This window comes from Pseudomonas sp. LAIL14HWK12:I10, from assembly GCF_900184205.1.
GTDB lineage: Bacteria > Pseudomonadota > Gammaproteobacteria > Pseudomonadales > Pseudomonadaceae > Aquipseudomonas > Aquipseudomonas kermanshahensis.
The window spans coordinates 114,382-199,300 of the sequence record NZ_FXWU01000002.1 but is presented as its reverse complement, the minus strand read 5'-3'; the positions used below and the strand labels follow the sequence as shown (position 1 = coordinate 199,300).

Genomic DNA, 84,919 nt, shown 5'->3' with positions numbered 1-84,919 from the left:
GTTCTCGAACACCAGAATGCTGTCGAACAGCGCGTCACCGCCCTGCCCGGCCCAGCGCTGCACGTCGTACAGCGGGGTGTGCTCGAACTCGCGCAACGCCAGGTTGCAGCCTTGAACCTGGGCGATCCACTCGCCGACACGCTGCTCGGCGCGGGGTGAACCAATCACCGGCAGGGTGTTGATGAACAGGCCGATCTGCTCCTCAACGCCTGGCAAATCTGCCGGGCGGCCGGCCACGGTGGCGCCGAAGCAGACGCTGGCCTGGCCGGTATAGCGCTGCAACAGCAGCAGCCAGGCCGATTGCACCAGGGTGTTGACGGTGACGCGGTTAGCCCGGGCGAAGGCTTCGATGCGTGCGGTCTGCTCGGCATCGAGGGCCAGGCGATGATCACCGTAGCCGCTGCCCGCATCGCCTGCGCAACCGGCAATGGCCTGGGCCAGGCGCGTCGGCTCGTCGAGCGCGGCCAGCTGGGCCTGCCAGAAGGCTTGGGCAACTGCCGTATCCTGACGTTGCAGCCAGGCGATGTAATCCCGATAGTGCGTGGCCTGGAACCCGGTCGTCGGGCCAGCATAACGCTGCAGGACTTCGCCCAGCAGGCGCGAGGTGCTCCAGCCATCCATCAAAATATGGTGGTTGGTATAGATCAGGTGGTAACGGTCATCGTCGATACGGACCAGCACCAGGCGCAGCAGCGCCGGCTCATCAAGCGCAAAACCACGCTGACGCTCGTCTTCGGCCAATGCTTGCAGCGCCGCTTCGAGCGCTGGTGCTCCACGCCAGTCGTGCTCACTGAACGGCAGCGTCACCTGCTTTCGGACCACCTGCATCGCCTGGTCCAGGTCCCCTTCCCAGACAAACCCGGTGCGCAGAATGTCGTGCGCATCCAACGCCGCCTGCCAGGCCTGCTTGAAGCGCAGTACCTCCAGCCCCTCGACATCGACCCGCAACTGGTTGATGTAGTTACCGGCCTGTTGGTCGTAGAGCGTGTGGAACAGCATGCCCTGCTGCATCGGCGACAACGGATAGACATCGGCGATCGAAGCCGCCGCCACGGGCAGGTGGTCCAGTTGTACCTGGCTCAAACGTGCCAGCGGGAAGTCCGACGGGGTGAACCCGCGATGCCCGGGTACGCAGCAATGGGCAATCAACGCCTTGAGCTCTTCAGCGTACTCGTCGGCCAGGCGTTGCACTGTTGACGCATCGAACAACGCGCTGCTGAAGGTCCAGCCAAGTTTGAGCTCACCGGCATACACCTGACCGTTGATTGCCAGCAGATTGCTCAGTGGCGCGGCTTGGTCATGGGGGTCACCGCTGTACTCTTTAGCGGGAACGAACAGGCCTGCCTCATCGCCGAAGCTGCCGTCGAACTGGCCCAAGTAGTTGAAGACAATTTCACCCTGTGGCAACTGCGCCAGTGCCTGACGCTGTTCATCACTCCCCAGGAAGCGCAGCACACCATAACCAATGCCTTTTTCAGGCACCGCGCGCAGTTGCTCTTTGATCGCTTTGACCGAATCAGCCATGCCAGCGCTCGGGGTCAATTTCACCGGATAAACACTGGTGAACCATCCGACGGTGCGGGTCAGATCGAGGTCATCGAACACATCCTCCCGTCCATGCCCTTCCAAACGAACTACTACGTCCGGCTGCCCTATCCAGCGGCTAAGCACCCGCGCCAGCGCGGTCAGCAACAAGTCGTTGATCTGCGTGCGATAGGCCGCTGGCGCATCCTGCAAGAGCTGACGGGTGCAGGTTTTATCCAGGCGGGTCGTCACCGAGGTGGCATGCCTGACCAGGTTTTCGCCACCCGGATGGTCCACAGGCAACGACGCGCCTCGTGCCGTTTGCAGGCTACCTTGCCAATAGCTGACCTCATGCTCCAGCTCGACGCTGCTGGCATAGGCCTGCAAGCGTTGGGCCCAGGCCTGGAACGAACTGGTCTTGGCCGGCAAGCTCGGCGCTTGACCGGAACCCAGCGAGGCATAGGCCTGTTGCAAGTCTTCCAGCAATACCCGCCATGAAACACCGTCCACGACCAGGTGGTGGATCACCAGCAGCAACCGCTGGCTACCATCAGGCAGCAACGCCAGCACCGCACGCATCAACGGCCCTTGTTCCAGGTCGAGGCTACGTTGCGCCTCGTCGACAAGCCCGCGCAGCGCTTCGTCGTCGCGCAGCGTACGGGTCCACAACAACGCTGACGGCGCTGCTGTGCCGAAGCTGGCCGACCAATTGCCACCTGACGGTGCGAACTGCAAGCGCAGCGCATCGTGATGCGCAAGCAACGCGTGCAACGCCGCATTCAGTCGATCCGCTTCCAGTGCGGTATTCGGCGTGAGCAGCAACGACTGGTTCCAGTGATGGCGCTCTGGGATATCCGCATCGAAGAAACGACGCTGGATCGGGGTCAGTTGCATGTCGCCCACGACCAGGCCTTGGTCGATGCTCAAGCCTGCCGACAACCGGGCAACCGATGCCAGCCCCTGTACCGTCTGGTGCTCGAACAACTCCTTGGGCGTGAATTGAATGCCGGCCTGACGTGCCCGGCTGACCACTTGCAAGGAAATGATCGAGTCGCCGCCCAACTCGAAGAAGTTGTCGGCCAGCCCCACCTTGTCCAGTTTCAATACGTCCGCCCAGATCACTGCAATCGTACGCTGCAGGTCCGTTTGCGGTTCGAGGTAGGCCTGCTGTAACAGGCTGGCATCCGCGTGTGGCAGGGCTTTGCGGTCCAGCTTGCCATTCGGCGACAGCGGCAGCTGATCCAGGAACAGCAAGTGTGCAGGCACCATGTATTCAGGCAGTGCGGCCTTGAGTTCGACCCGCAGGGCATCACGCAGCGTCGACTGAGTATCAGGGCCGCCTTGCATCACCGATGACTCGGTCGGCACCACATAACCCACCAACTGGTGTCCCTGCGGCCCTGGCTGAGCCAATACCACGGCTTGACGCACACCTGGTAACGCCTGCAGGCGCGCTTCGATTTCACCCAGCTCGATACGCAACCCGCGGATCTTCACCTGGTGGTCGAGACGCCCGGCGTAGTCGATCACGCCGTCGGCGTTGTAACGCGCCAGGTCACCGGTGCGGTACAGGCGCTCACCCTCCGGGGCTCCAAACGGATCGGGGATGAACCGTTCTGCCGAGAGCTGGGCCTTGCGGTGATAACCGCGTGCCAGGGCTTTACCACCGATGTACAGCTCTCCACAGACGCCAACCGGCACCGGATTGAGGCCCGAGTCGAGAATATGGATCCGCGTATCAGGCAGCGCCTTGCCGATCTCGACGTCGCCCTGCCGAACGCTCAAACGCTCACTGTGAGTCGCATTGATCGTCGCCTCGACCGGGCCGTAACGGTTGAAGATTGCCACGTGCGGCAAGCACTCCAGGGCCCTGTTGAGCAGGTCATGGGTGATGGCCTCGCCACCAGAGAACAAACGCTTCAGGCTATGGCAGTGGGCAACGTGCTCCGCGTCGAGGAAACTCTTGAGCATGGACGGAATGAAGTGCAGGGTCGTGACGCCATGGGCACGAATCAGATCGATCAGAAGCGCCGGGTCACGCTGATCACCCTGCCGTGCCAGCAGCACCTTGGCACCACAGGTCAATGGCCAGAGCAGCTCCCACACGGACACGTCAAAGCTGAACGATGTTTTTTGCAGGACCACATCGTGCTCGTTGAGGCCATAGGCGTTCTGCATCCAGCGCAGGCGACCACAGAGTGCTTGCTGATCAACGCCTGCACCTTTCGGTTTGCCGGTCGAGCCAGAGGTGTAAATGACGTAGGCCAGGTTCTGCGCGACGCTGGTTTGCGTCAGGTTCTCGCCCGGGTAACCTGCAAATTCATCGTGTCGGTCGACGACAACGCAGTGCATCCGAGCCGGCACCGGTACGTGCGCAACCGATGATGCCTGCGTCAGCAACAGCTGAATATCACTGTCCTCGAGCATATAGGCCAAGCGGTCCTGCGGGTAGTCCGGGTCCAGCGGCACATAGGCGCCGCCCGCCTTGAGCACAGCCAGCAACCCCACCACCATCTCCAGGCTGCGCGCCATGGCGATACCGACCAGCACATCAGGGCCTACACCCAGCTCACGCAACCGGCCTGCCAGTTGGTTAGCCCTGTGGTTCAGCTCGGCATAGCTCAACGACTGCCCCTCGAAAAGCACCGCCACGGCGTCAGGCGTCCGTGCTACCTGCGCTTCGATCAACTGGCTGACACTCAGCTCATCGATGCTGACGGCGGCCTGGTAGTTCCAGTCCGAGACCATCAGGCGTGCTGCTTGCGGATCCAGCAGAGGCAGGTCGCCCAGTGCCGTGGTGGCATTGTCGACGAGCGCCTCGAGCAGATTGGCGAAGTGGCTGGCGACCCCTTGGATCGCTTGCGTACTCCACAGCGTTCGATCATGGGTGTAGCGGACGGACAGCACATTGCCGAGCCCGATTGCCACGCTGAGGGGGTAATTGGTCTGCTCCCGGTTAGCCACTTCCCCAAACTGCAAGCCGGCCGGCGCGCCTTGCTGGAGGGCTTCGGACACCGGATAGCTCTCGAACACCAGGAGGTTATCGAACAGTGCCTCCCCGCCCAGGCCTGCCCAGCGCTGCACCTCGTACAACGGCGTGTGCTCGAACTCACGCAGGGCAAGGTTGCTCGCTTGCACTTGGCTGATCCACTCAGCCACCGTCTGCTCCACGCGAGGGGAACCGATCACAGGCAAGGTGTTGATGAACAAGCCGATCTGTTCCTCCACACCCGGCAGGTCAGCCGGTCGCCCTGCTACCGTAGCGCCGAAGCACACGGTCGATTGCCCCGTATAGCGGTGCAGAAGCAGCATCCACGCAGATTGCATCAGCGTATTGACCGTGACCCGGTTAGCCCGGGCGAACGCTTCGACACGTGCGGTCTGCTCGCGGTCGAAAACCTGGTGGAAGGCTGCGTGACCAGATGCCTGCTCACCCGGCGCCATGCGTATCGCATGCACCAGACGCGTCGGTTGTTCCAGCGCCGTCAATTGCTCCTTCCAGAAGGTTTCAGCGGCAACCGCATCCTGGCGCTGCAACCACGCGATGTATTCGCGGTAATGCGCGCTCTGGGTCGGCAGTGCCTGACCGGCATAGCGCTGCAGCACTTCCCCCAACAGACGCGACGTACTCCAGCCATCCATCAGGATGTGATGATGCGTGCATATCAGATGATGACGTTGCTCACCGGTACGCACCAACACCAGGCGCAACAAGGGGGCTGCATCCAGCACGAAGCCGCGTTGTCGCTCACGCTCGGCCAACGCGTCCAGCGCTTGATCTGCCGTTGGCTGATTGCGCCAATCCTGTTCAGTGAACGGCAGCTCGACGTGCTTGCGTACGATCTGCACCGCGTGGTCCAGGTCTCCCTGCCAGACGAAACCGGTTCGCAGAATATCGTACGCCCCCAGCGCGCCCTGCCAGGCATGCTTGAAGCGCTCCACGTCCAGCCCGTCCACGTCTACACGGAGCTGGTTGATGTAGTTGCCGGCCGACTGCTCGTACAGCGTATGGAACAACATGCCCTGCTGCATGGGTGCCAGCGGGTAGATATCGGCGATCTCGGCGGCGGGTACCGGCAGGCTGTCCAGTTCGGCCTGGCTCAAGCGGGCCAGCGGGAAATCCGAAGGCGTGACTCCGCGATTGGCCGCTTGGCAGCAGTGGGTGATCAGCGCCTTGAGTTCCTGGGCATACTCATCAGCCAAGCGCTGAATGGTCGACGCGTCGAACAGTTCCCGGCTGAAGGTCCACCCCATTTTCAGCTCGCCCGCATAGACCTGCCCGTTCAGTGCCAACAGGCTGCCCAAGGGCGCCTCTTCGCTTTGATTGGCCCCGCCATCCTCCTTGGCTGGCGTGAAGACGCTGTCTTGCTCCTGGAAACTGCCGTCGAATTGCCCCAGGTAGTTGAAGACAATTTCACCCTGCGGCAGGCTCTCCAGCACCTGCCGGCTGTCATCGCTGCCAAGATAGCGCAGCAGCCCGTATCCAATACCCTTGTTGGGGACTGCCCGCAGTTGCTCCTTGATGTCCTTGATCGAGCTGTCGAGTTGCGCCTGAGCGGTCAAGGTCACCGGATAGATGCTGGTGAACCAACCCACGGTACGTGTCAGGTCCAGGTCGTCGAACACGTCCTCACGGCCATGCCCTTCCAGGCGCACCAGTACGTTAGTCCGCCCGGTCCAACGGGCCACCACACGCGCCAGCGCTGCGAGCAGCAGGTCATTGATCTGGGTGCGGTAGGCCATGGGCGCTTCATGCAAAAGCTTGCGCGTCCACTGTGCATCCAGATGGGTGCTTGCGTAGGCGGCGTGCCTGACCTGGTTACCGCCTTGCAGATGATCACGGGGCAAATCGTCGTCAGCATGCTGCAACTGTGCGTGCCAGTAGCTCAGCTCCTGAGCCAGATCGGCGCTTTTGCCGTACGCCTGCAGTCGTTCGGCCCAAGCCTTGTAGGCGCTGGTCTTGGCAGGCAATTCGACAGGCTGGCCGGCCGAGACTGACAGATAGGCCTGCTGCAGATCCTCAAGCAGTACACGCCATGACACACCGTCAACGACCAGGTGATGGACCACCAACAGCAGCCGTTGGTCACCATCAGGCAACGTGCCCAGCAATACCCGCATCAAGGGGCCACCGAGCGTGAAACTGCGCTGCGCATCACTGGCCGCGCGCAAAAGCGCGTCCATGTCACTGAACGAGCGATGCCACAGCACGTCCTGGGTATCGACATCGTTGAACGTGCCTTGCCAACTTCCGCCTGCCTGATCAAAACCCAGGCGCAGCGCGTCGTGGTGCTGCAGCACGTGTTGCAGTGCGGCACCCAGATGCTGCGGGTCGATGCTTACGCTGGGTGCCAGCAGTACCGACTGGTTCCAATGCTCAGGCTGGGGCATCGCCTGATCGAAGAACCAGTGCTGAACAGGTGTCAGCGGCGAGGTACCGGTGACTGCGCCTTGGTCGATGACAACGTTATCGGCACAGCGCGCAACCGATGCCAAGCCTTGTACGGTCTGGAATTGGAACAATTGCTTGGGCGTGAACTGGATGCCTGCTTGGCGCGCACGGCTGACCACCTGCAAGGAAATGATCGAGTCGCCACCCAGCTCGAAGAAGTTATCGGTCAGCCCGACCTTTTCCAGTTTCAACACACCCGCCCAGACCGCAGCAATACTGCGTTCCAGTTCGGTACGAGGCTCAAGGTACTGGGCTTGGAACACGCTGGTATCGGGCTGTGGAAGCGCCTTGCGATCCAGCTTGCCATTGGGCGTCAGCGGCAACGCGTTGAGGAACACAAGCTGCGCCGGGACCATGTACTCCGGCAGGCTTTGCTTGAGCTGGCCACGCAACGCATCACGCAGCGCTGACTGCTGCTCGAGTGTGTGCATCACGGCATCATCGGCCGGTACCACATAGCCCACCAATTGCTTGCCACTTGGGCCATCCTGAGCCAACAGGACCGCTTCGCGGACGGCCTCCTGGGCCTGCAGCCGCGCCTCGATCTCACCCAGCTCGATACGGAAGCCACGGACCTTCACCTGGTGATCGATGCGACCGGCATACTCGATCAGCCCGTTTTCCTGGTAGCGGGCGAGGTCGCCGGTACGGTACATCCTGCCGCCGCCCTGCTCATCGAACGGGTCGGGAATGAAGCGTTCGGCTGTCAGGCCTGGGCGGCCGAGATAACCCCGTGCCAACCCCGCACCGGCCATGTACAGCTCGCCGTTTACACCTACCGGTACCGGCATTACCGCTTCACTCAGCAGATAAACCGCACTGTTGGCGATCGGCCGGCCAATGTTGGCTTTGCCATTGGCGCAACGCAGGGCAAAGGTGGAGTAGGTCGTGTCCTCGGAAGGGCCGTACAGGTCATACACCTGTTGCACATGCCCGGTCGCGTACAAGTCGTCGACCAGCGACTGCTTCAGCGCTTCCCCGGCAAGGTTGATGGTGCGAACGGTTGCCGGCAAGGCATCGGTCTCAAGCAGCATCTTGATTGCCGAAGGTACGGTGTTGACCAGGCGTACGCGGTCTTTGGCCGCCAGGTGTGGCAGCTCCAGCGCGTTGGCAGCAAGCACCGCGTAGCCTCCGGCCGACAGCGTGACGAACAGCTCCCACACCGACAGGTCGAAACAGATTGAGGTCGAGGCCAGCACACCGCACAGGTCCTCTTGGCTGTAAACCGTCAGTGCCCAACCAATCAGCGCCGTTACGTTGCGGTGCTCGATCAGAACACCCTTGGGTTTGCCTGTAGACCCAGAGGTATAGATGCTGTAGGCCAAATTGCCCGGTTCGGTCAGGCAGACCGGATCGGTTACCGGGTATGCCTGCAGCGACAACTGATCCAGCAACAAAGTCCTGGCATGGAACTCCTCAGGCATGCGCGCAAGCAGGTGCGACTGGGACAACAGCAAGACCGACTGGCTGTCCTCAAGCATGTACTCGATACGGTCCTGCGGGTATTCAGGATCGAGCGGCACATAGGCGCCACCCGCCTTGAGGATTGCCAGTAGGCCAACCACCATTTCAGGGCTGCGCTCCATAGCGATGCCCACCAGCACATCCGGGCCTACCCCCTGCTCACGAAGCCTGTGCGCCAACTGGTTGGCCCGTTCGTTCAGCGTTGCATAACTCAACACCTGTTCGCCAAACAACAAAGCCGGGGCGTCGGGTGACACACGCACCTGAGTTTCGAACAATTGGTGCATGGCTTTATCGGCAGGGTAATCCGCTTGCGTGCTGTTCCAGTCGCTGATGACGCGTTGCTGCTCTTGCGGGCTCAGCATCGACAAGCCTGCAACAGGCTGGTGCGGCTGCCCTGCGATGCTGACGAGCAAGTTCAGCCAATGCCCTGCCATGCGCTCGATGGTGGCCGCATCGAACAGATCGGTCGCATACGTCAACGCCGCGCTGATACCCGCTTCGTGCTCGAACGTGTCCAGTGCCAGGTCGAACTTGGCCACATGGCTCTCAGCCGCCAACTCCTCCATCAGCAGGCCTGGCAGGTTGCGCCCTTCGCTTTTTTTGGTCTCGGTCTGGTGGTTGTACATCACCTGGAACAACGGGCTGTGGCTGAGGCTGCGCTCCGGCTGCAAAGCTTCGACCAGTTGTTCGAAAGGCAAATCCTGATGCGCCTGCGCGCCCAAAGCACGTTGCCTGACTTGCTCCAGCAGCTCGGTAAAGGTGATGCCCAGGTCGAACTCGGCACGCAGCACCTGGGTATTGACGAAGAAGCCCGCCAAGCGCTCCGTCTCGGCACGGTTGCGGTTGGCGATCGGAACGCCCACGCGGATATCCGCCTGCCCTGAGTAGCGGTGCAGCAGCGTTTGAAAGCTGGCGAGCAACAGCATGAACAGTGTCACGCCCTGCTGCTGCGCCAATTGCTTGAGCGAACCGACCAGTTCCCCGTCCAAAGGGATTTCCAACCGTGCGCCCTGTTGGCTGTGGACCGCTGGGCGAGGACGATCGGTCGGCAACTCCAGCACCGGTTGCTCATCACCCAACTGTGCTTTCCAGTAGGTAAGTTGCCGGTCCTGTTCACCCGCCTGCATCCAGGCCCGCTGCCAAATGGCGTAGTCGGCGTACTGGATCGGCAACGCCGGCAACTGCACGTCGCGGCCTTGGCTGAACCCTTCATAAAGCTTGACCAGGTCTTGCACCATCACCGGCAAGGACCACCCGTCAGCCACGATGTGGTGCAACGTCAGTGTGAGCACGTGCTCTTGCGCCCCCAACTGCAACAGCCTGGCCCGCATCAGTGGCCCATGTTCCAGGTCGAAGGGCAGCTGGGCCTCAGCTTCAAGGCAGGCACGAACAGAAGGCGCAGTGGCCTCCACAGGCTCCACGACCAGCGCGAACGGCATGTGCGGATGAAGGACCTGTACCGCCTGTTCACCCTCCAGCCGGAAGGTGGTACGCAGCGTTTCGTGGCGGTCGATCAACGACTCGAAACTGCGCTGCAAAGCGCTGATGTCCAGTGCACCGGTGAATTTCAAGGCAGCAGGAATGTTGTAGGCAGAACTTTGCGGCTCCAGCTGCCAAAGGAACCATTGCCTTTGCTGAGCAAAGGAAAGCGGTATCGGGTCGACATCGCCACGGCTCTGCGGGATCGGTAACTGCGCAAGGCTCATGCCCTTCGATGCGAGCTTTTCAAGAAAGAGCTTGCGCTGGGGCAGGGGCAGGCCAATGAAGCGTTTTACCAGTTCCAAGTTTCTGTTATCCGTTTGCATCTCAAACTGCCTCAAGCTCGCTCATGAAGTCCTGGAGGTCGTCCAGGTCTGCATCGGTATTGGTATTCAAGCCACTGATCATGGCTGCGTATGCCTGCAGGTTTTGGGCCTGGAACAGCAAGGCGAGCGGCAAGTTGATGCCCAGCTCAACCTGCAGGCGAGCCATCACCTGGGTCGCCAGCAAGGAGTGGCCACCCAGTTCAAAGAAGTTGTCGTAAAGGCCCACCTTGTCCAGCTTCAGCACATCGGCCCAGACCGCTGCGATCCGTTGCTCCAATGCACTTTGTGGCGCCGTGAACTGGCCCTGCAGCAGGCTGGCATCCGGTTGCGGCAGCGCCTTGCGGTCCAGCTTGCCGTTGCCGGTCAGCGGCAAGCTGGCGAGGAACAGCACCTGAGTCGGCACCATGTATTCCGGCAGGCTTGCCTTGAGCGCTTCGCGCAGGGAAGCCCGCAGCACAACCTGGCCTTCGAGGCTGTCCAGGACCGCGCTGTCGACGGGTACCACATACCCCACCAACTGTTTGCCATGCGGGCCATCCTGGGCAACCACCACCCCCTGGCGCACTGCGCCCTGCTCCTGAAGGCGTGCTTCGATCTCACCCAACTCGATACGGAAACCACGAATCTTCACCTGGTGATCGATGCGCCCCAGGTACTCGATCACGCCATCACCGCCATAGCGGGCCAAGTCTCCCGAGCGGTACAGGCGGCCACCGTGGCTATCGAATGGGTTCGGTACGAAACGTTCTGCAGTCAACGCCGGGCGACCGTGATAGCCACGTGCCAGGCCCTCCTGGCCAATCATCAGCTCACCCTGGCTACCGGGCACGATCGTGTTTAACGCGCCGTCCAGCAGGTACCAACTCAGGTCAGGAATCACCTCGCCAATCGGGCTGCTGCCAACCTGCTTGAGATCATCCCGACGGATTGGCCGATAGGTCACATGCACCGTGGTCTCGGTGATGCCATACATGTTGATCAGGCGCGGCTGGTGGTCACCGAAAACGTCGAACCAGGGCTTGAGGCTGCTCACATCCAACGCCTCACCGCCAAACACCACATGCCGCAGTGCCAGCTGGTTGCCAGCCTGCGCTGCGTTGCAGGCCAGCGGGATCAGTTGCTGAAACGCCGAGGGCGTCTGGTTCAGGACTGTGACCTGCTCGCTGACCAACAACGCATGGAAATCTTGCGGTGAACGCGCCACATCCCTCGGCACAATGACCGCCTTGCCGCCATACAGCAGCGCGCCGTACAGCTCCCACACTGAAAAGTCGAACGCGTAGGAGTGGAATACCGTCCATACGTCGCTGGCATCGAACCGGAACCAGTCCTGGGTCGCCGCGAACAAGCGCACCACGTTATGGTGCGCCAGCAGCGCACCCTTGGGTTTGCCCGTGGAACCCGAGGTGTAGATCACATACGCCAGGTTCTGCGGTGATACCACGCGATCCAGGTTCGCCTCGCTGTAGTCGGCCAGCGCCCTATCGTCCAGGTTCACGGTCTGCATGCCTGGCGTAATCGGCAAGGCATCGCGCACGTGGCTTTGGGTCACCAACAAGCCGATGGCACTGTCCTCGAACAGGTAGGCAAGGCGATCCTGGGGGTATTCCGGGTCCAGCGGCACATAAGCGCCGCCCGCCTTGAGGATGCCGAGCAGGCCGACGACCATGTCCAGGCTGCGCTCCACGGCAAGCCCCACCAGTACGTCGGGCCCGACACCCAGTTCGCACAGTTTGTGCGCCAAGCGGTTGGCGCGGCGGTTCAATTCGCCGTAGCTCAGTGTCTGGCCGGCAAAACTCAAGGCGGGTGAATTCGGCGACAACGCGACCTGGGCTTCGATCAACTGATGAAGCGTGTGCTCGCTGGGGAATTTCGCCGGGTTGCGGTTCCAGTCCTGAATGATTCGGGCCTGCTCCTGTTCTGCCAGCAGAGGCAGATCGGCAACGCGCTGCTGTGGTTCGTGAACAATCCCCTGCAGCAGGTTCAGCCAGTGCCGGGCCATGTGTTCGATAGTCTTAGCCTCGAACAGGTCAGTGGCATAGGTCAGCGCAGCACTGATGCCTTGCTCATGCTCGAAGGTGTCCAAGGTCAGGTCGAACTTGGCCGTGTGGCTGTCCCAGGCCAGTTCTTCCATTTCCAGCCCCTGCAGACGGCGGCGCTCGCCTTTGGCCTGGGTCTGGTGGTTGTACATCACCTGGAACAAAGGGCTGTGACTGAGGTTGCGCTCGGTCTGCAGGGCCTCCACCAGTTGCTCGAACGGCAGGTCCTGGTGCGCCTGAGCACCCAGCACACGTTGCTTGACCTGTTGCAGCAGCGCAGTGAAGGTCATCTGCAGGTCGAATTCTGCGCGCAGCACTTGAGTGTTGACGAAGAAGCCGATCAGCCGCTCGGTCTCGACCCGATTACGGTTGGCGACGGGCACACCGACACGGATATCGCACTGCCCGCTGTAGCGGTGCAGCAATGCCTGGAAGCTGGCCAGCAACACCATGAAGGGCGTCGCGCCCTGTTGCTGGGCCAACTGCTTCAGCGCGCCAGCCAGCGTGCTGTCGATTGCCACAGTAACGCGGGCGCCGTGGTAGCTGCTGGTCGTGGGCCGCGGCCGGTCGGTGGGCAGCGCCAGCACGGGCTGTTCGTCACCCAGTTGCTCGGTCCAGTAGGCGAGCTGTCGCGCCTGCTCGCCGGCCTCCATCCAGTTTCGCTGCCAGATGGCGTAGTCGGCGTACTGCACCGGCAGCACAGGCAGCTCCACCGCCTGCCCTTGGCTGTAGCCTTGGTAGAGCTGCACCAGTTCATTGATCATCAGCGGCATCGACCAGCCGTCAGACACGATGTGGTGCAGGGTCAGCACCAGCACCTGTTCGCCCGGCATCAGCCCCAGCAACTTCACCCGCAACAGCGGGCCCGTTTGCAGGTCGAAGGGCAGATGGGCTTCGCGCTCGACGTGACGACGCACGTTGGCGTCATCGGCCTGCTCCAGCTGTTCGAACATCAATTCGAAGGGGGTGTGCGCATGGACCACTTGTACGGCCTGCTCGCCTTCCAGGCGGAAGGTGGTGCGCAATGTCTCGTGACGGGCGATCAACGCCTCGAAGCTGCGCTGCAGGGCAGCAGTGTCCAACTGCCCTTTGAAGCGCAAGACGGACGAGAGGTTGTACGCGGTACTCACCTCCCCCAGTTGCGACAGTATCCACAGCCGCTGCTGGGCATAGGACAGCAGTACCGGCTCTTCTGGATCCCTCGGGAAGATCGGCGTGACCCCATACAGGTTGACGCCTTGTTTCTTGAGCAAGGCTGCCAACGCCTTACGTTTTTGGGTGGACAACGATACGACCGTATCGAGCAGCTCTTGCACAGGGAGTCTCCTAAGAAATCAGCTCTTCAATTTCCTCCGTAGGTAGACGATTGAGCACTGGCAAGGATTTAGATGGAAATTCGCGCCGCTTACCGTGTGGGCGCCGGTTGGCCGGCTCCCACACGGTCCCTGCTAAGTCAAAAAGCTAGGAAACCAGCTCATCGAGCTCTTCCGTGCTCAAGCTGTCGAGCAACGCCAGGGACTTGGCCAACTGGTCCTGGGTAGCGTCGATGACGGGCGCCTTGGCTTCAAGCTGGCGGCTGAAGTCAGCCAGGACAGGGAACTCGAAGAGCTCTTTCAGCTCGGCCGAAACACCGGCTTGCTCCTGGATGCGCACGATCACCGAAGTCGCCAACAGGGAATGGCCACCTAGCGCGAAGAAGTTGTCAGTGAGGCCGACCTTCTCCAGCTTCAGTACATCGGCCCAGATCGCTGCGATCTGTTGCTCCATTTCGGTCTGGGGTTCGATGTATTCGCCTTGCAGCAAACTGGCATCCGGTTGCGGCAGGGCCTTGCGGTCCAGCTTGCCGTTCGGTGTTACCGGCAGCGTGCTCAGCAACAGCAGGTGCGCGGGCACCATGTAATCCGGCAGGCCGGCCTTGAGGGCTTCACGCAGGCTGTCGCGCAACGCGCCCTCGTTTTGCGTGCTGTCGGCGGGTACCACATAGCCCACCAACTGTTTGCCGCTCGGCCCGTCCTGGGCCAGCACCACCGCTTCCTGCACCGCTGGCAATTCCAGCAGGCGCGCTTCGATTTCACCCAGCTCCATACGCAACCCGCGGATCTTCACCTGGTGGTCGAGACGCCCGGCGTAGTCGATCACGCCGTCGGCGTTGTAACGCGCCAGGTCACCGGTGCGGTACAGGCGCCCGCCGTTATCGCTGAACGGGTCCGGCACGAAGCGCTCGGCCGTCAGCGCCGGGCGCTGGTGATAACCACGTGCCAAACCTACGCCGCCCAGGTACAGCTCGCCGGCACTGCCGCGTACCGCCGGTTGCAGGCTGCCTTCGAGGATGTGGGTCTTGAGGTTGTCGATCGGCTGGCCGATCGGCACGCTGATGCTCTCGTCTGGGCGGCAGGTCCAGTGGGTGACGTCGATGGCCGCTTCGGTCGGGCCGTACAGGTTGTACAGGCCGGCGGCTGGCAGGCGTTGCAGGGTCTGGCGCGCGAGCTCGGCCGGCAGTGCCTCGCCACTGCACACCACGCGCTTGAGGCTGCGGCAGCTTTCCACCGCTTCGTGGGTCATGAACGCCTGCAGCATCGACGGCACGAAGTGCAAGGTGCTGATGGCGTACTGGTTGATGGTGTCGACCAGCAACTGCGGGTCGCGGTGGGCACCCGGCTGAGCCATGACCAGGCGCGCGCCGGTCATCAGCGGCCAGAAGAACTCCCACACCGACACGTCGAAGCTGAACGGGGTTTTCTGCAGCACACTGTCGCTGGCGTCCAGGCCATAGGCTTTCTGCATCCACCACAGGCGGTTAACCAGTGCCTGGTGGCTGTTGCCGGCGCCTTTCGGGCGGCCGGTGGAGCCGGAGGTGTAGATCACATAGGCGAGGTTCAGCGGGGCTACGTCGATGCCAGGATTGGCATCGCTGTAGCCATCGAGGTTTTCGCTGTCCAGGTCCAGGCTGTGCAGGCCGACGGGGATCGGCAGGGCATCGCGCAGGTGCGACTGGGTCAGCAGCAAGGCAATGCCGCTGTCCTCGAACATGTAGCTCAAGCGGTCCAGCGGGTATTCCGGGTCCAGCGGCACATAGGCGCCACCGGCTTTGACGATACCCAGCAAGCCGATGACCATCTCCAGGCTGCGCTCCATGGCGATGCCCACCAGCACGTCCGGGCCCACGCCGAGTTCACGCAGCTTGTGCGCCAGCTGGTTGGCTTTGCCATTGAGTTCGGCGTAGCTCAGGGTCTGCTCGCCGAACACCAACGCCGGGGCGTCCGGGGTGGCGAACACCTGGGCTTCGATCAGTGAGTGGATACTGCGCTCATTCGGGTACGCCGCGAGGGTGTCGTTCCAACCCTCGACCATCATCTGCTGCTCTTGCAGGCTCAGCATCGGCAGCTCGCCGACTACTGCATCCGCATCGGCGACCAATGCCTGCAGCAGGCGGGTGAAATAACCCGCCAACCGGCCAATGCTCTCGTCGCTCCACAGGGCACGGTCGTGGCTGTATTGCATCGACAGGGTCGCGCCCAGTTCTACTACCAGCGTCAGCGGGTAGTTGGTCTGCTCTTGCACAGCCACGTCGCCAAAGCGCAACCCGCCCGGCGCGCCTTGTTGCAGCGCCTCGGACACCGGGTAGTTCTCGAACACCAGAATGCTGTCGAACAGCGCGTCACCGCCCTGCCCGGCCCAGCGCTGCACGTCGTACAGCGGGGTGTGCTCGAACTCGCGCACGGCCAGGTTGCAAGCCTGCACCTGGCTGATCCACTCGGCTACAGTCTGCTCAGCACGGGGCGCGCCAATCACCGGCAGGGTGTTGATGAACAGGCCGATCTGCTCTTCCACCCCGGCGAGGTCCGCGGGGCGGCCGGCCACCGTGGCGCCGAAGCACACGCTGGCCTGACCGGTGCAGCGCTGCAACAGCAGCAACCAGGCCGATTGCACCAGGGTGTTGACGGTAACGCGGTTTGCCCGGGCGAAGGCTTCGATGCGTGCGGTCTGGTCGGCATCGAGGGCCAGGCGATGATCACCGTAGCCGCTGCCCGCATCGCCTGCGCTACCGGCAATGGCCTGGGCCAGGCGCGTCGGCTCGTCGAGCGCGGCCAGCTGGGCCTGCCAGAAGGCTTCGGCGACCGCCGCGTCCTGGCCTTGCAGCCAGGCGATATAGTCGCAGTAGTGCGTGGTCTGGGCCTTTGGCGCCATGCCTGTGTAACGTTGCAGCACTTCGCCCAGGAGGCGTGAGGTGCTCCAGCCATCCATCAAGATGTGGTGGTTGGTGTAGATCAGGTGGTGGCGGGCTTCGCCCGTTTGCACCAGCACCAGGCGCAGCAGCGGCGCTTCGGTCAGGTCGAACGCTTGTTGGCGCTCGCCTTCGGCCAGCGCCTGCAGGGCCTGCTCAAGCGCCGGCTGGCCACGCCAGTCATGCTCGCTGCACGGCAACGCCACCGATTTGCGCACCACCTGCACGGCCTGCTCCAGCTCGCCCTGCAGGACGAAACCGCTGCGCAGGATGTCATGGGCATCGAGCGCGGCCTGCCAGGCCTGCTTGAAGCGCTGCACATCCAGCCCCTCGACATCGACCCGCAACTGGTTGATGTAGTTGCCGGCCTGTTGGTCGTAGAGCGTGTGGAACAGCATGCCCTGCTGCATCGGCGACAGCGGATACACATCGGCGATCTGCGCTGCAGGTACAGGCAAGCTGTCCAACTGGCCCTGGGTGAGCGCGGCCAATGGGAAGTCTGAAGGCGTCACGCCGTGGTGCTGCGCCTGGCAGCAATGCTCGACCAACTCGGCCAGTGCCTGCTCGTAGGCCTGGGCCAGCTGCTGGATGGTTTCCGCGCGGTAGACGTCGTCGCTGTAGGTCCACTCCATGAACAGCTCGCCGCCATACACCTGGCCGGTGATGCTCAGCCAGTTGCCCAGTTGCGCACCGGCGCATTGGGTACGCCCGGCGCTTTCGCCGCTCGGGCTGAACACGGCAGCATCGTCGGTCGTGAAACTGCTGTCGAACTGGCCCAGGTAGTTGAAGGTGACGCGTGGCTGCGCAGTGCCGCTGAGCCGCTCACGTACCGGGGTGTCGCCCAGGTAACGCAGCAAGCCGTAACCGATGCCCTTGTCCGGCACCGCGCGCAATTGCTCTTTGATTGCCTTGATCGACGGGCCCAGCGCCTGGCCAGGGGCAAGGCGTACCGGGAACACGCTGGTGAACCAACCCACCGTGCGGCTGAGGTCAAGGTCGTCGAACAGGTCTTCGCGGCCATGGCCTTCCAGTTGCACCAGCACCTCGTCCTGCGCGCTCCACTGGCACAGGGTACGCGCCAGCGCGGTCAGCAGCAGGTCGTTGACCTGGGTGCGGTAGGCGGCGGGTGCCTGCTTCAGCAACTGGGCGGTACGCGCGGCATCCAGGCGCGATGCAGCGGTACGGGCATGCTGGTTGCCCAGGCTGCCCTGCGGGTTGTCACGCGGCAGTTCTGCCGGGCTGCCTTGCAGCACCTGCTGCCAGTAGTCGGCCTGGGCGTGCAGCGCTGGGCTGCTGGCGTGAGTGACCAGGCGCTCGGCCCAGGTTTTCACACCGCAGGTTTTGGCCGGCAGGCTAACGACTTGCCCGTTCAGGCGTTGCTGGTAAGCCTCTTGCAGATCCTCCAGCAGTACCCGCCATGACACGCCGTCTACCACCAGGTGGTGAATGACCAACAGCAAACGCTGCTGGCCATCGGCGACGTCGAACAGTTCGGCACGCAGCAGCGGCCCGTGCTCCAGGTCGAGGCTGGCTTGCGCCTGAGTGCCCGCAGCGTCCAGTTCGCTCAACGCCAAGAGGCTGCGCTGGCGCAGCACCGGCGAAGCGTCCAGGGCCTGGAAGCGGGCCTGCCACGGGCCGTTCTGGCGGCTGAAGCGCAGGCGCAAGGCATCGTGCTGTTCCAGCACCGCACGCAGGGCCGACTCCAGGTGCTCCACTTGCACACGCTGGGCCGGTTTCAGCAGCACCGACTGGTTCCAGTGCGCAGGCTGGGCGATGTCCATCTCGAAGAAACGCACCTGGGCCGGCAGCAGCGCCACCTCACCGCGGGTCGCGGTATCCACGGGGGCTGCAAGCGGTTGCTTGGCTTCGATGCGCTTGGCGACCTGGGCCAGTTGGCCAACGGTCTGCTGTTCGAACAGCTGCTTGGGGGTGATCTTGATGCCTTGGCGCTTGGCCCGGGCAATGATCTGCAGGCTGAGGATGGAGTCGCCACCCAACTCGAAGAAGTTGTCGCTGCTGCCCACGCGTTCCAGCTTGAGCACATCGGCCCACACGGCGGCGAGCTTCTCTTCGACCTCGCCTTCTGGGGCCACATAGCCGCGGCTTACCGCGCCCGGTGTGGGCAAGGCACGCTTGTCGAGCTTGCCGTTGGCGGTCAGTGGCAGGCGCTCGAGCAACAGGATGTGTGCGGGCACCATGTAGTCAGGCAGGCGCGTTTGCAGGTGCGCCTGCAACTGCTGCGTGCTCATGCCCCCTTCAGCCACCACGTAGGCCACCAACTGCAGGCGCTCGGCATCGCCTTCCAGCGGCACGGCCAGGACCACGGCGTCGCTGACACCGGGCAGCCCGGCGATGACTCGGCCGATTTCACCCGGCTCGACGCGATAGCCACGGATTTTCACCTGGTCATCGGCACGCCCGATGAATTCGATCAGGCCTTCAGCACTCATTCGCGCTCGGTCGCCCGTGCGGTACAGGCGGGCGCCACCCGCAGCCGGTACAAAGCGCTCGGCCGTCAGCCCCGGCTGGCTCAGGTAGCCCTGAGCAACACCCTGCCCACCCAGGTACAGCTCGCCGACCACGTGCGGCGCCAGCGGGTTGAGGTAACCATCGAGCACCTGGGCGCAGGCATTGCCCAGCGGGCGACCGACCGGCACCGTGCGGCAGCCTTGCAGACGCTGGCCTGGCTCGAAGGTCAGCACGCCGACCGTGGTCTCGGTCGGGCCGTAGTGGTTGATGACCCGGCACCCCGGGCGCAACTCACGGACTTTTTCCAACAGGCTCCAGGGGCACGCTTCGCCGCCCAGAATCAACGCTTCAGCAGGCAGCACCTCGGCGGCGCGGGACGCTTGCAGCAGGCCTTGCAGGTGGCTTGGCACCAGCTTCACCACGCCCACCTGGTGCTGCGCCATGTAGCTGGCAAACCCGTCGGGGTCGAAGGCCAGTTCCTGCGGCAACAAATGCAGCAGGCGGCCCGAGGCCAGGGCACCGAACAGCACGGTGTGGCCCAGGTCGGCGGCGGTGGTGGACACCATGGCCATGCTCGCGCCGGCGGGCAGTTGCAGGCGCTCCAGCACGGCTTGGATGTAGCTGGCCAGCGACCCGTGGCTGACCACCACGCCTTTCGGCTGGCCGGTCGAGCCCGAGGTGTAGATGAGGTAGGCCGGCTGTTCAGGGCTGACTGCAACCGCTACTCGGCTGTCGCTGCAGCCTGCCCAGGTGGCGGGTTCACAGGCAACCGCCTGTACCCCGTCGAGGCCCGCGAAGCGTGTATCGCTCGGCTCATGCAGCAGCACGGCAGCGCCACTGTCGACGATCAACTGCTGCAAGCGCTCTTGCGGCTGCTGGGTGTCCAGCGGCAGGTAAGCGGCCCCGGTCTTGAGGACTGCCAGCAAGGCCGTAACCCACTCGATGGAGCGCGGCAGGCACAGGGCAACGATGCTGCCGGCACCGACGCCGCGCTGGCGCAGGTAGTCGGCCACGCGGTTGGACGCAGCGTCCAGCCCGGCCTGGGTCATGAAGCGGTCACCTGCACGCACGCCACCCTGGGCCTGCCCTTGGGCCATCGCCTGGTGCCACAGGGCAAGGAAGTCGCGGTGCGGGTAAGCTGCTGGCGCGGCCTGCTGCTGCGCCGCCACTTCAAGGTGTTCGACGATCGGCGTGTGCGGGGCGTGGCTGAGCACGTCCAGCACGCGCCGCAGCGAATCCGCCAGGCGCTGAATGGTGGCCTGCTCGAACAGGTCGGTGGCGTAGGTGAAGTACCCCTCGATGCCTTCGGGTTTGTCCGAGAAGTCGAAGGCCAGGTCAAAGCGCGCATCGCCTCCTTCGCGGGCAAAGCCTTCTACCTCCAGCTCGCCCAGGCGCTTGCGCGAGGGGTCGCCGGCCGCCACGTGCTGGTTGATCTTGAACTGGAACAGCGGGTTGTGGGCCAGGTTGCGCTCTGGCAGCAAGGCATCCACCAAGTGCTCGAACGGCAGCTCCTGATGCGACTGGGCGCCGCCGATCACGTCCTTGACCTGCTCCAGCAGCGCAGCGAAGGTCGCGCGCTCGTCCACTTGCACGCGCAGCACTTGGGTATTGATGAAGAAGCCGATCAGGCCTTCCAGCTCTTTGCGGTTACGCCCGGCATTCGGTGCGCCGATGCGGATGTCCGACTGCCCGCTGTAGCGCGACAGCACCACCGCCATGGCCGCCAGCATCAGCACGAATACGGTGTGGCCGCCCTTGCGTGCCTGGGCGCGCAAAGCCTCGGCCTGCTCGGCGCCGATGTTCAGCTTGAGCACCGCGCCGCGATAGCTCGGCGTGGCCGGCCGCTCGAAGTCCAGCGGCAGGCTCAGCAACGGCTGCTCGTCACCCAGTTGCGCCTGCCAGTACGCCAGCTGGCGCTGGGCCTCACCGGCCTCCAGCCAGGCACGCTGCCAGATCGCATAATCGGCGTACTGGATCGGCAGGGCCGGCAATTCGGCCTGGCGGCCTTCAGCCAACGCGGTGTACAACTGGATGAACTCCTGCACCAGCAGGTCGCTCGACCAACCGTCGGAGATGATGTGGTGCATGCTCAGGGCCAGCACATGGTGCTCGGCGTCCACGCGCAGCAGCGTAACCCGCATCAACGGCCCGGCCAGCAGGTCGAACGGCTGCTTCAGCGCGGCATCGACAGCCAGGCTCAAGGCGGCTTCATCGTCCTGGCACTCGACCACGTCCAGCAGCAGCGGGCAGGCGTCGAGAATGTCCTGATGGAGCTCGCCCTCGTCCGAGACGAAGCGGGTACGCAGCGACTCGTGACGGCTGACCAGCGCATCCAGCGCCTGCTGCAATACCGCCAGGTCGAGTACGCCCTTGAGGCGCACGGCCATCGGCACGTTATAGGCCGGGCTATCGGGCTCCAACTGCCACAGGAACAGCAAGCGCTGCTGGGCAAACGACAACGGAATGCGCGCCAGGCCCTGGCGTGCGGGCACGATGGGCAACAGGCGGAAGCTTTGCCCAGTGGCCTGCATTTTCTCCAGGATCTGCTGACGCTGCTCCACAGGGAGGCCGACGAAGCGTTGGGCAATGCGTTGTGCTGCAGTGAGTTCCATGTCAGGCCTCTGTGAATTCATTCATCATTTTTTCGATATCGCTCAGGCCGTCGTCGCTCAGCGACAGGCCCTGCTCGTCCAGTGCCTGGGCGAACGCACGCAGCTCGGGGTGGGCGAAGATCAGCCGCAGGGGCAGGTCCAGGCCCAGCTCCACGTTGATGCGCGAAACCGCCTGTGCGGCCAGCAGGGAGTGGCCGCCGAGCTCGAAGAAGTTGTCGTTCAGGCCAACCTGGCCGAGGTTCAGCAATTGCGCCCAGATCTGCGCCAGTTGCTGTTGCAGTTCGGTCTGCGGCGCTTCGTAGTCGTGCTGCGGCTGGCTGGGGTCGGGCAGCGGCAGCGCCTTGCGGTCGAGCTTGCCGCTGGGGGTCAGCGGCATGTTCGGCAGGGTCACCAGGTAGGACGGGATCATGTAGTCCGGCAGGCTGGCCTTGAGGTACTGCTTGAGCGCCTGGCGCAGGTCGCCAGTGCTGCCTTCGACAGGCACGGCATAGGCGCACAGCTGCTTGCCGCTGGGCAGGTCGATGGCCAGTACCGTTGCCTCGCGCACATCCGGGTGCGCGCGCAGGTACTGCTCGATCTCGCCCAGTTCAATGCGGAAGCCGCGCACTTTCACCTGGTGGTCAGCTCGCCCGCGATAGGCCAGTTGCCCCTGCTCGTCGTAGTAACCGAGGTCGCCGGTGCGGTACAACCGGCCTCCACCCACGGGGTCGAACGGGTCGGGAATGAAGCGTTCGGCTGTCAGCGATGGGCGTTGGTGGTAACCCCGCGCCAGGCACCCTGCCCCGCCGATGAACAGTTCGCCCGACACGCCGACCGGGGTCGGCGCCAGGCCGTCGTCCAGGGCGTGCAAGGTCCGGCCTGGCAACGCTCGGCCAATCGGCACGCCGCCTGCGCTGATCTGCTCGGGCGTCATTGGCGAGCAATCGAACGTGGTGGCGACCACGGTCGCCTCGGTCGGGCCGTAGGTGTTGAGCAGGCGCACCGCCGGCGGCCCGTCGGCCAGCCAGGCGCGCAGGGCATCTTCCGGCACCGCTTCTCCGCCCACGTGGATCTGCTTGAGCCGGCCATAGGCCTCGGGTGCGCGACGCTCCAGGGCCAGGAGGCGCCAGTAGGCCGCCGGCAGGTCGGCCACGGTAACCCCGTGGCGGTTGATCTCGTCCACCAGGGTGTTGGTGTCCCACAGCCGCAGGTCGCGCAGCACCACGCAAGCGCCTTGCGCCAGCGGCGGGAAAAACTGCTCGATGAAGCCGTCGAAGCTGAAGGTAGCGAACTGCAGCACACGGTCTTCCGGGCTCAGGCGCGAGTAGTCGCCAGCCACCTGGCAGAACACCGATAAGGCATGGTGATCGATGGCCACACCCTTGGGCATGCCGGTGGAACCGGAGGTGTAGATGACATAGGCGAGGTTGTGCGGCGCGGCCAAGTTCGGCAGCGGCTCGGCTGGCCAGGCGTGCAGCCACTGGGTGCCGGGTTCGAGCACCACGCAAGGCAGCTGCTTATCCAACTGCAAGCGCGCCAGCGACGGCGCATCGGCCAGCAGCAGGCCGATGCCGCTGTCCTCGACCATGTACGCCAGGCGCTCTTGCGGGTAGTCCGGGTCCAGCGGCACATAGGCACCGCCAGCCTTGTGAATGGCGATCAGCGACAGCGCCATGCCCAGGCCGCGCTCGACGGCTACACCTACCAGGCGGTCTGGGCCTACGCCCAGGGCACGCAGGCGGTGGGCCAACTGGTTACTGCAGCGGTCCAGCTCGGCGTAGCTCAGTTGCTGGTCGTCGAAAATAAGCGCCACGGCGTCGGGCCGCGCACTTGCCTGGCGTTCCAGCAACTGGTGCGCACACAGGCCGCTGCTGGCCTGCGGTGCCGGGTTCCAGCCTTGAGTCAGTTGACGGCGCTCAGCGTCGGCCAAGAAGTCCAGCTCGGCGATGCAGCGCTGCGGCTCGGCACAGATGGCTTCGAGCAGCGCTTGCCAGTGCCCGGCCATGCGCTCGATACGCGCTGCATCGAACAAGTCGGTGGAGTAGTTGAACGAGGCCGTTACACCGTCGGAACGTTCCAGGGTGTTGAGCGAGATGTCGTACTGCGCGCCCGGCTCCAGCAGGTCCACTTCCCGGACCTTGAGGCCGTGCAGGGCATCGCTGGACACCTGCTCGCCCAAGTCGCGCAAATGGTTGTACAGCACCTGGAAGAACGGGTTCACGCCCTGGTCGCGCTCGGGGTACAGGGCTTCGGCCACCTCAAGGAACGGCACGTCCTTGTTGGCCTGGGCCTGCAACGTGGTCTCCTTGATCGCGGCCAGCAGTTGCGGGAACGGCAGGCTGCCATCGACGCCCACCCGCGCCACTACCACGTTGATGAAGAAGCCGATCAGCCCTTCGAGCTCCAGGCGGTTGCGGTTGGTGACCGGCACGCCGATGTTGATCGTGTCCTTGCGGCTGTAGCGCGACAGCACGATGGCATAGGCCGCCAAAAAGACATGGAACAGCGTGGCATTGGACGACACCGCCAATGCCCGCAGGCGCTCGGTCAGGGCCAGCGGCAGGCGCACATCGAAGCGGCTGCCCTGGTAGCTTTTGACCTGCGGGCGAATACGGTCGGCGGGCAGTTCGAGGACTTCGAAGTCGTCTTCAAGGCGCGCTTTCCAATAGTCGATCTGTGCCTGCATCTGCCCCTCGTCCAGCCATTTGCGTTGCCAGGCGGCGAAGTCGGCGTACTGCACCGGCAGCGGTTCAATGGCCCGCACCTGGCCGCTGGCGGCCGCGTTGTAGGCCGCTGCGAACTCGCGTACCAGCAGGCTCATCGACCAACCGTCGGAGACGATGTGGTGCAGGGTCAGCGACAGCAGGTGCTCTTGCGCATGCACCTTGAACAGGCGGGCACGCAGCAGTGGGCCGTGCTCCAGGTCGAACGGGGCGAAGGCTTCGGCCTCCAGCTTGCGCATCTGCGCGGCTTCGTCCTGGCCACTGAGGTCTTCGAAACCGATCGGCACCGCGGCGGCGGGCAGGATGCGTTGCCACGGCAAACCGTTGGCTTCGACGAACACCGTGCGCAGTGACTCGTGGCGCGCCACCAGCGCATCCAGCGCGGCCTGCACCGCAGCACGGTCGAGGGTGCCTTGCATGCGCACGGCCATTGGCGTGTTGTAGGCCAGGCTTTCGGGGTTGAGCTTCCAGAACAGCCACTGGCGGTTTTGCGAGCGGGACACCGGCAGTGGCTGCTCGCGGTCGAGGATATCGATCTCAAGCCCAGCGCCCTGCTCGCCCTCAGCCACTGCCTGGGCGAAGGCCTGCAGGTCGACCGTGTCGAACAGGGTACGCAGCGGGATGTCCAGGCCCAGGTGCTTGCGCACCCGCGATACGGCCTGGGTGGCCAGCAGCGAGTGCCCGCCCAAGGCAAAGAAGTTGTCGCTCAGGCCCACCTGCGGCACCTGCAGCACTTCAGCCCAGATCTGCGCCAGTTGCACCTGCAGCGGGGTCACCGGTGCCAGGTAAGCCGCCTGGGTGGCCACCGGCTCGGGCAGCGCCTTGACGTCGACCTTACCGTTGACCGTGACCGGCAGTTGCGCCAGCACCATCAGGTGGGTCGGCACCATGTGCTCGGGCAGCAGGCCTTTGAGCGTGGCGCGAATCGTGTCCTGCCAAGCTTGGCTGTCTGTCGGCATTTGGCTGGGCACCAGCCAGGCCGCCAGCACCGCTTCCGGTGCCTGGCCCTTGACCCGGACCACGGCGTTGGCGACGCCTTCCAGGCTAAGCAACTGCTGCTCGATCTCGGCCAGTTCCACGCGGTAACCGCGGATTTTCACCTGGCCGTCCATGCGCCCGGCAAACTGCAGCTCGCCAGCGGCGTTGTGCCGTACCCAGTCGCCACTGCGGTACAGGCGTTCGCCCTGTGCACCACTTGGGTCGGGCACGAAGCGCTCGGCGGTGAGCGCCGGGCGGCCGAGGTAGCCACGGGCAAGGCCGGCGCCGCCGATGTACAGCTCGCCCTTGGCCTTGGCCGGCAGTGGCTGCAGGCAGCTGTCGAGCACGCTGACGGTTGCGTTGGCCAGCGGTTGGCCGAGCGACGCCTGATCGTCCAATTCAGCCACCAGCACGCCGACCGTGGTCTCGGTCGGGCCGTAGTGGTTGAACACCTTGAGTGCCGGCGCCAGGGCGCGGATTTTGCCGAGCAGGCCCGGGCTGATGGCTTCGCCGCCCAGCACCAGGCACTGGCCAGGCAGTGCCGCGCGACCGGCGACCAACATGGCCTCCAGGTGCGAGGGCACGATCTTAACGGCGTCCACCTGGTGCTGTGCCAGGTAGGCCGCAAAGCCCTCGGCATCCAACACTTGCTCGCGCAGCATCAGGTGCAAGGTCTGGCCGCCACACAGGGCGCCGAACAGCATGGTATGGCCAAGGTCCGCTGCCGGGGTCGAGACTTGCGCCATGCTGTGGATCTGCCCCACCGGCAGGCGTGCGGCGATGCCCTCAACGTAGTTGCCCAAGGCGCCATGGCTGATCGCGACGCCCTTGGGCTGGCCGGTGGTGCCGGAGGTGTAGATCACGTAGGCGAGGTTGGCTGCGGCAGCACTAGGGCGTGGCGTGTCTTGGCTTAGGGCTTGGGTATGTTCCCACGCCAGGCGGGAAACGCCTTCTGGCAGTTCCGCCTGCCAGTTGCCAGGCGCCAGCACCCGCTGGGTGCCGCTGTCGGTGAGCAAGTAGGCCAGGCGTTCGGCCGGTTGTTCAGGTTCCAGGGGCAGGTACGCGCCGCCCGCCTTGAGCACGCCGAGGATGCTGGCGAGCATGCCGACACTGCGGTCAGCCAGCACGCCGACCAGGGTGTCTGGCTGCACGCCGGCTTCGACCAGCCTGTCGGCGATGGCCTCGGCGCGGGCGTCGAGTTCGGCGTAGCTGGCTGCCTCGCCAGCGGCAATCACTGCGGTGCGCGCGGGGTGGCAGCGGGCGGCGGCGGCAAAGCGCTGGTGAACCAGCAGCGGCTCGACCAAATGACCTGGCACACCCCGAGTGGCTGCCAGGCCAGGCAACGGCAACTCGCCCACCGCGCCAGCGGTGTCATCGGCCAGCGCCTGCACCAAGGCCAGCCATTGCTCGCCCAGGGCCTCGATCGTGGCCGCATCGAACACGTCCAGGGCATAGGTGAAGGCCGCATGCAGCTGCCCGGCACGCTCGTGGGTATCCAGCGCCAGGTCGAAACGGGCGCTGTGCTTTTCCAGGGTGATCGGCGCCAGGCTCAGCCCGGAGCGGGTCTTGATGGCTTCGACATCCGCCACCTGGGCCTGATGGTTGAACAGCACGCGGAAAAGCGGGCTGTCGGTGCTACGGGGCAGGTCCAAGGCTTCGACCAGTTGCTCAAACGGCAGGTCCTGGTGGCTCTGCGCGCCCACGGCGGTTTCGCGTACGCGCTGCAACAGGCCGGTGATATCCAGCAGCGGGTCAAGCTCGGTGTGCAGCACTTGGGTATTGATGAAGCAGCCGATCAAACCCTGGCTTTCGGCGCGGTTGCGGTTGGCGATGGGCACGCCGACGCGAATCGCGCCCTGCCCGCTGTAGCGCTGCAGCAGCAGCTTGAAGGCCGCCAGCAAAACCATGAACAAGGTAACGTTGTGCCGACGCGCCAGGCCGCGCAGGCGCTCGGCGACATCGGCAGCAATCGGGAATGCGTGGCGAGCGCCGCGGTAGCTCGGCCGGCCGCTACGGGTGCGGTCCAGCGGCAGCTCCAGTGGGGCGTGATCATCGCCCAGGCGCGCCTGCCAGTACGCCAGCTGGCGGTCCTGCTCACCGGCCTCGAGCCAACTGCGCTGCCACAGGGCGTAGTCACGGTACTGGATCGGTAGGGGCTCGAGTGTGGCCTGGGTGCCGGCCACGGCGGCGTCGTAAAGGTGCAGGAATTCGTCGATCAGCACGTTCATCGACCAGCCGTCGGCGACGATATGGTGCAGGGTCAGCAGCAGGACATGTTCCTGCGCTGCCAGTTGCAGCAGGCGCACGCGCAGCAGCGGGCCGGTGGCCAAGTCGAAAGGCGCCAGGGCCTCTGCTTCGGCAATCGATTCGAGGGCGTGTTGGCGGGCCGCTTCGGCCAGCTCGCTCAGGCAGTCCTGGCGCAATTGCAGCGGGGCCGCGACGGCATCCACGTGCTGACGCACGTCATCGCCGTCGGCGACAAAGCGGGTGCGCAGGGTTTCGTGGCGGGCGACCAGGGCGTCGAATGCGTGTTGCAGGGCGCTCAGGTCCAATAGGCCATTCAGGCGCACGGCCATTGGCAGGTTATAGGCTGCGCCTTGGGGGTCGAGCTGCCAGAGGAACCACATGCGCCGCTGGGCGTAGGACAACCGGTCACGCTCGTCGACCTCGACACTCGGCGCAATCGGCAGCACCGAGAAGTCCATGCCCTCGCCCTGCAGCGCCTTGAGGAACAGGCGGCGCTTGTCGGGGCTGAGTTCGATGAAGCGGCGGGCGAGTTTGAGCGTCTGTTCAGCATTCATGTCGAGCGGTGTCCTGGCAGTCGAGCGGTAACTGTCAGACGAAGGCATGGGGGGCTGATTTAGGGGTGGCCAGTTTTGGGGGCTGCTGGGCGCATGCCTTAAGGGTTGTGGCGCCTATGAGATCGAGCGCCGCCCGCGCGGCGCTTCGCAGCACAAGGCTGCTCCTTGTATGTTGTGCCTGGCCTGGCGAGAGAGGTTATTCTCGTCAGGTTCAAGAAGCACTTCCGGGGAGGCCGATCGCTCCTGAAGGCAGGGATTGCCCCTGACATCTGTTTCCGGCCAGTAAAGCCTGTGATAGAGGCGCGCGACCGCCTTGTTTGTTCGACTCGATATCGTGTCAGGCGCCAAGGGTCCGCGCGCTAATGCCTCAGGAATAATTGGCCCGAAATAGATGTAGGAGCAGCCTTGTGCTGCGAAGCGCCGCGCGGGCGGCGCTCGATCTCACAGGCGATAAAACTCCCAAGGCATGCACCTCCTCACCGCCCCACCTGCGAATGCCCCTCCGCCATCGCCACCACCACCTTGCGCTTCCCCGTAAACGGCGAACGCGCATGCGCCGCGAGCATGTTGTCGAGCATCAGCACATCATTCTCCAGCCAAGGGAAACTGATAGTGCACTCATCCAACACCCCGCGTACCTCATCAAGCAACGCGTCCTCAATGGTCGAGCCATCGCCGTAATACACATTACGCGGCAGGTCCTCTTCCTCGACGATGTCCATCAACGACTCCCGCACCTCCGGCTGCAGGTTAGACACATGGAACAGGTGCGCCTGGTTGAACCACACGTCCTCCCCCGTCACCGGATGACGCGCCACCACCTGGCAGCGTTGGCGTGTGCGCAACTCGCCATCCTCCTTCCAGATGCATTCAATGGCATGCGCACGGCAGTAGGCCTCGACCTGCCGCGGGTCTTCGGTGTTGAACACCTGCGACCATTCCACGTCCAGGCCGTTGCCGTAGTTACGTACATACATCAGGCCCTTCTCGACCAAGCGCTCGCGAATACGCGCTGGCATCCGCCGATACACCTCGCGGCTGTCGGCTATCGGCGTCTCGCCGCCGGTCTCGGCGGGGATCACGCTGTAGAACCAGATCTTCATCGGCCACTCGAGGGTGTAGGCCTGCTCGTTGTGCAGCGGGATGCTCTGGTGCGCCGGGTACTCGGTCGAGGTGTAAACGCCTTGGGTCACGTTGCTGCGCGGCGTGGAGCCGAACTCGTAGTTGAGCAGCGGGTGACCGAACGCGGCGGCGAACTGGCGAAAAGCCTCAGCCCCGCCCACCTGGAAGCCCCTGAACAGGATGCCGCCTGCGTGCAGCAGGTGGCGGTCAACCAGCGGTTTCAGCTCGTCGAACGCGTCGAGCAGGTCGATGCCAGGCTCCGGCGCGCGCACCAACAACGGCAGGTCGCCGCGGGCAGCGTCCAGGGGTTCGATCGCAAAGCTCAGCAATTCACTCATGTACCGTCACCTCAAGCCAGGGCCGCCGTGGCGGCGAAAGGGATGCTGCGCCATCAGGGCGCCTGACTAGATGAACGAGCATGCCCGGCAGAAATTCACCCGCGCGAACACACAGGTAAAGCGAACGCGCGCCGGTTCGTCTGAACGATGTGCACCCTTTTATCGTCCAGGAACCCTACATGACTCGCCAGCTTCTGCTCCTCGCCTTGCTTGCCGCCGCCCCTGCCGTCGCCTGGTCGGCCGAGCACTGCGCCGTGGACATCCACGGCACCGACCAGATGACCTTCGACAAGGCCGAAATCACCATCCCCAAGGCCTGCACGTCGTTCACCGTCACCCTCGCCCACCCTGGCGAAATGCCGAAGAACGTGATGGGCCATAACTGGGTCCTGAGCAGCCAGGCAGACATGCAGGGCGTGCTGGACGACGGCCTTAAGGCAGGCGAGGCACAAGACTACGTGAAGCCAGGCGATACCCGGGTCATCGCCCATACCCGCCTGATTGGCGGTGGCGAAAAAGACAGCGTCACCCTCGACACCCGTTCGTTGAAGGCCGGCACTGCCTACAGCTTCTACTGCTCGTTCCCGTTCCACAGCACCTTGATGAAGGGCACCCTGGCCCTCGGGAGCTGACCCCGCCGCGCCGCCCACCTCCACTCCCTCACCGAGATCGCGCTTCATGAAAACGTCTTCCCCCGGGGCCATCCGCGAATTGCTGGGCCTGCTCAAACCCTACCGCCCAGCGGTTATCGTCTCGGTGCTGCTGGGCATGGTCGGCGGCCTGGCCGTGACCGCGCTGCTGGCCACCGTCAACCAGGGCCTGCATGCCCCCGACGGCATGAGCCAGGGCGTGATCCTGGCCTTCGCCGGCCTGTGCGTGCTGGCGCTGGTGAGCAGCGTGGCCGCCGACAGTGGCACCAACTACGTAGGCCAGAAGGTCATCGCCCGGCTGCGCAAAGACCTCGGCGCCAAGGTGCTGTCGGCGCCGATCGAGCAGATCGAGCGCTACCGCACCCACCGCCTGATCCCAGTGCTGACCCGCGACGTGGACACCATCAGCGACTTCGCCTTTGCCTTCGCCCCGCTGGCCATCTCGCTGACCACCGTGACTGGCTGCCTGACCTACCTGGCCTGGCTGTCGTGGCCGATCTTCCTGATCACCCTGGTGGCGATCGGCATCGGCAGCGCCGTGCAGTACGTGGCCCGGCAAAAAGGCGTGGCCGGTTTCAACGCCGCCCGCGATGCCGAGGACAACCTGCAAAAGCACTACTCGGCGATTGCCGAAGGCGCCAAGGAGCTGCGCATCGACCGCCGCCGCCGCCATGCCATGCTGACCCGCAACATCCAGGGCACCGCCGACTTCATCGCCAACACCCACATCCGCGCCATCAACATTTTCGTGGCTGCCAAGAGCCTCGGGTCGATGCTGTTCTTCGTGGTCATCGGCCTGACCCTGGCCCTGCAGTCGCTGTGGCCGAGCAACGACCCGGCCGTAATGAGCGGCTTCGTGCTGGTGCTGCTGTACATGAAAGGCCCGCTGGAGACGCTGATCGGCAACCTGCCGATTCTCGGCCGCGCGCAAGTGGCGTTCCGCCGCATCGCCGACCTGTCCGAGCGCTTTTCCTCGCCCGAACCGCACCTGCTGCTGGACCAGCCGGTCAAGCACACCGCCCCCGGCAGCGCGCACCTGGAGCTGCACAATGTCGAATACGCCTACCCACCGGTGGACGGCAACGAACCCTTCCGCGTCGGGCCGGTGAGCCTGAGCATCGCGCCGGGCGAGATCCTGTTCATCGTCGGCGAAAACGGCTGCGGCAAGACCTCGCTGATCAAGCTGCTGCTGGGCCTGTATACCCCGCAACGCGGCGAAGTGCGCCTGAACGGCAAGGCCGTTGACCCGCAGGGCCTGGACGACTATCGCCAGCTGTTCACCACCGTGTTCGCCGACTACTACCTGTTCGAAGACCTGCCCGAGCACGAGCACAGCCTGCCCAGCGATGCCACGCGCTACCTGGAGCGGCTGGAAATCGCCCATAAGGTGAGCGTGCGCGATGGTGCGTTTACCACCACCGACCTTTCCACCGGCCAGCGCAAACGCCTGGCGCTGGTCAACGCTTGGCTGGATGGCCGGCCGGTATTGGTGTTCGACGAATGGGCGGCGGACCAGGACCCGACCTTCCGCCGGGTGTTCTACACCGAGCTGCTGCCGGACCTGAAGCGGCTGGGCAAGACCATCATCGTGATCTCGCATGATGACCGCTACTTCGATACGGCGGACAAGGTGGTGCACCTGAGCCGCGGGAAGGTGGTCGAGGCGTTGGAGCCGGCGTGAAGTAGCGTAGCGCGGGCTTGGCTAGGGGCGGTCACGACAATGGCCGCCCTTTTTTGCGCTATCTATAACGGCTCTATAATCGATCTATAAATCACTATAAACCCCGAAAAAGGGTCGTCTGCAAGCGCCAGGAACACCTGGCGCTTGCAGGCAATTAGCAATCAGAACAACCAGCGATACAACAGATACGCCACCACCACCGCCAACACCGGCCGCAGAATGCGGTAGGCCTTGGGGTTGGCGCGCTTGAACTGCTTCACGTGGCTGCTGATCTTGTTGCTGAAACGCTTGCTCCAGGCATACGCCTGGTTGATCCCGCCGACGCGCTCGTCGTCGGTGTTCTGCGGCGCGGTGGCGCGGCCGAGGAAGGCACTGACTTGGCGGTTGATGCGGGTCATCAGCGGGCTGCTCAGCGGGCGTTCGATGTCGCAGAACAGGATCACGCGGGTGACGTCGGTCTCGTTCTTGACCCAGTGCACGTAGGTTTCGTCGAACATCACGTCCTCGCCGTCACGCCAGGCATACACCTGGCCATCGACGTAGATGCGGCAGTCGTCGGAATTGGGCGTGGACAAGCCCAGGTGATAGCGCAAAGAGCCGGCGAACGGGTCGCGGTGCGGGTTCAGGTGGCTGCCACCGGGCAGCAAGGCGAACATCGCGCCCTTGACGTTGGGGATGCTGCTGACCAGCTCGACGGTGCGCGGGCACAAGGCCTCGGCCGACGGCAGCGGTTTGTCGTACCACTTCAGGTAGAAGCGCTTCCAGCCCTTCTTGAAAAACGAACCGAAGCCGGCGTCGTTGTCTTTTTCAGCTGCGCGAATATAGCCCTCGTCGAACAGGCGCATGGCCTCTTCACGGATTTCCTGCCAGTTGTCCTTCAGTACATCCAGCTCAGGGAAGCGCTGGCGGTCCAGGTACGGCTTGGACGGCACGCCAGAAAACAGGTACATCAAGGCGTTATAGGGGGCGAACAGCGCCGAATGGTTGACGAACTGGCGCAACACCGGCAGGCGCGCCTTGCCGCGCAGGTGCACGAACAGCACGCTGCCGAAAAACACCAGCAGGACACCCGCCTTGGCTGCAAAGGAAAAGGTCATGCAACACTCCTTGGAAAGGAAGCAGGCCTGCGCCGCCTGCTCCCGAAAAAATCATCCGGCCATCATAAACCCATCCCGCCCCGGTAAAAACAACCTGGGCGGGATCTCATTCATGAAGATTCTGCAATAAACCGGATTGCCGAGTGTTGCGCCTGATCAGAGGACGAGGCGATTACTGCTGGTTTTCCTGCTCGCTGAACATATCGCTGAACAGCATGCTCGACAGGTAACGCTCACCAGAGTCGGGCAGGATTACGACGATGGTCTTACCCTGCATCTCTGGTTTTTCGGCCAGGCGCACTGCCGCCGCCATCGCTGCGCCACAGGAAATACCGCACAAAATGCCCTCTTCCTGCATCAGCCGAATGGCCATGGCCTTGGACTCTTCGTCAGTCACCGTCTCGACCTGGTCGACCATGGAAAGGTCGAGGTTCTTCGGCACGAAGCCCGCACCAATGCCCTGGATCTTGTGCGGGCTGGGCTTGAGTTCTTCACCGGCCAGGGTCTGGCTGATCAGCGGCGAGGCCACCGGCTCCACCGCCACCGAGAGGATCGACTTGCCCTGGGTCTGCTTGATGTAGCGCGAAACGCCGGTGATGGTACCGCCAGTGCCCACACCGGCCACCAGTACATCGACGGCGCCGTCGGTGTCGTTCCAGATCTCCGGGCCGGTGGTCTTTTCATGGATTGCCGGGTTGGCCGGGTTTTCGAACTGGCCTGGCTGGAAGTACTGGGCCGGGTCGGAGTTGACGATTTCGTTGGCCTTCTCGATGGCGCCCTTCATGCCCTTGGCCGGCTCGGTCAGCACCAATTCGGCACCCAAGGCCTTGAGCACTTTGCGCCGCTCCAAGCTCATCGAGGCCGGCATGGTCAGGATCAGCTTGTAGCCACGGGCGGCGGCAACGAACGCCAGGCCAATGCCGGTGTTGCCCGAGGTGGGCTCGACGATGGTCATGCCAGGCTTGAGCTTGCCGCTGCTTTCGGCGTCCCAGACCATGTTCGCGCCGATCCGGCATTTGACCGAATAGCCCGGGTTGCGCCCTTCGATCTTGGCCAGGATGGTCACCCCACGCGGGGCGATGCGGTTGATCTGCACCAGCGGCGTGTTACCGATGGAATGGGCGTTGTCTGCGTAGATACGGCTCATGGCAGGGGTCCTTGAACATGAAGATGCAGGGAAAGACTTCAAGGGTAAGCCTGCCCCGTTGGCCCGTAAAGCCTGTTCGAACTCCCAGGCGGCGGCTGCGGTCAACCGCACATCCAGCCTAGGAGAACCTTCGATGAAAGGTCGCTACCGCTGGCCGCTGGTCGGCCTGGCCAGCCTGGTCGTGCTGCTGGTGGCCCTGCACCTGGCCCTGCCCTATCTGGTGCGCGACTACCTCAACGACAAGCTGGCCGACATGGGTGACTACCGCGGCCAGGTCGTCGACGTCGACCTGGCCTGGTGGCGCGGCGCTTACCAGATCAACGGCCTGAAGATCGTCAAGACCAGCGGCAAGGTCCCGGTGCCGCTGCTCGATGCGCCCTTGATCGACCTGTCGGTGAGCTGGCACGCGTTGTGGCACGACCGCGCCGTAGTGGCCGAGGTGACCTTCGTGCGGCCAGCGCTGAACTTTGTCGACGGCGGCAGCAAGCAGGCGTCACAGACCGGCCGCGGCACCGATTGGCGTCAACAACTGGAAAAACTGCTGCCGATCACCCTCAACGAAGTGCGCATTGAAGACGGCGTGCTGACCTTTCGCAACTTCACCTCCAAGCCCCCCGTCAACCTCAAGGCCACTCGGCTCGGCGCCAGCATTCGTAACCTGACCAACGTGCGCAACGAAAAAGGCCGGCGCGACGCCAGTTTCGACGCCCATGCCGTGTTGTTCGGGGATGCCAAGGTGGAGAGCCGCGCTACCTTCGACCCGTTCAGCGACTTCGACGACTTCGAATTCCGCCTGCGCGCCTCCGATATTCAGTTGCGCAAGCTCAATGACTTTGCCAGCGCTTATGGCAAGTTCGACTTCAATGCCGGGCATGGCGACCTGGTGATCGAAGCCCAGGCTGAGAAGGGCCGGCTTACGGGCTATATCAAGCCGTTGCTGCGCGATGTCGATGTGTTCAACTGGCAGCAGGACGTGCAGAACAAGGACAAGGGCTTTTTCCGCTCGGTGTGGGAGGCGCTGGTGGGGGGCACCGAATCGGTGTTGAAAAACCAGCCGAAAAACCAGTTCGCCACCCGGGTGGAGCTTAGTGGCAGCGTGCACAAGCAGGATGTCAGTGCCTTCGAGGCGTTTTTGCAGATCCTGCGCAATGGCTTTGTCCAGGCGTTCAATGCCCGGTATGAGCAGCCTGCGCCAAAGTCCGACTGAAAGCGCGTGACGGGGCATTCAGGGACTGAATACCCGGTCTGCGTTTGCAGGCGCCGAGCCCCGCGTTATAGTCGGTAACAAATCAAAAATAGGTACTGGCTGTCATGGCCCTATCGCCGGCAAGCCGGCTCCCACAGGGATACCACAGTTCTCAAGGCTTGTGGTGCTCCTGTGGGAGCGGGCTTGCCCCCCGAAAAGGCCGGCCCAGCCACCCGCAGAGGACACTCCCATGAAGTTCGAAGGCACCCGCGACTACGTCGCCACAGACGACCTGAAACTGGCGGTAAACGCGGCCATCACCCTCGAACGCCCGCTGCTGGTCAAAGGCGAACCGGGCACTGGCAAGACCATGCTCGCCGAACAGCTCGCGGCCTCCTTCGGCGCCCGGCTGATCACCTGGCACATCAAGTCCACCACCAAGGCCCACCAGGGCCTCTACGAGTACGACGCGGTCAGCCGCCTGCGCGATTCGCAGCTGGGCACCGAAAAAGTCCACGATGTGCGCAACTACCTGAAAAAGGGCAAGCTCTGGGAAGCCTTCGAGGCTGAAGAGCGGGTCATCCTGCTGATCGACGAAATCGACAAGGCCGACATCGAGTTCCCCAACGACCTGCTGCAAGAACTCGACAAGATGGAGTTCTATGTCTACGAAACCGACGAGACCATCAAGGCCAAGCAGCGCCCGATCATCATCATTACCTCGAACAACGAAAAAGAACTGCCCGACGCCTTCCTGCGCCGCTGCTTCTTCCACTACATCGCCTTCCCCGACCGCGCCACGCTGCAACAGATCGTCGACGTGCACTACCCGAACATCAAGCAATCGCTGGTCAGCGAGGCGCTGGACGTGTTCTTCGACGTGCGCAAGGTGCCGGGCCTGAAGAAAAAGCCCTCCACCTCCGAGCTGGTCGACTGGCTCAAGCTGCTGATGGCCGACAACATCGGCGAAGCGGTGCTGCGCGAGCGTGACCCGACCAAGGCCATCCCACCCCTGGCGGGCGCCCTGGTGAAGAACGAGCAGGACGTTCAATTGCTCGAGCGCCTGGCGTTCATGAGCCGGCGCGGCAACCGCTGAGGGGCCGGCCATGCTGCTCAACCTGTTCAACGAAATGCGCGCGGCCAAGGTGCCGGTGTCGGTACGCGAACTGCTCGACCTGCTCAATGCCCTGCAAAAACGCGTGGTGTTCGCCGACATGGACGAGTTCTACTACCTGGCACGGGCGATCCTGGTGAAGGACGAGCGGCATTTCGACAAATTCGACCGAGCATTCTCGGCCTACTTCAAGGGCCTGGAAAACCTCGACCGCCACCTTGAAGCGCTGATCCCCGAAGACTGGCTGCGCAAGGAGTTCGAGCGCTCGCTCACCGATGAAGAACGCGCGCAAATCCAGTCGCTGGGTGGCCTGGACAAGCTGATCGAGGAATTCAAGAAACGCCTCGAAGAGCAAAAGGAACGCCACGCCGGCGGCAACAAGTGGATCGGCACCGGCGGCACCAGCCCATTCGGTTCAGGCGGTTTCAACCCCGAAGGCATCCGCGTGGGCGAGGCTGGCAAGCGCCAGGGCAAGGCGGTGAAGGTGTGGGACCAGCGCGAGTACAAAAACCTCGACGACCAAGTCGAACTGGGCACGCGCAACATCAAGCTGGCCTTGCGCCGGCTGCGCAAGTTCGCCCGTGAAGGCGCTGCCGAAGAGCTGGATATCGACGGCACCATCGACCACACCGCACGCGACGCCGGGTTGCTGAACATCCAGATGCGCCCGGAGCGGCGCAACACCGTCAAGCTGCTGTTGCTGTTCGACATCGGTGGTTCGATGGATGCCCACGTCAAAGTCTGCGAAGAGCTGTTTTCGGCCTGCAAGACCGAGTTCAAGCACCTGGAGTACTACTACTTCCACAACTTCGTGTACGAGTCGGTGTGGAAGAACAACCTACGGCGCACCTCGGAGCGGTTCTCCACCTTCGACCTGCTGCACAAGTACGGCGATGACTACAAAGTGGTGTTCGTCGGCGACGCGGCCATGGCGCCCTACGAGATCACCCAGCCTGGTGGCAGCGTCGAGCACTGGAACGAAGAAGCCGGGTATGTGTGGATGCAGCGCTTCATGGAGAAATTCAAGAAGATCATCTGGATCAACCCGTACCCGAAGCAGGCGTGGGACTACACCGCGTCAACGCACCTGGTGCGGGATTTGATCGAGGACAAGATGTACCCGCTGACCTTGCAGGGGTTGGAGGATGGGATGCGGTACCTGTCTAAGTGATATCGCTTGCACCGGCCTCTTCGCGGGTCAAGCCCACAGGTTCAAGTGCAGTCCAGGTAGGGTGCTGTTCTCAAGGACAGCACCCTACCTGTGGGAGCGGGCTTGTCCCGCGAAGAGGCCGGTAGCTTCACCGCCAACGGTTCAGATAACCCTGCTGTTCCCGCCAAGCCTCCTCCTGCACCACCGCCCTGAACCGCACCCCCGCCCCCGGCATGCACTGCGCCAATTGCGCCAGCGCCAACGGCGTCAACGCCCCCAGCCGCGGATACCCGCCAATGGTCTGCCGGTCATTGAGCAGCACGATCGGCTGCCCATCTGGCGGCACCTGCACCGCGCCCAGCGGAATCCCTTCGGAGATCATCGGCGCACCCTGGTAAACCAGTTGTGGCCCAAGCAATCGAATCCCCATGCGGTCTGCTCGGCTGTCCAACGTCCAGTCACTGTTGAACGCTTCAAACAGGCTCATGCCGCTGAAGTCACCGATCTGCGCGCCCATCACCAGGTCGAGCACAGGCTTCGCCGAATACACAGGCCGCAACGCCCCAGGCACTTCGCGCAAGGCCGGGGATGAACCGGCAAATGTCAGCCCCTGACCTTTGCCAAGCGCGTCCCCTCGCCCATCGATGCCGCCTAGCTCTTCACGTACAACGGTGGCGCAACTGCCCAGCACTGCCTCGGCCTGGAACCCGCCAGGCGCAGCAAGATAAGCGCGTACGCCCTGCTTGGGCTGCCTCAACGTCAGCTGCTGGCCCTTGGCCAGGGTAAAGCTGCGCCAAGGCGCCAGGGGCTGATCATCAACCCGCGCATCCAGGTCGGCGCCCGCCAAGGCCAGGACGCAATCCTGCTCCGCCACCACGCTGAATCCGCCCAACGCCACCTCGATCACTGGCGCCCCCAGCGGGTTGCCCAGCAACCAGTTGGCCCAATTCATCGCCACCCAGTCCAGGGCCCCGCCCTGGGTCACGCCCAAGTGGCGCACGCCAAACCGCCCGGCATCCTGCAATTGGCACAGCGCGGTGCTGGCCTCGATCTTCAACTGCGTCATGCCTGCGCCTCCAGTGGGCTGTCATCCCCCCCCAACGCCCTGAACTCGGCGTGGGAAACCGCCACGAAACGCACCCGATCCCCCGGTTGCAACAAGCTGTAGCCTTCGCGTTCACGGTCGAACAGGCGCACCGGGGTACGCCCGATCAGGTTCCAGCCGCCTGGCGATACCGCCGGGTAAGCGGCGGTCTGGCGCTCGGCAATACCCACGCTGCCCGCCGCCACACGCTTGCGCGGGGTGCTCAGGCGCGGCGCTGCCAGGCGCTCGTCCACCAGCCCCATGAAGCCGAAGCCTGGGGCGAAGCCGAGGGCGAATACCGGGTACTCGCGCTCGCTGTGCAGGCGGATCACCGCTTGCTCACTCAGGCCGGTGCGCGCCGCCAATACGGGCAATTCAGGGCCAACACTGGCGTCGTACCACACCGGAATCTCATGCCGACGGCCACCGCTGCCGGTGTCCGGCTGCAGCCCCTCCAGCGCTTGGGTGATCAGCGCCCTCGCCTGCCCAGGCGGCAGATCGAACTGCACCATCAGCGTGGTGTAGGAAGGCACCAAGTCCACCAGGTGCTTCCCGAACGCGGCGCTCAAGCGCTGGCTGGCCGCGAGCATCCACGGCATGTTGGCTTCATCGATGGTGTCGAACAGGCGCACCATCAGGCTATCGAAGGCGACCACTTCAATGCGCAATTTCATGCGTGCTCCAGCGCATCGAGGGCCTGGCGGATCTGCCGCACCGCGGCCACTGAACTGTCGTTATCGCCGTGCACGCACAGGGTGCTGGCGCGCAGGCGCAACGCGCTGCCATCGTCCGCAACAAGGGTTTCGCCGCGGGCCAGGCGCACGGCCTGTTCGACCACTAGCGCCGGGTCATGGTGCACGGCGCCGGGCAGGCGCCGCGAGACCAGGTGGCCACTGGCGGTGTAGGCGCGGTCGGCGAAGGCCTCGAACCACAGCGGCACGCCAATCTCCTCCCCCAGGGCCTGTGCCGCACTGTCGTCGGCAGTGGCCATGAGCATCAACGGCAAGCCGCTGTCATAGGCCGCCACGGCTTCGAGCACCGCGCGCAGCTTGAGCGGGTCGGCCATCATGTCGTTGTACAGCGCGCCATGGGGTTTGACGTAGGCCACCCGGCCGCCAAGCACCTTGCAGATACCGTCCAGCGCACCGATCTGGTAGTGCAGCAGGTCGCGGATTTCCTCAGGGCTGCAGGCCATGGAGCGGCGGCCGAAGCCGACCAGGTCTGGGTAGGCCGGGTGCGCGCCGATGGTCACGCCATGGGCCAGTGCCAACTCCACAGTACGGCGCATGATGCTGGGGTCGCCGGCGTGGTAGCCGCAGGCGATGTTGGCGCAATCGATAAACGGCATCACTTCGGCATCCAGGCCCATGCGCCAGCTGCCGAAACTCTCGCCCATGTCACAATTGAGAAGCAGGCGTTCCACCACACAGACTCCCTTGTCGCTGTTCATAGGCCTACCTTACCGCGCCTGGAGGTGTTTGCCGCGTGTTTCCGGCAGGCTGAGCGCTGCCAGGATTACCACGCCGTACGAGACGGCCGAGAAAACACCAATCCCTAACCCCAGGGGCACCTCTTGGCTGAGCACGCCGATCAGCAAGGGGAACAGTGCGGCGATAACCTTGCCGATGTTGTAGCAAAAGCCCTGCCCCGAGCCACGAATGCGGGTGGGGAACAGTTCGGTCAGGAACGCGCCCATGCCACTGAAGATGCCCGAGGCGAAGAACCCCAGCGGGAAGCCCAGCCACAGCATGACGCCATCGCTGACCGGCACCTGCGTGTACAGCAGCACGATGATGAACGAGCCCACGGCGAACAGGATGAAGTTCTTCTTGCGGCCCAACAGGTCGGACAGGTACGCGCTGACCACATAGCCGATGTAGGAACCGACGATCACCATCGCCAAATAGCCACCGGTACCCAGCACGCTGAGGCCGCGCTCGTTTTTGAGGAAGGTCGGCAACCACGAGGTGATCGCGTAGTAACCGCCCAGCGCTCCGGTGGTCAGCAAGGAGGCACGCACGGTCGTCCAGAGCATGCCGGGGGCGAAGATTTCGTAGAAGTGCGACGGTGCTTCGACCGCCTCAGCCGCCTTGGCCTGGCGGTACACCTCCGGGTCCTTGACCAGGCGGCGCACGAAGATCACGAACACGGCCGGCACCAGCCCCAGCAAAAACAGCGCGCGCCAGGCGTGCTCGGCCGGCAGCCAGGAGAACAGCAGCGCGTACAGAATTGCGGTCAAGCCCCAGCCGATGGCCCAACCAGACTGCACCATGCCCACCGCCTTGCCACGGTCCTGGGCGCGGATCACTTCGCCGATCAGCACCGCGCCGGCGGTCCATTCACCGCCAAAACCGAAGCCCATCAGGGTACGGGCAATCAGCAGCTGTTCGTAGTTTTGCGCGAAGCCGCAGAGGAAGGTGAAGAACGCGAACCACAGCACCGTGAGCTGCAAGGTGCGGACCCGGCCAATACGGTCGGACAGGATGCCGGCGACCCAGCCGCCGATGGCAGACGCGACCAACGTACTGGTATGGATCAGCCCGGCCTCGGCGGTGCTGATGCCCCACAGCATGATCAGCGTGGGGATGACGAAGCTGAGCATCTGCGTGTCCATGCCGTCCAGGCCATAGCCGATCTTGCAGCTCCAGAAGGTGCGTCGTTGCTGCTTGTCGATGTCGCGGTACCAGGCGAAAGGCCCGGTCGAAGAAGGTGAAGCGACCTGCTGCTGCACGCCGGTGGGGTTCATGCTTGCCTCGGCTTGTTGGTATTGTTTTATGGGGCGACCTATTGCGTCGCGGCCTGGGCATCATTGTTCAGAGACCGCGCCAGGTGCGTCCAACGAGAAAAACCGCCGGTCTGGAACAAGAAAAACTGATCATGAACCTTCGTTTCCTCGAAACTTTCGTCTGGGTCGCCCGGCTCAAGAGCTTCCGCCTGACCGCAGAAAAGCTGTTCACCACCCAGGCCTCGGTCTCCAGCCGCATCGCCGCGCTGGAAGCCGACCTGGGCGTCAAACTGCTGCTGCGCGACTCGCGCGGCGTCAGCCTGACCCCGGAGGGCAGCAAGGTGCTGGAATACGCCGAGCGTATGCTCGACACCGCCAAGGCCATGAAGCAATCGCTGGACAGCGACCGGGCCAAGGTCGGGCGCATTCGCATCGGGGTGATGGACACGGTGATCCATACCTGGATGAGCGCGTTGGTAGCGGCGTTGACCGAGCGCTACCCGCAGGTAGAGATCGAGCTGGTGGCTGATACCGCGCTGAACCTGCGCGAGCAGCTGCAGAAGGGCTTTTTGGATGTGATCCTGCAGACCGACCTGCTGCGTGAACAGTCGATCCGCAGCCTGGACCTGGCGCGTTACCCGATGGGCTGGATCGTGGCCGCAGGCTCGCTCCAGCACCGTGATTACGCCTCGCTGGCGGAACTGGGCCGCGAGCGCATCGTGACCTTTTCGAAAAACTCGAGGCCGCACCAGGAGGTGCTCAGCCTGTTGCAAGGCGCCGGGGTGCAAACACCGCGCTTGAACTGTGTGAATTCAGTGGCAGCGATTACCCGGCTACTGCGCGACGGCTTTGCGGTGGGTGCGCTGCCACCGGCCTTGGTGGATGCGGAGCTAGGCCTGGGGGAATTGGTGCTGCTGGAAGGGCTGCAACCACCGCCCAGCCTGGAGCTGGTGGTGGCCTGGCAGACTGGGGTGGCATTGGTGGATGAGGTGGTCGAGGTGTGCCGGCAGGTGCTTGAGCGGTATGCGCAGGATGTGGGTGGGCAACGGATTGTGCTGGTCTAGGGATTATCGCTGCCTTTACCGGCCCTTTCGCGGGGCAAGCCCGCTCCCACAGGTTGCCCACTGAGCCTGAGAGCAGTGGGCAACCTGTGGGAGCGGGCTTGCCCCGCGAAGAGGCCCGCACAGGCGCTACATGACTCAGCGCCAGCTTTCCTTCACCACCCGGCGCCGCCCGCCCATGATCACCCAGCCAAGCGCCAGCAACAGGCTCTCGACCACAAAGGCCAGCACAAACCCGGCACCAATGCCCCAGCCAACCGCCTCTGGCACCAGCAGAATCTGGTAGCTGTAGCCCTTGAGCGTTTCTTCACGCATTTGCGGGTCCGGCTGTACCAATACATGCCAGGTACGGCTCACCCACGACCCTTGTAACGCCTGCCATTCGTTTTCCAGCAGTTCGTTGCGGATCATCAGGCTTTCGATGCTGTTGGCATCACTGTTGAACACCGGGTCATCACTGCTGCGGTAATGCCGCAGCAGCGCCTGGAGGTCGCCATTGAAGAAGCGTTCGGCCGTCTGCTTGAAGCCATCCAGCGCCTGGCGTGATTCGAACAGGTGCGCCTCGACCCGCTGGGTGTAGTCATTTACCAGCCCCGGAACCTGGATACCGGCCAGCAGGCCGAAGGTGAACAGCAACAACCGCAGGTAACTTCTGAACATGCAGCGTCCTTAGCTCTGGCCTTGCGAAACGCACTCTCCGTGCCGCCACAGTGCCCACTCGCCCGGCGCGTAACGCGCCCAGGTCTCGTTCTCGGTCAGGGCCTCGGTGGCAATCACCGTGACCACGTCATTGGGGGTCGTTTCGGTGTGAAAATCGACGATCAGGTCGACATCTTTCAACCGTGCCGCACCAAAAGGTGCGCGCCGGGTAATGTGCACCAACTTGGTCGAGCAGAAGCAGAACAGCCAGTCGCCGTCACTGAGCATGCAGTTGAACACGCCCTTGCCACGGTAGCCGGCACAGGCTTCGACCAGCACTGGCAGCAGCTGTTCCACGGCTACCGGCTCTGGGAAGGCCGCGCGGATGCGGTTGAGCAGGTCGCAGAAGGCCGCTTCGCTGTCGGTATCGCCCACGGGCCGATAGAAGGTCGCTTCACCCTTGAAGTCGCCCAACTGGCCGTTGTGCGCGAAGCACCAGTTGCGGCCCCACATTTCGCGGACGAACGGGTGGGTGTTGGACAGGCACACCTTGCCGACGTTGGCCTGGCGGATGTGGCCAATGACCACTTCGCTTTTGATCGGGTAACGCTGCACCAGGTTGGCGACTTCCGACTCGCTGCTCGCGGCGGGGTCCTGGAACAGGCGCAGGCCACGCCCTTCATAGAAGCCGATGCCCCAGCCATCACGGTGCGGGCCGGTGCGGCCGCCGCGTTGCATCAGGCCGGTGAAGCTGAAAACGATGTCGGTGGGGACGTTGGCACTCATGCCCAGCAGTTCGCACATGCGCGTGTCTCCGATTACAGGCGAGGCTCGACCCGACCGCCGCCCGCAGGCGCGGCAGGGGGTGGATCATTGCGGTAACGGTCGCGGCGCTCGGCCGCCAGCGGGGCGTCGACCCGGACCTCGTCATCTTCGGCGGCCTGGCGCTTGGCCGCGGCTTCGGCTTGCTCGCGGCGCTCACGGGCACGTTTTTCCAGCGGCCAGCGCACCAGCACGAAGAGCAAGTACAGGCCAAAGGCGATCATGCCGTACATGGCAAAATCGGACACCGCGCGCCAGGCGTTATTGCCGACCTTGAAGGCCACGTCCAGGGCGGTAATGGCGATGGCCGGGGCAAAGCTGTCCTTGACCGGGTCGACGATGGTCGGGGTCAGCAGCAGTACCGCCAGGATCACCCGCAGCGGTTCGCGCAGCCAGCGCCACATCCAACCCGTGAGCTTGAAGCCCACCAACAGGCAGCCCAGGGCGGCAAGGGCGTACAGGCCCCAGGCGAGGGTATAGTCGTTCTCGGTCATGGTGTTCGTGCAAGCCAGGCAAAGAGTTGCCTATGATAAACACTTTTCAGGGCGCAGACAGCGCTTCCCTGTTCAGGCTTGCCCGCGAAGCGGCCTGAACAGGCACCGCAAGCCCTCAGCCAAGGACCCCCGATGCCCACCAAGCCCCAGCCCCCCATCGCCCGTGCAGACCAAGCCGCCGACCCATACGCCTGGCTGCAACAGCGCGACGCGCCCGAGGTGCTCGAATACCTGCAGGCCGAGAACAGCTACCAGGAGGCCTGCCTGGCCGACCAGGCACCCCTGCGCGAACAGCTGTTCGAGGAAATCAAAGGCCGCATCCTGGAAACCGACCTGTCGCTGCCCTCCCCTTGGGGCCCGTACCTGTACTACACCCGCACCACCGCCGGCGACGAATACCCGCGCCACTACCGCTGCCCGCGCCCGGCTGACGACTCCAACACGGTGGATGAAAGCCGCGAACAGCTGCTGCTCGACCCTAACGCACTGGCCAACGGCGGCTTCCTGTCACTGGGGGCGTTCAACGTCAGCCCCGACCATCGCCTGCTGGCCTACAGCCTCGACACCAGCGGCGACGAGATCTACACCCTGTACGTCAAGGACCTGGGCGACGGCATCATCACCACCCTGCCCTTCGAGGACTGCGACGGCAGCCTGACCTGGGCCAATGACAGCCAGACGCTGTTCTTCGCCGAACTGGATGACACCCACCGCCCTTGGCGCCTGCGTCGTCACACCCTGGGTAGCAGCAGAGCGCCAACCGTGTTCGAAGAGCCCGACGGCCGCTTCTTCCTGCATTGTTACCGCACCAGCTCCGAACGCCAGTTGGTGCTGCTGCTGAACAGCAAGACCACCAGCGAGGCCTGGGTACTTGATGCCGAAACGCCGCAGCTGCCGTTCACCTGCCTGGCGCCACGGGTCGAAGACCATGAGTACTTCCCCGACCACGGCCAGCTCGATGGCGAGTGGCGCTGGTTCATCCGCACCAACCAGGACGGCATCAACTTCGCCCTGTACCACGCCCCAGCCGATGACGTACCAACCCGTGATCGCTGGCAGTTGCTGGTAGCGCACAGCGACGAGGTAATGCTGGAAGGCCTAAGCCTCAACGCAGGGGCATTGACCCTGAGCCTGCGCGAAGGTGGCCTGCCGATCATCGAAGTACGCCCCCAGGGTCTGGCGGCTTACCGTGTCGAATTGCCGGATGCTGCCTACAGCCTTTACGTGCAGGACAGCCTTGAGTTCGTCAGCCCCCGCGTGCGCCTGCGCTACGAAGCGCTCAACCGCCCGGCCCAGGTGCGGCAGCTGGAGCTGGCCACCGGGGAGCAGGCGGTGCTCAAGCAAACCCCCGTGCTGGGTGCGTTCGATGCCGACGACTATGTCAGCCAGCGCCTGTGGGCCACCGCCCAGGACGGCACCCAGGTGCCGATCAGCCTGGTGCGCCGCCGCGAAGACCTGGGCAAGACCGTGCCGCTGTACCTGTATGGCTACGGCGCCTATGGCGAAAGCCTCGACCCGTGGTTCTCGCATGCCCGCCTGAGCCTGCTGCAGCGCGGCGTGGCCTTTGCCATTGCCCACGTGCGCGGTGGTGGCGAGTTGGGTGAGGCCTGGTACCGGGCCGGCAAGCAGGCGCACAAGCAGAACAGCTTCACTGACTTCATCGCCTGTGCCGAGCACCTGATCGCCGAAGGCGTGACCTCGCCCGAGCGCCTGGCCATCAGCGGCGGTAGTGCGGGCGGCTTGTTGATGGGCGCGGTGCTCAACCTGCGCCCCGAGTTGTTCCGCTGCGCGATTGCCGAAGTACCTTTCGTCGACGTGCTCAACACCATGCTCGACCCCGACCTGCCGCTGACCGTCACCGAGTACGACGAATGGGGCAACCCGCAAGAGCCCGAGGTGTATGAGCGCATCAAGGCCTATGCACCGTACGAGAACGTAACAGCCCAGGCCTACCCCGCCATGCTGGTGGTGGCCGGGTACAACGACAGCCGCGTGCAGTATTGGGAGGCTGCCAAGTGGGTCGCCCGCCTGCGCACGCTCAAGACCGATGACAACCTGCTGCTGCTCAAGACTGAAATGGGGGCTGGGCATGGCGGCATGAGTGGGCGGTACCAGGGACTCAAGGATGTGGCGCTGGAGTATGCGTTCGTGTTTGGCGAGTTGGGGGTGGTGTAGCGCAAAGGTGAGACCGCACAGTGTTTTATAGGTGCATGCCGTTGGGGATGCAGCGGCTTTGAAACCGAGCGCCGCGCGGGCGGCGCTCGATCTTCGCAACACTGCAAATGCCACGGCAAACCCTTCCCGCCCAAAACCGTCACTCTAATCCTCCTCCACCGGCAGCTTCACCGGCTCTGGCCGCAAGCCTGGCAACGGCTGGTCCTTCGGCGGCCCAGGCACCGGCATTGGCGGCAACAACGGTGCGCCAGGCTGGCTGTCATAAGCCTTCGGCGGCGTACTCGGGGTGATCTGCGGATACGGCGTAGGCGTGGGCGTGCCGGGGGCGCCGGGCACGGGTGTATTGAGCCGGGGTGGCGCGCTGGCGGCTTCGGCAATGGGCAGGCCAGCCAGGAGCAACGCGGTGAGGATCGCATGCAACATCAGCAACCTCCTGTCGGGAACCTTCCTACAGGCTACGCCTAAATGGAAGCTTTCGCCTGTCCGCCTGGCCTGCAAGCGCGCTAGACTCAGTGGCATAACCGTCATTTGCCTGATCAGAACAAAGGAAACACCATGAGTTCGGCCTCTACCTCCGCCGCCACCGCACGCCTCGACCGCATCCTTGCCGACGCCAAGCGCGACAAAGAGATGGGCTACCGCGACAAGGCCCTGAAAATGTACCCGCACGTGTGCGGCCGCTGCGCCCGCGAGTTTGCCGGCAAGCGCCTGAGCGAGCTGACCGTGCACCACCGTGACCACAACCACGACAACAACCCGCAGGACGGTTCGAACTGGGAGTTGCTGTGCCTGTACTGCCACGACAACGAACACTCGCGCTACACCGACCAGCAGTATTTCAGCGAAGGCTCGACCAGCACCCCGAGCATCGCCAAGGCTACCCATAACCCGTTTGCCGGGCTGGCTGGCCTGCTGAAAAAAGACTGACCATCGACACAGCCCCCGCTGCGGCCGGCGAGCCCGTATAATCGCGCTTTTTTTGCGAAGGGCCCCGGCACGTGGCAAACAAACGATACAGCTGCATCGGCCTGTTCAACCCCAAGTCGGCGGAAAACGTCGGCTCGGTGATGCGCGCAGCGGGTTGCTACGGCGTCAACTCGGTGTTCTACACCGGCAAACGGTATGAGCGCGCCCGCGACTTCGTCACCGACACCAAACGTGTGCACTACGACATCCCGCTGATCGGCATCGACGACCTGCAGCGCATCATTCCGCTGGGCTGCACGCCGGTGGCGGTAGAGCTGGTCGACGGCGCACGGCCGCTGCCCGAGTACACCCACCCGGATCGCGCCATCTACATTTTCGGGCCAGAAGACGGCAGCCTCGATGCGGATGTGCGGGGGTGGTGTGAAGAGACCATCTACATCCCGACCCAGGGCTGCATGAACCTGGCGGCGACAGTGAATGTGGTGCTGTATGACCGGATGGCCAAAGGGCTGAATACCCGGTCGGGGCCCAAGTTCAAGTAAAAAAACCGCCTCTGAGGGTGCCTGTACCGGCCTCTTCGCAGCACAAGGCTGCTCCAGGTCGGTAGAGGCATCACCAGAGGCGGCCAGGTGCTGAGCTCCGTCAGAACAGCACCGTCCTGCAGTCAGCTCACGAAGCGTTGATCCAGATGGTCTTCAACTCCGTGTACTGATCGTGCGCCCAGATGGACTTGTCGCGCCCACCAAAGCCGGACTCTTTGTAGCCGCCGAACGGCGTCGAAGCATCGCCTTCGCCGAAGCAGTTGACCGTGACCACACCCGCGCGGATTTCCCGCGACAGGCGCAGGGCATTGCGCAGGCTGCCGGTGTAGGCCGAAGCCGCCAGGCCGTAGAGGGTGTCGTTGGCCAGCTCGATCGCTTGGTCAATGGTTTCGAAGCTGGTCACGCTCAGCACCGGCCCGAAGATTTCCTCGACGAACAACCGATTGTCAGGCGTCACCCCGTCAACGATGGTCGGTTGCACGAACACGCCCTGCTCGGTCTCACCGCCCTGCACCACGTTGAGCTTCTGCTCGGCGGCATATTCCAAGTAAGACTTCACCTTCTCGAAGTGCGCTTTGCTGACCATCGCCCCCAAGCGGTTTTCCGGGTCCAGCGGGTCGCCCAGCTTCCAGTCCTTCAAGTGCTTGCCGATCAGCGTCAGCAGCTCGTCCTTGACGTCCTTGTGCACGATCAGGCGCGAGGACGCCGAGCAGTTTTCGCCCATGTTCCAGAACGCACCGGCGGTGACGAACTGGGCCACTTCGTCCAGGTCTTCGCAGTCATTCATGACCACGGCCGGGTTCTTGCCACCCAGCTCCAGCACGATGCGCTTGAGGTTCGACTCGGCGGCGTATTTCAGGAACAGGCGGCCGGTGTCGGTGGAGCCGGTGAAGCTGACCATCGGGATGTCCATGTGGCGGCCGATGGCTTCGCCCACTTCACGGCCACCGCCTGGCACTAGGTTGAACACACCCGCCGGTACGCCGGCCTGATGCGCCAGCTCGGCCACGCGCAGGGCGCTGAGGGTGGTTTCCTTGGCTGGCTTGACCACGATCGAGCAACCGGCCGCCAGCGACGCGGCAATCTTCCAGGCCAGCATCAGCAACGGGAAGTTCCACGGCAGCACCAGGCCGACCACACCGATGGCTTCACGCACCACCATGGTCACGGCCGCATTGCCGGTGGGGGCGGTGTTGTCGTAGATCTTGTCGATCAGCTCGGCGTGCCAGCGAAGGGTGTGGATGGTTTCCGGCACGTCGACGTTCTGGCATTCGCTGACCGGCTTGCCGCTGTCCAGTGCTTCCAAAACCGCCAGTTCGTGGCTGTTGTCTTCCAGCAGCTGGGCGAACTTCAGCAAGATGTGCTTGCGCTCAGCGGGTTGCAGTTTCGACCACGAGCCGTCTTCGAAGACACGCTTGGCCGCCGCCACGGCAACGTCGACATCCTGCACGTCGCAGGCGGCGACTTCGGCCAGCTGTTTGCCAGTGGCCGGGTTGGTGGTGACGAAGGTACGGCCCGAGACGGCATCGCGGAACTCACCGTCGATGAATGCCTGGGTACGCAGTTGCAGGTCGGCGGCGATGGCCGCGTACTGTTCCTTGCTCAGCAATTCAGCCATGGTCAGGCACCTCCGGTGATCTGGGCGATGTTGCGCTTGAGTTCAGTGACCACGCGCTCGAGTGCCTGCTTCTCGGCGGCATCCAGGTCGTACAGCGGCTTGCGCACGCCACCGGTGCTCAGGCCGTTCAGCGCGCAGCCGTACTTGATCGACTGGACGAACTTGCCACCTTCGAGGAAGTCCATCAGCGGCATCATGGCGGCCATGATGCGGCGGCCTTTGGCGAAGTCCTTCTCGATCACGCAGGCCTCGAACAGGGCCACGTGCTCACGCGGGATGAAGTTGGAACCGGCGCAAACCCAGCTCTGCGCGCCCCAGGCGAAGAACTCCAGGGCCTGGTCGTCCCAGCCGCACGACAGCTGGATGTTCGGGCGCTGGATGGCCAGGCGGTGCAACTGGGCCATGTCGCCCGAGCTCTCCTTGATGGCGACGATGTTTTTCACATCGGCGACCGCATCGAAGAATTCCTCGCCCATGCCCACACTCATGCGGCCTGGGTAGTTGTAGAGCATGATCGGCAGGCCGGCAGCAGCGTCGACCGCTTTGACGTGCAGGGCGATTTCCTGTTGGGTCGGCAGCGCGTACGGCGGCGTGCCCACCAACAGCGCGTCGGCCTTGATTTCCTTGGCGTGCTTGGCGAAGGCCACGGAGTCTTCGGTGCGGATCGCGCCGGTGCCGATGATCAGCGGCAGGCGGCCATTGAGCACATCCTTGGCCTGGGCGGCCAGTTCGATGCGCTCTTGCGCGGTGTGGGCGTAGTACTCGCCGGTGGAGCCACCGATGATCACGCCGTGGATTTTCGATTCGACCAGGTAGTCGAGTACTTCGGCGAACGCCGCCTTGTCGATCGAGCCGTCCGCAGCCAGCGGAGTGATTGCCGGGGTGTAGATGCCTTCGAATTTCACGGTAGGTTCTCCAGTGCGTCGTTCAGGGGTGTAGAAGCCACAGCGGTTCTACGCTGCGGCGGCTTTTCGAATAGCTCAGCTCAGCGATGCCGCTTGCTGCAGGTTCAATGAACGGGTTTCCGGGGCCAGGGCGACAGAGACGGCCAGGCCGACAAACGTGACGGCGGCGGCGGCATACATGGTTGCGCCGATGCCATAGTTGTCGAGGGCGATGGGTACCAGCCAGGTACCGACAGCAGCACCGACCCGCGACATGGAGGTGCCCACGCCCACGGCGCCGGCACGGATTTCGGTGGGGAACAGCTCGTTGGGATAGACCAGTTGCAATACCTGGGCACCGCCGATGAACAGTGCGTAAGCACCGAACAGCACCAGGATCAGCAGCTCGCTGCCATGGCTGAATGCCGCCAGGCCCAGCAGCGCCAGCCCCGACCAGAAGAAGCTGTGCAGCAGCGTGGTGCGCCGACCGAGGGTGTTGAGCAGGCGGGTGCCGATGATGCAACCGACCACGAACAGGAAAGTGATGGCGACCGAACCGATCGATGCCCAGTCACCCTTGAGGTTGAGCGCGCCCAGCACTTTCGGGGCGAAGGCGTACACGGCGAACACCGGGATCACCGAACAGGTCCAGAACAGGGTGACGAACAGCATGCGCTTGCCATACCCGGCGTGCAGCAGGCTGAGAAACGACAGCTTGCGGGCCTTGGGTTCTTCCGGCAGGTTGCGCAGCGAGAAGCCATTGCCATAGACCCGCTTGATCACCTGTTCGGCCTCGGCCGAGCGGCCCTTGCTGATCAGCCAGCGTGGCGATTCCGGGGTGCCCAGGCGAATGGCGAACAGCAGCGCGCCAATGACCGCCGCACTGGCCAATACCAGGCGCCAGGCATCATCGCCACCGTGGCGCAGGATCGCCTCACCGACCATGTAGGCGGTCGCGGCACCGGCGAACCACAGCACCGTCAGGGTGGCCAGGCGCGGGCCGCGGTTCTTCTTGGGCAGGAATTCCACCAGCAGCGAGGTGGCCACCGGGTACTCGATGCCCACCGCGATGCCGATGGCAAAACGCAACAGGAACAAGGCCAGCGCCGACTCCACCCAGAACTGCGCAAGCGACGACAGAATGAACAGGGTCGGGCCGACGAAAAACACACGCTTGCGGCCAAAGCGGTCGGTCAGCCAACCGCCGAAAAAGCCGCCGAAGAAAATGCCGATCAGCGCCGAGGCGGCGATCATGCCCTGCCAGAAGCTGGTCAGGCTCAGGCCCGCGGACATTTGCACCATTGCCACGCCGATGATGCTCAACACATACCCATCGACGAAAGAGCCCCCGCCGGAGCGCAGGGTCAAAAACTGGTGAAAACGGTTGATCGGTACATCTTCAATCGAAATATTCGGACTTGTCATTGTTGTTCCTACCACTTCTTCTGCATGCACGTTTTCAAGGCGAGCGCGTCCGCGAAACTGAAAACAGCCTTCAGCCCCGGGTCATCGGACATGACATCTCGATCATCAATTTCGGGCAAAGCGCGCCCGTGCCGGGCAAAGCCGCCCGACGTCAAATATTCAATGGCCTAACTTACAAAACGATCAGCTTTCTTTGCCCGCGCGCAGTTGCCCCCAGATCAAGTTGGCGTTCAAGCCCAGGGATACCAAGGGCTGCGGTGGATTCGCGCAAGGCCCGGGGGCATTGAGCAAAAACTCGATAAGTTCGTGTTTGTCACCGGCCAGCCAGTCGGCCAGCAACTTCCCGGTGACCGTGCCGCGGGTAACACCCAGGCCGTTACAACACAGTGCGCCGACCACATTGGGCGCCAACTGGCCAAAGAACCCCATGTGATTACGCGACAACGCCAGGGCGCCGCCCCAGGTGTATTCAAAGTTCACGTCGGGCAACATCGGGAAGCGCCGGGCAAAGGATTCGCGGTGGCGTTGAACGAAACGGTCCAGGTACTTGCGGTTGCTGCGCCCGTCCGGGTTGAAGCTGAAGCTGTTGCGCACCAGCAGGCGGTTGTCGACGGTGCGCCGCAGGGTGGTGCCGAATGGGTCGGCGGGGATCACGCCCCAGTAGGGTTTGCCACCCAGGCGGGCTTGCTCGTCTCCGGTCAGCGGGCGGGTGATGCTGCCATAGGTGAACACGGGCAACATGCGGCCCTTGAGGAAGCCGAAGCTCATGCCAAAGGCATTGGTGGTGAGCACCAGCTTGTCAGCAGTGATCGAGCCCTTGGCGTGGCGCAGTACCACTTTGTCGCCGTACTCGACGTCAGTAATCGGCGTGTGCTCGTACAGCGAAACGTTACTCGGCAAGCTGTCGGCCAGGCCTTTGACCAGCGCCGAAGGCTGCAGCAACGCGGTACCCGGCGTGAACAAACCCTTGCGGTAGAAGTGCGTGCCGATGTGTTCGGGCAGGTCGCGACCTTCGATCACTTCATAGGGCTGGCCGAGTTTGTCCAGGCCTCGACGGTAGGCATCGAGCACGGCAATGCCACGATCCTCGACAGCGGCCTGGTATTTGCCACAGTGCCGAAACTGGCATTCGATGCCATGGCGCTCGATCAGCTCCTTGAGGTACGACTGCCCACCCAGGTTGAGTTTGAGCACGGTCTTGGCGGTATCGATATCGCCGATGTAGTCCTCGGCGCCGATGTCATGGGGCAGGTCGATGGCAAAACCGGCGTTGCGCCCGGAGGTGCCAAAACCGACTTCCTGGGCCTCGACCAGCACAACCTCGTCATGCGGAAAGTTCGTTGCCAACTGGCGAGCAGCGGCCAGCCCGGTGAAGCCGGCACCAACCACCACCCAGCGCGCCTGGCTATGGCCACTGTGGGCCGGCCGTGGCGTGCGGGGTGTGCTCAGGTGATACCAACCACAGGTGGCATCATCGGCAGGTAACGAGCTTATTCTTGTCATGTCACTAACCTGGATCTTGTTGTTGACGAGCGATCAGCGCCAGTGGCGACGACCTGGAAACCTCATATCTGAATCGGTACATCCAGCCCTTGCGGTGCGGCGTATTCAGCCATGCGCCGGCGCGACAGCTCGAAGTGCTCACGCACCAGTTGCCCGGCGCGCGCGGGGTCGCGGCGTTCGATGGCATCGATCATCTGGTCATGCTGGTCGCAGGCGGTTTCAAGGTCCTGTTGCATGTCATCAGTGGTCGGGTGGCGATAAAAAATCTTGCCCAGGCGGGCATGGTCGATAAGCAGGCGGCGCAGGCTCGGCATCAGGTAGTCGTTGTGCGCCATCCTGCCGATTTCCAGGTGGAAGGCGTCGTTGTAGACCACCCGGTTTTCCACATCACGCGCTTCGATGGCCTGGCGGAACTGCGCCTGGATAGCCTTGAGCGCCTCGATTTCCGCTTCGCTGGCGTAGGTGGCGGCCAACTGGGTGGTGGCGATATAGATGAGCGGCGCGGCGACGAAAAAGCTGTGCAGCGAATCGTGGTTCATCGCGGCAACCCGTGGCGCGCGGTTGGCCTCGAGCTCGATATAGCCTTCGGCGGCAATCTGGCGCAGCAGCTCACGCACCGGTGGGCGCGACAGGCCGAACTCGTCACACAGGGCCAACTCGTCCACCACAGCGCCGGGGGCCAGTTCCATGCTGAGGATCCGGCGGCGCAGCGCATCGGCGAGGACGGCCTTGCGGTCCTGCGGCGCTTCTTCGCTGATGGCTTGAACGGTGGCTTTCATGGCGGCCTTCTTTGTTGTCATAGCGCTGTGTCTACTATTTGTATAACGACTATAGGGTACTGTTAGACAATGTGTCTACAGCATTTTAGATGAGCGGTTGAATCTCTGGACCGCCCGTATTTAAAGGGCTTCGCGGTTTTAAAGGGTGAGATTAAACACCTAGCCGGTTGCATTGCCAAACCGGACAGATAACTGCCCAGACAAGACATTTTTCAGGTGCTGGCGCTGAATGGCAATGTGCAGGCCGTGCGCCTGGCAACCATTCGGCACAGCGAATGAACGGCTGCGAGCCCCCTGCGGTCAGCTGCTTACACTTCATACGGAGGGCTTGCCATGCTCGATATCCATTCCGCTGCGGCGTCGCCGGAGCACAATGTCCAGGGCCTGGAAAGGGTCGGTTCGCTGGCCGGCGGGGCGCTGATGTTCAGCAAGGGGCTGCGCCATGGCGGCCTGGTCGGGCTGCTGCAGATGGTGGTGGGCGGTATGGCCGTGGCGCGCGGGGTCAGCGGGCATTGCTCGACCAAGGCCTGGTGGCAGCGGCATCGACAGGAATACAACCGGTTGCGCGCGGACATCGAAGACAGTGCAGCGCAGTTGCAGGCGTTGAAGGCGAGTGCCAAGGCAGCTACCCGCGGGGTGACGGTGACAGGGAAGGACCCGTTGACTGGCCTTTGATTTTGTTTTTGCCTGTGCCGGCCTCTTCGCGGGCAAGCCCGCTCCCACAGGGTCTTCAGTAATCCTGAGGGCAGTGTGGCCTGTGGAAGCCACTGGGTCTTCACAGGTCCTGTGGGCCGCTCAAGGACCTGTGGGAGCGGGCTTGCCCGCGAAGAGGCCGGCACAGGTGACACAAATCGCTAGCGCAACACCTTGCTCTTCAACACCTCAGACCGCCGCCCCAGCACACGCTCGCTGATCTGCACGAACTCCTCGGTGCTTACACTCGGCAAGCGCATCAGCGCCCGCGCCACGTCATCCAACGAACGCTTGGCCTGGGTGTGGATGCGGATCTCCTTGTCGAGGGCCTGCAGCAACAGCACCCCTCGGGCAACCTGCGCCGGGTTGGCCTGCTCTCCCTTGAGCTGGGTAACCTTGGCAGCCTGCTTGCTCAAGCGCGCCTGCCAGGCCTCGTAGCGGTCATCGCTGACCCCGCCTGCCCGGCGCAACAACTCACTGGCGTAGTAATCAGTCAGGCTCTCGATCAGCCAGTCACTGCCTTCACGGCCATGAATCTGCGCAAACAGTTGCACCAATTCGCGCAACAACGGGCTGCTGCCATTTTCGCTGATCATCGGCCGGGCACTGTGCATGTACAGCGACCCCTGCGCCGCCATCGCACCGCGCCACATGCCATCCCGGGCGCCGACCAACAGCAGTTTGGGTGGGTTACGCGGGAACACGGCCTGCAATTGCGGCCAGACGAACGTCAGCAGGGTCAGGCTGTCCATGCGCCGCATGCCCTGCCCGACTGGCGCGGCAACGGTGACTTCAGTCTCGCCCAGGCGAGCCCGGCGGCTGCCCAGGTCACCCGCCAGCATCCAGCCCGTGGGGCGGTCGAACAGGCGCGAGACGTTGTCGATGCGGAACTTGTCCTTGCCGATGCGCGGCCAGGAGGTTTCGATGCTTTTCCAGCCTTCTGGCAGGTCGAACCACAGGCGTGCCACCAATTCGGTACCGTCCTGCTGATCGAGGCGCGCGGGCGGTACCAGTTGGTCGCCGAGGAACAAGGCCCAATGGGGCGTGATACGCGACGAATAAGCGCCACTGCGCAGCTTCTGGTCCAGTTGCACGCGGTAGCTGAGGCTGGTCTTGCCAGGCGCCGGGTGCCACACACCACGCTCGCCCTTGTCTGCGACTTGCCATTGGCCGTCAGCCTGGAAGCCACTGTAAGTACCGGCCTTGCCCAGCTCGAAGTCGAGGCTGCGCACGCTGCTGCCTTCGGCCAGGGTCAGGCGCACTTCGGCCTGGCCATTGGCTGGCAACAGGCGCACGTGATAATCCAGGTCGACTTTCTTCGCCCAGGCCGGCGAACAGGCCATCAGGCTCAGCAACAACAGCTGGCAACGCATACAGAAACTCCTTGTTTCCCAGAGGCGACGGGGCGCGCCGGTCAGCTGGCGCGAAAAATCAGGTGGTCTTCCCAGTCGTCTTCATCGACATCATGCTCACTGAGCATACGCCCTGACTGGGAAATACGCTGTTCATGGACCTGCTGGCGATCGCCGCAGATCAAGTGGTGCCAGTCAGGCAGGTCCTTGCCTTCGCTGACCAGGCGGTAACCGCAGGTGCTTGGCAGCCACTTGAACTGGTCGGCCTTGCCGGGGGTCAGCTGGATGCAGTCGGGCACGTGGGCGAAGCGGTTGGGGTAGTCGCTGCACTGGCAGGTGTCGAGGTCCAGCAGTTTGCAGGCAATGCGCGTGTAATAGATGCTGTTGTCGTCCTCGTCCTCGAGCTTTTGCAGGCAGCACAAACCGCAGCCGTCACAGAGCGATTCCCACTCTTGCGGGCTGAGTTGTTCGAGGGTTTTGCGCCGCCAGAACGGCGCGCTGTCAGCGATCATCACACGGGTTTCCTGCATTCATCATCAGTGCGCGGCGCGCGGCGGCGCCAGTCTAGAGCCTGGCCTTCGGCAAAGCCAGACCGCTTGTCAGTCATGACGGGACGCAGTAGCGTGCGGTTTTCCCATCCGCTTGCAGGAACAGCCATGAGCGCCACCCCCCGTATTGCCGATTACGCCATCAACGAGCAGTTCATCAACCGCTGGTCGCCACGGGCCTTCACCGCCGAGCCGATCAGTGAGGAGACCCTGCTGAGCTTTCTGGAAGCCGCGCGCTGGGCGCCTTCGGCGTACAACTCGCAGCCTTGGCGCTTCCTCTATGCCCGTCGCGACACTGCGAACTGGGAGCGTTACCTGAGCCTGCTGGTGCCGTTCAACCGCAGCTGGGCGCAACAGGCGTCGGCGCTGGTGCTGATCATTTCCAAAACCACCTTCGCAGCGCCTGGCGCCGCTGAAGAAAGCCCTGCCCTGTGGCACACCTTCGACACCGGCTCCGCCTGGGGGCACTTGGCCCTGCAGGCCAGCATCAGCGGCTGGCACACTCACGGCATGGCTGGCTTTGACAAGGAGCTGGCACGTAGCGAACTGAAGGTGCCGGAAGGCTACGAGCTGCATGCCATGGTGGCGATCGGCAAGCTAGGCGACAAGGCGACCTTGGCTGAGGCGCTGCAGGCGCGTGAAGTGCCGAGCTCGCGCCGGCCGCTGAGCGAGCTGGCGGCTGAGGGGGATTTTAGCCTCTAAGCATTTTTGTGGGCTGTACCGGCCTCTTCGCGGGGCAAGCCCGCTCCCACAGGTATTGCGCCATCCCTGTGGGAGCGGGCTTGCCCCGCGAAGAGGCCGGTACAGGCCACTAGCAATCAGTAACCCCGGGCGAAATCCACTTCCCCGCGCAACCCCTGCCCTGCCTCATACGCCCGCACATTCTCGACAAACAACTGCACCATCGCCGCCGGCGAGGTGGGCGCCGAGCTGTGCCCGGTCAGCAGCAACCCCCAGGCGGTCCAGAACGGGTGACGCTGGGGCAGTGGCTCCTGGCGGCATACATCGATCACCGCGCCCGCCAGATGCCCCTGCTTCAGTGCTTCCACCAGGTCGCCATCGACCACCGCCACTCCACGCCCGGCATTGATGAACAAGGCACTGGGCTTGAAGCGCTGAAACAGCGCAGCATCGTACAGGTCATGGGTGGCAGGCGTGTCCGGCAGCAGGTTGATCACGTAGTCGACCTGCTCGACCATGCGCGGCAGGTCCGCCAGGGCCGCCACTTCGACGAATGGCAGCTGCTCGCGGGCGCTGCTCGCGACCCCGTACAAGGTCACGCCGAACGGCAGCAGAAACTCCGCCACACGTTGGCCGATATCACCGGTGCCGACGATCAGCACCTTGCGCCCCTCAAGGGTGCGCCCTGGGCGGTCGTCCCAGCGCCGCTCGACCTGGCTCACCAGGCGCGACAGCACCTCGCGTTCATGGCCGAGCAGGTAGGTGAGCATGTACTCCGCCATGACCTGGCCAAAAATGCCAACTGCGCGCGTCAGGCGATAGTCCCGTGGCAAACCCTCGGCCAGCAACGGGGTGATGCCGGCCCAGGTCGACTGCATCCAGGCCGGCTTGTGGCCCTGGCGCAGCAGGCTCGCCAGCAAGTCGGGCTGGCCCAGCCACACCGGGCACTGCGGTGCCTGTAGCGCCAGCTCGGCAGAATCGCTGCTGGTCAGGATTTGCAGGTCAGGGGCCGCTTCGCCCAGCAGCTGGGTGTACTTGGCATGATCCTGTTCGGCGATCAGAACGCGCATCGTGAAAACAACCTTGGCAGACAACGAAAGCGGCCCGACAGGCGGGCCACTTGGCGAATGAGAGGAACCGGGCCTGGGTCAGACCGGGTCGTTACGGCGCAGCAGCTCTTCGGGCAGGTGCTCGATGTACTCATCCTCGGCCGGCGGCATCTGCAGGTGATAGCCCTGGTTGTCGAGGTTTTCCAGCACCTTGGTGATGTCCTCGCGCGCCAGCTTGCGCTCGGGGCTCAGCACCAGGTCGAAAGCATGCACGGGGGTGCCGAAGAACGGCAGCAAGGCCTCGGGCACGCGCTCCAGGCCTTCGGCCTTGAGCACATACAGGTACATTTCGTTCTTGCGGGGGCTCTTGTAGATCGAGCAAATACGTTTCATCGGGTCTCTCCGGCGCCTGCCAGGTTGTCCAGCAGGGCCTGGCCCATGCGCTCGCGACGCCAGCCGCGCAGCGAATCGGGCAGTTGATAGGGGCCATTGGGGTAGCCGCTCTTGAGCAGCGCTTCCAGGGTTTTCTTGCGCAGCATCAGCTCGGGGGCAATGCCTAAGCGCTCGCCTTCGGCCTGGCCGATGGCGCGCAGCTGCTTGAGGATGCCGGCCGCTTCGATCGGCAATGGCTCAGGCAAAACCTGCGGCCACTGATCGGCGGGCAGGCTGGCAGCACGCTTGATCAGCTGGACGAGAAACTCCCCGTCCTGGCGGATGGTGCGCGGGTGCATCTCGTCGATCTTGGCCAAGGCCGACAAGTTAGAGGGCTGGGACTTGGCCATCGGCCACAGCGAGTGCTCTTTGAGGATGCGGTTGCGCGGCACGTCGCGGTTGCGCGCTTCGCGCTCACGCCAGGCGCACAGCTCGCGCAACACGGCCAGCTGCTGGGGCGCCAGCTTCCAGGCCAGCTTGACGTCGCGGTACAGGCTCTCGGGCTCGACTTCCCGGCGCAGCTGGGCCACCAGCTCGGCGCCGTCTTCCAGCACCCAGGCGTACTTGTCATCGGACAGGCGCGGGCGCAGCGCGATGAACAGCTCGGCCAGGTGCACGGCATCTTCGGCGGCGTAGCTGACCTGGGTGTCGGACAGCGGGCGTTGCAGCCAGTCAGACCGGGTTTCGCCCTTGGGCAGCTCGAGCCCCAGCACGTCCTGGACCAGGCGCGAGTAACCCATGGAGAAACCCAGGTTCAGGTAACCGGCGGCCAACTGCGTGTCGAACAGTGGCTGTGGCAGCTTGCCGGTCAGGCGCAGCAGCACTTCGAGGTCTTCGCTGCAGGCGTGCAGCACCTTGACCACGCCGCTGTCTTCGAGCAGCTCGGCCAGGGGTTGCCAATCCTTGATCAGCAGTGGGTCGATCAGAAAGGCACGTTGACCGTCGCCAATCTGGATCAGCCCCGCCTTGGGGTAGAACGTGTCTACCCGCATGAATTCGGTGTCGAGCGCTACGAAGGGCAGTTGGCGCCACTTTCGGCAGAGGTCGGCCAGGGTCTGGTCGTCACGGATCCAGTGAATTTCGATGGCCACGAGGCTCTCCCACTAACATTGGCGCGCAGTATATACGGCGCGGGCACTGCGGGTGAAACCTGCGCCATCCCTGGAATAGATAAACGGTGGTGTAAAAGCCATGCGCGTCAGCGCTTGGCTGCCAGCCACGGCCTGCAGCTGGCGAACATGTCCAACGATTGCTGGTAGACCTCGGTGCGCACCTGCAACAGGCCGAGCATCGAGTGGAACAGGTTGTCCTGGGACAGCGGCGCGTCGCTGAGCTTGGCCAGGCAGTCGGTGTCCAGACCAAAGTCCTCTTTGTAGCTGTCGGAGAACCAGGTCAGCAGTGGCACGTGCTTCTGCTGCTCCGGGGCGATGGGGTAAGGGGTGCCGTGCAGGAACAGGTTGTACTCACCCAGCGACTCACCGTGGTCGGAGAGGTAGATCATCGCTGTGTCAACCTTGTCCTGTTTGCTGCGCAACGTGTCGATCAGCGACGCCAGCACCTTGTCGGTGTAGGCCAGGGTGTTGTCGTAGCCGTTGATGATTTCCTGCTCGCTGCACTGGTTCAGTGCATTGCTCTGGCACACCGGGGCGAAGCGCTCGCTGGCGTTGGGGTAGCGCTTGAAGTACTCGGGGCCGTGGCTGCCCATCTGGTGCAGCACCAGCACGGTGTCCTTGTCGAGGTTGTCGATCAGCTCGCCCAGGCCCTGCAACAGGATCTCGTCATGGCATTCGCCGTTGGCGCACAGCGCCGGGTCGGTGAGGTTGCTGACATCGATGAACTGCACCCGATCACAGGTGCCCTTGCAGCCCGATTGGTTGTCACGCCACTGCACGGCCAGGCCGGCCCGCTGCAGGATATCCAGCAGCCCTTCACGGTTTTTTGCCACGCGCGCATCGTAGTCTTTGCGCGGCATGCCCGAGAACATGCAGGGCACCGACACGGCGGTTTCAGTCCCGCACGAATGCACATCGGAGAAGGCCAGCAGGCCCTGCTCCTTGGCCAGGTTAGGGGTGGTGTCGCGGTCATAACCGAGCACGCCGAAATGGTCGGCCCGCGCACTTTCGCCGACGACCAGCACCGTCAACGACTTGCGCTCATGGTGCTGCCAGGCGGCATCACGTTTCGCATCCGTGCCATAACTCTGGAAGGGCCTGGCCGCTGTACCGACGCGTTCGCTGACATAACCAATGGAGGCACCCACGATATTGCTCGGGGTGAGCATCAGGCGCAGTTCGTGGTGATTGCGAAACAGTGACGACAAGCCCTGGTAGTTGACCAACGCCACCGACCCGAGGGCGACCACACAGGCGCCGCTGACCACCAGCTTGCCCAACAGCTCACGGTGCCAGGCGCGGTAGGCGATCGGTGTTTTCCACAGCACGACCGAGGGCAATACGCCCAGCAACAGTATATAAGCGGCAAACTTGAACGACATCAGGTCGCGCACTTCCGCAACATTGGTCTCTGCCATGTTACGGAACATGCCAGCATCAATAAGCACCCCGTACTGATTCATGAAGTAAGCAACACCCGCGCCACTCATGAACAGCACAATAAGCACCGGCTTCAATACATACCGGAAGGCAAACAAGGTCAAAATCAGGTTGAATGCGAACAGCATCAGCACGGCAAACGCCAGGCTCAGCCAAAGCCCCGCCAACCCTGGCGGAACCACTTGCTCCAGGTGCTGCCAGAGAAAGAAATTGAAGCCGATCAGCAGGTACAGGCTGGCCAGCAGCGTGACCCATTCAGTCCGCAGGGATTTAAAGTTGAGCATCAGTGTTCGCAATCAAGAGTGATTATCAGCCCACGGGCCTGTGCGGCACCGCGAAAAGTTGGCTGAACTCTAGAAAGGCCACCATCAATTTTTCGTGAAAAAGACGCCAACAAAACCGTGAGATGGCGTTTTTCCAACATTAAATGAAGTTTATTCAGCCGCCATTCAGCCTGGCAGGCCAAGTTTGCTGCGCGGTTGCGAGAAGGCTGCGCCGGCCTCCCCCCGCCCCCCACCTGCGCAAAGGCGACTATCCTCAAAGGTCAGGACCGTTCGCCAACCCCCACGAGAGGTGAAGAAATGCCCGTTCCGCATGATCTGCTCGCTGACCTGAACATCACTGCCGAGGATTTCCAGACGCGCATCGACAAAGACCATGACCTGCACAAACTGCACAAGGAGTACAACGCCAAAGACAAGGAAGTGCTGGCCGCTGAAGGTAACGCCAGCACCGATGACACCGTCACCCGACTGCGCAAGGAGCGGCTGCTGATCAAGGACAAGATCGAACGGATCATTCATCCGCCGAAATCTTGAGGGGTTTCTGCTGAATCAACCGGCCCTATCGCCAGCAAGCCGGCGATAGGGCCAGCCGCATTTATACGCTAGCCGACGCCTTCAACGCCGTATCCAGATCATCGATCAGGTCCCGATAGTCCTCGATCCCCACCGACAGCCGCAGCAAGTTCTCACTGATGCCCATCACGCCCTTCTGCTCCGGGCTCAGGGAGTTGTGCGACATGCTCCAGGAGTGGTTGATCATGCTCTCCACGCCGCCCAGCGAATCGGCAAGTACGAAGATCTGCAGCGCCTCGACCAGGCGATTGAGCGCCGCCCGGTCGCCACCCTTGACCTTCATGGCCACCACAGCCCCGCCCGCACGCATCTGGCGCTTGCACAGCGCATGCTGGGGATGGCTTTCAAGCCCCGGGTAAAACACCTGCTCGATCTGCGAATGGCTTTCGAGAAAACGCGCCACCTCCAGGGCATTGGCGCACTGGCGCTCCATGCGTACATCCAAGGTTTTCAGGCCACGCAGGGCCAGGTAGCAGTCGAACGGCCCCTGAATCGCCCCGACGGCCATGCTGATCTTGCGCAGCCGCGCCAGCAGCGCGTCATTGGCGGCCACCACCACACCGCCGGTGAGGTCGGAATGGCCGCCGATGTACTTGCTTGCCGAGTGCATCACCAGGTCCACGCCCAGGGTGATCGGGCGCTGATTCCAGGGCGAGCAGAAGGTGTTGTCGATGCAGGTGAGGATACCGCGCGACCGCGCCAGGTCGCAGACCGCCTTGATGTCGACCAGGTGCAGCAAGGGGTTGGTCGGGGACTCGATCCAGATCAGCTGGGTTTCCGGGCGAATCGCCGCGGCCACAGCCTGCACGTCGTTGAGGTCGACGTAAGTGGTGGTCAGCCCTGATGTGTGGCTGCGATAGTCCTCCAGAATACGGAAGGTGCCGCCGTATACGCCGTTCATCACCACCACGTGGGCATCCTTGGGCAACAACTCCAGCACCGTCGCCGTGGCGTTCACGCCGGAGGCGCAAGCCACCGCGCCGACACCTTCTTCCAGCGCCGCGACACAGCTCTCGTAAGCATGCCGGGTCGGGTTGCCGACGCGGCTGTAGGCATACTCGGGGTTGTCGTCCAGGCTGCGCTTGATGTACGAACTGGCGGTATAAATGGGCGGGAAGATCGCGTTGTCGGCAACGCTATGCTGCTCGCCGGCGTGGATGGTACGGGTGGCGAAATTACGCGGCTTGTCGGACATGATCCGGTCCATTGACTGAGGTAAGCCTGCAACTATCGCACAACCATTGCCGGCGGCAAGGACGTGCAACGGGGGTCACGCATTTTTCCGGTTTTGCAGTAATCTGGAGAAAATCATTCTCTGGCCAGCCTGTAATCGATATGGACAATTTCGACCAACACATCCTCACCTTGCTGCAGCGCGACGCGTCCATTTCCCTCAAAGACCTGGCCGAGGCGGTAAACCTGTCCACCACGCCCTGCTGGAAGCGGGTCAAACGCCTGGAAGAAGAGGGTTACATCCTTGGCCGCGTCGCCCTGCTCGACCCCACACGCCTGGGGCTGGGCCTGACCGTGTTCGTCCAGCTCAAGACCCAGCGCCACGACAGCGCCTGGCTGGAGCAGTTTGCCGCGACCGTGACCGGTTTCGAGGAGGTGATGGAGTTTTACCGCATGTCGGGGGATTGGGATTACATGCTGCGGGTGGTGGTGGGTGACATTGCCGCCTATGACCGGTTCTACAAAAAGCTGATCACCCGCACCGACGGGCTTTCCAACATTACGTCGAGTTTTGCCATGGAGCAGATGAAGTACACCACCGCTTACCCGGTGCACCGGCCCTGACCGGTGCTGGCCCGCGAAGAGGCCGGATCAGGCAAACCTTTATTCAGCCGCCTGCACCGCCTCGATCCGGTTCCCCGCCTTGGCTTTCTCTACCCTGATCGCGATGAACTTCGAGGTCGGCGTATACGTCCCCTCACCATAACTCTCCAGCGGCACCAGCGGGTTGGTCTCCGGGTAATACGCCGCGGCCTGCCCCTGCGGCACGTCATACGCCACCAGGCGGAACCCGGACACCCGCCGCTCGCGCCCGTCCTCCCACAGCGACACTAAGTCCACGTGCTCGCCAGGCTCGAACCCCAGGCGACGGATGTCAGCCTCATTGACGAACACCACCTCACGCAGGCCAAACACCCCACGGTAGCGGTCATCCAGGCCATACAGGGTGGTGTTGTACTGGTCGTGCGAACGTAACGTCTGCAGGATCAGGTCCGGTTTGTCGCCACGGGCCAGCACCTGGGCATTGACCAGTTGCTCCGGCAACTGGCTGGCACTGAAACGCGCCTTGCCGGTGGCGGTACGCCACGTGCGATCCGCCGCGTTGTTGCCCAGGTGGAAGCCACCCGGGTGCTGCAAGCGCTCGTTGAAGTCGGTAAAGCCGGGGATCACATCGGCGATCATGCTGCGGATGCGGCTGTAGTCGGCAATGGCGTACTCCCAATCGATCGGCTGCTTGCCCAAGGTCGCCTGGGCCATGCCGGCCACGATGGCCGGCTCCGAACGCAAGTGTGGCGAGCGCGGGCGCAATTGGCCGTGGGAGATATGCACCATGCTGAAGGTGTCCTCCACGGTCACGCCCTGCGGCCCGTCGGCCTGCAGGTCGATCTCGGTTCGCCCCAGGCACGGCAGGATGAGCGCATCGCGGCCGGTGACCAAGTGCGAACGGTTGAGCTTGGTGGAAATCTGCACGGTCAATGCGCAGTTGCGCAGGGCCGCGTGGGTCCGAGGGGTGTCTGGGGTAGCCTGGGCGAAGTTGCCGCCCAGGGCGATGAAGACCTTGGCCTGCCCTTCTTCCATGGCCTTGATCGCCAGCACCGCGTTATGCCCGTGGGCACGGGGCACACGGAACTGGAAGCGTTTTTCCAGGGCATCGAGCAGCCCGGCCTTGGGCTTCTCATCGATGCCCATGGTGCGGTCACCCTGCACGTTGCTGTGGCCACGCACCGGCGACAGGCCAGCACCGGGTTTGCCAACGTTGCCCCGCAGCAGTTGCAGGTTGACGATTTCCTGCACCGTGGGCACCGAGTGGCGGTGCTGGGTGACGCCCATGGCCCAGCACATGATGACCCGCTCGGCCTTGCGGTACATGCGCGCTGCCAGCTCGATCTCGGCCTGGGTCAGGCCCGACTGCTCGACGATATGCGCCCAGGAGGTGGCATCCACCGCCGCCAGGTAGGCGTCGACGCCGCTGGTGTGTTCGGCGATGAAGGCATGGTCGAACACCGCCGGTTCACCCTTGGCCTGGGCCTCGCGTTCCCATTGCAGCAAATACTTGGCGATGCCACGCATGGCCGCCATGTCGCCGCCCAGGGCCGGGCGGAAGTACGCGGTGTTGGTCGGTTCGGAGCCGTTGCTGAGCATTTCGAACGGGTGTTGCGGGTGCTGGAAGCGCTCCAGACCACGCTCCTTCAGCGGGTTGAAGCACACCACCTGGGCCCCACGCTTGACCGCCTCGCGCAGCGGTTCGAGCATGCGCGGGTGGTTGGTACCGGGGTTCTGGCCGATGACGAAGATGGCGTCGGCCAGTTCCAGGTCATGGAACACCACGGTGCCCTTGCCCACGCCGAGGGTTTCCGACATGCCCACACCGCTGGCCTCGTGGCACATGTTCGAGCAATCGGGGAAGTTGTTGGTGCCGTAGGCGCGGACGAACAGCTGGTACAAAAACGCCGCTTCGTTGCTGGCCCGCCCCGAGGTGTAGAACTCGGCCTGGTTGGGCGAATCGAGCGCCTGCAGGTGTTTGGCAACCAGGGCGAAGGCCTCTTCCCAGGAGGTTTCGACGTAGTGATCGGTGGCCGCGTCGTAGCGCATCGGGTGGGTCAGGCGGCCTTGGAATTCGAGCCAGTAATCGGTCTGTTCGGCCAACGCACTGACGCTGTACTTGGCGAAGAATGCAGGGTCTACCGAGCGACCGGTGGCTTCCCAGTTGACCGCCTTGGCGCCGTTCTCGCAGAACTTGACCATGTCGTTTTCCGGCGATTCGCCCCAGGCGCAGCCGGGGCAGTCGAAGCCGCCGTTCTGGTTGGTCTTGAGCATGGCCCGCAGGTTCTTGAAGGCGTTTTCGCTGCCCAGCCAGCTTTTGGTCACGCTCTTGAGCGCCCCCCAGCCGGCGGCGGCGCCTTTGTAGTCCCTGATATGTTCGTCCTGGCTCATGCGGTGAATCCTCACGCTCGGTGTTTTTTCCAGACTATTGAGCGTGGGGCACAAGCGTCCAATCGAAAGATCTTACGGGCTGATAAGCCGTTTCGATCACGGATCCAAATCGCGTCCTGTAGGAGCAGCCTTGTGCTGCGAAGAGGCCGGTTTGGCTAGCCGAGAAGCTGTGGCTGCAATGGCCTCTTCGCAGCACAAGGCTGCACCTACAGGGGGAATCTCCCATGCATGCCGGGGCCTGAAGCCGTGATAGAGCAGATTGATCAACCAGTCGGGGAAAGCAATTTGACGGGGGTGCGGCCAGGTTATAGCTTGGAGCTGAGTCCATCCCATTCGAGCGCAATCGTGGAACAGAACAGCCGGGCCCTGATCGACGGCTTCAACCGGAAAATCGACTACCTGCGGATGTCGGTCACCGACCGCTGCGACTTCCGGTGCGTGTACTGCATGGCTGAAGACATGCAGTTCCTGCCGCGCCAGCAGATCCTCAGCCTCGAAGAACTGTTCCAGGTGGCCGAGCGCTTCGTCGCATTGGGCACCCGCAAAATCCGCCTGACCGGTGGCGAGCCGCTGGTGCGCCAGGGCATCGTCGAGTTGTGCGGGCGCATCGCCGCCCTGCCCGGCCTGCGCGAACTGTGCATGACCAGCAACGGCTCGCAACTCGGGCGCCTGGCCCAGCCGCTGTTCGACGCCGGCGTCTCGCGCCTGAACATCAGCCTCGACAGCCTGGACCCTGGGCGCTTCAAGCAACTGACCCGCACCGGCGACCTCAACCAGGTGATCGCCGGCATCGACGCCTCGCGCCAGGCAGGCTTTCGCAAGACCAAGCTCAACTGCGTAGTGCTCAAGGGCCGCAACGATGACGAACTGGTCGACCTGGTGCGCTTTGCCATCGACCGCGAGCTGGACATCACCTTCATCGAAGAAATGCCCCTGGGTAACATCAGCGAACACCAGCGTGGTGAGTCGTTCTACTCCAGTGACGAGGTGCGCGACCGGCTGGCCGAGCAGTTCACCCTGATCGAGTCCACCGAATCGTCCCAAGGCCCGGCACGCTACTGGCGCCTGGCCGAAGCGGCGCACACCCGGGTCGGCTTCATCTCGCCGCACAGCCATAACTTCTGCGCCACCTGCAACCGCGTGCGCCTGACCGTCGAAGGCCGCCTGCTGCTGTGCCTGGGCAACGAGCATTCGGTCGACCTCAAGCAGGTCCTGCGTGCCCACCCAGGCAACGCCGAGCGCCTGGAAAACGCCATCCGCGACTCCTTGCACCTCAAGCCTTACCGCCATCATTTCGAGGTGGGGGGTGACGTGCAGATCCTGCGTTTCATGAACATGACCGGCGGCTGAACAGCCACCTCTGGATTTCCATGATCGTCCACCCCCGCCCCGATGTGCTGCGCGTGCTGTTCACCCTCAAGGGCTCGATCATCAAGCGCATCGCCCTGCGCTGCCTGATGGTCACCTTGCTGGCCGCACTGATCGTGCTGGTCGAGCGCCACTATCCGGCATTTTTCTACCCGGTCAGCGCCACACCGTTCACCTTGCTGGGCCTGTCGCTGTCGATCTTCATGAGCTTTCGCAACAACGCCTGCTACGACCGCTGGTGGGAAGGCCGCAAGGCCTGGGGCAAGCTGATCATCGAGACCCGTTCGTTCGTGCGCGAAAGCGTGGTGATCGCCGACCCGGCACTGCGTGCCGAACTGTTGCGCAGCCTGTGCGGCTTTGCCCATGCGCTCAACGCCCGGCTGCGCAACGAGGATGACCTGGCGGCCGCCCGGCCTTGGCTGGCCAACCCCAATGCGATCAGCCCGCACAATGTGTGCGACACGATCTTGCGCGAAGTCGGCGGGCACTGCTCACGGCTGGCGCAGCAGGGGCAGATCAGCGATTGGCGCTACAGCGTGCTGGAACAGCGGCTGGTGGGGCTGACCGAAGTGCAGGCCACCTGCGAGCGGATCAAAGGCACACCGTTGCCGTTCCCCTATACCTTGTTGCTGCACCGCACCATCTACATTTTCTGCCTGCTACTGCCGTTCGCCCTGGCTGAACCGCTGGGCTGGTTGGCGCCGCTGTTCACCACCATCGTCGGCTATACGTTTTTTGGGCTGGATGCGATTGGCAACGAACTGGAAGACCCGTTTGGGCGCGATGAGAACGACCTGCCTACCGATGCGCTGGTGCGCACCGTGGAGCGCGATGTGCTGGCGGGGTTGGGGGTTGAACCGCTGCCACCGGCATTGGAGCCGGTGGGGTATGTGTTGAGCTGATTCTTTTACTGCCCGCGAAGAGGCCAGCATAGCCAGGGCATTAACCGCGGCTTGCGCAAGCCTCCACAGGCTTCAGGTGCGGCACGAAGTTGCACGGCCGGTGGCGCGCATCCAGTTGCTCGGCCAGGATCCCTTCCCACGCCGTGCGGCAAGCCCCGGTCGAGCCTGGCAGGCAGCACACCAAGGTACCGTTGGCGAGCCCGGCCAATGCCCGGCTCTGAATAGTCGATGTGCCGATATCGAGAATGGACAACGCCCGGAACAGCTCACCAAAGCCATCGATACGTTTGTCCAACAGGCATTCAACGGCTTCCGGCGTACTGTCACGCCCAGTGAAGCCGGTACCGCCGGTGATCAGCACCACTTGCACCTGCTCGTCGGCGATCCAGGTGGCGACCTGGGCGCGGATCTTGTACAGGTCGTCCTTGAGCAGGGCTCGCGCCACCAGGCGATGGCCGATTTCCACCGAGCGGCTGGCCAGCAGCTCACCGGAGGTGTCGGTGTCGTAGGTGCGGGTGTCACTGACGGTCAGTACGGCGATGTTGAGCGGTACGAAGACCGCATCGGGTTTGACGCTCACGGTGGGCTACTCCTGAAAGGGCATTGTCACCACGCTAGAGGCACGGCCGGGGGGCGTCCAATCGATATGGCGTACCGGGTGATCAATGACATCTATCGCTGACTTGGTTAAGGTCAGCATAACCAGACGCCAGGCACTCCCATGGACATCAAGCAACTCAAGTTCCTCATCGCGCTCGACCAGACTCGCCATTTTGGCCAGGCCGCGGCGCTGTGCCACATCACCCAGCCGACGCTGTCGATGCGCCTGCGCAACCTGGAAGACGAACTGGACCTGGTGCTGGTCAAACGCGGCCAGCGCTTCGAAGGGTTCACCGAAGCCGGCGAACGTATTCTGGCCTGGGCCCGCACACTGCTGGCGGCCCACGACGGCCTGCAAGCCGAAGCCGCCAGTTGCCGCGGCCAGGTGGTCGGCAGCCTGCGTCTGGGCACCGTGCCGCTGGCCAGCTTCAACCCGATGCAATTACTGTTGCCGCTGCGCGAAAAATACCCCGAGCTGCACTTCCAGATCAGCTCGCACAGCACCGAGCAGATCATGGATGGCCTGAGCCGCAACCAGCTCGACCTGGGCATCTGCTACCTGGACCAAGTCAATGCCAGCTTCTTCGAAGTGATCGAGCTGGGCACCACCACCATGGGCCTGCTGCACGATACCCGCCACTTCCAGTTCCAGGCCGACACCCTGCGTTGGGAAGACCTCGGCGAGATTCCACTGGGTTTGCTGAGCAAAGGCATGCACTACCGTCAATCGCTGGACCTGAGCTTCCGCAGTCGCAGCTTGGAACCCAACGCCGTGCTGGAAAGCGACTCGAGCTTCCAGCTGATCCAGGCCATCAGCACCGGCGTGTGCTGCGCGATCATGCCACTGGATTGCGGGTTGGAAGACTTGAGCGAGCACATGCGCATCCTGCCTATTGTCGACGCCAGCATCCACAGCCCGGTGGGCCTGCTGCTGCGCCGCAGCGAGCCGCGTTCGGCGATTGCCGAGCAATGCTTTGACGAGGCGCGCGCGCTGTTTCAACCCTCCTGAGCGGCCGTCGCCTGGCGGTACTGGCGCGGGGTGAACCCGGTCAATTGCTTGAACTGGCGGCTGAAGGCGCTGTGGTCGGTGTAGCCGCACTGCATCGCCACCTCGGTGATTGGCAAGTCGCTGTGCAGCAAGCGATGGGCATGCTCCAGCCGCGCCTTGTGGATCATCTGCCGTGGCGTGAGGTGGAACACCCGCTTGCAATAGCGCTCCAGCTGCGCCACGGAAATACCCGCGATGCGGGTCAGTTCGCCCATGCTGATGGGTTGATGAAAATGCCGACGAATGTGCTCATCCACAGCTGCCAGGCGCTGGTAAGCGGGGTGGGTGTCGGCGGCTGACTGCAGGTCGACCGAGATGCCCACCAGGCCGATGATTGCGCCGTCGGGGTTGAGTAAGGGCCGCTTGTGGGTCAGGCACCAACCCGGTTCGCGGCTGCCGTACAGGTGCAGTTCGAGCTGGTCTTGCAGCACCAAGCCATCCTTCAGTACGCGACGGTCCTGCTCGGTGTAGCCGGGGCCCAGTTGTGCCGGGAAGACCTCGGCGCTGGTCTTGCCCAGCAAGGGTTGCAAACGCTTGAGGCCGCAGCGCTGGACCAGGGTGTTGTTGGCCAGCACGTAGCGGGCGTCGGCGTCCTTGATGAAGATCGCGGCGTTGGGGATCGCGTCGAGGATCGGCAGCAGCAGGGAGACCCCGGCAAGCAGGGCCTCCAGGGTGGCGGGGCGGTGCTGGTCCAAGGACTGGTACAGGGTTGCCAGGGGGGGTGCGGTCATCGAGTTGATCTCTAATGGCTTTACTGGCCTCTTCGCAGCACAAGGCTGCTCCTACATGGACCGCACTGCCTTGTAGGAGCAGCCTTGTGCTGCGAAGAGGCCGGCACTGGCACTGCATCTCCCAAGCCCTTATGCGGTATGGCTTTCAGCCTATCCACGAGCCCACCACCCCGCCACTACTTTTCTGCAACTGTGCCGATTTCGTCATCCACCCTGCAGAAAACCATCAAGAACCGATGCCCAGATCGGTCCACTCTATGCCCCACGCAAGCCGCCCAAGACCTACAAGAGCGCGGCCCAAAAAGCCGCACCTCGTGACATCAGACCTGCCTATCCAAAACCTACAAAAAGGCGCACCCATGTCAGGCAAATTCAAAAAACAGCTCTCATTGCTCGACCTCACCTTCATCGGCCTAGGCGCCATTTTCGGCTCCGGCTGGCTGTTCGCCGCCAGCCACGTCTCGGCCATCGCTGGCCCCGCCGGTATTTTGTCCTGGTTCCTCGGCGGTTTCGCCGTGCTGTTGCTGGGCATCGTCTACTGCGAGCTCGGCGCCGCCCTGCCCCGCGCCGGTGGCGTAGTGCGCTACCCGGTGTACTCCCACGGCCCGCTGCTTGGCTACCTGATGGGCTTCATCACGCTGATCGCGTTTTCCAGCCTGATCGCCATCGAAGTGGTCGCGTCACGGCAATACGCCGCGGCCTGGTTCCCCGAACTGACCAAGGCCGGCTCCAGTGACCCGAGCGTGCTCGGCTGGCTGGTGCAGTTCGCGCTGCTGGGGCTGTTCTTTCTGCTCAACTACCGCAGCGTCAAGACCTTCGCCAAAGCCAACAACCTGGTCAGCGTGTTCAAGTTCATCGTGCCGTTGCTGGTGATCGGCGTGCTGTTCACCTTCTTCAAACCGGCAAACTTCGAGGTCCAGGGCTTTGCGCCGTTCGGCCTGTCGGGTGTGGAAATGGCCGTCTCGGCGGGTGGCATCATCTTCGCTTACCTGGGGCTGACACCGATCATTTCGGTAGCCAGTGAAGTGAAGAACCCGCAGCGCACCATTCCCATCGCGCTGATCCTGTCGGTGCTGTTGTCCACCGCGATCTACGCCCTGCTGCAACTGGCCTTCCTCGGCAGCGTGCCGACCGAAATGCTGGCCAACGGCTGGGCCGGTGTGACCAAGGAACTCGCCCTGCCTTACCGCGACATCGCCCTGGCCTTGGGCGTGGGCTGGCTGGCCTACCTGGTGGTGGCCGACGCGGTCATCTCGCCAAGCGGTTGCGGCAACATCTACATGAACGCCACCCCGCGGGTGATCTATGGCTGGGCGCAGACCGGGACCTTCTTCAAAGTTTTCACCCGCATCGACGAGCAGTCCGGCATCCCCCGCCCGGCGCTGTGGCTGACCTTTGCCCTGTCGGTGTTCTGGACCCTGCCGTTCCCGTCCTGGGAAGCGCTGATCAACGTGGTCTCGGCGGCACTGGTACTGAGCTATGCCGTGGCCCCGGTCACTGTCGCCGCGCTGCGCCGCAACGCACCCGACATGCCGCGCCCGTTCCGCGTCAAGGGCATGAGCGTGCTCGGCCCGCTGTCGTTCATCATCGCCGCGCTGATCGTCTACTGGTCGGGCTGGAACACCGTGTCGTGGCTGTTGGCCCTGCAAATCGTGATGTTCGTGCTTTACCTGCTGTGCGCCCGCTTCGTGCCAACCCAGCACCTGTCCATCGGCCAGCAAGTGCGCTCGTCGGCCTGGCTGATCGGTTTCTACGCCGTGACCATCCTGCTGTCCTGGCTCGGCAGCTTCGGCGGCCTCGGCGTGATCGGCCACCCGTTCGACACCGTGGTCGTGGCCGCCTGTGCCCTGGGCATTTACTACTGGGGCGCTGCGACCGGCGTGCCGGCGCACCTGGTGCGCCTGGATGGCGAAGACGAGAGCGAAGCCACCGCCGACACACACCTGGGCCACCGCCCTGCCGCTGTCGCCTCCTGACCTCGGCCACCATTCAAGGGACCTGCCCATGAAACACATTCACGTCATCGACTCGCATACCGGCGGCGAACCGACCCGCCTGGTGATGAAAGGCTTCCCACCGCTCAATGGCCGCACCATGGCCGAACAGCGCGACGAACTGCGCGAACTGCACGACCCCTGGCGCCGCGCCTGCTTGCTGGAGCCTCGCGGCAACGATGTGCTGGTCGGTGCGCTGTATTGCCCACCGGTCTCGGAAGACGCCACGTGCGGGGTGATCTTCTTCAACAACGCCGGCTACCTGAACATGTGCGGCCACGGCACCATCGGCCTGATCGCCTCGCTGCAGCACCTGGGGCTGATCGCGCCAGGCGTGCACAAGGTCGACACGCCGGTCGGCCAGGTGAGCGCCACCTTGCATGAAGACGGCGCGGTCACCGTAGGCAACGTGCCTGCCTACCGCTATCGCCAACAGGTGCCGGTCGAGGTACCGGGCCATGGCGTGGTGCACGGCGATATCGCCTGGGGCGGCAACTGGTTCTTCCTGGTGTCCGAGCATGGCCAGCGCATCGAACTGGACAACGTCGAAGCGCTCACCGACTACACCTGGGCGATGCTCAAGGCCCTGGAGGCCCAGGGCATCACCGGCGAAAACGGCGAGCCGATCGACCATGTCGAGCTGTTTGCCGACGACCCCGACGCCGACAGCCGCAACTTCGTCATGTGCCCCGGCAAGGCCTACGACCGCTCCCCTTGCGGCACGGGCACCAGCGCCAAGCTGGCCTGCCTGGCCGCCGACGGCAAGCTCGACGAGGGCCAGACCTGGGTCCAGGCGAGCATCACCGGCAGCCAGTTCCAGGGCCGCTACCAGCGCGAGGGCGAGCGCATTCGCCCGTTCATCACCGGCCGCGCCTACATGACCGCCGACAGCACCCTGCTGATCGACGAACAGGATCCTTTCGCCTGGGGCATCTGACCTGCCCAGGCCTTTTTATTCGCAACCCAGACTGAATACTGCAAGGAGTGACACCCATGAGCGACAACATCTTCACCGGCTGCATGCCTGCCCTGATGACCCCCTGCACCGCCGCGCGCAAACCGGACTTCGACGCCCTGGTACGCAAAGGCCGCGAGCTGATCGAAGCCGGCATGAGCGCCGTGGTGTACTGCGGCTCGATGGGCGACTGGCCGCTGCTGACCGAGGCCGAACGCCAAGAAGGCGTGGCGCGCCTGGTGGCTGCCGGCATCCCGACCATCGTCGGCACCGGCGCGGTGAATACCCGTGAAGCGGTTTCCCACGCGGCCCATGCCGCCGAAGTTGGTGCGGCCGGCCTGATGGTGATCCCGCGTGTACTGTCCCGCGGCGCTTCGTTGATCGCCCAGAAGCACCACTTCTCGGCCATCCTGGCCGCCGCGCCGAAACTGCCGGCAGTCATCTACAACAGCCCCTACTACGGCTTTGCCACCCGCGCCGACCTGTTCTTCGAGCTGCGCCGCGAATACCCGAACCTGATCGGCTTCAAGGAATTTGGCGGTGGCGCCGACCTGCGCTACGCCGCCGAGCACATCACCTCCAAGGACGATGACGTGACCCTGATGGTCGGCGTCGACACCCAAGTGGTGCATGGCTTCGTCAACTGCAATGCCACCGGTGCCATCACCGGCATCGGCAACGCACTGCCCCGTGAAGTGCTGCAACTGGTGAGCCTGAGCAAGCAGGCTGCCAAAGGTGATGCCAAGGCCCGGCGCCTGGCCCGCGAACTGGAAGCGGCGCTGGCGGTGTTGTCCTCGTTCGATGAAGGCTGCGACCTGGTGCTGTATTACAAGCACCTGATGGTGCTCAACGGCGACCGCGAGTACAGCCTGCACTTCAACGAGACCGACGCCCTGACCGATGCCCAGCGCAACTACGCCGAACAGCAATACGCGCTGTTCCGCCAGTGGTACGCCAACTGGTCGGCCGAGCAAAACGTCGCCTGATCACTGTGGGAGCGGGCTTGCCCGCGAACACCGGTGAAGCCGGTGCCATGCACCGTGGTGCCTGCTTCGCGGGTAAACCCGCTCCCACTGGGTATGCGCTACACCCTTGCACCTGAATCCGACTCCAAAGGAGGCTCTATGCCCCTGACAGGCAACCTGCTGATTGGCCAAACGCCGGTAACCGGCAGCCGCGACGCCATCCGCGCCATCGACCCGGCCACCGGCCAAGCGCTCGAACCCGCCTACCTCGGCGGCACTGGCGAACACGTGGCCCAGGCCTGCGCACTGGCCTGGGCGGCGTTCGATGACTACCGCGAGACCTCGCTCGAACAACGGGCACACTTTCTTGAAACCATCGCCGAACAGATCGAGGCCCTGGGCGATGCACTGATCGACCGCGCCGTCGCCGAGACGGGCCTGCCCAAGGCACGCATCCAAGGCGAACGCGGCCGCACCTGCACGCAACTGCGCACGTTCGCCCGTGTGGTACGTGCCGGCGAATGGCTGGACGTGCGGGTCGACAATGCCCTGCCCGAGCGCCAGCCCCTGCCGCGCCCCGACCTGCGCCAGCGCCAGGTGGCCCTGGGGCCGGTGGCGGTGTTTGGCGCCAGCAACTTCCCCCTGGCCTTCTCGGTGGCCGGCGGCGACACGGCTTCGGCACTGGCCGCGGGTTGCCCGGTGGTGGTCAAGGCCCACGGCGCCCACCCTGGCACCAGCGAGCTGGTGGGCCAGGCAGTGGCGCACGCCGTGAAGCACTGTGGCCTGCCTGAAGGCGTGTTCTCGCTGTTGTACGGCGCGGGCCGTGAAGTGGGCATCGCCCTGGTCAGCGACCCGCGCATCAAGGCCGTCGGTTTTACCGGCTCGCGCAGCGGGGGCATCGCCCTGTGCCACGCCGCGCAGGCCCGCCCAGAGCCTATCCCGGTGTACGCCGAGATGAGTTCGATCAACCCGGTGTTCCTGTTTGACGCCGCCCTGCAGCGTCGCGGCGAAGCACTGGCGCAAGGGTTCGTCGCTTCGCTGACCCAAGGCGCCGGGCAGTTCTGCACCAACCCTGGCCTGGTGATCGCCCGCCAAGGGCCGGCGCTGCAACGCTTCGTCGACGCCGCCAGCGAGCAGGTGCAACGTGCAGCCGCACAAACCATGCTCACCCCCGGTATTTTCAGCGCTTATGAAACGGGCGTTGGCGCATTGGCCGAGAACAGCAACGCCCACGTGGCCGCCAGCGGTCAACCGGCGCAAGGCCCTAACCAGTGCCAAGCCCAGTTGTTCGTGACCCAGGCCAGCGCGTTTCTGACCGACCCGGCGCTGCAAGCCGAGGTCTTCGGCGCTGCCTCACTGGTGGTGGCGTGCGACAGCGACGCGCAGGTGCGCCAGGTGGCCGAGCACCTGGAAGGCCAACTGACCGCGACGCTACAACTGGATGAGGCCGACATCGACAGTGCCCGCGCCCTGTTGCCGACCTTGGAACGCAAGGCCGGGCGCATCCTGGTCAACGGGTGGCCGACCGGGGTCGAGGTGTGCGATGCGATGGTCCATGGCGGGCCATTCCCGGCTACTTCCGATGCCCGCACCACGTCGGTGGGCACGGCGGCGATCCTGCGCTTCCTGCGCCCGGTGTGCTACCAGGACTTCCCAGACGGGCTGCTGCCAGAGGCCTTGCGCCACGGCAACCCGCTGCAACTGCGCCGGTTGCTCGACGGCAAGCGGGAAGGCTGAACCATGGTCGAGCCGCTCAACGCTGCTGAAACTGATATCGCTGTGGTCGGCGCCGGCATCGTCGGCGTCGCCTGTGCCCTGCAACTGGCAAGGCAAGGCCGTCGGGTGCTGCTGATCGACCGCGAGCCACCTGGCCACGGCGCCTCGTTCGGCAACGCCGGGCACCTGGCCACCGAGCAGGTGTTCCCGATTGCCGACTTGTCGATTCTCAAACGCCTGCCCAGCATGCTGATGGACCCGATGGGCCCGCTGCGCCTGGACTGGAAGTACTTGCCCAAGGCCATGCCCTGGTTCACCCGCTTGCTGCTCAACCTGCGGCCCGCGCCGTTTCAGCGCAGCGTGGCTGGCATCCGTGCGCTGAACGAAGGCAGCCTGGCGGCCTGGCAGCGGTTGCTCGGCTCGATTGGGCGCAGCGACCTGTTCAAGGAAGAGGGGTCGTTGCTGGTGTTCGAACGCAACGAATCGCGCCAGGCACTGGCGGCCTTGCAGGCGCGCATGCAGCAGCAGGCGGTGCCGGCGGAGTACTGGTCGGCCGACAGCGTACGGGCAACGGCGCCTCAGTTGAGCCGCTCGATCCTGGGCGGGCTGTTTTTTCCCCGTACCGGGCATTTCATCGACCCGTACCGCGTGGTCTGCGAGCTGTTCGAAGCGGCCAAGGCCAGTGGGGTTCGCTTCGTCCAGGCGCACGTTGACGGCGGGCACCTGCACGGCAGCGGCGTCAGCCTGGCCAGCGACCAAGGCACGTTCAACGCGCGCCAGGTGTTGATCAGTTGCGGCGCGCATTCGGCCAAACTCACTGCGGCCCTTACCGGCAAGCGGGTGCCGCTGGACACCGAACGTGGCTACCACCTGATGTTGCCGGGTGAACATCAACGGCTGCCCTTTGCCGTCACCTCGCTGGAGCGCAAGTTTATCATGACGCCGATGGCCGACGGGTTACGGCTGGCCGGCACGGTGGAATTCGCCGGGCTCGATGCGCCGCCAAGCATGCAGCGGGCATGGCAGCTACATCGGCTGAGCAAGGGCTTGTTCCAGCAAGATCTCGATGCCGAAGGGGCGACGCCGTGGATGGGCTTCAGGCCGTCATTGCCGGATTCATTGCCGGTGATCGACCAAGTGTGCGAGGGACGGGTGATGCTTGCGTTCGGGCATCAGCACCTGGGGTTGACCCAGGCGGCGGTGACGGCCGAATGGGTGGGGCGGCTTGCCGACCAGGAAAGAGGGCCGCAGATGGAAGCTTATCGGTTGGATCGGTTTTGAAGCCTGGGGCCGCTTTGCGGCCCAATCGCCGGCAAGCCGGCTCCCACAGAGGCCGGCATGCGCACCACCTGTGGGAGCCGGCTTGCCGGCGATTGGGCTGCGCAGCAGCCCCCTGCATCACTCAGCGATAACGCTCAAGCCAGTGCGCATAAGGCGCCGGCAAGGTCCACGACGCTTTATCCACCCCCAACTCCTTGGCCGCGAAGTACGCCCAGTGCGGGTCCGCCAGGTGCGCACGCCCTACCGACACCAGGTCGAGCTGATTGGCTTTCAGCGCGCCTTCAGCCAGCTGCGGCGTACCAAAGCCCCACGCCGACGTCACCGGCAGGCCGGCCTCGCGGCGTACGCGCTCGGCAATCGGCCCCATGAACGCCGGGCCCCACGGGATGTTCGTCTCAGGGATGGTGAAGCCGACGCTGACACTCAGCAGGTCCAGGCCACCGGCTTTGAACATCCGGGCCAACTCGATGGACTCGTCCAAGGTCTGCTCATCGCGACCGTCATATTCCAGCACACCAAAGCGGGCGGTCAGCGGCAGGTTCTCCGGCCACACCTCACGCACGGCTGCCAGGGTTTCCAGCAAGAAGCGGCTACGGTTCTCGAAGCTGCCACCGTAGGCGTCGGTACGCTGGTTGGAATGCTCGGAGAAGAAGCTTTGGCCCAGGTAACCGTGGGCAAAGTGCAGCTCGATCCACTCAAAGCCCGCCTCGCGCGCACGGCGGGCGGCATCGACGAAGTCCTGCTTGACCCGGGCAATGTCGTCCAAGGTCATTTCGCGCGGTACTTTCGGCAAGTGAGCGCCGAAGGCGATGGCCGAGGGGGCGATGGTCTGCCAGCCGCGGGCATCGTCGGCGGCGATATGGTCGTCCCCTTCCCACGGGCGGTTGGCGCTGGCCTTGCGCCCGGCATGGGCAATCTGGATGCCCGGCACTGAGCCTGCTGCTTTGATCGCCTGCACCATCGGCACGAACGCCTGGGCATGGGCGTCGCTCCAGATACCGGCGCAGCCGGGGGTAATGCGCCCTTCCGGCGCGACTGCAGTGGCTTCGACCACCACCAGGCCGGCACCACCCCGGGCCAAGCCGGCCAGGTGGACGTGGTGCCAATCATTGACCATGCCGTCCTCGGCCATGTACTGGCACATGGGCGGAATCGCGATGCGGTTGCGCAGGGTGACGTCTTTGAGGGTATAGGGTTCGAACAATGCGGACATGAGGGACTCCGGGTTCATCTGAATACGATAGTTCGATCATAATCGAACTATGGCAATAATTGAAAGGCCCGTTATCATGTCGACCATGCGAGCCTACAAACATCCCAACCCTGAAGACCTGATCCTCGAGCGCCTGCTTTACGCCTTGAGCGACCCCGTGCGCATGGAAATCGTGCGCCACTTGGCGGGCGTGGCGGAGGCCAGCTGCGGCGAGCTGGACGGCGGCCGGCCGAAGTCGAGCATGTCGCACCATTTTCGCGTGTTGCGCGATGCGGGGTTGGTGCATACGCGTAATGTCGGCACGACCCACATGAACTCGCTGCGCAGCGAAATGCTCGACGAACGGTTCCCTGGGTTACTGGCGTGCATTCTGCGGCAGCAGTGATTGCTGTGCGGGCCTCTTCGCGGGCAAGCCCGCTCCTACAGGTACATCGCCAGACTTGAAGTTGGCGCAGATCCTGTGGGAGCGGGTTTACCCGCGAAGAGGCCCGCACTATCAGCATCAAGTCTGTTCCTTACGCAGTGCAAACCTGCACACCTGCCCTCCCCTCAGCATGCATTCTTCATGGCTGACCTCGGCGCCCCCCAGCGCCCCGATCAGCGCCAGGTCCAGCTCACACACCACGGGGTGCGCCTTGGCCAGGTGATGGAACACGCAATTGTGCGCGACGATCTGCGGCTCCCCGGCTGAGCGAAAGAACACCTCGGCCTCATACCCGGCCGTGTTCATGTGCTGAACGATGCGCGCTTCATCCACCACCTGCCGCTCCAGGTCTGCCGCCAGCTTGCGCCCCAACTGGCGCATCAGCACCTGCAAGGCGTCATGGCCGATGATGCCGGCCACTTCATCGATCAACAGATTGGCCAACAGCGGATACTGCCGCGGGAACAGCTCGCGGGCATGCTCGGTGAGCTGGTGCAGTTGCTCCGGGCGGCGCCCGGTAGGCCGGGTGGCACCGCGCATCACCAGGCCGTCACGCTCCAGTGCGGCCAGGTGCTGACGCACCGCGGTGCGGGTGATGGCCAGGGCCTGCGCCAGATCGTCGATGCTCATGCCAGCCGGCTGATGCAGCAATGCATGGAGCAGGTCCTGTTGGGTACGGCCAAGCCCTTCGAGCATCAGAACTTGTCCGGGAACTGCTTGACCAGCGCCGCCGTCAAGGCGTCCGCCAGTGCCAGGATATGCTCGCGCATCATCCCCCATGTGCGTGCCTCACCGGCATAGTCGCCAGCGGCAAGCTGGTCGATTTGCGCAATATGATGGCCGCCATGGGCGCCGAGCATCGTGATCAGGGTCTGCTCGGGCAGGTTGGGGTTGGCCTTGGCCAGGAACGCTGCAAGCGCCTTGGCGTTACTGGTCAGGTCATCGACAGCGGCCTGCTGGCCTTTTTTGTCTTTGCCCACGGTGGCGTCACTGTAGTGCTTGATGGCGCCCCAGTGGCCGGCAAGCAGTTTGAGCAACTGGTCGGCTGCCGTCTGGCCGTACAACGGCGCAATGCTGTTGGCGATGCGGGTGGCATCGGCGACCACTTCGTTGGCAGCGACTGCGGCTTGCTTGGCATTGCCGGCCTGGTTGGCCACGGCGTAGTTGCGGACCCAGAAAATGTGCTCGACCCACAGGTCGCGCAGGGCCAGGCGCGTGGTCAGTGCACCGGCTTGGGCGGGTTTGGCGGCGGGGGTAGCGGTTGAGTAACTCTGGCTCCATGCCGGCTGTGCGCACAGCGCTAGCAGCAGTAAGGCAGCAATCTTGAGGTTCATGACGGCACCCTCCTGGAGGGGATCGACTGACAAGATTAATTTAAGCATCAAAATATGTTTTTATTCGCTCCCGCCAGGGTTTCCGATCAGCGGTTTTCGGTGCCGGCCCTTTCGCGGGTGAACCCGCTCCCACAGGTAGTGTGCTAAACCTGTGGGAGCGGGTTCACCCGCGAAGAGGCCGGTACAGGCAATAAAAAAGCCACGAGGTCACCCCCGTGGCTTTCGTTCACAACAGTGTCGCTTACAGCGCCATGTCGTTCTCTGGCTTGCTTTCAACTGCTTTGCCTGGCGCAGCACCGAAATCGACGCTGGCGTCGATCACTGGCGGCTTCTCCAACTGCAGCACTTCAGCGGTGTAGTTCCACTCTTTCTGCGTGGCGGCTGCCGAATCATTCAGCTTGGTACCGTAGCTCGGCACGATCTCTTTGATCTTGGCTTGCCACTCAGGCGTCGCCACCTTCTCTTTGAACACGGTTTCGAGCACGTTCAGCATGATCGGCGCAGCAGTCGAAGCACCTGGCGAGGCACCCAGCAGGCCGGCAATGGTGCGGTCCTCGGAGGCCACGACTTCGGTACCCAGCTTCAGCACGCCGCCTTTCTCGGCATCACGCTTGATGATTTGCACGCGCTGGCCGGCCTGCCACAGGCGCCAGTCTTCTTTCTTGGCGTTCGGGAAGTAGGTGCGCAGGGCTTCGAAGCGGTCGTCGTCAGACAGCATCAGCTGGCCCGCGAGGTACTCCACCAGCGGGTACTGTTCGATACCGACCTTGGTCATCGGCCACACGTTGTGCAGCGTGGTGCTGCCCAGCAGGTCGAGGTACGAGCCGTTCTTCAGGAACTTGGTCGAGAAGGTCGCGAATGGCCCAAACAGGATCACGCGCTTGCCGTCCAGCACGCGGGTGTCCAGGTGCGGTACCGACATGGGTGGCGCGCCGGTCGAGGCGATGCCGTAGGCCTTGGCCATGTGCTGCATGGCAACGGTCGGGTTCTCGGTCACCAGGAACGAGCCGCCCACCGGGAAGCCGGCGTATTCCTTGGCCTCAGGGATGCCCGACTTCTGCAGCAGCTTCAGCGCGCCGCCGCCGGCACCGATGAACAGGAACTTGGCGTCGGTGGCCGATTCGGTACCGTCCTTCAGGTTCTTGTACTCGACGTGCCAGGAGCCGTCCTTGTTGCGGGTGATGTCCTGCACTTCGCTGGACAGCTTCAGGTCAAACTTGTCCTGGGTCTTCAGGTGGCCAACGAACTGGCGGGTGATCTCGCCGAAGTTGACGTCGGTGCCAATCGGCGTCCAGGTCACGGCCAGCTTCTGGTTAGGGTCGCGGCCTTCCATCATCAGCGGGACCCACTTGGCGATCTGCGCGTGGTCCTCGGAATACTGCATCGGGCGGAACAGCGGGCTGGCCTGCAGCGCGTCATAACGCTTCTTGAGGAACTTGATGTTGTCATCGCCCCAGACGAAGCTCATGTGCGGGGTGCTGTTGATGAACGAATGCGGGTTCTTCAGCACGCCCTGACGCACCTGCCACGACCAGAACTGGCGGGAGATCTGGAAGGCTTCGTTGATTTCGATGGCCTTGGTGATGTTGACGTTGCCGTCTTTGTCTTCCGGGGTGTAGTTCAGCTCGGCCAGCGCGGAGTGGCCGGTACCGGCGTTGTTCCAGCCGTTAGAGCTTTCTTCGGCGACGCCGTCCAGGCGTTCGACCATTTCCATCGACCAGCTCGGCTCCAGCTCGTGCAGCCAGACCGCCAGGGTGGAACTCATGATGCCGCCGCCGACCAGCAGCACGTCGACTTTCTTGGTTTCTACCGCGTGCGCTTGCATGACGCTCGCCGCGACAGCCAGACCCAGCAAGGTCTTGCCAGCTTTCTTGAACATTGATCAATCCCAATGGTTAGCACGTAAGGGAGGCCTAGGCGGGGCCTCGTGTCGTTCTGTCCTTCAGCGCGCGCTTGTTATTGATCATTGGAGTCAGCAGCCAAGAGAAACAGTGAACGCCCAGCCAATGGTCGAATTGACCCGCCATCGCTGAAACGTTTTTCCGATTGTATCTGAATTGCCAGCACAAACAAATTGAGGGGCTGCGCGTCAAGGCGACAGGTTGTCCCAGCCACGCGGGAATATTCGACAGCGATTGCAGTATTCTTCCGCCACCCCTACTATTGCGATCATTTCTCATTCGCACCAGTACGCGCTCGCGCCGGATGCCGCCGTGGTTTCGATACCTGAGTTGAACACCTCCATCCATAGCCTGTACCACAGCCATTCGCGCTGGTTGCTTGGCTTTTTGTACCGGCGCCTGGGCAGCCGTTGCGATGCTGCCGACCTGGTTCAGGACACGTTCCTGCGCATCCTCAACCGCCCGCGCCAATTCGATGGGGAGCGCGCTGAACGCTCCTACCTGGCCACCATCGCCCGTGGCCTGTGCGTGGACCACTGGCGGCGCCAGCGGCTGGAGCATGCCTGGCTGCAACAGCTGGCGTTGCAGCCCGAAGCCGTGCAGCCCTCCCCCGAGCAGCGAGCGATCATCGTCGAAACCCTGCACGAGGTGGACGCGATGCTGTTGCGCTTGCCCGGCAAGGTGCGCCAGGCGTTTCTGCTGGCACAACTCGATGGCCTGGCCTACCGCGATATCGCCGCGCACATTGGCGTCAGCGAACGCATGATCAAGAAGTACCTGGCGCAGGCCTTTTTGCACTGCGCCATCCTTGAAGCCGAACTCGACGGCGTGCTGGTGGAATGACGCCATGAGCACACCCACACAGAAACTCAGCCACGCCAGTTTGCAAGAAGCCGCGCACTGGTACGTGCAACTGCAGGACGAGGACGCCGGCCCGCAGGTGCACCACCAGTGGCAACACTGGCTCGACCAGCACGGCGACCACCGCGCAGCCTGGCACTACGTGCAACGTGTCGGCCAGCGCTTCGCGCCTTTGCAGGCCGAAGGCACTGCCGCGGGCCGGGCCCTGCGCGAGCACGACCCGCGCCGCTTCAGCCGGCGCACCGGGCTCAAGACGTTGCTGGTGCTCGGCGCCAGCTCGCTGCTCGGCTCGCAGGCCTGGCGGGGTGCGCCACTGCCGGGCTGGGGTGCCGACCTTGCCACCGGCATTGGTGAAACCCGGCAAACCCGCCTGGCCGACGGCAGCCAGCTGTGGCTGGGCGCCCAGAGTGCAGTGGACCTGGAGTTCTCTGCGCTGAGCCGCGTGCTCACGTTGCGTTTTGGCGAAATCCTGGTGGAAACCGCCGCCGACTCGCGCCGGCCATTTTTTGTCGACACCGCGCAAGGTCGCATGCAAGCCCTCGGTACCCGTTTTGCGGTGTGCCAGCAGGGCGAGACCACGCGGCTGGACGTGTACGCCGGTGCGGTCGAAGTGTGCACTGCGAAGCGGGCCGAGCGCCTTATTGTCCAGGCCGGGCAGCAGGTGGTCTTCACCGCCCAGGGCATCAGCGCGCCGCGCCCGGCGCAGAGCGCGGGCGAGTCGTGGATTCATCAGCGCCTGAATGCCGAGGACATGCCCCTGGCGCAGCTGTTGCAGACGCTGGGCCGCTATCGCCATGGCCACCTGGGCTGGCACCCGTCGGTGGCACAGCTGTCGGTGATGGGGGCTTTTCCGCTCAACGATACCGACCGCGCACTCGACCTGCTGCAGGCCGCGCTGCCGGTTCGTGTGCAAAGGCTGACGCCCTGGTGGGTGAGCGTCGAGCCGGCGTGAGGAGTGGGGCTGATGGATGGTTGCCGATAGGTTTGTAGCGCCATACCCCCCCCAAAGTCCTCATGCAAAAAAACCGCACCAACCGGTTCCCTTTTCCCAATCTCGT

Annotated in this window: 58 protein-coding genes; 24 read left to right on the top strand and 34 right to left on the bottom strand. The window is 63.7% G+C overall.

The window, feature by feature from the left end; translation table 11 throughout:
- From QOS90_RS04845 to QOS90_RS04825, 5 genes are all read right to left on the bottom strand, one after another.
- Window positions 1-10,227: non-ribosomal peptide synthetase (locus tag QOS90_RS04845; RefSeq protein WP_256577351.1), on the bottom strand; the 10,227-nt coding region annotated here is incomplete at its 3' end.
- Window positions 10,228-10,249: 22 nt separating this feature from the next.
- Window positions 10,250-13,603: a non-ribosomal peptide synthetase gene (locus QOS90_RS04840; protein WP_085272451.1), complete on the bottom strand. Its 3,354-nt coding sequence runs from the start codon at window positions 13,601-13,603 to the stop codon at window positions 10,250-10,252.
- A 145-nt stretch (window positions 13,604-13,748) separates the two neighbouring features.
- On the bottom strand, window positions 13,749-21,593 hold the full coding sequence (locus tag QOS90_RS04835; RefSeq protein WP_283600504.1) for a non-ribosomal peptide synthetase: 7,845 nt from the start codon (window positions 21,591-21,593) through the stop codon (window positions 13,749-13,751).
- A gap of 1 nt (window position 21,594) precedes the next feature.
- Window positions 21,595-28,074 (bottom strand): non-ribosomal peptide synthetase, encoded by a 6,480-nt coding sequence (locus QOS90_RS04830; RefSeq protein ID WP_085272449.1) that lies wholly within the window; start codon window positions 28,072-28,074, stop codon window positions 21,595-21,597.
- 476 nt (window positions 28,075-28,550) lie between these two features.
- Window positions 28,551-29,534, bottom strand: coding sequence for a TauD/TfdA family dioxygenase (locus tag QOS90_RS04825; RefSeq protein WP_085272448.1), 984 nt, complete (start codon window positions 29,532-29,534; stop codon window positions 28,551-28,553).
- A gap of 179 nt (window positions 29,535-29,713) precedes the next feature.
- Here QOS90_RS04825 and azu point away from each other — a divergent pair, with 179 nt between their 5' ends.
- Both azu and QOS90_RS04815 read left to right on the top strand, forming a co-directional pair.
- Window positions 29,714-30,166, top strand: coding sequence for an azurin (azu, locus tag QOS90_RS04820; RefSeq protein WP_027594586.1), 453 nt, complete (start codon window positions 29,714-29,716; stop codon window positions 30,164-30,166).
- Window positions 30,167-30,212: 46 nt separating this feature from the next.
- Window positions 30,213-31,865: a cyclic peptide export ABC transporter gene (locus QOS90_RS04815; RefSeq protein ID WP_085272447.1), complete on the top strand. Its 1,653-nt coding sequence runs from the start codon at window positions 30,213-30,215 to the stop codon at window positions 31,863-31,865.
- A 161-nt stretch (window positions 31,866-32,026) separates the two neighbouring features.
- On the opposite strand, the gene QOS90_RS04810 is transcribed toward QOS90_RS04815, so the two are convergent.
- Together QOS90_RS04810 and cysK are read right to left on the bottom strand one after the other, a co-directional pair.
- Entirely contained in the window at window positions 32,027-32,962 is a 936-nt protein-coding gene (locus QOS90_RS04810; protein ID WP_027594588.1) for an aspartyl/asparaginyl beta-hydroxylase domain-containing protein, read from the bottom strand.
- 172 nt (window positions 32,963-33,134) lie between these two features.
- Window positions 33,135-34,109, bottom strand: a complete 975-nt coding sequence (gene cysK, locus QOS90_RS04805) for a cysteine synthase A (RefSeq protein ID WP_027594589.1) — start codon at window positions 34,107-34,109, stop codon at window positions 33,135-33,137.
- Window positions 34,110-34,242: 133 nt separating this feature from the next.
- On the opposite strand from cysK, the gene QOS90_RS04800 reads away from it, so the two are divergent.
- The 3 genes from QOS90_RS04800 to QOS90_RS04790 all read left to right on the top strand — a co-directional run bounded on the left by QOS90_RS04800 (window position 34,243) and on the right by QOS90_RS04790 (window position 37,580).
- A complete protein-coding gene (locus QOS90_RS04800) occupies window positions 34,243-35,316 on the top strand; it encodes a DUF748 domain-containing protein (RefSeq protein ID WP_085272446.1) in 1,074 nt (357 codons plus the stop codon).
- Window positions 35,317-35,545: 229 nt separating this feature from the next.
- A complete protein-coding gene (locus QOS90_RS04795) occupies window positions 35,546-36,391 on the top strand; it encodes an AAA family ATPase (protein ID WP_027594591.1) in 846 nt (281 codons plus the stop codon).
- A 10-nt stretch (window positions 36,392-36,401) separates the two neighbouring features.
- Window positions 36,402-37,580 (top strand): vWA domain-containing protein, encoded by a 1,179-nt coding sequence (locus QOS90_RS04790; RefSeq protein WP_027594592.1) that lies wholly within the window; start codon window positions 36,402-36,404, stop codon window positions 37,578-37,580.
- 127 nt (window positions 37,581-37,707) lie between these two features.
- Here QOS90_RS04790 and QOS90_RS04785 read toward each other — a convergent pair whose 3' ends face one another.
- From QOS90_RS04785 to QOS90_RS04770, 4 genes are read right to left on the bottom strand one after another with little or no spacing between them, the layout of a single operon-like run.
- The gene (locus tag QOS90_RS04785) at window positions 37,708-38,625 is read right to left on the bottom strand and encodes a 5-oxoprolinase subunit C family protein (protein WP_085272445.1); all 918 of its coding nucleotides are present in this window, start codon (window positions 38,623-38,625) and stop codon (window positions 37,708-37,710) included.
- Window positions 38,622-39,317, bottom strand: coding sequence for a 5-oxoprolinase subunit PxpB (gene pxpB, locus QOS90_RS04780; protein ID WP_085272444.1), 696 nt, complete (start codon window positions 39,315-39,317; stop codon window positions 38,622-38,624). The genes QOS90_RS04785 and pxpB overlap by 4 nt, the downstream gene beginning before the upstream one ends.
- Window positions 39,314-40,093, bottom strand: a complete 780-nt coding sequence (locus QOS90_RS04775) for a 5-oxoprolinase subunit PxpA (RefSeq protein WP_085272443.1) — start codon at window positions 40,091-40,093, stop codon at window positions 39,314-39,316. Before QOS90_RS04775 ends, pxpB begins: the two co-directional genes overlap by 4 nt.
- Before the next feature lie 9 nt (window positions 40,094-40,102).
- Window positions 40,103-41,389 (bottom strand): MFS transporter, encoded by a 1,287-nt coding sequence (locus QOS90_RS04770; protein ID WP_085272442.1) that lies wholly within the window; start codon window positions 41,387-41,389, stop codon window positions 40,103-40,105.
- Window positions 41,390-41,520: 131 nt separating this feature from the next.
- On the opposite strand from QOS90_RS04770, the gene QOS90_RS04765 reads away from it, so the two are divergent.
- Window positions 41,521-42,432, top strand: a complete 912-nt coding sequence (locus QOS90_RS04765; protein WP_027594599.1) for a LysR family transcriptional regulator — start codon at window positions 41,521-41,523, stop codon at window positions 42,430-42,432.
- Window positions 42,433-42,567: 135 nt separating this feature from the next.
- On the opposite strand, the gene QOS90_RS04760 is transcribed toward QOS90_RS04765, so the two are convergent.
- From QOS90_RS04760 to QOS90_RS04750, 3 genes are read right to left on the bottom strand one after another with little or no spacing between them, the layout of a single operon-like run.
- Window positions 42,568-43,089 carry a DUF2937 family protein gene (locus tag QOS90_RS04760; RefSeq protein ID WP_027594600.1) on the bottom strand — a complete coding sequence of 174 codons (522 nt, stop codon included), beginning with the start codon at window positions 43,087-43,089 and terminating at the stop codon, window positions 42,568-42,570.
- Between the two features lie 9 nt (window positions 43,090-43,098).
- Window positions 43,099-43,872: a class II glutamine amidotransferase gene (locus QOS90_RS04755; RefSeq protein WP_027594601.1), complete on the bottom strand. Its 774-nt coding sequence runs from the start codon at window positions 43,870-43,872 to the stop codon at window positions 43,099-43,101.
- A 14-nt stretch (window positions 43,873-43,886) separates the two neighbouring features.
- Entirely contained in the window at window positions 43,887-44,384 is a 498-nt protein-coding gene (locus tag QOS90_RS04750) for a hypothetical protein (RefSeq protein ID WP_027594602.1), read from the bottom strand.
- A 132-nt stretch (window positions 44,385-44,516) separates the two neighbouring features.
- Here QOS90_RS04750 and QOS90_RS04745 point away from each other — a divergent pair, with 132 nt between their 5' ends.
- Entirely contained in the window at window positions 44,517-46,559 is a 2,043-nt protein-coding gene (locus tag QOS90_RS04745) for a S9 family peptidase (protein WP_085272441.1), read from the top strand.
- Between the two features lie 144 nt (window positions 46,560-46,703).
- Here the strand turns inward: QOS90_RS04745 and QOS90_RS04740 are convergent, their stop codons facing one another.
- Window positions 46,704-46,982 (bottom strand): hypothetical protein, encoded by a 279-nt coding sequence (locus QOS90_RS04740; protein WP_085272440.1) that lies wholly within the window; start codon window positions 46,980-46,982, stop codon window positions 46,704-46,706.
- A 132-nt stretch (window positions 46,983-47,114) separates the two neighbouring features.
- Between QOS90_RS04740 and QOS90_RS04735 the strand changes: the two genes are divergently transcribed.
- Window positions 47,115-47,486, top strand: coding sequence for a YajD family HNH nuclease (locus QOS90_RS04735; protein ID WP_027594605.1), 372 nt, complete (start codon window positions 47,115-47,117; stop codon window positions 47,484-47,486).
- A gap of 71 nt (window positions 47,487-47,557) precedes the next feature.
- Window positions 47,558-48,028, top strand: a complete 471-nt coding sequence (locus QOS90_RS04730; protein ID WP_027594606.1) for an RNA methyltransferase — start codon at window positions 47,558-47,560, stop codon at window positions 48,026-48,028.
- Between the two features lie 127 nt (window positions 48,029-48,155).
- Here the strand turns inward: QOS90_RS04730 and QOS90_RS04725 are convergent, their stop codons facing one another.
- The 5 genes from QOS90_RS04725 to QOS90_RS04705 all read right to left on the bottom strand — a co-directional run bounded on the left by QOS90_RS04725 (window position 48,156) and on the right by QOS90_RS04705 (window position 54,237).
- Entirely contained in the window at window positions 48,156-49,646 is a 1,491-nt protein-coding gene (locus tag QOS90_RS04725) for an aldehyde dehydrogenase (protein WP_085272439.1), read from the bottom strand.
- A 2-nt stretch (window positions 49,647-49,648) separates the two neighbouring features.
- A complete protein-coding gene (locus QOS90_RS04720; RefSeq protein ID WP_027594608.1) occupies window positions 49,649-50,551 on the bottom strand; it encodes a dihydrodipicolinate synthase family protein in 903 nt (300 codons plus the stop codon).
- 75 nt (window positions 50,552-50,626) lie between these two features.
- Window positions 50,627-51,955, bottom strand: coding sequence for an MFS transporter (locus tag QOS90_RS04715; protein WP_027594609.1), 1,329 nt, complete (start codon window positions 51,953-51,955; stop codon window positions 50,627-50,629).
- A 183-nt stretch (window positions 51,956-52,138) separates the two neighbouring features.
- The gene (locus QOS90_RS04710; RefSeq protein WP_085272438.1) at window positions 52,139-53,458 is read right to left on the bottom strand and encodes an NAD(P)/FAD-dependent oxidoreductase; all 1,320 of its coding nucleotides are present in this window, start codon (window positions 53,456-53,458) and stop codon (window positions 52,139-52,141) included.
- Between the two features lie 62 nt (window positions 53,459-53,520).
- Window positions 53,521-54,237 (bottom strand): GntR family transcriptional regulator, encoded by a 717-nt coding sequence (locus QOS90_RS04705; RefSeq protein ID WP_027594611.1) that lies wholly within the window; start codon window positions 54,235-54,237, stop codon window positions 53,521-53,523.
- A 333-nt stretch (window positions 54,238-54,570) separates the two neighbouring features.
- Here QOS90_RS04705 and QOS90_RS04700 point away from each other — a divergent pair, with 333 nt between their 5' ends.
- Window positions 54,571-54,912, top strand: coding sequence for a YgaP-like transmembrane domain (locus QOS90_RS04700; protein ID WP_027594612.1), 342 nt, complete (start codon window positions 54,571-54,573; stop codon window positions 54,910-54,912).
- A gap of 179 nt (window positions 54,913-55,091) precedes the next feature.
- Here the strand turns inward: QOS90_RS04700 and QOS90_RS04695 are convergent, their stop codons facing one another.
- Both QOS90_RS04695 and QOS90_RS04690 read right to left on the bottom strand, forming a co-directional pair.
- Window positions 55,092-56,303 carry a hypothetical protein gene (locus tag QOS90_RS04695; RefSeq protein WP_085272437.1) on the bottom strand — a complete coding sequence of 404 codons (1,212 nt, stop codon included), beginning with the start codon at window positions 56,301-56,303 and terminating at the stop codon, window positions 55,092-55,094.
- Window positions 56,304-56,344: 41 nt separating this feature from the next.
- A complete protein-coding gene (locus tag QOS90_RS04690) occupies window positions 56,345-56,794 on the bottom strand; it encodes a YcgN family cysteine cluster protein (RefSeq protein WP_027594614.1) in 450 nt (149 codons plus the stop codon).
- A gap of 144 nt (window positions 56,795-56,938) precedes the next feature.
- Here QOS90_RS04690 and QOS90_RS04685 point away from each other — a divergent pair, with 144 nt between their 5' ends.
- Entirely contained in the window at window positions 56,939-57,532 is a 594-nt protein-coding gene (locus QOS90_RS04685) for a nitroreductase family protein (protein WP_027594615.1), read from the top strand.
- 116 nt (window positions 57,533-57,648) lie between these two features.
- Here QOS90_RS04685 and QOS90_RS04680 read toward each other — a convergent pair whose 3' ends face one another.
- From QOS90_RS04680 to QOS90_RS04665, 4 genes are all read right to left on the bottom strand, one after another.
- Window positions 57,649-58,581 (bottom strand): D-2-hydroxyacid dehydrogenase, encoded by a 933-nt coding sequence (locus QOS90_RS04680; RefSeq protein ID WP_085272436.1) that lies wholly within the window; start codon window positions 58,579-58,581, stop codon window positions 57,649-57,651.
- A 78-nt stretch (window positions 58,582-58,659) separates the two neighbouring features.
- Window positions 58,660-58,953 (bottom strand): YcgL domain-containing protein, encoded by a 294-nt coding sequence (locus QOS90_RS04675; protein WP_027594617.1) that lies wholly within the window; start codon window positions 58,951-58,953, stop codon window positions 58,660-58,662.
- Window positions 58,950-60,083 carry a ribonuclease D gene (gene rnd, locus QOS90_RS04670; RefSeq protein ID WP_027594618.1) on the bottom strand — a complete coding sequence of 378 codons (1,134 nt, stop codon included), beginning with the start codon at window positions 60,081-60,083 and terminating at the stop codon, window positions 58,950-58,952. Before rnd ends, QOS90_RS04675 begins: the two co-directional genes overlap by 4 nt.
- Before the next feature lie 107 nt (window positions 60,084-60,190).
- Window positions 60,191-61,828: a phosphoethanolamine transferase gene (locus tag QOS90_RS04665; RefSeq protein ID WP_085272435.1), complete on the bottom strand. Its 1,638-nt coding sequence runs from the start codon at window positions 61,826-61,828 to the stop codon at window positions 60,191-60,193.
- Window positions 61,829-62,125: 297 nt separating this feature from the next.
- On the opposite strand from QOS90_RS04665, the gene QOS90_RS04660 reads away from it, so the two are divergent.
- Window positions 62,126-62,362 (top strand): HP1242/YdcH family protein, encoded by a 237-nt coding sequence (locus QOS90_RS04660; RefSeq protein WP_027594620.1) that lies wholly within the window; start codon window positions 62,126-62,128, stop codon window positions 62,360-62,362.
- A 61-nt stretch (window positions 62,363-62,423) separates the two neighbouring features.
- Here QOS90_RS04660 and QOS90_RS04655 read toward each other — a convergent pair whose 3' ends face one another.
- The gene (locus QOS90_RS04655; RefSeq protein ID WP_085272434.1) at window positions 62,424-63,608 is read right to left on the bottom strand and encodes a trans-sulfuration enzyme family protein; all 1,185 of its coding nucleotides are present in this window, start codon (window positions 63,606-63,608) and stop codon (window positions 62,424-62,426) included.
- A 128-nt stretch (window positions 63,609-63,736) separates the two neighbouring features.
- Here QOS90_RS04655 and QOS90_RS04650 point away from each other — a divergent pair, with 128 nt between their 5' ends.
- Window positions 63,737-64,198 (top strand): Lrp/AsnC family transcriptional regulator, encoded by a 462-nt coding sequence (locus QOS90_RS04650; RefSeq protein WP_027594622.1) that lies wholly within the window; start codon window positions 63,737-63,739, stop codon window positions 64,196-64,198.
- Between the two features lie 39 nt (window positions 64,199-64,237).
- On the opposite strand, the gene QOS90_RS04645 is transcribed toward QOS90_RS04650, so the two are convergent.
- Window positions 64,238-66,568: an FdhF/YdeP family oxidoreductase gene (locus QOS90_RS04645; RefSeq protein WP_085272433.1), complete on the bottom strand. Its 2,331-nt coding sequence runs from the start codon at window positions 66,566-66,568 to the stop codon at window positions 64,238-64,240.
- Between the two features lie 345 nt (window positions 66,569-66,913).
- Between QOS90_RS04645 and moaA the strand changes: the two genes are divergently transcribed.
- Window positions 66,914-67,918 (top strand): GTP 3',8-cyclase MoaA, encoded by a 1,005-nt coding sequence (gene moaA, locus QOS90_RS04640; protein ID WP_027594624.1) that lies wholly within the window; start codon window positions 66,914-66,916, stop codon window positions 67,916-67,918.
- A 20-nt stretch (window positions 67,919-67,938) separates the two neighbouring features.
- On the top strand, window positions 67,939-68,838 hold the full coding sequence (locus QOS90_RS04635) for a bestrophin family protein (RefSeq protein WP_085272432.1): 900 nt from the start codon (window positions 67,939-67,941) through the stop codon (window positions 68,836-68,838).
- A gap of 40 nt (window positions 68,839-68,878) precedes the next feature.
- On the opposite strand, the gene moaB is transcribed toward QOS90_RS04635, so the two are convergent.
- On the bottom strand, window positions 68,879-69,418 hold the full coding sequence (gene moaB, locus QOS90_RS04630; RefSeq protein WP_027594626.1) for a molybdenum cofactor biosynthesis protein B: 540 nt from the start codon (window positions 69,416-69,418) through the stop codon (window positions 68,879-68,881).
- Window positions 69,419-69,559: 141 nt separating this feature from the next.
- On the opposite strand from moaB, the gene QOS90_RS04625 reads away from it, so the two are divergent.
- Entirely contained in the window at window positions 69,560-70,447 is an 888-nt protein-coding gene (locus QOS90_RS04625) for a LysR family transcriptional regulator (RefSeq protein ID WP_085272431.1), read from the top strand.
- Here the strand turns inward: QOS90_RS04625 and QOS90_RS04620 are convergent.
- Window positions 70,435-71,217 carry an AraC family transcriptional regulator gene (locus tag QOS90_RS04620; protein ID WP_027594628.1) on the bottom strand — a complete coding sequence of 261 codons (783 nt, stop codon included), beginning with the start codon at window positions 71,215-71,217 and terminating at the stop codon, window positions 70,435-70,437. The two genes, QOS90_RS04625 and QOS90_RS04620, sit on opposite strands and share 13 nt — an antisense overlap.
- Window positions 71,218-71,576: 359 nt before the next feature.
- On the opposite strand from QOS90_RS04620, the gene QOS90_RS04615 reads away from it, so the two are divergent.
- From QOS90_RS04615 to QOS90_RS04595, 5 genes are all read left to right on the top strand, one after another.
- Window positions 71,577-73,193, top strand: coding sequence for an APC family permease (locus QOS90_RS04615; RefSeq protein ID WP_027594629.1), 1,617 nt, complete (start codon window positions 71,577-71,579; stop codon window positions 73,191-73,193).
- A 28-nt stretch (window positions 73,194-73,221) separates the two neighbouring features.
- On the top strand, window positions 73,222-74,148 hold the full coding sequence (locus QOS90_RS04610; RefSeq protein WP_085272430.1) for a 4-hydroxyproline epimerase: 927 nt from the start codon (window positions 73,222-73,224) through the stop codon (window positions 74,146-74,148).
- A 56-nt stretch (window positions 74,149-74,204) separates the two neighbouring features.
- Complete coding sequence (locus tag QOS90_RS04605) at window positions 74,205-75,152, top strand: dihydrodipicolinate synthase family protein (protein ID WP_027594631.1); 948 nt, start codon at window positions 74,205-74,207, stop codon at window positions 75,150-75,152.
- Between the two features lie 138 nt (window positions 75,153-75,290).
- The gene (locus QOS90_RS04600) at window positions 75,291-76,868 is read left to right on the top strand and encodes an aldehyde dehydrogenase (NADP(+)) (protein WP_027594632.1); all 1,578 of its coding nucleotides are present in this window, start codon (window positions 75,291-75,293) and stop codon (window positions 76,866-76,868) included.
- Between the two features lie 3 nt (window positions 76,869-76,871).
- Window positions 76,872-78,128 (top strand): NAD(P)/FAD-dependent oxidoreductase, encoded by a 1,257-nt coding sequence (locus tag QOS90_RS04595; protein ID WP_085272429.1) that lies wholly within the window; start codon window positions 76,872-76,874, stop codon window positions 78,126-78,128.
- A 121-nt stretch (window positions 78,129-78,249) separates the two neighbouring features.
- Here the strand turns inward: QOS90_RS04595 and xenA are convergent, their stop codons facing one another.
- Window positions 78,250-79,341, bottom strand: coding sequence for a xenobiotic reductase XenA (gene xenA, locus QOS90_RS04590; RefSeq protein ID WP_085272428.1), 1,092 nt, complete (start codon window positions 79,339-79,341; stop codon window positions 78,250-78,252).
- Between the two features lie 49 nt (window positions 79,342-79,390).
- Between xenA and QOS90_RS04585 the strand changes: the two genes are divergently transcribed.
- Window positions 79,391-79,726, top strand: coding sequence for an ArsR/SmtB family transcription factor (locus tag QOS90_RS04585; RefSeq protein WP_027594635.1), 336 nt, complete (start codon window positions 79,391-79,393; stop codon window positions 79,724-79,726).
- Window positions 79,727-79,843: 117 nt separating this feature from the next.
- On the opposite strand, the gene QOS90_RS04580 is transcribed toward QOS90_RS04585, so the two are convergent.
- The 3 genes from QOS90_RS04580 to mqo all read right to left on the bottom strand — a co-directional run bounded on the left by QOS90_RS04580 (window position 79,844) and on the right by mqo (window position 82,978).
- Window positions 79,844-80,461, bottom strand: a complete 618-nt coding sequence (locus QOS90_RS04580; RefSeq protein WP_027594636.1) for a helix-turn-helix transcriptional regulator — start codon at window positions 80,459-80,461, stop codon at window positions 79,844-79,846.
- On the bottom strand, window positions 80,461-81,099 hold the full coding sequence (locus QOS90_RS04575) for a hypothetical protein (RefSeq protein WP_085272427.1): 639 nt from the start codon (window positions 81,097-81,099) through the stop codon (window positions 80,461-80,463). Before QOS90_RS04575 ends, QOS90_RS04580 begins: the two co-directional genes overlap by 1 nt.
- Before the next feature lie 241 nt (window positions 81,100-81,340).
- Window positions 81,341-82,978: a malate dehydrogenase (quinone) gene (gene mqo / locus QOS90_RS04570; RefSeq protein WP_027594638.1), complete on the bottom strand. Its 1,638-nt coding sequence runs from the start codon at window positions 82,976-82,978 to the stop codon at window positions 81,341-81,343.
- Between the two features lie 334 nt (window positions 82,979-83,312).
- Between mqo and QOS90_RS04565 the strand changes: the two genes are divergently transcribed.
- Window positions 83,313-83,843 carry a sigma-70 family RNA polymerase sigma factor gene (locus QOS90_RS04565; RefSeq protein WP_027594639.1) on the top strand — a complete coding sequence of 177 codons (531 nt, stop codon included), beginning with the start codon at window positions 83,313-83,315 and terminating at the stop codon, window positions 83,841-83,843.
- 4 nt (window positions 83,844-83,847) lie between these two features.
- A complete protein-coding gene (locus QOS90_RS04560; protein WP_027594640.1) occupies window positions 83,848-84,813 on the top strand; it encodes a FecR domain-containing protein in 966 nt (321 codons plus the stop codon).
- The last annotated feature ends 106 nt before the right edge of the window (window positions 84,814-84,919 follow it).

What these genes read in the sequence shown, in the direction of transcription:
- QOS90_RS04835 (WP_283600504.1), bottom strand. Translation starts at nt 21,593, where the DNA reads ATGGAACTCACTGCAGCACAACGCATTGCCCAACGCTTCGTCGGCCTC.
- QOS90_RS04830 (WP_085272449.1), bottom strand. Translation starts at nt 28,074, where the DNA reads ATGAATGCTGAACAGACGCTCAAACTCGCCCGCCGCTTCATCGAACTC.
- QOS90_RS04825 (WP_085272448.1), bottom strand. Translation starts at nt 29,534, where the DNA reads ATGAGTGAATTGCTGAGCTTTGCGATCGAACCCCTGGACGCTGCCCGC.
- azu (WP_027594586.1), top strand. Translation starts at nt 29,714, where the DNA reads ATGACTCGCCAGCTTCTGCTCCTCGCCTTGCTTGCCGCCGCCCCTGCC.
- QOS90_RS04815 (WP_085272447.1), top strand. Translation starts at nt 30,213, where the DNA reads ATGAAAACGTCTTCCCCCGGGGCCATCCGCGAATTGCTGGGCCTGCTC.
- QOS90_RS04810 (WP_027594588.1), bottom strand. Translation starts at nt 32,962, where the DNA reads ATGACCTTTTCCTTTGCAGCCAAGGCGGGTGTCCTGCTGGTGTTTTTC.
- cysK (WP_027594589.1), bottom strand. Translation starts at nt 34,109, where the DNA reads ATGAGCCGTATCTACGCAGACAACGCCCATTCCATCGGTAACACGCCG.
- QOS90_RS04800 (WP_085272446.1), top strand. Translation starts at nt 34,243, where the DNA reads ATGAAAGGTCGCTACCGCTGGCCGCTGGTCGGCCTGGCCAGCCTGGTC.
- QOS90_RS04795 (WP_027594591.1), top strand. Translation starts at nt 35,546, where the DNA reads ATGAAGTTCGAAGGCACCCGCGACTACGTCGCCACAGACGACCTGAAA.
- QOS90_RS04790 (WP_027594592.1), top strand. Translation starts at nt 36,402, where the DNA reads ATGCTGCTCAACCTGTTCAACGAAATGCGCGCGGCCAAGGTGCCGGTG.
- QOS90_RS04785 (WP_085272445.1), bottom strand. Translation starts at nt 38,625, where the DNA reads ATGACGCAGTTGAAGATCGAGGCCAGCACCGCGCTGTGCCAATTGCAG.
- pxpB (WP_085272444.1), bottom strand. Translation starts at nt 39,317, where the DNA reads ATGAAATTGCGCATTGAAGTGGTCGCCTTCGATAGCCTGATGGTGCGC.
- QOS90_RS04775 (WP_085272443.1), bottom strand. Translation starts at nt 40,093, where the DNA reads ATGAACAGCGACAAGGGAGTCTGTGTGGTGGAACGCCTGCTTCTCAAT.
- QOS90_RS04770 (WP_085272442.1), bottom strand. Translation starts at nt 41,389, where the DNA reads ATGAACCCCACCGGCGTGCAGCAGCAGGTCGCTTCACCTTCTTCGACC.
- QOS90_RS04765 (WP_027594599.1), top strand. Translation starts at nt 41,521, where the DNA reads ATGAACCTTCGTTTCCTCGAAACTTTCGTCTGGGTCGCCCGGCTCAAG.
- QOS90_RS04760 (WP_027594600.1), bottom strand. Translation starts at nt 43,089, where the DNA reads ATGTTCAGAAGTTACCTGCGGTTGTTGCTGTTCACCTTCGGCCTGCTG.
- QOS90_RS04755 (WP_027594601.1), bottom strand. Translation starts at nt 43,872, where the DNA reads ATGTGCGAACTGCTGGGCATGAGTGCCAACGTCCCCACCGACATCGTT.
- QOS90_RS04750 (WP_027594602.1), bottom strand. Translation starts at nt 44,384, where the DNA reads ATGACCGAGAACGACTATACCCTCGCCTGGGGCCTGTACGCCCTTGCC.
- QOS90_RS04745 (WP_085272441.1), top strand. Translation starts at nt 44,517, where the DNA reads ATGCCCACCAAGCCCCAGCCCCCCATCGCCCGTGCAGACCAAGCCGCC.
- QOS90_RS04740 (WP_085272440.1), bottom strand. Translation starts at nt 46,982, where the DNA reads ATGTTGCATGCGATCCTCACCGCGTTGCTCCTGGCTGGCCTGCCCATT.
- QOS90_RS04735 (WP_027594605.1), top strand. Translation starts at nt 47,115, where the DNA reads ATGAGTTCGGCCTCTACCTCCGCCGCCACCGCACGCCTCGACCGCATC.
- QOS90_RS04725 (WP_085272439.1), bottom strand. Translation starts at nt 49,646, where the DNA reads ATGGCTGAATTGCTGAGCAAGGAACAGTACGCGGCCATCGCCGCCGAC.
- QOS90_RS04715 (WP_027594609.1), bottom strand. Translation starts at nt 51,955, where the DNA reads ATGACAAGTCCGAATATTTCGATTGAAGATGTACCGATCAACCGTTTT.
- QOS90_RS04710 (WP_085272438.1), bottom strand. Translation starts at nt 53,458, where the DNA reads ATGACAAGAATAAGCTCGTTACCTGCCGATGATGCCACCTGTGGTTGG.
- QOS90_RS04705 (WP_027594611.1), bottom strand. Translation starts at nt 54,237, where the DNA reads ATGAAAGCCACCGTTCAAGCCATCAGCGAAGAAGCGCCGCAGGACCGC.
- QOS90_RS04700 (WP_027594612.1), top strand. Translation starts at nt 54,571, where the DNA reads ATGCTCGATATCCATTCCGCTGCGGCGTCGCCGGAGCACAATGTCCAG.
- QOS90_RS04695 (WP_085272437.1), bottom strand. Translation starts at nt 56,303, where the DNA reads ATGCGTTGCCAGCTGTTGTTGCTGAGCCTGATGGCCTGTTCGCCGGCC.
- QOS90_RS04690 (WP_027594614.1), bottom strand. Translation starts at nt 56,794, where the DNA reads ATGATCGCTGACAGCGCGCCGTTCTGGCGGCGCAAAACCCTCGAACAA.
- QOS90_RS04685 (WP_027594615.1), top strand. Translation starts at nt 56,939, where the DNA reads ATGAGCGCCACCCCCCGTATTGCCGATTACGCCATCAACGAGCAGTTC.
- QOS90_RS04680 (WP_085272436.1), bottom strand. Translation starts at nt 58,581, where the DNA reads ATGCGCGTTCTGATCGCCGAACAGGATCATGCCAAGTACACCCAGCTG.
- QOS90_RS04675 (WP_027594617.1), bottom strand. Translation starts at nt 58,953, where the DNA reads ATGAAACGTATTTGCTCGATCTACAAGAGCCCCCGCAAGAACGAAATG.
- QOS90_RS04665 (WP_085272435.1), bottom strand. Translation starts at nt 61,828, where the DNA reads ATGCTCAACTTTAAATCCCTGCGGACTGAATGGGTCACGCTGCTGGCC.
- QOS90_RS04660 (WP_027594620.1), top strand. Translation starts at nt 62,126, where the DNA reads ATGCCCGTTCCGCATGATCTGCTCGCTGACCTGAACATCACTGCCGAG.
- QOS90_RS04655 (WP_085272434.1), bottom strand. Translation starts at nt 63,608, where the DNA reads ATGGACCGGATCATGTCCGACAAGCCGCGTAATTTCGCCACCCGTACC.
- QOS90_RS04650 (WP_027594622.1), top strand. Translation starts at nt 63,737, where the DNA reads ATGGACAATTTCGACCAACACATCCTCACCTTGCTGCAGCGCGACGCG.
- QOS90_RS04645 (WP_085272433.1), bottom strand. Translation starts at nt 66,568, where the DNA reads ATGAGCCAGGACGAACATATCAGGGACTACAAAGGCGCCGCCGCCGGC.
- QOS90_RS04635 (WP_085272432.1), top strand. Translation starts at nt 67,939, where the DNA reads ATGATCGTCCACCCCCGCCCCGATGTGCTGCGCGTGCTGTTCACCCTC.
- QOS90_RS04625 (WP_085272431.1), top strand. Translation starts at nt 69,560, where the DNA reads ATGGACATCAAGCAACTCAAGTTCCTCATCGCGCTCGACCAGACTCGC.
- QOS90_RS04620 (WP_027594628.1), bottom strand. Translation starts at nt 71,217, where the DNA reads ATGACCGCACCCCCCCTGGCAACCCTGTACCAGTCCTTGGACCAGCAC.
- QOS90_RS04615 (WP_027594629.1), top strand. Translation starts at nt 71,577, where the DNA reads ATGTCAGGCAAATTCAAAAAACAGCTCTCATTGCTCGACCTCACCTTC.
- QOS90_RS04610 (WP_085272430.1), top strand. Translation starts at nt 73,222, where the DNA reads ATGAAACACATTCACGTCATCGACTCGCATACCGGCGGCGAACCGACC.
- QOS90_RS04605 (WP_027594631.1), top strand. Translation starts at nt 74,205, where the DNA reads ATGAGCGACAACATCTTCACCGGCTGCATGCCTGCCCTGATGACCCCC.
- QOS90_RS04600 (WP_027594632.1), top strand. Translation starts at nt 75,291, where the DNA reads ATGCCCCTGACAGGCAACCTGCTGATTGGCCAAACGCCGGTAACCGGC.
- QOS90_RS04595 (WP_085272429.1), top strand. Translation starts at nt 76,872, where the DNA reads ATGGTCGAGCCGCTCAACGCTGCTGAAACTGATATCGCTGTGGTCGGC.
- xenA (WP_085272428.1), bottom strand. Translation starts at nt 79,341, where the DNA reads ATGTCCGCATTGTTCGAACCCTATACCCTCAAAGACGTCACCCTGCGC.
- QOS90_RS04585 (WP_027594635.1), top strand. Translation starts at nt 79,391, where the DNA reads ATGGCAATAATTGAAAGGCCCGTTATCATGTCGACCATGCGAGCCTAC.
- QOS90_RS04580 (WP_027594636.1), bottom strand. Translation starts at nt 80,461, where the DNA reads ATGCTCGAAGGGCTTGGCCGTACCCAACAGGACCTGCTCCATGCATTG.
- QOS90_RS04575 (WP_085272427.1), bottom strand. Translation starts at nt 81,099, where the DNA reads ATGAACCTCAAGATTGCTGCCTTACTGCTGCTAGCGCTGTGCGCACAG.
- mqo (WP_027594638.1), bottom strand. Translation starts at nt 82,978, where the DNA reads ATGTTCAAGAAAGCTGGCAAGACCTTGCTGGGTCTGGCTGTCGCGGCG.
- QOS90_RS04560 (WP_027594640.1), top strand. Translation starts at nt 83,848, where the DNA reads ATGAGCACACCCACACAGAAACTCAGCCACGCCAGTTTGCAAGAAGCC.